79 protein-coding genes, 1 other RNA gene and 3 pseudogenes (1 of these 83 cut by a window edge) are annotated in these 89,891 nt (G+C 70.3%); 31 read left to right on the top strand and 52 right to left on the bottom strand.

What is annotated here, in order from left to right; translation table 11 throughout:
* From FOZ76_RS11665 to FOZ76_RS11635, 7 genes are all read right to left on the bottom strand, one after another.
* A partial coding sequence (locus FOZ76_RS11665; RefSeq protein ID WP_246129448.1) for an ABC transporter substrate-binding protein occupies positions 1-636 on the bottom strand: 636 nt, incomplete at its 3' end.
* Between the two features lie 18 nt (positions 637-654).
* Complete coding sequence (locus FOZ76_RS11660) at positions 655-1,230, bottom strand: FMN-binding negative transcriptional regulator (RefSeq protein ID WP_143948421.1); 576 nt, start codon at positions 1,228-1,230, stop codon at positions 655-657.
* 22 nt (positions 1,231-1,252) lie between these two features.
* Positions 1,253-2,152 carry an ABC transporter permease gene (locus tag FOZ76_RS11655; protein WP_143948420.1) on the bottom strand — a complete coding sequence of 300 codons (900 nt, stop codon included), beginning with the start codon at positions 2,150-2,152 and terminating at the stop codon, positions 1,253-1,255.
* Positions 2,149-3,108: an ABC transporter permease gene (locus tag FOZ76_RS11650; RefSeq protein ID WP_143948419.1), complete on the bottom strand. Its 960-nt coding sequence runs from the start codon at positions 3,106-3,108 to the stop codon at positions 2,149-2,151. The genes FOZ76_RS11655 and FOZ76_RS11650 overlap by 4 nt, the downstream gene beginning before the upstream one ends.
* A 577-nt stretch (positions 3,109-3,685) precedes the next feature.
* Complete coding sequence (locus tag FOZ76_RS11645; RefSeq protein ID WP_143948418.1) at positions 3,686-4,918, bottom strand: acyl-CoA dehydrogenase family protein; 1,233 nt, start codon at positions 4,916-4,918, stop codon at positions 3,686-3,688.
* Between the two features lie 139 nt (positions 4,919-5,057).
* A complete protein-coding gene (locus tag FOZ76_RS11640) occupies positions 5,058-6,236 on the bottom strand; it encodes an acetyl-CoA C-acyltransferase (RefSeq protein WP_143948417.1) in 1,179 nt (392 codons plus the stop codon).
* A 114-nt stretch (positions 6,237-6,350) separates the two neighbouring features.
* A complete protein-coding gene (locus FOZ76_RS11635; RefSeq protein ID WP_143948416.1) occupies positions 6,351-8,441 on the bottom strand; it encodes a 3-hydroxyacyl-CoA dehydrogenase NAD-binding domain-containing protein in 2,091 nt (696 codons plus the stop codon).
* A gap of 131 nt (positions 8,442-8,572) precedes the next feature.
* Between FOZ76_RS11635 and FOZ76_RS11630 the strand changes: the two genes are divergently transcribed.
* A complete protein-coding gene (locus FOZ76_RS11630) occupies positions 8,573-9,391 on the top strand; it encodes an IclR family transcriptional regulator (RefSeq protein WP_143948415.1) in 819 nt (272 codons plus the stop codon).
* A gap of 197 nt (positions 9,392-9,588) precedes the next feature.
* Positions 9,589-11,055, top strand: a complete 1,467-nt coding sequence (locus tag FOZ76_RS11625) for a glutamate-cysteine ligase family protein (protein WP_143948414.1) — start codon at positions 9,589-9,591, stop codon at positions 11,053-11,055.
* 7 nt (positions 11,056-11,062) lie between these two features.
* On the opposite strand, the gene FOZ76_RS11620 is transcribed toward FOZ76_RS11625, so the two are convergent.
* Positions 11,063-12,307: an ABC transporter substrate-binding protein gene (locus tag FOZ76_RS11620; protein WP_246129446.1), complete on the bottom strand. Its 1,245-nt coding sequence runs from the start codon at positions 12,305-12,307 to the stop codon at positions 11,063-11,065.
* On the bottom strand, positions 12,304-14,322 hold the full coding sequence (locus FOZ76_RS11615; RefSeq protein ID WP_170235404.1) for a SpoIIE family protein phosphatase: 2,019 nt from the start codon (positions 14,320-14,322) through the stop codon (positions 12,304-12,306). The genes FOZ76_RS11620 and FOZ76_RS11615 overlap by 4 nt, the downstream gene beginning before the upstream one ends.
* Before the next feature lie 87 nt (positions 14,323-14,409).
* On the opposite strand from FOZ76_RS11615, the gene FOZ76_RS11610 reads away from it, so the two are divergent.
* Positions 14,410-16,908 (top strand): MFS transporter, encoded by a 2,499-nt coding sequence (locus FOZ76_RS11610; protein WP_143948412.1) that lies wholly within the window; start codon positions 14,410-14,412, stop codon positions 16,906-16,908.
* 366 nt (positions 16,909-17,274) lie between these two features.
* On the opposite strand, the gene secF is transcribed toward FOZ76_RS11610, so the two are convergent.
* The 7 genes and pseudogenes from secF to queA all read right to left on the bottom strand — a co-directional run.
* Positions 17,275-18,222 carry a protein translocase subunit SecF gene (secF, locus tag FOZ76_RS11605; RefSeq protein ID WP_143948411.1) on the bottom strand — a complete coding sequence of 316 codons (948 nt, stop codon included), beginning with the start codon at positions 18,220-18,222 and terminating at the stop codon, positions 17,275-17,277.
* 1 nt (position 18,223) lies between these two features.
* Positions 18,224-20,089: a protein translocase subunit SecD gene (secD, locus tag FOZ76_RS11600; RefSeq protein WP_143948410.1), complete on the bottom strand. Its 1,866-nt coding sequence runs from the start codon at positions 20,087-20,089 to the stop codon at positions 18,224-18,226.
* 119 nt (positions 20,090-20,208) lie between these two features.
* Positions 20,209-20,550, bottom strand: a complete 342-nt coding sequence (yajC, locus tag FOZ76_RS11595; protein WP_143948409.1) for a preprotein translocase subunit YajC — start codon at positions 20,548-20,550, stop codon at positions 20,209-20,211.
* Between the two features lie 193 nt (positions 20,551-20,743).
* Entirely contained in the window at positions 20,744-22,567 is a 1,824-nt protein-coding gene (locus FOZ76_RS11590) for a patatin-like phospholipase family protein (RefSeq protein ID WP_143948408.1), read from the bottom strand.
* A 6-nt stretch (positions 22,568-22,573) separates the two neighbouring features.
* On the bottom strand, positions 22,574-23,485 hold the full coding sequence (locus tag FOZ76_RS11585) for an alpha/beta fold hydrolase (protein ID WP_170235403.1): 912 nt from the start codon (positions 23,483-23,485) through the stop codon (positions 22,574-22,576).
* Between the two features lie 262 nt (positions 23,486-23,747).
* Complete coding sequence (gene tgt, locus FOZ76_RS11580; protein WP_143948406.1) at positions 23,748-24,914, bottom strand: tRNA guanosine(34) transglycosylase Tgt; 1,167 nt, start codon at positions 24,912-24,914, stop codon at positions 23,748-23,750.
* A 220-nt stretch (positions 24,915-25,134) separates the two neighbouring features.
* Positions 25,135-26,181: pseudogene (gene queA / locus FOZ76_RS11575) on the bottom strand (tRNA preQ1(34) S-adenosylmethionine ribosyltransferase-isomerase QueA); the annotation flags it as partial.
* A gap of 316 nt (positions 26,182-26,497) precedes the next feature.
* Here queA and FOZ76_RS11570 point away from each other — a divergent pair.
* A complete protein-coding gene (locus FOZ76_RS11570; RefSeq protein ID WP_143948405.1) occupies positions 26,498-26,959 on the top strand; it encodes a SixA phosphatase family protein in 462 nt (153 codons plus the stop codon).
* 118 nt (positions 26,960-27,077) lie between these two features.
* On the opposite strand, the gene ppx is transcribed toward FOZ76_RS11570, so the two are convergent.
* Together ppx and rsmI are read right to left on the bottom strand one after the other, a co-directional pair.
* Positions 27,078-28,574 (bottom strand): exopolyphosphatase, encoded by a 1,497-nt coding sequence (ppx, locus tag FOZ76_RS11565; protein WP_143948439.1) that lies wholly within the window; start codon positions 28,572-28,574, stop codon positions 27,078-27,080.
* A 210-nt stretch (positions 28,575-28,784) separates the two neighbouring features.
* The gene (gene rsmI, locus FOZ76_RS11560; RefSeq protein WP_143948404.1) at positions 28,785-29,717 is read right to left on the bottom strand and encodes a 16S rRNA (cytidine(1402)-2'-O)-methyltransferase; all 933 of its coding nucleotides are present in this window, start codon (positions 29,715-29,717) and stop codon (positions 28,785-28,787) included.
* 31 nt (positions 29,718-29,748) lie between these two features.
* On the opposite strand from rsmI, the gene FOZ76_RS28280 reads away from it, so the two are divergent.
* From FOZ76_RS28280 to FOZ76_RS11540, 4 genes are all read left to right on the top strand, one after another.
* Entirely contained in the window at positions 29,749-30,339 is a 591-nt protein-coding gene (locus tag FOZ76_RS28280; protein ID WP_342781874.1) for a YraN family protein, read from the top strand.
* A 140-nt stretch (positions 30,340-30,479) separates the two neighbouring features.
* Complete coding sequence (locus FOZ76_RS11550; protein ID WP_143948403.1) at positions 30,480-31,070, top strand: phosphoheptose isomerase; 591 nt, start codon at positions 30,480-30,482, stop codon at positions 31,068-31,070.
* Positions 31,071-31,090: 20 nt separating this feature from the next.
* On the top strand, positions 31,091-31,858 hold the full coding sequence (locus FOZ76_RS11545) for a BON domain-containing protein (RefSeq protein ID WP_170235402.1): 768 nt from the start codon (positions 31,091-31,093) through the stop codon (positions 31,856-31,858).
* A 29-nt stretch (positions 31,859-31,887) separates the two neighbouring features.
* Positions 31,888-32,433: a peroxiredoxin family protein gene (locus FOZ76_RS11540; protein WP_143948401.1), complete on the top strand. Its 546-nt coding sequence runs from the start codon at positions 31,888-31,890 to the stop codon at positions 32,431-32,433.
* A gap of 54 nt (positions 32,434-32,487) precedes the next feature.
* On the opposite strand, the gene FOZ76_RS11535 is transcribed toward FOZ76_RS11540, so the two are convergent.
* From FOZ76_RS11535 to FOZ76_RS11500, 8 genes and pseudogenes are all read right to left on the bottom strand, one after another.
* Entirely contained in the window at positions 32,488-33,273 is a 786-nt protein-coding gene (locus tag FOZ76_RS11535; protein WP_143948400.1) for a MetQ/NlpA family ABC transporter substrate-binding protein, read from the bottom strand.
* Between the two features lie 155 nt (positions 33,274-33,428).
* Complete coding sequence (locus tag FOZ76_RS11530; protein WP_143948399.1) at positions 33,429-34,439, bottom strand: Bug family tripartite tricarboxylate transporter substrate binding protein; 1,011 nt, start codon at positions 34,437-34,439, stop codon at positions 33,429-33,431.
* 134 nt (positions 34,440-34,573) lie between these two features.
* Complete coding sequence (locus FOZ76_RS11525; RefSeq protein ID WP_143948398.1) at positions 34,574-35,956, bottom strand: FAD-dependent oxidoreductase; 1,383 nt, start codon at positions 35,954-35,956, stop codon at positions 34,574-34,576.
* 116 nt (positions 35,957-36,072) lie between these two features.
* The gene (locus tag FOZ76_RS11520) at positions 36,073-36,867 is read right to left on the bottom strand and encodes an IclR family transcriptional regulator (RefSeq protein WP_170235401.1); all 795 of its coding nucleotides are present in this window, start codon (positions 36,865-36,867) and stop codon (positions 36,073-36,075) included.
* Entirely contained in the window at positions 36,864-37,550 is a 687-nt protein-coding gene (locus FOZ76_RS11515) for a methionine ABC transporter permease (RefSeq protein WP_143948396.1), read from the bottom strand. Before FOZ76_RS11515 ends, FOZ76_RS11520 begins: the two co-directional genes overlap by 4 nt.
* A 35-nt stretch (positions 37,551-37,585) precedes the next feature.
* Positions 37,586-38,335 (bottom strand): annotated as a pseudogene (locus FOZ76_RS11510) (methionine ABC transporter ATP-binding protein); the annotation flags it as partial.
* 112 nt (positions 38,336-38,447) lie between these two features.
* Entirely contained in the window at positions 38,448-39,755 is a 1,308-nt protein-coding gene (locus FOZ76_RS11505) for a c-type cytochrome (RefSeq protein WP_143948394.1), read from the bottom strand.
* Positions 39,752-40,486, bottom strand: coding sequence for a c-type cytochrome (locus FOZ76_RS11500; RefSeq protein WP_143948393.1), 735 nt, complete (start codon positions 40,484-40,486; stop codon positions 39,752-39,754). Before FOZ76_RS11500 ends, FOZ76_RS11505 begins: the two co-directional genes overlap by 4 nt.
* Positions 40,487-40,596: 110 nt before the next feature.
* Between FOZ76_RS11500 and FOZ76_RS11495 the strand changes: the two genes are divergently transcribed.
* Positions 40,597-41,184: an LOG family protein gene (locus FOZ76_RS11495; protein WP_143948392.1), complete on the top strand. Its 588-nt coding sequence runs from the start codon at positions 40,597-40,599 to the stop codon at positions 41,182-41,184.
* 108 nt (positions 41,185-41,292) lie between these two features.
* Here FOZ76_RS11495 and FOZ76_RS11490 read toward each other — a convergent pair whose 3' ends face one another.
* The gene (locus tag FOZ76_RS11490; RefSeq protein ID WP_211366207.1) at positions 41,293-41,985 is read right to left on the bottom strand and encodes a carbonic anhydrase; all 693 of its coding nucleotides are present in this window, start codon (positions 41,983-41,985) and stop codon (positions 41,293-41,295) included.
* Positions 41,986-42,057: 72 nt separating this feature from the next.
* Complete coding sequence (locus FOZ76_RS11485) at positions 42,058-42,807, bottom strand: class II aldolase/adducin family protein (RefSeq protein ID WP_143948391.1); 750 nt, start codon at positions 42,805-42,807, stop codon at positions 42,058-42,060.
* A gap of 241 nt (positions 42,808-43,048) precedes the next feature.
* Between FOZ76_RS11485 and FOZ76_RS11480 the strand changes: the two genes are divergently transcribed.
* Positions 43,049-44,230: an alpha-hydroxy acid oxidase gene (locus FOZ76_RS11480; protein WP_143948390.1), complete on the top strand. Its 1,182-nt coding sequence runs from the start codon at positions 43,049-43,051 to the stop codon at positions 44,228-44,230.
* 318 nt (positions 44,231-44,548) lie between these two features.
* Here the strand turns inward: FOZ76_RS11480 and FOZ76_RS28350 are convergent.
* A pseudogene (locus FOZ76_RS28350) lies at positions 44,549-45,196 on the bottom strand (alpha/beta fold hydrolase); the annotation flags it as partial.
* 347 nt (positions 45,197-45,543) lie between these two features.
* Complete coding sequence (lipA, locus tag FOZ76_RS11470; protein WP_143948389.1) at positions 45,544-46,545, bottom strand: lipoyl synthase; 1,002 nt, start codon at positions 46,543-46,545, stop codon at positions 45,544-45,546.
* Between the two features lie 438 nt (positions 46,546-46,983).
* On the opposite strand from lipA, the gene FOZ76_RS11465 reads away from it, so the two are divergent.
* The 7 genes from FOZ76_RS11465 to allE all read left to right on the top strand — a co-directional run bounded on the left by FOZ76_RS11465 (position 46,984) and on the right by allE (position 55,072).
* Positions 46,984-47,772 carry a transporter substrate-binding domain-containing protein gene (locus FOZ76_RS11465; RefSeq protein ID WP_143948388.1) on the top strand — a complete coding sequence of 263 codons (789 nt, stop codon included), beginning with the start codon at positions 46,984-46,986 and terminating at the stop codon, positions 47,770-47,772.
* Positions 47,773-47,834: 62 nt separating this feature from the next.
* Complete coding sequence (gene alc / locus FOZ76_RS11460; RefSeq protein WP_143948387.1) at positions 47,835-48,899, top strand: allantoicase; 1,065 nt, start codon at positions 47,835-47,837, stop codon at positions 48,897-48,899.
* Between the two features lie 85 nt (positions 48,900-48,984).
* Positions 48,985-50,574: an ABC transporter substrate-binding protein gene (locus FOZ76_RS11455; protein WP_143948386.1), complete on the top strand. Its 1,590-nt coding sequence runs from the start codon at positions 48,985-48,987 to the stop codon at positions 50,572-50,574.
* 20 nt (positions 50,575-50,594) lie between these two features.
* A complete protein-coding gene (locus FOZ76_RS11450; RefSeq protein ID WP_143948385.1) occupies positions 50,595-51,512 on the top strand; it encodes an ABC transporter permease in 918 nt (305 codons plus the stop codon).
* 11 nt (positions 51,513-51,523) lie between these two features.
* A complete protein-coding gene (locus FOZ76_RS11445) occupies positions 51,524-52,405 on the top strand; it encodes an ABC transporter permease (protein ID WP_246129442.1) in 882 nt (293 codons plus the stop codon).
* A gap of 4 nt (positions 52,406-52,409) precedes the next feature.
* Positions 52,410-54,245 carry a dipeptide ABC transporter ATP-binding protein gene (locus tag FOZ76_RS11440; RefSeq protein ID WP_170235400.1) on the top strand — a complete coding sequence of 612 codons (1,836 nt, stop codon included), beginning with the start codon at positions 52,410-52,412 and terminating at the stop codon, positions 54,243-54,245.
* A gap of 38 nt (positions 54,246-54,283) precedes the next feature.
* A complete protein-coding gene (allE, locus tag FOZ76_RS11435) occupies positions 54,284-55,072 on the top strand; it encodes a (S)-ureidoglycine aminohydrolase (protein WP_246129441.1) in 789 nt (262 codons plus the stop codon).
* A 100-nt stretch (positions 55,073-55,172) separates the two neighbouring features.
* Here the strand turns inward: allE and FOZ76_RS11430 are convergent, their stop codons facing one another.
* On the bottom strand, positions 55,173-55,955 hold the full coding sequence (locus tag FOZ76_RS11430; protein WP_143948382.1) for a FadR/GntR family transcriptional regulator: 783 nt from the start codon (positions 55,953-55,955) through the stop codon (positions 55,173-55,175).
* 140 nt (positions 55,956-56,095) lie between these two features.
* Between FOZ76_RS11430 and FOZ76_RS11425 the strand changes: the two genes are divergently transcribed.
* A complete protein-coding gene (locus tag FOZ76_RS11425; protein ID WP_143948381.1) occupies positions 56,096-56,605 on the top strand; it encodes an ureidoglycolate lyase in 510 nt (169 codons plus the stop codon).
* Positions 56,606-56,797: 192 nt separating this feature from the next.
* Positions 56,798-57,328, top strand: coding sequence for a DUF2165 family protein (locus FOZ76_RS11420; protein ID WP_425473268.1), 531 nt, complete (start codon positions 56,798-56,800; stop codon positions 57,326-57,328).
* A gap of 59 nt (positions 57,329-57,387) precedes the next feature.
* Here FOZ76_RS11420 and FOZ76_RS11415 read toward each other — a convergent pair whose 3' ends face one another.
* The 6 genes from FOZ76_RS11415 to FOZ76_RS11390 all read right to left on the bottom strand — a co-directional run bounded on the left by FOZ76_RS11415 (position 57,388) and on the right by FOZ76_RS11390 (position 61,844).
* Positions 57,388-58,242: a GNAT family N-acetyltransferase gene (locus FOZ76_RS11415; RefSeq protein ID WP_143948380.1), complete on the bottom strand. Its 855-nt coding sequence runs from the start codon at positions 58,240-58,242 to the stop codon at positions 57,388-57,390.
* Positions 58,239-58,883, bottom strand: coding sequence for a lipoyl(octanoyl) transferase LipB (lipB, locus tag FOZ76_RS11410; protein ID WP_143948379.1), 645 nt, complete (start codon positions 58,881-58,883; stop codon positions 58,239-58,241). Before lipB ends, FOZ76_RS11415 begins: the two co-directional genes overlap by 4 nt.
* Before the next feature lie 9 nt (positions 58,884-58,892).
* On the bottom strand, positions 58,893-59,168 hold the full coding sequence (locus FOZ76_RS11405) for a DUF493 family protein (RefSeq protein WP_143948378.1): 276 nt from the start codon (positions 59,166-59,168) through the stop codon (positions 58,893-58,895).
* A 182-nt stretch (positions 59,169-59,350) separates the two neighbouring features.
* Positions 59,351-60,640 carry a D-alanyl-D-alanine carboxypeptidase family protein gene (locus tag FOZ76_RS11400; RefSeq protein ID WP_246129440.1) on the bottom strand — a complete coding sequence of 430 codons (1,290 nt, stop codon included), beginning with the start codon at positions 60,638-60,640 and terminating at the stop codon, positions 59,351-59,353.
* Positions 60,641-60,829: 189 nt separating this feature from the next.
* The gene (locus FOZ76_RS11395) at positions 60,830-61,486 is read right to left on the bottom strand and encodes an alpha/beta hydrolase (protein WP_143948376.1); all 657 of its coding nucleotides are present in this window, start codon (positions 61,484-61,486) and stop codon (positions 60,830-60,832) included.
* Positions 61,487-61,529: 43 nt separating this feature from the next.
* Entirely contained in the window at positions 61,530-61,844 is a 315-nt protein-coding gene (locus FOZ76_RS11390; protein WP_143948375.1) for a (2Fe-2S) ferredoxin domain-containing protein, read from the bottom strand.
* A 108-nt stretch (positions 61,845-61,952) separates the two neighbouring features.
* On the opposite strand from FOZ76_RS11390, the gene ffs reads away from it, so the two are divergent.
* The 6 genes from ffs (at position 61,953) to gdhA (ending at position 68,030) form a co-directional block, all read left to right on the top strand.
* Positions 61,953-62,050: signal recognition particle sRNA small type (gene ffs, locus FOZ76_RS11385), an RNA gene on the top strand.
* 172 nt (positions 62,051-62,222) lie between these two features.
* Positions 62,223-64,781, top strand: coding sequence for a DNA polymerase III subunit gamma/tau (gene dnaX / locus FOZ76_RS11380; protein WP_143948374.1), 2,559 nt, complete (start codon positions 62,223-62,225; stop codon positions 64,779-64,781).
* Positions 64,778-65,104, top strand: a complete 327-nt coding sequence (locus tag FOZ76_RS11375) for a YbaB/EbfC family nucleoid-associated protein (protein ID WP_143948373.1) — start codon at positions 64,778-64,780, stop codon at positions 65,102-65,104. Before dnaX ends, FOZ76_RS11375 begins: the two co-directional genes overlap by 4 nt.
* A 13-nt stretch (positions 65,105-65,117) precedes the next feature.
* Positions 65,118-65,729, top strand: coding sequence for a recombination mediator RecR (recR, locus tag FOZ76_RS11370; protein WP_425473267.1), 612 nt, complete (start codon positions 65,118-65,120; stop codon positions 65,727-65,729).
* A 145-nt stretch (positions 65,730-65,874) separates the two neighbouring features.
* The gene (locus FOZ76_RS11365) at positions 65,875-66,495 is read left to right on the top strand and encodes a riboflavin synthase (RefSeq protein WP_143948372.1); all 621 of its coding nucleotides are present in this window, start codon (positions 65,875-65,877) and stop codon (positions 66,493-66,495) included.
* 191 nt (positions 66,496-66,686) lie between these two features.
* On the top strand, positions 66,687-68,030 hold the full coding sequence (gene gdhA, locus FOZ76_RS11360; RefSeq protein ID WP_143948371.1) for an NADP-specific glutamate dehydrogenase: 1,344 nt from the start codon (positions 66,687-66,689) through the stop codon (positions 68,028-68,030).
* A 9-nt stretch (positions 68,031-68,039) separates the two neighbouring features.
* On the opposite strand, the gene FOZ76_RS11355 is transcribed toward gdhA, so the two are convergent.
* From FOZ76_RS11355 to FOZ76_RS11325, 7 genes are all read right to left on the bottom strand, one after another.
* Positions 68,040-69,035 carry a Bug family tripartite tricarboxylate transporter substrate binding protein gene (locus FOZ76_RS11355; protein WP_143948370.1) on the bottom strand — a complete coding sequence of 332 codons (996 nt, stop codon included), beginning with the start codon at positions 69,033-69,035 and terminating at the stop codon, positions 68,040-68,042.
* 229 nt (positions 69,036-69,264) lie between these two features.
* A complete protein-coding gene (locus tag FOZ76_RS11350) occupies positions 69,265-70,020 on the bottom strand; it encodes an enoyl-CoA hydratase/isomerase family protein (protein WP_143948369.1) in 756 nt (251 codons plus the stop codon).
* A complete protein-coding gene (locus FOZ76_RS11345) occupies positions 70,017-72,146 on the bottom strand; it encodes an acetate--CoA ligase family protein (protein WP_246129439.1) in 2,130 nt (709 codons plus the stop codon). Before FOZ76_RS11345 ends, FOZ76_RS11350 begins: the two co-directional genes overlap by 4 nt.
* A 32-nt stretch (positions 72,147-72,178) precedes the next feature.
* Complete coding sequence (locus FOZ76_RS11340) at positions 72,179-72,958, bottom strand: enoyl-CoA hydratase/isomerase family protein (protein WP_143948368.1); 780 nt, start codon at positions 72,956-72,958, stop codon at positions 72,179-72,181.
* Positions 72,955-73,584 (bottom strand): cysteine dioxygenase family protein, encoded by a 630-nt coding sequence (locus FOZ76_RS11335; protein ID WP_143948367.1) that lies wholly within the window; start codon positions 73,582-73,584, stop codon positions 72,955-72,957. Before FOZ76_RS11335 ends, FOZ76_RS11340 begins: the two co-directional genes overlap by 4 nt.
* A gap of 55 nt (positions 73,585-73,639) precedes the next feature.
* Positions 73,640-74,800, bottom strand: a complete 1,161-nt coding sequence (locus FOZ76_RS11330; RefSeq protein WP_143948366.1) for a CaiB/BaiF CoA transferase family protein — start codon at positions 74,798-74,800, stop codon at positions 73,640-73,642.
* A gap of 22 nt (positions 74,801-74,822) precedes the next feature.
* Positions 74,823-75,848 (bottom strand): Bug family tripartite tricarboxylate transporter substrate binding protein, encoded by a 1,026-nt coding sequence (locus FOZ76_RS11325; protein ID WP_143948365.1) that lies wholly within the window; start codon positions 75,846-75,848, stop codon positions 74,823-74,825.
* 77 nt (positions 75,849-75,925) lie between these two features.
* Here FOZ76_RS11325 and FOZ76_RS11320 point away from each other — a divergent pair, with 77 nt between their 5' ends.
* Complete coding sequence (locus tag FOZ76_RS11320) at positions 75,926-76,786, top strand: IclR family transcriptional regulator (RefSeq protein ID WP_170235399.1); 861 nt, start codon at positions 75,926-75,928, stop codon at positions 76,784-76,786.
* Between the two features lie 37 nt (positions 76,787-76,823).
* The gene (locus FOZ76_RS11315; protein ID WP_143948363.1) at positions 76,824-77,294 is read left to right on the top strand and encodes a tRNA (cytidine(34)-2'-O)-methyltransferase; all 471 of its coding nucleotides are present in this window, start codon (positions 76,824-76,826) and stop codon (positions 77,292-77,294) included.
* Between the two features lie 89 nt (positions 77,295-77,383).
* Here FOZ76_RS11315 and FOZ76_RS11310 read toward each other — a convergent pair whose 3' ends face one another.
* From FOZ76_RS11310 to FOZ76_RS11295, 4 genes are all read right to left on the bottom strand, one after another.
* Entirely contained in the window at positions 77,384-78,814 is a 1,431-nt protein-coding gene (locus FOZ76_RS11310; RefSeq protein ID WP_143948362.1) for an amidase, read from the bottom strand.
* Positions 78,811-79,560, bottom strand: a complete 750-nt coding sequence (locus tag FOZ76_RS11305) for an aspartate/glutamate racemase family protein (RefSeq protein WP_143948361.1) — start codon at positions 79,558-79,560, stop codon at positions 78,811-78,813. Before FOZ76_RS11305 ends, FOZ76_RS11310 begins: the two co-directional genes overlap by 4 nt.
* Positions 79,561-79,564: 4 nt before the next feature.
* Positions 79,565-80,545, bottom strand: a complete 981-nt coding sequence (locus tag FOZ76_RS11300) for a Bug family tripartite tricarboxylate transporter substrate binding protein (protein ID WP_170235398.1) — start codon at positions 80,543-80,545, stop codon at positions 79,565-79,567.
* Between the two features lie 85 nt (positions 80,546-80,630).
* Positions 80,631-81,977, bottom strand: a complete 1,347-nt coding sequence (locus tag FOZ76_RS11295; RefSeq protein WP_143948359.1) for an amidohydrolase family protein — start codon at positions 81,975-81,977, stop codon at positions 80,631-80,633.
* A 186-nt stretch (positions 81,978-82,163) separates the two neighbouring features.
* On the opposite strand from FOZ76_RS11295, the gene FOZ76_RS11290 reads away from it, so the two are divergent.
* Complete coding sequence (locus FOZ76_RS11290; RefSeq protein WP_170235397.1) at positions 82,164-82,865, top strand: GntR family transcriptional regulator; 702 nt, start codon at positions 82,164-82,166, stop codon at positions 82,863-82,865.
* 30 nt (positions 82,866-82,895) lie between these two features.
* On the opposite strand, the gene FOZ76_RS11285 is transcribed toward FOZ76_RS11290, so the two are convergent.
* The 4 genes from FOZ76_RS11285 to FOZ76_RS11270 all read right to left on the bottom strand — a co-directional run bounded on the left by FOZ76_RS11285 (position 82,896) and on the right by FOZ76_RS11270 (position 86,032).
* Positions 82,896-83,900 (bottom strand): Bug family tripartite tricarboxylate transporter substrate binding protein, encoded by a 1,005-nt coding sequence (locus FOZ76_RS11285; RefSeq protein ID WP_143948357.1) that lies wholly within the window; start codon positions 83,898-83,900, stop codon positions 82,896-82,898.
* A gap of 103 nt (positions 83,901-84,003) precedes the next feature.
* Entirely contained in the window at positions 84,004-85,077 is a 1,074-nt protein-coding gene (locus FOZ76_RS11280) for an NAD(P)H-dependent glycerol-3-phosphate dehydrogenase (protein WP_143948356.1), read from the bottom strand.
* Between the two features lie 3 nt (positions 85,078-85,080).
* Positions 85,081-85,575, bottom strand: coding sequence for a protein-export chaperone SecB (gene secB, locus FOZ76_RS11275; protein WP_143948355.1), 495 nt, complete (start codon positions 85,573-85,575; stop codon positions 85,081-85,083).
* Positions 85,576-85,684: 109 nt separating this feature from the next.
* A complete protein-coding gene (locus FOZ76_RS11270) occupies positions 85,685-86,032 on the bottom strand; it encodes a rhodanese-like domain-containing protein (RefSeq protein WP_143948432.1) in 348 nt (115 codons plus the stop codon).
* Between the two features lie 234 nt (positions 86,033-86,266).
* Here FOZ76_RS11270 and gpmA point away from each other — a divergent pair, with 234 nt between their 5' ends.
* The 3 genes in view from gpmA to FOZ76_RS11255 are tightly spaced (at most 26 nt apart) and all read left to right on the top strand, a layout consistent with a single transcriptional unit that may run on beyond the window.
* Complete coding sequence (gpmA, locus tag FOZ76_RS11265) at positions 86,267-87,016, top strand: 2,3-diphosphoglycerate-dependent phosphoglycerate mutase (protein WP_143948354.1); 750 nt, start codon at positions 86,267-86,269, stop codon at positions 87,014-87,016.
* A 4-nt stretch (positions 87,017-87,020) separates the two neighbouring features.
* Positions 87,021-88,598, top strand: coding sequence for a murein hydrolase activator EnvC family protein (locus FOZ76_RS27705; protein WP_143948353.1), 1,578 nt, complete (start codon positions 87,021-87,023; stop codon positions 88,596-88,598).
* 26 nt (positions 88,599-88,624) lie between these two features.
* Positions 88,625-89,891 carry the 5' portion of a S41 family peptidase gene (locus FOZ76_RS11255; RefSeq protein WP_143948352.1) on the top strand. Its footprint extends 218 nt past the window's final position, so only the first 1,267 of its 1,485 coding nucleotides appear in the window; its start codon is at positions 88,625-88,627; the stop codon falls past the right edge of the window.

Genomic DNA, 89,891 nt, shown 5'->3' with positions numbered 1-89,891 from the left:
GCGCCAGTCGTTGATGCCCTTGTCGACGACCTCCTTGGGATAGATCTGGGTGTAGTAGCCGAAGCCCAGGCGATAGTCCCACTCGCTGTTGTAGTGCTTCATGAAGACCGTGAGCGTGTGCGGGCCGGTGGCCTCGATGCGGTCCACGAATTCGTAGAGGTTGGCTGGGGCGCGCTTGGAGGCCATCTGCCGGTTCAGGCTGTAGACCACGTCTTCGGCGGTGAGCTCGCGCGCGTCCATGACGCCTTCCTTGGCGGGGAACATGATGCCTTCGCGCAGCTTGATCTCCACGCGCAGCGGGTCGTCCCTGACTTCCCAGCTTTCGGCCAGCTCGCCGCGCTGGGCCTCCGGCGCCAGCCAGGCGTCGGGTTCGAAGTTGAACTTGCCGCCGCGGCTCTGGGCCTTGGAGAGGTCGCCCGCGATCAGCGACTCGTAGATGTGGCCGGCATCGTTGTTCATCTTCCAGACGAAGTCGGCCGGGTCCCAGGTGAGGGCGTTCAGGGTGGGGTAGTAGTTGATGATCTCGAGCTTGCCGCCATACGTCGGCTCCTCGGCGGCGATGGTGGCGGAGGCGCCCAGCAGGGCGGTTCCAGCCAGAAGGACTCGGCTTGCAGCTTTCAGGTACGACATGGCCATGCAGTGTCTCCCTACGATTCAGCGTTCGCCGGAACGATGCCGGTTGGTGGGTTGAGTCGCCTGCCGTCTTTGCGGCATGGCGGGGGGTGAAGCGGATACCGCAGTGCGCGGGGCGGGGTCGACGCCCGTGGCGGTGTTCCAGACGCCGAGAATGTGCTCGACGCGCAGGGCAAGGCCGCGGCAGCCGCGCCAGATCGCGTGCGGCGATGCCCAGGGGCCGGTGGCGACGCTGGTGAGGTGCTGCTGCAGCCAGGCGGGCTCCTCGTGCACGCACAGGCGCCCGCGCGCATGGACCGCGAGGTGGTTCCATCGCGCGGTGCCGGCCTGCTGCGCAGGCCCGACGTAGTTCTGCCGGCCCTGGAAGATCGCCATGGCCTCCTGCTCGCCGACTTGCGCCAGCGGATGCTCGGCGGACACGCGGGCGCACAGCACCAGCTTGCCGGCCGCCGACGGGCCCTCGGCGCACATCGGCAGATGCTGCGCCTGCAAGCGGCCTTGCGGATCGGACCAAACCAGCGTTGCGATCGGATGCGCGCGCAGCAGCGCAGCCAGGACTTCCGGGCGGTGCTCTTCGTGGCGCGGCGTCTGGGCCATGGCGGGTTGCGTCCGGTGCGGCTCAGCGCGTGCCGCGCATGCGCGGGTCGAGCAGGTCGCGCAGTGCGTCGCCGAACACGTTGATCGAATACACCACCAGCGTCAGGCACAGGCCGGGGACGATCGCCAGCCAGGGCGCCTGGAACAGATAGCTGCGCCCGGAGCCGGACAGCATGCCGCCCCAGGTGGGCGCGGGCGGCGGCACGCCGAGACCCAGGAACGACAGGCCGGATTCGGCGAGGATGGCGGCGCCCACCCGGGTGGTGAAGAGGATGATGATGGGCGGCATGATGTTCGGCAGGATGTGCCTGAACAGGATGCGCCAGGTGGAGGCGCCGAGCGACTTGGCGGCATGTACGTACATGTTCTCGCGCACGGACAGCACCGCGCTGCGGATGATGCGCGAGCCGCCGATGCCCATCAGCAGGCCCAGCGCGATGATGATCTGCGGCATGCCCGGGCCGAACACCGAGACGATCACGATCAGGATGACGAGATCCGGAAAGCTCATCCAGGAGTCGACGAAGCGCTGCGTGACCATGTCGCTGCGCCCTCCGACGTAGCCGCTGACGATGCCGATCAGCACCGAGATGACGGTGGCGAGCGCGGCCGCGGAAACGCCGATGATGACCGAGAGCTGCGCGCCGTACAGCGTGCGCGACAGCATGTCGCGGCCGAGGAAGTCGGTGCCGAAGGGGTAGTCCAGCGACGGCGGCTTCAAGCGATTGAGCGGGCTGATCTGGTTGATGCCGTAGGGCGCGAGCACGTCGGCGAACACCCCGCAGAAAATGAAGAGCACGAAGATCACGGCGCCCGCCGCGCCCAGCGGCTTCTCGCGGAACAGGCGGCGGACGAAGGCCCAGCCAGGCACGCGGGCGGCGCCGGCGGTCGAGGCGGCTCCGGTAGGCAGTACGGCGCTCATCGTGCATTCCTCACTTTGGGATCGAGCCAGCCGTAGCTCAGGTCGACCAGCAGATTGACCAGCATCACCGCCACGCCCACCACGAGGAAGACGCCGGTGACGATCGGGTAGTCGCGCGTGCTCACGGCTTCGAGCAGCAGCAGCCCGACGCCGGGGATCACGAAGATCTGTTCGAGGATGACCGCGCCGCCGATCAGCAGCGGCGCCTGCAGCCCGATCAGCGTGACCACCGGGATGAGGGCGTTGCGCAGGGCGTGGCGCAGCACGATGCGCCGCTCGCTCAGGCCCTTGGCCCAGGCCGTGCGGATGTAGTCCTGGCGCAGCACCTCCAGCATCATGGTGCGCGTCATGCGCATGGTGATCGCGGCCAGCGAGGTGCCCAGGATGATCGCCGGCAGGATCATCTGGCTCAGATTGTGCAAGGGGTCGGTGAAGAACGGGATGAATCGGATCTCGGGCGTCCAGCCCCACCACAGCGACGGCAGCACCATGACCAGCGTACCCAGCCAGAAGCTGGGGATGGCCAGTAGCAGGATGGACAGCGAACGGGTGATGTAGTCGATCGCCGTGTCCTGGCGGATGGCCGAGTAGATGCCGATGGGAATGGCCACCGTGAGCGAGACGATGAGCGCGAGCAGGCCGAGTTCCAGGGTGACGGGCAGCCGCTGCATCAGGGTTTCGAGCACCGGCGTGCCGGTCCAGAGCGAGCGGCCGAAATCGGCCTGGAACACGATGCCGCCGATCCAGTTGAAGTACTGGGTCCACATGGGCTTGTCCAGGCCCAGCGCGGCGAGCAACTGCGCACGGGCTTCCGCGCCCGCGGACCCGGTGTTCTCGCTGAGCATCAGGTCGATGACGTCGCCCGGGATGAGGCGTACCGACATGAATACGATGACGCTTGCAAAGAACAGCGTGGGCAGCAACGACAGCAGACGTCGCCAGACATAACCGCTCATGGAAACTCCTTGGCGCCCTCAGATCTGCCGGCAATACTGCCTGGGCAGCCCGAGCCGACATACCGGGAAATCGATTTCAAGCGCGATGGCGTGCCGGGCAAGAGCCGGGACGCGGCGCGATGGCAGAGGCGGCGGGGCCGCGCTCATCGAATGCTGGCTGCGGGATCGGGAGGTCGCCCGGCCAGTGTGGCGGCCTGGCGCGGATGTTGCAGTGCACGCATGATGTCTCCTGTGCGGTGTGGGTCGGCATCGGACCAGGCCGTGCCGGCGCATCGTCTTGCTCGGTCAGGGCGCCGCGCGGCACTTTCGAAAGCCCGCGGAACGCCCTATGACGAGCGTGTTTTAAAAGACTCTATCACACGTACCGGATATTCTAAACAGCAAAAACTAGGGGCTTTCCAGGGGGGGCTGGCGAGGCGTCGGCCGGTGCGCGCGGGCCGACGTACGCACGTGCGCAAACCCTGGCGCCGCATGCGGCGTCAGGGTTTTTCCGATAGGGAGGGAGGCGGGCTCGGACGAGCCCGCGCGCGTGCCGGGCGGCGCGGTGTAACGCTGCGCGCCGGCGTGCGGTCTGGAATCAGACCTTCAGATACTGGGCGAGTTCCAGCTTGGCGATCTGGTTGCGGTGGACTTCGTCCGGGCCGTCGGCAAAGCGGATGGTGCGGGCCTTGGCGTAGGCGTCGGCCAGGGGGAAGTCCTGCGAGACGCCGGCGCCGCCATGTACCTGCATGGCCCAGTCGATCACCTGGCAGGCCATGTTGGGCGCCGCCACCTTGATCATCGCGATTTCCTTGCGCGCCTCTTTGTTGCCGACGGTGTCCATCATGTAGGCCGCGTTGAGGGTCAGCCAGCGCGCCTGGTCGATGAGGATGCGCGATTCGGCGATGCGCTCGCGCGTCACGCCCTGGTCGGAGAGCAGCCGGCCGAAGGGCTTGCGCACCAGGGCGCGCCTGCACATCAGCTCGAGCGCGCGCTCGGCCATGCCGATCAGGCGCATGCAATGGTGGATGCGGCCCGGCCCCAGGCGGCCCTGGGCGATCTCGAAGCCGCGGCCTTCGCCCAGCAGCAGGTTCTCCTTGGGCACGCGCACGTTGGTGAACGAGACTTCGGCGTGGCCGTGCGGTGCGTGGTCGTAGCCGAACACCGTCAGCACCCGCTCCACCTTCACACCCGGGGTGTCCATGGGCACCACGATCATCGACTGCTGGCGGTAGGTGTCGGTGTCCTCGCCTTCCATGTCGGTGCGGCCCATGAAGATCAGCACCTTGCAGCGCTCGTCGGGCGCGCCCGAGGTCCACCACTTGCGGCCGTTGATCACGTAGTGGTCGCCGTCGCGGTCGATGCGCGAGCGGATCTGCGTGGCGTCCGACGAGGCCACGTCGGGTTCGGTCATCGCGAAGCCCGAGCGGATCTCGCCGGCGAGCAGGGGCTTGAGCCAGCGTTCCTTGAGTTCGGGCGTGCCGTAGCGTTCCAGCACCTCCATGTTGCCGGTGTCCGGCGCCGAGCAGTTCATGGCCTCGCCGGTGAGCGGGTAGCGGCCCATGATCTCGCACAGGGGGGCGTATTCGAGGTTGGTGAGCCCGGCGCCGTTCTGCGACGCTGGCAGGAACATGTTCCAGAGGCCGGCCTTCTTGGCGGCGGCCTTCAGGCCGTCCATGACTTCGTGCGAGCCGTCCCAGGCGTGGCCCTTCTCGCGGTTGGCCTGGATCTCCTCGCGGAACCTGGGTTCGGCGGGAACGACGTGCTCGTTGACGAACGCCGTCAGGCGGTCGCGCCATTCGATCATCTTGGGGGTGTATGCGAAATCCATATGTCTCTCTTCTTCCTCTCAGGTGAAAGCCGGGCCGGCGCAGGAGGCGGCGGCGCTTCCTGGCGCCAGGGCGGCCCTTTCGCCGCCGGGCGGCTTGGCGCCCCGGGCAGGGCCACAGCGCCGGGGCGGACGAACGTCCTCAGACCACTTCGAACAGGCCCGCCGCGCCCTGGCCGCCGCCGATGCACATGGTCACCACGACGTACTTCACGCCGCGGCGCTTGCCCTCGATGAGGGCGTGGCCGACCAGGCGCGAGCCGCTGACGCCGTAGGGGTGGCCCACGGCGATGGCGCCGCCGTTGACGTTCAGGCGATCGTCCGGGATGCCCAGCTTGTCGCGGCAGTACAGCACCTGGACGGCGAAGGCCTCGTTGAGTTCCCACAGGCCGATGTCTTCCACCTTCACGCCGGTGCGCTCGAGCAGCCGGGGCACGGCGAACACGGGCCCGATGCCCATTTCGTCGGGTTCGCAGCCGGCCACGGCAAAACCGCGGAAGATGCCCATGGGCTCGATGCCGCGCTGCTGGGCGAGCTTGCCGTCCATCACCACGCAGGCCGAGGCGCCGTCGGAGAACTGGCTCGCGTTGCCCGCGGTGATGACGCCGCCCGGCATCGCCGAGCGGATCTTGGCCACGCCTTCCAGCGTGGTGTCGGGGCGGATGCCTTCGTCGCTGGCGATCGTCACCTCGCGGGTGACGATGCGGCCCGTGGCCTTGTCCACCACGCCCATGGTGGTGGTCATCGGCACGATTTCCTGGTCGAACAGGCCGGCGGCCTGGGCGGCGGCGGCGCGCTGCTGGCTGCGCACGCCGTATTCGTCCTGAGCGGCCTTGGCGATGTTGTAGCGCTTGGCCACCTGTTCGGCGGTCTGCAGCATGCTCCAGTAGATCTCGGGCTTCATCTCCTGCAGTTGCGGATCGACGCGCATGTGGCGGTTGACCTCGTTCTGCACGCAGGAGATCGATTCGACGCCGCCGGCGACGATGGCGGGCACCCGGTCGACCAGGATGCGCTGGGCCGCCATGGCGATGGTCTGCAGGCCGGACGAGCAGAAGCGGTTGACGGTGACGCCGCCGGTAGTGACGGGCAAGCCGGCGCGGATCGCGATGGCGCGCGCGATGTTGCCGCCGGTGGTGCCTTCGCCCAGCGAGCCGCCCATGATGCAGTCCTCGATCTCGGCGGGATCGAGGCCCGAGCGCGCGACGGCATGTTCGACGGCGTGTGCGCCGAGGGTGGCGCCGTAGGTCATGTTGAAGGCGCCTTTCCAGGACTTGGCAAGGCCGGTGCGGGCGGTGGATACGATGACTGCTTCGTTCACGAGATGTCTCCTGGCCCGGGCGGCGGCGCGCTGCGCTGCCGGCCGCGCGGGCGTGTAACGGCTAAGTACGACGGAACGCCGCCGGGCCGCAGCCGCGGCGGCGTCAACGATGGGTCAGGCGGGAAAGCCCTGGCCTTGCTCGGCCAGGCGCACGAGCAGGGGCGCGGGTTGCCACGACGGGTCCGCACCGGGCTCGGCGGCGAACTGGCGCAGCTTGCGCACCACCTCGGGCAGGCCCACCTGTTCGGCGTAGTGCATCGGGCCGCCGCGCAGCGCCGGGAAGCCGTAGCCGTTGAGGTACACCACGTCGACGTCGGAGGCCCGCGCGGCGATGCCTTCCTCCAGGATGCGCGCCCCCTCGTTGACCAGGGCGTACATGCAGCGCTCGATCACTTCGGCGTCCGACACCTTGCGCGGCGTGATGCCCTGCTCGGCGCGGAACTGCTGGATGAGCTTCTCGACTTCGGGGTCGGGAATCGGATCGCGCTTGCCCGGTTCGTAGCGGTACCAGCCCGCGCCGGTCTTCTGGCCGAACCGGCCCTGTTCGCAGATCAGGTCGGCCACCACGCGCTTGTAGGCGCCGGGGTTCTCGGCGGCGCGGCGCTTGCGGCCGGCCCAGCCGATGTCCAGCCCGGCGAGGTCGCCCATGCGGTACGGACCCATCTTCAGGCCGAACTTCTGCAGCGCGCCGTCGATCTGCTGGGGCAGGGCGCCCTGGTTGAGCAGATCGCTCGCGGCGGCGCCGTAGCGGGCCAGCATGCGGTTGCCGATGAAGCCGTCGCACACGCCCGAGACCACCGCGATCTTCTTGATGCGCTTGGCCATCTGCATGGACGTGACGAGCACGTCGTCGGCCGTCTTGGCGCCGCGCACCACTTCGAGCAGGCGCATGACGTTGGCCGGGCTGAAGAAGTGCAGGCCGATGACGTCCTGCGGGCGCCGGGTGAATTCGGCGATGCGGTCCAGGTTGAGCGCCGACGTGTTCGAGGCGAGGATGGCGCCCGGCTTGATGATCTCGTCGAGCTGGCGGAACACCTGTTCCTTGACGTCCATGCTCTCGAACACGGCCTCGATGACCAGGTCGACGTCCTTCAGGTCGCCGTAGGACAGGGTGGGCTGGATGCGCGCCATGCGGGCGTCCAGTTCTTCCTGGGTCAGCTTGCCCTTCTTGAGGGTGTTCTCGTAGTTGCGGCGTATCGTAGCGAGGCCGCGATCGAGCGCTTCCTGCGAGGTCTCGAGCAGCACGACCGGGATGCCGACGTTCACGAAGTTCATCGTGATGCCGCCGCCCATGGTGCCGGCGCCGATGACGCCGACTTTCTCGATCCGGCGCGGTTTGACGTCGGCGCCGATGCCCGGCACCTTGGCCGCTGCGCGCTCGGCCTGGAAGATGTGGCGCATGGCGCGCGACTCGGGCGAGTTCATGAGCTGGGCGAACAGCTCGCGCTCATGGCGCAGGCCTTCGTCGAAGGGCTTGCTGGCGCTGGCCGCGACGGCTTCGACGCACTTGAGCGGAGCGGGTGCGCCCTTGGCGGCGGCGCCCACCATGTTGCGGGCGAACTGCAGGTAGGCCTCGTGCGCGGGATACTCGACCTTGAGATCGCGCAGGCGCGGGTAGGGGCCGGGCTTGGCCGCGGCCTTGTCGGCGAACGCAACCGCGGCGTCGACGACATCGCCCTCGGTGACTTCGTCGATGAGCTTGCTGCCGGCGAACTTGGCGCCCGGCACGACGGCGCCGCCCACCACCATGTTGAGCGCATTCTCCAGCCCGATCGCGCGGGGCAGGCGCTGGGTGCCGCCGGCGCCGGGCAGCAGCCCGAGCTTGACCTCGGGCAGGCCGAGCTTGGCGTCGGCACGGGCGACGCGATAGTGCGCGCCCATGGCGAGCTCGAAGCCGCCGCCCAGGCAGTTGCCGCCGATGGCGGCGACGACCGGCTTGGCGCTGTCTTCCAGCGCGCGGATGACCATCGGCAGATTGGGCGCGCTGGCCGACTTCGGCGTGCCGAACTCGCGGATGTCGGCCCCGCCGGAGAAGTCGGCGGCATAGCCGGTCAGCACGATGGCCTTGACGGCGGCGTCTTGCTGCGCTTGCTCGAGCGCGGCCAGGATGCCGCTGCGCAGCGCCCACGACAGCCCGTTGACGGGCGGGTTGTCCATTCGGATCACGGCCGTCTGGCCGCGCACTTCGTAATGCACGTTCTGCATCGGGGTGGTCTCCGGGGAGAGTCGGAAAGCGTGTCCGGCGGCGCGAGACGCCGCGCGGTAGGGGGTGTTATTCTTTGGCTTGTTCCGGCATACGGAACTTAATTCCGAATTGTCAGGTATGGTAGCAGAGGATGACTCGTCGACAAGCCCCGGTTCTGCAAGGTGGAACGCAACCTGGCGTAGACCCCGGCCAGGACCGCGATTTCGTGGTGGCGCTGGCCCGCGGGCTGAGCGTGCTCTCGTGTTTTCGCTCGGGCAACCGGGCCATGGGCAACCAGGAGCTGGCCGAGCGCTGCGGCTTGCCGAAATCCACCGTGTCGCGCCTGACCGCCACGCTGACCCGTCTGGGCTACCTGGTCCATAGCCGGGAAACCGGCAAGTACCAGTTGGGCATGGCGGCGCTGTCGCTGGGCAGCGCGATGCTGGCGCGCATGGACATCCGCAAGACCGCGCGTCCGCTGATGCAGGAGCTGGCCGACTTTTCCGGTGCCATGGTGGCGCTCGGCGTGCGCGACCGGCTCTCCATGCTGTATGTGGAGTGCTGCCGCAGCGCCGCGGCGCTCACGCTCAGCCTGGACGTGGGTTCGCGCATTCCGCTGGCGACCTCGGCCATCGGCCGGGCCTGGCTGGCGATGGCGCCCAGCGCCGAGCGCGACGACGTGTACGAACAGGTGCGCGCGCTCGATGACGTGGCCTGGCCGCGCGTGCGTCGCGGCATCGAGACCGCGCAGCGCGAGTACGCGACGTATGGCGTGGCCTGTTCGTTCGGCGAATGGCAGTCGAGCGTGCACGGCATTGCGCGGGCCTTCCAGCCCGGCAACGGCATGCCGCTGATGGCCATCAACTGCGGTGGCCCGGCGGGCAGCCTTTCTCAGGCGTTCCTGCTCGATGAAGTGCGGCCACGCCTCATTGCCCTGACCCAGCAACTGGAGGCCGTGGGCGTCGGTTGAGCGGCGCGCACGCCGCCGGGCGGCCGATCCCGCGCCCGGCGAATCCCGGCGCCATGCAGGCCGCGAGGTGGGCCGGGCCGGCGCTCGGGCTCGTGGTCAATCCCACAAACGGGGGAGGCAGCAAACGCATGCTCCGGGCATAATGCGAACTCGTGTTGCAGCTTGTAGCAGGCCGGATGCGTGTCTTTGGGGGGCCCATGCCCAAATTGGGATTGGAGATGGAAATGGTCGTCGCCGCGCGGGCCACGGGGCGCAGCCAGGGCGTGCGGCGCTATTTCGAGGCCATGGCGGCGCGCAAGGCCGAGCGCGGGGTGCCGGCGCGCATCAAGCAACTGGACGGGCGCGAGATCGCCGTGCGCTCGCCCGGCGTGGACAGCGGGCTGGACAATGCCTTCAACCACCTGGAAAGCGCGCTCGGCCCGGTCGAGGGCGAGCAGGCGCTGGCCACGCTCTACGCCTGGGCCCAGACCGAGATCGCCGACGTGCTGCACGCGCTGCGCAGCGACGGGGCGGTGCTGCTCAACGCGTCCGAGCATCCGGACACGCCGCTGGACGATGCTTTCTACCGGGCGATGCGGGCGCCCAAGCCGATCTACGACGATTGGACTACCTATCGCGGCTGGCAGCACCGGGTCGGCATCGACGCCAAGGCGCAGAACGGTCCGACCCTGGGTGTGCCGGCCGAATGCGGTGTGCAGGCGCTGAACACCGTGCTGGGCCTGGCGCCGGCGGCGATCGCGCTGTTCGCCAACAGTCCCCTGGAGGGCGGCCGCGAGACCGGCCTGCAGGAAAACCGGCTGACGATCTGGTCGCGGATGTTCGCGCAGGCGCGTTTCGCGGGCGACCGATGGCTGGCCGAGCTGCCGCCGGCGCCCTTTGCGGATCTGGGCGCCTACTTTCACTGGGTGTATGGCGAAGGTACGACCATGCATTGTGTCCCGGCGCACCACAATCCCGACTACAAGGGCACGCGCCAGACCTGGCGTCCGGATGCGCCGCAGTCCCTGTACGCCTTCCTGGGCGGCGAGCAAGCCCCGGCGCATGCCACCGATACCGGCGAGCGCGGCGTGCTCGCGCCCTGCGCCTCGCATTTCGAGTACCTGCAGTTCTCGCACTTCCTCGATGCCCGCTTCCGTTTCCGGTTTGCGCGCATGCCCGAACTGGCGGCGCTGCGCGAAGCGTGGGCGCAGCCTCAAGGCATCGAGAAGCTGATGCAGGCCTGCGGCGCGGATTGCTACATCGAGGGCCGCGCGCCCGGCGCCAACTTCTGCGATGCGGCGGCGCTGGCGGACATGGGGCCGCTCGCCTGGACCGCGGTGATCGCGCCCTCGGCGCTGCAGCTCGGCCTGTTGCGCAACCTGGAGGAGGCGAGCCGGCTGGTGTCGGACTGGGGCTGGGCGCGCCTGCGCGATCTGCGCGCGCGCGCCATTCGCCATGCGCTGGCCGACGACGATCTGCATCGCCTGGCCGGCGAAGTGCTCGCCGTGGCCCGAGCGGGGCTGGACGAGGGGGAGCGCGCCTGCCTGGGCTACGCGCAATGGGCCTGGGCGAACCGCCGCACGGGCGCGGATCGTCAGCTCGAAACCTGGCGCGGCACACCGGGCGATGCGGATGCGCGGCTTGCGCGCTTCGTGCAAGCCCATTCGGTGCTGCCGCCGCCCTGAGGCCGGATCAGCGTTCGCCGCCGATCGTGTCGTAGACCTCGTCGGACGCGAGCAGGATGTCGATGGGCGGATCGAAGCCGATGATCTCGGCGGTCTTGAGATTGAGCGCGATCTCCGCGGGCGAGAGCCACACCTGGCTCAGTTCGCGCGGCTTGGCGCCGTGCAGGATGCGCGCGATGGTCTCGGCGTGGAACAGCCCCACCGGCAGATAGCCGGCCTGCGCCATGCTCATCAGGACACCGCGCCGCACTTCCTGCGAGCCCAGCATCGAGAAGCTCGGGGTCTCGTTCTTGAGCAGCGCGTCGACGATGGCGCCCAGCGAGTTGGCGCTCACGCCGCGGTGCGTCGTGATGTAGACCGCATCCACCTGCGGCGCGATCTGCGCATAGCACGCGATCGCGCGTTCCTCGGCCTCGGTCACGCTGACGTCGTTGAACGGGGCGTGGCAGGTGCGCACCGAGAAGCCGATCTGCGCGGCCATTTCCTCGACGGCGTCGACGCCGCCGAAGGTGCGCCCCTCGGGGCTGTCTTCGTACACGATGCCCAGTGTCTTGAAGGGCAGAAGCTCGTGAAACAACTGGACCTGGCGCTGGTAGCGCTTGGGCTCGACCTTGGCGTGGATGTGGTCGTACCCGCTGTCCTCGGCGCTCGCCACGATGTGCGAGGCGATGGGGTCGCTGGTGGAAGCGACGATGGTGGGCACCGACACCTTGTCGTTGGCCATGTCCTGCCCGGCCCAGGTGCCCATGGCGATCACCAGGTCGAGGTCGCGCTGGGTGTTGACGCGCTCGTAGAGCGCTTCGCGGGTGGCCGGGCGCTGGGCGGCATCGAAGTTGCCCGCGCTGTAGTAGCCGTCGGGCACGAACGCGACGTAGGGGCTGTCCACTGTCTTGGCGAGGTAGTCCCAGATCTCGCGCGACGTGTGCTGCTCCGGGTCGGGCAGCTCCAGGTTCTCGATCCAGTTCAGGGTGATGAGGCCGCGCACGATCGCCACCAGGATCACCGGGTAGTCGGCATAGTCGCCGCCCTGCAGGTAGCCGAGGCGCCAGGGTGCGCCGTCCGGGCGGGCCACCGGGGTGACGGGGAAAATGCCGCGGGTGCTGTTGGTCTCCGACGCCTGGGAGACGCTGGGCGGCTCTTCGGGCGGCGTCCTGGGCTGCGCCTGGCCGGCGTGGGGCAGGGCCAGGGCCGCAGCGCTGGCCAGCAGGCACATGCAGCGACCGAAGCGCTGGAGCGTAAGCAGGAGATTCATACGGGTATCTCGTCGATGGGGCGGCGTCGGACGACGATCATCGTAATGTCGTCGGCCTGTTCCATGCCACCCGCGAAGTGTTCCACGTCCTGTTGCAGGGCATGGGCCAGGCTGGCGCTGTCGGCCCCGGGCGGCAGGCCGGCGAGCGCGTCGAGCGCGCGCTGCTCGCCGTAGAACACACCGTCGCGGTTTTCCGCCTCGGTGATTCCGTCGGTATAGCCGAGCAGGGTGGCACCGGGCGCCAGGACCGCCTGGAACTGGCGGTATGCCATGCCGGGCGCGATGCCGCAGGCCGGTCCGCTGCGCCCGGCCAGTTCGCGCACCGCGCCGTTCTCGCGCAGCCAGGGCGCCGGGTGGCCTGCGTTGGCGTAGGCGAGTTCGCCGCTTTCCAGGTCCAGTACGCCGACGAACAGCGTGACGAACATGAGGTTCGGGTTGTTCTCGCTCAGGCGTTCGTTGATGGCCTCCATCAGCTTGCCCGGCGTGGATTCCTGGACCGCGGCGGCGCGCACCACGGTGCGTGTGATGGCCATGAACAAGGCGGCCGGCACGCCCTTGCCCGAGACGTCGCCGATCACGAAGCACAGGCGTCCGTCGGCCAGCAGGAAGTAATCGTAGAGATCGCCGCCGACCTCCTTGGCCGCCACCATGCTCGCGTAGAGATCCACGCGCCGGGTGGTGTCCGGCTCCAGGGCCACCGGCAGCAGGCCGAGTTGTATGTCGCGGGCGATCGAGAGTTCGCTCTGGATGCGCTCGCGCAGCGTGGTTTCCTGCATCAGGCTGCGCACGTTGGTGCGCAGTTGGCGCTCCATCGACAGAAAAGTGTGCGCCAGGCGGCCGACTTCGTCGCGATGCCGCTCGGGTAGCGCCTCGATCTCGGGCGGCGTGGGCCGGTGCTGCAGCAGCTCCTGCTCGGGCAACTCGCGTGCGTAGGCGGTGAGCAGGTTCAAGGGACGGATCAGGCGGGTGGCGAAGACCCAGGCGAGGAGCAGGGCCACGCCCAGCATCGCCAGGAAGATCGTGCCCTGGGTGTGCAGCAGGCGCTGCGCCGGCTGCAGCAGATCGCTGCGCGGCACGGCGGCGGCGATGTACCAGTCGAGGGCATTGATGCGCGCGCCGCCCACTTCCCATATCGCGTCGGGGGCGTCGGCGGGGGCGAAGGTGAAGCCCGCCGCGGCGCGCTCGGCGTCGGCGGCGAGCAGGCTGCGCACCTGCTCGCCCTGGGCGTTGCTGGCGGCCAGCAGGGCGGTGCCGTGGGCGGGCGGCGCCACCACGATCCTGCCCGCGCCGTCGAACACGAATATGAACCCCGAGCGCGCCAGTGCGAGACTCTGCGCGGTGGCCGCCACGGTATCGGTCAGCTCCTCGCGCTGACGGCGCACGGTCTCTTCGACCGTGCCGGCGGGCATCGACACCGCGACCACCCAGTCCCAGGGCGCGAAGTACGAGAACAGCCCGAAGTGCAACTGCCCTTGCGCGTCGTCCGGCGGCCACTCGTACACCGCATAATGTTCCGGGCTGCCGAGCCGGAACGGGTGGGCGGCGAAGGGCTCGCCCTTGAAGTCGCGCAGGCCCTGCACGCTGGCGCCGTGCAGGCGTGGGTCGGCATGGCTGAGCAGTTCGAGCGAGCGGTCGTACACCATCACCTGCACGCCCTGGCCGCGGGGCAGGCCTTCGACCCAGTCGAGGGCGCTGCGGCGGGCGCTCGCGTCGTCCAGGGTGCCGGCCCGGGCCAGGGCGACGAAGCGCGCGAGCGTGGTGTCGATGAGCTCGTCGTATTGCTCCAGCCCGGCGCGGTAGGTACGGACGGTGGCGATCTTCTCGCGCAGCAATTGCCGATTGCGCGCCCGCACATCGGTGGCCAGCAGCTCCAGAACGTTGCGTGCTGCCCTCACTTCGGCCTGATACACGGTGTCGGTCACCGCACGCTGCGAGACGAGCATGACGAAAGCGGCGAGAAGCGCCAGAATGGCCGCTACGAGCAGAAACACCCGGGTTCTCAACGAGGTCGTCATCCTGTATGCGTACGCCATGGGGCCGGAGGGATCGAAGCCGGGATCATAGGCTCGTGTAGTCAGTACTAACAAGAGGAAAAACTTGGTATGGAACGCCAGGAAGGCCCGGCCGCCCGCTCCGCGCGGCGGCTCATCGCATTCGAGATGCTCGGTGCCTGCTTGGCCATATTGGTGGTGGCCCAGGCTTTCATCGGCATGCTCGGCCTGGCGTCCTTCAGCCGCCTGGCCACCGACGCGACGGTGGAACGTGTCGCCTTGCTCGCGCGCAGCACGGCCGCGCAGATCGAGAACGGTCTGCGCCTGGGCAAGCCCATGGCGCAGTACACGGGCCTGGCCAGGCTGCTCGAGGACACGATCCAGGGGCAGCAGGACGTGGTGCGCATCTCGGTCATCCTGCCCGACGGCCATGCCCTGGAGGCCATCGGCCAGCCCCGCTCGCCTCACGGCGGGCTGAGCCGGGCGGTGGCCGGCGCCGGCGCCGAGCCTCCGGGCATGCGCCCGCTGGCCGACGGCGGCGGCACGCTGTCCCTGCCCGACCGGATCGGCGTGTCCGTGCCCTTGCGCCTGCGCGATGGCGCGGTCGCGGGCGCGCTCACCCTGTGGGTCGACGCCGCCGCGCAGCAGGCCAGCGAACGCGCCTTCCTGAAGCACAGCGCGGGCGTGCTCGCGCTGACCACCGCCGGGGCGGCGCTGCTGCTGGTCCTGGTGCTGCTGCTCGTGCCGCCGGGCGAGGGCACCGGGACCCGCCGCCTGGCGCTTCCGCTGGCCGCGATGCTGCTGGCGCAAGGCCTTTACGCGCTGGACGCGACCACGTCGTTTCGCAGTGCCTGGCTGGAGTCGACGCGGGGCAACGTCGTCCTGCTGGCCGAGCGCACCCAGCGCGATCTCGCCCGCGTGTTCGAGATGGGCGTGGACCTGGAGCGCGTGCGCGGTATGGACAGCCTGTTCCAGCGCCTGGCCGGCAGCCTGCCGGCGATCGATGCCGTGATCCTGCGCGACGCCCAGGGCAGGGTGATGGGCGCGGCCGATGCCGCCGGCCCGCTGGACCGCGGCGCGCTGCCCGTCGGTGTGCCGGTGGCCGACGACATGCGCGTGGTGCTGCCGCTGGCGGTGGGCGGCGAGGCCGGCGCGCGCCGCGTGGGGACGCTGGAAGTGACGGTCGACGCCAGGGTGGTGGCGGCCGGGGTGCGCGCCCGTGTCCTCGACGCGGCGACGGTGGCCCTGATCTCCGCTATCGCCGCCTTCGAAATGTTCCTGCTGGTCATCGTGCTCGTCACCCGGGCGCGCGGCAGCGCCGCCGTGCCCGCCATGACCAGCACCCGCGCCGAGGACGTGGCCCGCATCGCGCGCCCGCTGATGTTCGGCTTCCTGTTCGCCTGGGCGCTGCCGCTCAGTTTCCTGCCGCTCTATGCGGGCACTTTGCGCGTCTTGTTCCTCGGCCTGCCCGAGAGCATCCTGATGGCCCTGCCGATCTCGGCCGAGATGCTGTGCGGTCTCTTCGGCGCGCTGCTGGCCGGCCGCCTGACCGACCGCCGGGGCTGGCGCTCGGCGGTCGTCGTGGGGCTGTGCGTGGCCGGCGCCGGCTCGTTCGCCAGCGCGATGATCCAGCATCTGGAAGTCTTCGTGCTGACGCGCGGCCTGGTCGGCCTGGGCTACGGGCTGGCGTGGATGGGCCTGCAGGGGCTGGTCGTGAGCCGCAGCTCGCCGGTGTTCCGCGGACGCAACATGGCCTGGCTCATCGCCGGGCTGTTCGCCGGCCACCTGTCGGGCACGGCGGCGGGGGCCATGCTGGCCGATCAGGTGTCGTATCGCCCGGTGTTCGTGGTGGGCGGCCTGCTCATGCTGCTGCCCTTGCTGGGCGTGATGCTCCTGCGCACGCGTCCGATCGCCGGGCCGGCCGCCAAGACGCGGCCCGGCAGTTTGCCGGTGGCCGCCGACCGTCCGGTGTCGCGCGTGCCGCCGCCGCGCGGGCGCTGGGCCGACCTGCGTTCGCTGATCCTGAGCCGCGACTACGGCGCGCTGCTGGCGGGCAGCATCGTGCCGTTCTCGATCGCCCAGGTCGGTCTGCTGTACTTCGCGCTGCCGCTGTACCTGCAGGCGCTCGGGGTGGCGGCTTCCAGCATCGGCCGCGTCCTGATGCTGTACGGCCTGTGCATCATCTACCTGGGGCCGGCGGTGGGCCGCCTGGTCGACCGTTCGCCGCACAAGAAGCCCTTCATCGCCCTGGGCGGGCTGCTGGGCGGCCTGGGCATGACCTACCTCTATTTCGACCACAGCCTGCTCGCGGTCTCCGTCGCCGTCTTCCTGCTCGCTCTCGGTAGCTGCTGGTGCGGCGCGGCCCAGACCTCATGGATGTTGTCGCTGCCGCGCGTACAGGACTACGGGCCGGGCGCGGCGACCAGCATCCTGCGCGCCGCCGACAAGTTCGGCCAGATGGTCGGCCCGCTCTTCGTCGGCTCGCTGTTCACCATCGTCGGCATCAGCGCCGGCCTGGCCATCACCGGCGTGTTCTACGTGTGCGCCACGCTGATGTTCATCGTCCTGTCCGCCGGCCGCCCGGTGCCGCGGCCGGAGGGCGAGGGCTAGCCCAGGAGAGGCTCCCCTCCGGCCGCTGCGCGGCCACCTCCCCGAGGGAGGCTGCGCGGCTCCTTCGGAGCGGCCGGGCGGCGCCGCGCTTACCCCCGCGCTAAGAAAAGTGTCTTCATGCGAAGGCGCTGTCCGTGCGGGCGTCGGAAAGCAAAATCGGATGCATCCGATTTTTCATTTTCCACCCTGCGGGGACGTACCCACGCAGCGGGGCGGAGGGGCGTCTCGGCGAATGGCTGCCTTCGGTACACAGACTTGCTCCGCCACAGCTTAGCGCGGGGGTAAGCGCGCGCCCGCGCGGCCGCCCGGAGGGCGCGCGCCGCCTCCCCTTGGGGAGGTGCCCGCGCAGCGGGCGGAGGGGCTCCTCTACGGCAGCTCTGCCGCCGGCTCGCCTTCGCCTTCCTTCTTGGGCGGCTTCTTGATCATGTCTTCGCGCTTGACGCCCATCCACATGGCCAGGCCGGCGGCGACGAAGATCGAGGAGTAGATCCCGAACCAGATGCCGACGGTCAGCGCCAGGGCGAAGTAGTGCAGCGAGGGGCCGCCGAAGAAGAAGATCGACAGCACCATCAACTGCGTGGAAGCGTGTGTGATGATGGTGCGCGACATCGTCTGGGTGATCGCGCTGTCGATGGTTTCTTCGACCGTGGCCGTGCGCTGCTTGCGGAAGTTTTCGCGGATACGGTCCATGATGACCACGGACTCGTTCACCGAGTAGCCCAGCACGGCCAGCACCCCGGCGAGCACGGCCAGCGAGAACTCCCACTGGAAGAAGGCGAAGAAGCCGAGGATGATGACCACGTCGTGCAGGTTGGCGATCACGCCGGCCAGGGCGAACTTCCATTCGAAGCGCAGGCCGAGGTAGATCACGATGCCGACGACCACGAACAGCAGGGCGAGCAGGCCGTCGTAGGCGAGCTCCTTGCCGATCTGCGGGCCGACGAATTCGACGCGGCGCAGCTCGACGGCGGGGTCGGCCTTCTGCAGCTCGCCCATCACCGCCTGGCTCTGCGCGGCCGCGTTCTGGCCCTCGCTGGCGGGCAGCCGGATCATCACGTCGCGCGAGGTGCCGAAATTCTGCACCTGAAAGTCGGAGTACCCCATGCTCGAGAGCGTGCTGCGCACCGAGTCGAGCTGCGCCGCCTGCGGGTAGTTGACCTCCATCACCGTGCCGCCGGTGAATTCGATCGACAGGTGAAAGCCGCGGGTGGCGATGAAGAACACCGCGACGACGAAGAAGGCCAGGCTGATCAGGTTGAGGACCAGCCGGTGCCGCATGAAGGGAATGCTGCGGCGGATGCGGAAGAATTCCATGTCAGCGCTCCTTGGGTTTCCAGACCTGGCCGATCGAGATCTTCTTGAGGTGGCGCTGGCGGCCATACCAGAGGTTGGCGAGCGCGCGCACGCCGATCACCGAGGAGAACATCGAGGTGAGGATGCCCAGGCAGTGCACGACGGCGAAACCGCGCACCGGGCCCGAGCCGAAGGCGAGCAGGGCGACGCCCGCGATCAGGGTGGTGACGTTGGAGTCCAGGATGGTGCCCCAGGCCCGCTCGAAACCCAGGTGGATCGCCTGCTGGGGCGAGGCCCCGGCCCGCAGCTCCTCCCGTATGCGCTCGTTGATGAGCACGTTGGCGTCGATCGCCATGCCCAGCGTGAGCGCGATGGCGGCGATGCCGGGCAGGGTGAGCGTGGCCTGCAGCATCGAGAGCAGGGCGACCAGCAGCAGCAGGTTGAAGGCCAGGCCGATCACCGAGAACACGCCGAAGAGCGCGTAATACAGCATGATGAAGATGGCGATGGCGACGAAGCCCCACAGCGTGGCGTTGAAGCCCTGGCTGATGTTGTCGGCGCCCAGGCTCGGGCCGATGGTGCGTTCCTCGATGATCTCCATCGGCGCGGCCAGGCTGCCGGCACGCAGCAGCAGGGCGATGTCGTTGGCCTCGCGGGTGGTCATGCTGCCGGAGATCTGCACGCGGCCGCCGCCGATCTCGGTCCGGATCACCGGCGCCGTGACGACTTCGCCCACGCCTTTCTCGAACAGGATGATGGCCATGCGGCGCCCGACGTTGTCACGCGTCACGTCACGGAATACGCGGCTGCCCTTGGAATCCAGCGTCAGGTGCACGGCCGGCTGCTGGCGGTCGTCGAAGCCCGGCTGGGCGTCCTGCAGGTTCTCGCCGGTCAGGATGACGGTGCGCCGCACCAGCACCGGCGCGCCGCTGGTGTCGTTGTAGCGTTCCAGGCCGAAGGGAACGGTGCCGCCCGCGAGCGCCGATTGCGCGGCGGGCGAGTCGTCGACCAGGCGGATCTCGAGGGTGGCGGTGCGGCCGAGGATCTCCTTGGCCCGGGCGACGTCCTGCACGCCGGGCAGTTGCACGACGATGCGGTCGGCGCCCTGCTGCTGGATGACGGGCTCGGCCACGCCCAGCTCGTTGATCCGGTTGTGCAGGGTGGCGATGTTCTGCTTGAGGGCGTTGTCCTGGACCGTGCGCATCGCCTGCTCGGACAGCGCGCCGGTGATGACGACCTGATCGCCGCTGCCGGTGGTGGACAGTTGCAGGTCGGGGACGCGGCTGCGGATCGCGTCTTCGGCGCGGGCCGCCTCGGCCTGGGGCACGCTGGCGGTCACCGACATGCCGGAGCGCTCCACGCGGTCGGCGCGCAGGTTGGCCTGGCGCAGCGCCGCGCGCACGTCGGTGGCCATGGTGTCGTAGCGGCCCGACAACGCGCCCTGCATGTCGACCTGCAGCAGGAAGTGCACGCCGCCGCGCAGGTCCAGGCCGAGGTACATGGGGTTGGCGTTGAGCGCGCTCAGCCAGGCGGGCGAGGCGGGTAGCAGGTTGAGCGCCACCACGTAGCCGGGGTCCGCCGGGTCGGGGTTGAGGGAGCGTTCGATCAGGTCGCGCGCCTGCAGTTGCGTGTCGGTGCTCTCGAAGCGTGCGCGCACGCTGCCCACCGGGCCGTTCTGGTCGAACTGCATGCCGGTGTGTGCGATGCCCGCCTGGGAGAGCAGCTCTCCGACGCGGTTCATCATCGACTGGTCCACACGCACGGTGGCCTTCGCGCTCGAGACCTGGACGGCGGGGGATTCGCCGAAGAAATTCGGCAGCGTGTAGATCAGGCCGATCACGAGGGCGACCGCCACCGTGAGGTACTTCCAGAGGGGGTAACGATTCACAGAAGCATTCCTGCAGACGACAAACCCGGCAGGGCGCCGGGCTCAGGTACCGGCCGCTCGGCGCGCCGGGCGGTGCGCGGGGCGAAGCCGCGCGCGCGCGCGGCCAACCCGGTTGGTCTTTACAGCGCCTTGAGGGTTCCCTTGGGCAGCAGGGTGGACACGGCCACGCGCTGCATGGTCACCTCGACCGGACGGCCGGCTTCGCTGCCGATCTCGAGAGTGATGTAGTTGTCCTTCACGTCGATGACCTTGCCGCAGATGCCGCCGGCGGTGATCACTTCGTCGCCCTTGGCGAGCGCGGCGACCATGTTGCGGTGCTCCTTCTGCTTCTTCATCTGGGGACGGATCATGAGGAAGTACAGGATCACGAACATCAGGATGATGGGCAGCATGCCCATCAGCGCGTCGCCGCCGCCGGCGGTCTGTGCCACGACGGTCAGGGAAATATCGGAAAGGCTCATCTCTCGTCCTCAGGGGTGAAGGTGGGGAGTGTAGGAACGCGGCCTTGCGGCAAGGTTCCACCCAGGCGCAAGGCTGATCTCGAGCGCAGCGCGCCCGGGTCGCGGAAAAAGGTAGCCGACGATTATAGGTTAACCCGGGCGCATCGCCGCCGAATGCGCCGGACACTGCCCCTTGCGCCATGCCGCAGCGCGCTCACGCCGCGCTCTTGCACAGGTTGCCGTTCAGCAGCGAGGCGTAGCTGACGCCGTCGCGCTCGAGCATGCGCGCGGTCGACTGGTAGGAGCGCTCCACCACACGGTGCAGGGATTTCCAGTCGAGCAGGCTGACGTCGTCCGACACCGATTCGACGAGATAGTCCACCATCCGGCAGGAGTGCTGGGTCTGGTGCATGCTGCTGATGGTGGCCGTGCGCGACATCACGCTGAAGATGTTGACGGGCCCGCTGCGCATGTCCCGCATCAAGCGCCAGGTGCTCATCGACTCGATGTTCTCCATGGCGGAAATGAAGCGCGAGTCGACGCGCACGTTGGAGCCGACGACGCAGCCGCGCTCCATGTCGCGCATGACGTCCACCGGGAAGTTGTTGGTGATGGCGCCGTCCACGAGGACGTGGCCGTTGGCGATGACCGGCGGCAGGATGCCGGGCAAGGCCGAACTCGCCCTGAGCGCGCGCCACAGGCGGCCCACGCGATGCACGTGCGCACGCCCCATCGTCAGGTCGGAGGACACGCAGAAGAACGGCCGCCACATGCGCTCGATGTCGAGATCGCCGAACGCGGATTCCAGTCGCTTGGCCACCAGGCGGCCCCGGACGATCGAGATCAGCGGCAGGGTGTAGTCGCGCATGGGGCTGCTCATGGCAAACAACTGGTGCAGGCGCTCGAGAAGGTGCTCGATACTCCACTTGCAGGCGATGCCCGCGCCAATGATGGCGCCCATGCTGGTGCCGCCCGTCATGTCGATGGGAATGCCCGCCTCCTGGAAGGCCTTCACCACGCCCAGGTGCGCGAAACCGCGCGCGCCGCCGCCGGCGAACACCATCCCGACGGCCCGGCCGACCAGAAAGCGCGCCAGGAAGTCGCCATCGGCGGGATTGCCGGCCCGGATATGCAGATGGGCGTCGATATCCTCGCGCCCGACCCAGTGCGCGGGCATCTGCGCGCTCCCGGCGTCGGCGGGATGCACGAGGACCAGGTCGATGGTGGGCCGCTGCCCGGGGCCGCAGAGCGCCATGATGTCGGGCTCGGGCAATGCTGCGGCAGCCGGTTCCTGGAGGATCACCACCCGATCGCAATTCGCGATCGCCATGCCCGTCCATTCAGGGTCGGACGGCGAGGTGACGAGAAAGACCACGTCGCTCACCGCCTCCATCGCCGACAGGGTTTCGCTTCTGGCCGGCCGGTCGGCGGGCGTGACCAGTTCCACCGCCAGGCGCTGCTCGGCCAGATAGCCGGCCATGCCCCGCACCAGGGGCTCCAGATCCATGCCTTGCGAGGCGGCCACGAAAGCGATCACGCTGCATTCGCGCTTGGCGGCGCCTGCTCGCAGACCACGCATCAGCCAGCGGTTGACATGGCGGGTGACGCGCAGCAGCCCCTGGTGCGATGACTCGAGAAACCGGACGAAGGCGCGCTCGGGAATCCGCAGGACGACGCTGTCGCGCGCAGCGGTGGCGCGTACGAGCGGCGGCACACCGCACAGGGCGCCGAGCGCACCGATGAGGTCGCCCGGCTCGATCCGGGCCATCGCGCCCAGGCCGCCCGGCGTCCAGGCAAGCTCCGTGGACAAGCTGCCGCTGCGCAGGATGCAGACAGCCCGCACCGCCGATCGGCCGTCCAGGGCCAACTGGCCGCGCTCGAACGACGCCCATTCCGCGCCATCCAGCAAGAGCGCCAGTTCCTGCTCAGGGACGTCCTCGAACACTTCCAGGAACGCCAGCCAGCGCAACACCTGCGGGCGCTCCGCCTCGCCGACGGGCCGGGTGCCACCGCGGATCACGAGTTTCTTGTCGGCCATCCGCGGCTACGCCATGCCGAGGACGGCGTCGGGCGGACGGGCCCGCACGTCCAGGAAACGATCGATCTCGCGCCATACCATCGAGCGCGGTTCGTCGCGCTCGCACAGGAGTTCGTGGCGGGCTCCCGGGATCTCGACCAGACGGCCCGCGGGCAGCGCGCCGACGAACCGACCGATGGCGGCGTTGTCGACGATCCGCTCCTGCTGCGCCACGAAGACCAGCAGCGGGATCCGGAGCTGCCGGGCGAAGCCGGGCGCATCGGTCAGCGCCGTCGAGCGCAGCGCCGCGCTCAGCCAGCCCCACGTGACCCCGCCCAGGCGCGACTCGGGATCGTCCTCGAGCAGGCGCTGCAGCCGCGCGAAACGCTCGGGGCAACTGGTCAGCGGGTTGTCGTCGAACACCGGATGGCTGGCGGCCGGCCCCTGGCCCATCGCATAGGCGCCGGCGCGGCCCGTGGCGCACATCGCGCCGGCCAGCAGGCGGGCCAAGGGCCGGGGCAGCTTGCCGACGTGGAAAGCGACCATGGGGGCGCTGAACACCGCGCGCTGGAAATGGTGCTGATGGCCATGCAGAAAGCGCAGGCCGATATTGCCGCCCATGGAATGCGCGAGCAGCATGAGCGGCGCGCCGGCGGCGCCGGGCAGCACGCTGGTGGTGAGGTAGCGGTCGAGGTCGTCGACGAAGTCGTCGAAGCTGCCGGCATGTCCGCGCTCGGCGTCGTCCAGCAGGCGTTCCGAGCGCCCCTGTCCGCGCCAGTCCAGGGTCCACACGGCAAGACCGCGCTCGCGCAGCGAGGCAATGGTCTCGAGATACTTTTCGATGAACTCGGTGCGCCCGTTGAGCAGGAGCACGTGCCCCGCGGCGTCGGCCACCGGAAAGAACGCTGTGCGCACCCGCCGGCCGTCACGAGCGGTCAACCAGTTGACCTGCCCCCCTTGAGCGCAGATTGCGGCGCCGGCGGCGCCGTGCGCATCCCCTGATGCGACAGATGGCATGAGTGTCGCTCTCCGACGGATCGTGTTGAATCTTCTTGTCCGGCGCCGTACGGTCGCCGCCTGCCGACTGTATCAAAAGCGTGCGCGCCTGCCATCCGGGCAATCCTGCATGCCGTGTGCGATTCCTGGCGGCTCGCCTGTCGCCCCGCGCCCTGCCGGCCGGCGGCGCCCGCGACTGGTTGCGCTACACCCCGCGCGCGCGATCGGCGGCGAACCGGGCGCGCCATGACTCGAAAGTGCCGGCCGCGATGGCCTCGCGCATCTCGCGCATGATCTGCAGGTAGAAGTACAGGTTGTGCAGCGTGTTCAGCCGGGCGCCGAGAATCTCGTTGGCGCGCTGCAGGTGGTGCAGGTAGGCGCGCGTGAAGCGGGTGCAGGTCGGGCAGGCGCAGCTTTCGTCCAGCGGCGCGGTGTCGTCGCGATAGCGCGCGTTGCGGATCTTGATGTCGCCGTAGCGGGTGAACAGCCAGCCGTTGCGCGCGTTGCGCGTGGGCATGACGCAGTCGAACATGTCCACGCCGTTGGCCACGCCTTCGACCAGGTCCTCGGGGGTACCGACGCCCATCAGGTAGCGCGGGGCATCCACCGGCAGGCGCGGGGCGACGTGCGCGAGGATGCGCAGCATGTCTTCCTTGGGTTCGCCCACCGACAGGCCGCCGATGGCGTAGCCGTGAAAGCCGATGTCGACCAGGCCGGCGAGCGACTCGTCGCGCAGCCCCTCGAACATGCCGCCCTGCACGATGCCGAAGAGGGCGTTGGGGTTCTCCAGTGCCTCGAAGCTGTCGCGCGAGCGCTGGGCCCAGCGCAAGGACATGCGCATGGAACGCGCGGCTTCCTCCTGGGTGGCTGGACGCTCGCCGATCTTGTAGGGCGTGCACTCGTCGAACACCATGGCGATGTCCGAATCGAGCGCGCGCTGGATGCGCATGGATTCCTCGGGGGTGAGGAACAGCCGCGCGCCGTCGATGGGCGAGGCGAAGCGCACGCCTTCCTCGGTGATCTTGCGCATGCCCTGCAGGCTGAACACCTGGAAGCCGCCCGAGTCGGTGAGGATGGGCCCGGGCCACTGCATGAAGCCATGCAGCCCGCCATGCGCCTGCATGATCTCGGTGCCCGGGCGCAGCCACAGGTGGAAGGTGTTGCCCAGGATCACCTGCGAGCCGATCTGGCGCAGCTCCACCGGATCCATCGCCTTGACCGAGCCGTAGGTGCCGACCGGCATGAACATCGGCGTGTGCACTTCGCCGTGGTTGAGCAGCAGCCGCCCGCGCCGCGCCTTGCCGTCGGTGGCGAGCAGTTCGAAGGTCAGCCCCGGACGCGAGGAGGAGGCGAGAGGAGTCGTGTGGGTCATGGTCGTGAGTTCACTGGCCGGCGCCGCGCCCCGGATCATTCGCAGAATGGTCCCCGCCGGCGGCGGGCGCCCCCTCGGGGGGCAGCGCAGCCCGCGAGAGCGGGCCAGCGTGGGGGTCGTCCCCGCCGCCGCCGGGCCGCCCCAAGGCGGCGGGCGCCCCCTCGGGGGGCAGCGCAGCCCGCGAGAGCGGGCCAGCGTGGGGGTCGTCCTCCTCCGCCGCCGCCGGGCTTTCGATCAGCATGGCGTCGCCATAGCTGAAGAACCGATAGCGCTGCGCCACCGCATGCGCATAGGCGCGCTGGATGGGCTCTACGCCGGCGAAGGCCGAGATCAGCATCAGCAGGGTCGACTCGGGCAGGTGGAAATTCGTGACCAGCGCGTCGACGACGCGAAAGCGGTAGCCGGGCGTGATGAAGAGCCGGGTGTCGCCCTGGTACGGTTCGGCCAGGGTGCGCTCCGGCGTGCCCACGGCGCCGGCGGCCGATTCGAGCGCGCGCACGCTGGTCGTGCCCACCGCGATGACCCGGCCGCCCCGGGTGCGGGTGCGCCGGATCGCTTCGACGGTCTCGGCGGGCACCTGGTAGCGCTCGCTGTGCATGACGTGCTCGTCCAGGTTCTGCGTGCGCACCGGCTGGAAGGTGCCGGCCCCCACGTGCAGGGTGACGTAGGCGCGCGCAACGCCCAAGGCGTCGAAGCGTGCAAGCACGGCGTCGTCGAAGTGCAGGCCGGCGGTGGGCGCGGCCACCGCGCCCGGCTCGCGCGCGTAGACCGTCTGGTAGCGGGCGTCGTCGTCGGCCTCGGCGGTGTGCGCGATGTAGGGCGGCAGCGGCGTGGCGCCGTGCGCCTCCAGCAGTTCCAGCACGGGCGCGGGAAAGGCGAGTTCGAACAGCTCGCCGTCCCGGCCCAGCACCTCGGCCTCGAAGGCGTCGGCCAGGCGCAGGCGCGTACCGGCGCGCGGCGACTTGCTCGCCCGGACATGAGCGAGCGCGCGCCGCTCGGCGGTGATGCGTTCGACCAGCACTTCCACCTTGCCGCCGCTGGCTTTCTCGCCGCGCAGCCTGGCCTTGATGACGCGCGTGTCGTTGAAGACGAGCAGATCGCCTGGACGGGCGAGTTCGAGCAGGTCCGGAAACCGGCGATCGTGCAAGGCGCCCGCGGCGTCCAGGTGCAGCAGGCGGCTCGCCGCGCGTTCGGCCGCCGGGTGCTGGGCGACGAGTTCGGGCGGCAGGTCGTAGTGGAAATCGGCCAGGGTCAGCCTGGAAGTCATGGCGAAGCCGGCGCACGCGCGAGGCGCCTGCCGTGGAGAGTGGCGGGGGAAAGCCGGCATTCTACCCGAGCCGCGGCTGCGCCCGCTGGTGTGGAACTGCGGCGGCTTTCACATACAATCGCTGCAGAACGCGGCCAGATCGCGGCATGACCACCGGCTGAAGCGCAAGCCTCTCCCTGCAGGGCGAGGGCTAGCGAGGCAAGCCCATCCCGGCGCCGAAGGCGCCCCCCATTTTGTGGCGAGGAAGCTGCCGCCTTCAGGCGGGAGCGACTCACGCTGCCGCGGCGCGTCCTCCTCATCAACGACGGCATCGACCATGAACCTCATTCTCTGGCGGCATGCGCAGGCCGAAGACGGCCGCCACGACATGCTGCGCAAGCTGACACCGCACGGGCGCGAGCAGGCCCGGCGGGCCGGCGCCTGGCTGCGCGCGCACCTGCCGCACGACACGCGCATCATCGTGAGCCCGGCCGTGCGCGCCTGTGAGACCGCGGACGCGCTCGGGCGCAGCTACGACGTGGTGCAGGCCGTTGCGCCCAATGCCGAGGCCGGCGCCGTGCTGAAGGTTGCCGGCTGGCCGGAGGCGGGCGGGACGGTGCTGGTGGTCGGCCATCAGCCTACCCTGGGCCGCGTGGCCTCGCTGCTCATGACGGGGAGCGATCGCTACTGGTCGGTGCGGCGCGCCGGTATCTGGTGGCTGACCCACCCCGACGAGATCGAGGACGACGGCACGCGCGGCGTGGTCGTGCGCACGGTCGTCGACGCCGACCTGCTCTGAGCCCCTGGGGATCAGCGACGGGTTCTGGAAAGAACGAGCCCGGCGGCGCCTCGCGCTGCCCGGCGGGCCCGGGGCCGACCATCCAAGGCGGCGCGGCGGGCCAGCGCCCGCCGCCCTCTCATTGCGCGTCGATGGTCAGCTTGTGGCCGGCCTTTGCCCACTCCTCGGCTTCGCTGCGCAGACTGTAGTCCGTGAGCGGATGTTCGGCGAGCCAGTCGGCCTGCACCTGCAGATGCACCTGCTTCTTGCCGAGGACGGCGCGCAGCGGCGGTGCGGGCAGGTCCTCGCGGCGCCGGCAGAGCAGGCAGCCCAACCGCAGGCAGAGCAGGGCCAGCCAGTGCTGCGGGCTCAGGATCTTGAATTCGGGACGAGTGAGCTTGCCGTAATGCCCCAGGCAGAGCGTGGCGAGCAGTTGCTGTTCCGAACTGGAGAATCCCGGCATGTCGGCGTGGCCGAGGATGTAGGCGGCATGCGTGTGATGGCTGCTGTGCGAGATGGACAAGCCGCACTCGTGCAGCTCGGCGGCCCAGCCCAGAAGCTGCGCCACCTCGTCCGCGTCGGCGCGCTGCCCGCTCTTGTCCGTGACGTCGCGATAGAGCGCCAGGGCGCTCGCCCGCACCCGCGCGGCCTGCGCCTGGTCCACTTCGTAGCGCACCATGAACTGGCGCACCGTATGGGCGCGCTTGTCCTGCTCGGCCTCGCGTCCCAGCAGGTCGTAGAGCACGCCCACGCGCAGCGCGCCGTCGGCGGTCTGCATGGTCTCGATGCCCAGTTCGTCGAAGGCCGCGCGCATGATGGCGAGCCCGCCGGGCAGCACGGCGGCGCGGTCGGGCTTGATGTCGAGCAGCTTGGCGGCGTCGACCGAGCCTGCGTCGATCAGGCGCTCGCGCAGACGGTGCAGGCCTTCCCGCGTAATGCCGGCCTCGGACAGGCCGGTGGCGGGCAGGATGGCGGCCAGCGCCTTGGCCGTGCCGGAGGAGCCATAGGCGGCCGTCCAGCCCAGGCGCCGGTACGTCCGGGCGATGCCCTGGACTTGCTCGCGCGCGGCCAGTTCGGCGCGCAGCATGCGGTCGCGGTCGACCCGTCCGTCCGGGAAGAAGCGGCGGCTGTAGCTGACGCAGCCCATGGGCAGCGATTCCATCAGCTCGGGCTCGAAGCCCGTACCGACGATGCATTCCGTAGAGCCGCCGCCGATGTCGACGATGAAGCGCCGCTCGGGCGAGCCCGGCAGGGAGTGGGCCACGCCGGCGAAGATCAGGCGGGCCTCTTCGCGTCCGGCGATGACTTCGATCGGAAAGCCGAGTGCGGCTTCGGCGCGGCGATGCAGTTCCTCGACGTTGCGGGCGACGCGAAACGTGTTGGTCGCCACCGCGCGCACGCGGTCCGGATCGAAGCTGCGCAGGCGTTCGCCGAAGCGCTCGAGCACGGCGACCGCGCGCGCGATGGTGGCTTCGTCGAGCACCTGGTCGTCGTCCAGGCCGGCGGCCAGGCGCACGGTCTCCTTCAGGCGGTCCACTTGATAGACCTGGGGGACGCCGTCGTCGTAGACGACACGGCCGATGGCGAGGCGAAAGCTGTTGGAGCCTAGATCGACGCCGGCGAGCATGTGGGTCATGGGCATGGGGTAAACCCCGGGGCGAGCGTGAAGTGCGCAGTGTAAAGCCTGGCGGCCCGGCGTGGCGGGCGGCGAGGTGCGATGAAATCCGCGCACTGAGCGTGCCGGCGCACGGCGCTGCGGCTATGGTGGGTTCTTGCCACCGGAGCCCGCCATGTCGCCATGTCTCGCATGCCCCCGCTTGCCGCTACGTCCCGCCACGGAGCGCCGTCATTCGTCGCGCAGGGCCAGTGCCCGCGCGTACAGGGCATCGCGCGGCAGGCCGGTGATGCGCGCGGCGATCCGTGCCGCATCGCGCACGCTCACCGCGTCGAGCAGGGCGCGCAGGGTGTCGTCGGCCGCGCCGGCCTCCTGCGCCTGGGCGGGCGGCGCTTCGTGCACGATGAGCACGAACTCGCCCTGGCTGCGCTTGGCCTGCGCGGCGAGCCAGGCCGGCGCCTGCGCCAGCGGCAGCGTCGCCACTTCCTCGAAGCGCTTGGTCAGCTCGCGCGCCAGCGTAAGCTCGCGGCCCGTACCGCACACACGGCCCAACTCGTCCAGGGTGGCGGCCAGCCGGTGCGGGGATTCGAACATCACCACCGGCGCGGGCAGGGCGCACCAGCGCGCGAGCCAGGCCGCGCGGGCGGCGGCCTTCGCGGGCACGAAGCCGGCGAAGGCGAAAGCCGGGTTCTCGTCGGAGGTTGCGCCGCTGGCCATCAGCGCGGCGATCACGGCGCTGGGGCCGGGCAGCGGGACGACGCGGTATCCGGCCTGCTGCACGGCGCGCACGATGCGCGCGCCCGGGTCGCTCACGGCCGGCGCGCCGGCATCGGACACCAGGGCCACCCGCGCGCCCGCGGCAAGGCGCTGCACAATGGCCGCCGCCGCGGCGGCTTCGTTGTGGCGATGGGCCGCCATCAGCGGTGTGCCGATGCCCCAGGCGTCGAGCAGCGCGCGGCTGGTGCGGGTGTCCTCGGCGGCGATCACGTCCACGGTGCGCAGGGCATGCAGCGCACGCAGGCTGAGATCGCCCAGGTTGCCGATGGGCGTGGCCACCACGTACAGCGTCGCGGGCGGCCAGTCCTGCAGGGCAACCTGTTCGGCCTGGCGGCGCCAGGCGGCCAGCGCGTCGGCGGCGGTCGATTCGGGGGCGTGCGTCGTCATGGCGCAAGCATAACCGGCCCGGGTTCGAGGCATGCGCCGGCGCAAACGCTCCAGCGGTTCCAGGGACGCGGACGATCGCAGCGATCCTGGCGATTCCGGCAGCTCCGGCAATTGCGGTCATGCCAGCCCTGCCGACCACCCCGGCCGCAGCGCGCTCGTTGCGGCACCGGACCTGGCCTACGCGCTCGCCCTGCGGGCGCAGCGCAAGGCCAGGCGTCGCCGCCGGCGCGAGCTCGCCATGGCGGCCCAGCCGGCCGCCGTGTCGGCCACCCAGCGGCAGGGCGAACTCGCACAGGCGCGGGCCCGGGCGCATCTCGAGGCGGCCGGCCTGGTCTGCGTGGCGCAGAACCTGCGCGCACGCACGGGCGAACTGGATCTCGTCATGCGCGACGGCGAGCACCTGGTGTTCGTCGAAGTGCGCGAGCGTCGCGGCGGCAGCCACGGCGGCGCGCTGGCCAGCGTGGGCTGGGACAAGCGCCGGCGCCTGATGCGCACCGCCCAGGTGTTTCTGCAGACGCTGTGGCGCGGGCCGGTGCCCGCCTGCCGCTTCGACGTGGTCGCCCTCGAAGGCGAGGCCCTGCAATGGGTGCGCGGCGCTTTCGACGAGACGGGAAATGTCTAGGGCCGTCGACGCCATGTCCCTCGCGCTCGGCGCGTTCACGCGTCCGCACCTGGCTTTTCCGCCGGCATCGCTCTGCGTTCCCTGCGCGACGCGTTCATCCCCCGGCGCGCAACGCCGTGTGCGTGAGATAATCCCGCGCTATGGACCTGACCTCCCGTTTCAACACGCATTTTCGGGACGCCATTGCCCTGTTCGAGCAATGCGCGACCGAGCTGTCGGCGCCCACGGCCGCCGCCGCCGAGGCCTTGTTCCTCGCGCTTTCCAGCAATTGCAAGATTCTCGCTTGCGGCAATGGCGGCTCGGCCGCCGACGCCCAGCATTTCGTGGCCGAACTGGTCGGCCGCTTCGAGCGCGAACGCCTGCCGCTGGCCGCCGTGGCGCTCAATACCGACACCGCCATCCTCACCGCCGTCTCCAACGACTACGGCTACGAGGACGTGTTCGCGCGCCAGGTGAATGCGCTGGGCCAGCCGGGCGACGTGCTGGTGGCGATCTCCACCAGCGGCAATTCGCCCAGCATCGTGCGCGCGGTCGAGGCCGCGCAGGAGCGCGAGATGGTCGTCATCGCCCTCACCGGGCGAGGCGGCGGGCGGCTGCGCGGGATGCTGAGCCCGCATGATTTCCATTTGTGCGTGCCGCACGATCGCACGATGCGCATCCAGGAGGTTCATTCGCTCCTGGTCCATCTGCTGTGCGATGGCATCGATGCGCAGTTACTCGGGGATGCTTGATGGTGTGTGAAGTGGCAGTGATGAAGCAAGGGGGTGCCATGCGCGCTGGTGGCCGGATGCTGGCGTTGGCGGCCCTGGCGGCCGCGCTCTCCGGGTGTGTGCCGGCGCTGATGGGCGGCGCGCTGGTGGGTACGACGGTGGTCGCGACCGACCGGCGCAGTCCGGGCATCCAGGTCGAGGACCAGGCCATCGAGATGCGCGTGCGCGATGCGGTGGACAAGGAACTGGGCGAGAAGGCGCAGGTGACGCCGTCGTCCTACAACCGGAGCGTGCTGCTGGTGGGCGCCGTGGCCGACGAGGCGAGCAAGGCGCGCGCCGAGCGCATCGCCGCCGGGCAGCAGAACGTGGGTGGTGTCATCAACCGGCTGATCGTCGGCCCGGCGCGCACGGTCTCGCAAGGTGCCAACGATAGCTGGATTTCCGGCCAGGTGCGCACTCGCCTGATCGGCACCTCGGGGCTGCCGTCCAACAGCTTTGCCATCACCACCTTCCGCGGCGTGGTGCACCTGCAGGGGCGCGTTTCCAAGCGCGAAGGCGACATGGCCGCGCAGGCCGCGGCGCAGGTACGCGGCGTCGGCAAGGTGCTCACGTTCTACGAGTACATCAGCGAAGACGAAGCGGCACGCACCACGGCCGTGCAGCAGCCGGCGCAGACGCCGGCGCCGGCCACCACGGGCACGCCGATTTCCGAGCTGAGTTCGCCCGCCGGCGGCACGCCCGCCGCGTCTACGCCCGCACCGGTGGACACCGGAGCGGCCCAGGTCATTCCCATCCCGCGCGCCCCCTGAGGGCGCCGCATCGCAAGGACGCCCGCACCATGTCCGGCCTTCCTCGTACGCTCGCCACGCGCACCGACCGCCGCCAGCGCGGTGCGGCCAGGCACATCGTTGTCCTGATTCTCGCCGTGGCGGCGGCCATCGGCGGCTGGTTGTTGTTCGCCCCGGCCGAGCGCGCGCCGGACGTCGCCTTCGCCGCCATCGACGGACGCAAGATCGGCACCGAGGATCTGCGCGGCAAGGTCGTCCTGGTGAACTTCTGGGCCACCAGTTGCGTCACCTGCGTGAAGAAGATGCCGATGATCACGGAGTCGTACGAAACCTACCGGGATCGCGGCTACGAGGTGCTCGCCGTCGCGATGTCCTACGACCCGGCGAATTACGTGCTGAACTTCGTCCAGACGCGCAAGCTGCCGTTCACGGTGGCGCTCGATCCGGTCGGCGAGGTGGCCAAGGCTTTCGGCGACGTGCGCCTGACGCCCACCTCCTTTCTGATCGACCGCGAGGGGCGGATCGTCAAGCGCTACCTGGGCGACGTGGACCAGAAGCTCTTCTTCGCGGACATCGAGCGGGCGCTGGCGTCCTGAACGTCGCTGCGGTGCCGGCGAGCCGCCACCACGCGCGGCTCGCCGGCGCACGGCTCAGAACGCCGGAACCACGGCTCCCTGGTACTTCTCGTCGATGAACTTGCGCACGTCGTCCGAATGCAGCGCCTGCACGAGCTTGCGCAGGTTCTCGGATTCGGCGTTGTCCTGGCGGGTGACGACGATGTTGGCGTAAGGCGAGTCGGCGCCTTCGATCAACAAGGCGTCGGCCCTGGGGTTCAGACCCGCTTCCAGCGCGTAGTTGGTGTTGATGAGAGCCAGGTCGACCTGGTCGAGCACGCGGGGCAGGGTGGCCGCCTCCAGTTCACGGAAACGCAGCTTCTTGGGGTTTTCGCCGATGTCGCGCGAGGTGGCCAGGATGTTGGACGGGTCCTTCAACTGGATCACCCCGGCCTTGTGCAGCAGGAGCAGCGCGCGTGCGCCGTTGGACGGGTCGTTGGGGATGGCGATGGTGGCGCCTTCGTCCAGGTCCTCGAGATCCTTCAGCTTGCGCGAGTACGCGCCGAAAGGCTCGACGTGGACCGCGGCGACCGAAACCAGGTCGGTGCCGCGGCTCTTGTTGAACTCGTCGAGATAGGGCTGATGCTGGAAGAAGTTGGCGTCGAGCTGCTTTTGCGCAACCTGCAGGTTGGGCTGCACGTAGTCGGTGAAGACCTTGATGTCGAGCTCGACGCCTTCCCTGGCGAGGGCAGGCTTGACGTGCTCGAGGATCTCGGCGTGCGGCACCGGCGTGGCGGCGACGGTCAGCGTGTCGGCATGCGCGGCTGCGCCGGCGAGCAGGGCGGCGGCGAGCGTGGTGCGCAACAGTAGGGGCTTGAACATGAAGTCTTCCTCGAAAGCAATGGGTTCGGGCGTAGGCGCCTGCTCCGGGCCGCCGATTCTAGCCGTCCGCGCAATGCCTCCCGCGCATATGCAAATGCGTATGCAATCGAGGGTAGGTGAGGTTGCCCGCGCCCGCTTTCAAGCCGGCTTGCCGCTCACTCCAGCGTGATGCCCGCCTTCTCGATGGTGCGACCCCACAGCTCGGTATCCTGCTCGATCATCGCCTGGAATTCGGCGGCTTCGCCTCCGATGGGCAAGGCTGCCAACGTCTCCAGTTGCCGGGCGAAGGCGGGCGTCCGCATCGCCTCGTTGACAGCCTCATTCAGACGCTCGACCACGGCATCGGGCACGTCCGACGGCACCACGATGCCGAACCAGGAATAGAGCTCGAAGTCGGCAACGCCTTGCTCCATCACCGTGGGAACGTTGGGAAACTGGGCCAGCCGCTCGGCGCTGGTGACTGCGAGCGGCTTGAGCTTGCCGGTGCGCACCAGGTTCTGCGCCGAGAGCAGGATGTCGAAGTAGACCGGTACTTCGCCCGACATCACGGCGATCAGGGCAGGGCTGGAACCCTTGTAGGGAATCGCGCGCATCGGCGCGCCCGTCAACTGCTTGAACAGTTCGGTACCCAGGTGCGGCATGGTGCCGGCGCCCGATGATGCGTAGTCCATGGCCTCGCCGTGCTCGTCGGCATAGCGCAGCAGGTCCTGGATGCCGTCGCCGGGGAAGGTCGGCGCCACCACCACGACGTGCGGGCTCTTGAACACGCCGGCAACCGCGCGGAAATCCCGGGCCGGGTCGAAGCGCAGGTTGGGATACAGCGCCTTGCCGGTGGACAGGATGTTGCTCGCCATCAGCAGCGTATGGCCGTCGTGCGCACTGTTGAGCACGGATTCGCTGGCGAGCACTGCGCCCGCGCCCGGCCGGTTCTCCACCACCACGGGCTGTCCGAGCGCCTGCGACATGCCGCTCGAGATCGCACGCGCGGTGACGTCCGACGGGCCGCCCGGCGGAAACGGAACCACCAGACGGATGGGCTGGCTGGGAAAGGTCGCGGCGGCCGCCGCGCCGGCGCCGGTGGTCGCGCCGAGCGCGGCAACCAGGCCGAGCGCGAGCGCCCGCAGGCCATGGCGCCAGCGCGTCACGGTTCGAGTCTGTCGAGTCATGAGAGTGTCTCCTTATACGGTTCGTTCAGTGCAGGATGCCGTTGTGCAGAGCCGTTGCCGCTGCTTGCCGATCCGCTGCGCAGGCCGTGGCCCGGCTTGAGCCTGCTCGTGGTGCCGGGGCGATGCCCGCCGCTTCAGGCCGCGGCCTTGAAAGCGCTGGCGGGTGTGTCGGCGGCCAGGGCGTCGTCGACCGAGATCAGCGCCTCGCGCGAACGCAGAACGGCGCGCACCCGCTCGTGCGGCAGCGCGTCGCTGTGCTGGCCCAGCAGTTCGGTGGCCAGTACGCCCGCCGCCTCGCCCAGGCACATGGCGGTGCCCATGTGGCGGCTGCCGCCGTTCGCGCTGCGGGTCGCCGAGATGGCGCGGCCGGTGACCAGCACACCGCCGAGCTCGGCGGGGACCAGGCAGCGCATCGGGATTTCGAACGGATGCTCCGGCGTCCAGAGGGCGATGCCGGTGCCGCCGTTGGCTTCGTGCAGGTCCATGGGGCCGGCGCCCAGGGCGATGGTGTCGGCGTGGCGGGCGCCGCCGACGATCTCTTCCTCGGTCAGGGTGTGGCGCCCGACGATGCGCCGGGTCTCGCGCACGCCCACGTGGGCCGCGATGCCGGCCAGCGACGCGCGCTCGAAGCCGGGCACGCGCTCCTTGAGAAAGCCGACGATGTTGTGGATCTGGCGCCGGCCCTTGACCTCGGCCCGGGTCAGGTCGGCGGGGTCGAGCGCGTCCACGTCGTGGATGCGGCTCATCAGGCCGATGGCGTCGGTGTAGTCGGGCGTGCTGCAGAACGACAGGCTTTCCCAATAGATGCGGCCTTCCTCCAGGCCGCGCAGCGCGAGCGCCCGCTTCTCCTCGCGCGGCAGGGCGCGAAAGCGCGCCACGTCGACGTTGGACATGCGGAACACCAGCGTGCAGGGCTGGCGCTCGCGGCGCTGGGCGGCCTCGGTGCCCGCGCATGCGACACCCGCCGCGGCGGCCAGCGTGGCGTCGCCGGTCGCGTCGATGACCATGCCGGCGCGCACGGCCGAGCGCCCGCCGATGTCCTCGATCACCACGCCGCCGACCCGCCCGGCATCGGCCATCAGCGGCGCCACCACCCGGGCGTGCAGACGCAGGGCGACGCCGGCCTCCTGCACGAGTTCGTCGGCGGCATACTTCAGGACTTCCGGGTTGAAGGGGAAGTTGTAGATCGGCACCGGATTGCTGCTGGCCTCGGCCAGCACGTAGCGGTGAAAGCCGTCGCTGCCGCCGAGGCGGCGCACGTGCTCGCTGAGCTCATAGGGCAGGCCGCCCACGACGCGGGTGTCGCGGTTGAAGAAGCCGATCCACTGCGCGACCATGCCGTAGGTCGCGGTGCCGCCCAGGCAGCCCGAGTGTTCCACCAGCAGGGTGCGCGCGCCGGCGCGCGCGGCCGATACCGCGGCGATCAGGCCGGAAGCGCCGCCGCCGGCGACCACGACGTCGTAGGCGTCGACGATCGGGGTGTCCAGATGTTCGCGCAAGCAGGGTTGGGAAGTCATGTCTCGCTCCTGGTCAGGTCATGAAGAATGACCGCCAGCGTAGGTGCGAGGCGTGGGGGCGACAACGCGATGTTCACACCCGTGAACACTTCCTGTGCCGCGCGGGGGACGACGGCTCAGCCGCGCCGCAGTTCGAGCGCGGCCGAGATCTCGGCCGCGCATGCGCGCAGCGCCGCGAGCAAGCGTTGCCGGCAGGGCTCGTCCAGACGGGCTTCGGGCAGGGCCACGCCGACCCCCGCCAGCAGCTTGCCGTGCGGATCGAGCACCGGCACCGACACGCCGGCCACGCCGGGCGTGAACTCGCCCAGGCTGTAGGCCGCCTGTTCCTGCCGTATGCGGGGAAGCTGGCGCCGCAGTTGCACGGGCGAGCGCAGTGTGCGGTCGGTGAGCGGCGCCATGTCGAGCGCGGCGAGGTAGCGTTCGCGCTCGCGCGCGCTCTTCCAGGCCAGGAACAGCTTGCCCGCGGAGTTCGCATAGAGCGGGGCGCGCACGCCGACGTGCATGGCGTACAGCAGCGCGCGTTCGCTGCGCGCGCTGCAGACGCGCTCGGCCATGTCGTCGCGCAGCAGGTAGAGCGCGGAGGATTCGTCCACGCGGCGGGTCAGGCGCTCCAGGGCCGGCTGCGCCACCGCGACGATGTCGCGCACCCGCGCCCCCTGCCTGGCCAGCGCGTAAGTGCTGTCGCCCAGGCGGTAGCCGGTCGGGCCTTCCACCGGGTCGACGGCGACATAGCCGCGATCGACCAGGTTGCGCAGCATCATCGTCAGGCTGCTTTTCGGAATGCCGGTGCGACGCGCCAGCTCGGCGTGCCCCAGGCTGCGGCCGGAGGCGGCGAGCAGTTCGAGGATGTCGAGCGCGCGGTCGGCCGACTTGACCGTGCCGGTGCCGGTGGCGCGGGTGGCCGTGCTCACGCCCGGTGGTCGAGCCGTCGGACCAGCCAGTCGCCGAACCACTGCAGCACCTGCACGAGTATGACCAGGATCGCCACCGTGACCACCATGACCTCGGTCTGGAAGCGCTGGTAGCCGAAGCGCACGGCCAGATCGCCCAGGCCGCCGCCGCCGATCACGCCGGACATCGCCGAGTAGCCGACCAGCATGATCGCCGTGACGGTCACGGCGCCGACCAGCCCGGTCAGCGCTTCGGGCAGGACGGCCCAGCCCACCATCTGGCGGGTGTCCGCGCCCATGGCGTGGCAGGCTTCGATGATGCCGCGGTCGATCTCGCGCAGTACGTTCTCGGTGAGCCGCGCGAAAAAGGGCGCGGCGGCCGCCACCAGCGGCGGTATGGTGCCGCGCACGCCCAGCGAGGTGCCGACCATCCACAGCGTGATCGGGATCATCACGATCAAGAGGATGATGAAGGGCACGGAGCGCAGGATGTTGGTGACGATGGACAGTGCGCCGTAGACGGCGCGGCTCTGCAGCCACTGGCCCCGGCCGGTGAGAAACAGCAGGATGCCCAGCGGCAGGCCGATGAGCACCGTGAAGAACAGCGAGACCCCGGTCATGACCAGGGTTTCCCAGGTGGCGGCGAGAATCTGCGGCCAGTCCATGTCGGCCAGGATGGACCACAGGTTGGCGAGCGTTTCCATCACGACGCCTCCCCCAGGGGCGCGGGCGTGCCGAAATGGATGCCCATGGGGTCGAGCAGGGCGCGCGTCACCGCGTGCTGCGGCGCGCGGAAGATGTGCTCGACCTCGCCTTCTTCGACGATGCGGCCCTGGTCGAGGATGGCCACGCGGTGGCAGACCGCGCGGATGACGTCCATGCCGTGGGTGATGAGCACGATGGTCAGCCCGAGTTCCCGGTTGATGCGGCGCAGGAGCTGCAGGATGGACTGGGTGGTCTCCGGGTCCAGCGCCGAGGTGGCCTCGTCGCACAGCAGCAGGCGCGGGCGGTTGGCGAGCGCGCGGGCGATGCCCACGCGCTGGCGCTGGCCGCCGGAGAGCTGGCCGGGATACTTGTCGCGCTGGTCCGCCAGGCCCACCAGGGCGAGCATCTGGTCGACGCGCTCGCGCATCTGCAGCGCGGTGTATTCGCCGGTGATGCGCAGCGGAAGGCGCACGTTCTCGTACACCGTGCGCGCCGACAGCAGGTTGAAGTGCTGGAACACCATGCCGATGCGCTGGCGCACCCGGCGCAGCGGGGCGCCGTCCAGGTCGGTGATGTCCTCGCCGTCGATGACGACGCGGCCCGCGGTGGGCCGCTCGAGCAGGTTCAAGGTGCGTATGAGCGTGCTCTTGCCGGCGCCGGAGCGGCCGATGATGCCGAAGATCTCGCCCGTCTGCACGGCGAGGTCGACGCCGTGCAGCGCCGTGAATGCGGTGCGGTCCGGCGCGGCCGGGAACGTCTTGACGATGTGTTCGAGTCTGATCATGCGTAATGCGTGTCTTGGGCCCGGCCCGGGGTGCGCAGGCGCCGGCGCGGCCGGCCCTTGCCCGCCGGCCGACGCAGCGCCCCGGGGAAGGGCGCGCACCGGGGCGTTCCGGTCAGTACAGCGGCAGCGACCGGAAACTGCGCACGTCGGGGGGCGAGACCGGCGCGGCTTCGTTGCCCCAGCTCCCCCGGATGTACGTCACCACGGCGGCGACGTCATTGTCGCTCAGGCTCTGCCGAAAGGGGGGCATGCCGTGCGGCCGGGGATTGCCCTGCGTGCCCGGCGCGTAGCCCCCGTTGAGCACCACGCGGATGGTGTTCGCGGTCGAGTGCGCCAGCACCGAGAGATTGCCCGCCAGCGGAGGAAACGCCGGCGCCCGGCCTTCGCCCTGGCTGCCGTGGCAGTCCGCGCAGTGCTGGGCGTACACCTGGGCGCCGTGGGACATCAGGCCGGCGGCGCCGGTGCCTCGCCCGGCACCCTCCGCGGCGGCCTGCGCGGCCACGTGCGGCGAGGGCGGCAGCGACTTCAGGTAGCGCGCCATCGCCTGCGTATCGGCCTCGGTGAGGTGCTGCAGGCTTTCGTAGACCACGTCGGCCATCGGCCCGGCGGCGGTGCCGCGGGCGCTCACGCCGGTGCGCAGCAGCGCGGCGACGTCCGCTTCCTGCCAGTTGCCCAGCCCTTCCGGGGCGTTGCCGGCAAGCGGCGGAGCATACCATTCCAGTACCGGGATCATGCCGCCGGCGAGCGGGGCGTCGGCCCGGTTGGCACCGAGCGCGTTGCGCGGCGTGTGGCAGGCGGCGCAGTGCGTCAGGCCGCGCACCAGGTAGGCGCCGCGATTCCAGAGCGCGTCCTGGCCGTCCTCGGGGACGAAGGCGGCAGGGCGGAAATACAGCGCGCGCCAGAATGCCAGGGCGAGCGGCTGGTCGTACGGAAAGCGCAGGGCATGCGGCGGGCTTTCCTGGCGTGCCGGCGGCAGAGCGCGCAAGTAGGCGTAGATCGCGTCCGCGTCCGCGCGCGTGACCTGGGTGTAGTCGGGATAGGGGAAGGCGGGATAGAGCAGCCGGCCGCCCGGCGCCTTGCCTTCGTGCAGCGCGCGCCAGAAGTCGTCGGCGCTCCAGCGGCCGATGCCGGTGTCGTCGTCCGGCGTCAGGTTGGGGCCGTACAGCGTGCCGAAGGGCGTGGGCACGGCGCGCCCGCCGGCATAGGGCGTACCGCCGCGCGTGGTATGGCAGGTGGCGCAATTGCCCAGGCGCGCCAGGTATTCGCCGCGCAGCACGAGATCGGGGTCGTCGAATCGCGTGGTGCTGGCGGGCACGGGCGGGGCGTCGCGGGTGCCGAGCCAGTACATGGCGGTGCCGGCGACCAGGATCGCGGCCAGGAGCACGCCGCCCAGGATGCCGGCCCAGCGTGGCAGCCTCATGGTCCGGCCTCCGTAGCGACGGGCTGCGGCACGCCGTGGCAGGCGATCGGCAGCGGATGGTCCGGCGCGGTGCGCGCCGCATAGCCGGCGGGCAGGGGCTGGCTGGCCAGCCAGGCGGCCACGGCCGCCACGTCCTCGGGGCTGAGGGCGCGCGCCACCGTGGCCATGCAATCGGGCGCCGGCGTGGCGCGGGTGCCGCCTTGCCAGGCGCCGATCTGCGCCAGCAGGTAGTCGCGCGGCAGGCCGAGCAGGCCCGGAATGGCGGGCGCGATGCCGGCGAGATCGGCGCCGTGGCAGGCCGCGCAGGCGGGCCGGCCCGGCACGCCGTCGCGCACCAGCGCCTCGCCGCGCGCGAGCTGGGCCGCCGGCGCCTGGGTGCGCGGGTTGGCCGCGTAGGGCGGATGCAGGCCGGCGAAATACTGCGCGATCTCGCGCAGGTAGTCGTCGGGCAGGTTCACCAGCAGCCAGGTCATGGGTGCGTACTGGCGCCTGCCGTCGCGGAAATTCAGCAACTGGTGGTAGAGGTAGTCGGCCGGCTTGCCCGCGATGCGCGGATAGTAGCCGTCCGCGCCGGCGCGGCCCTCGGCGCCATGGCAGGCGGTACAGGCGGCGACGCGCTCGCGCATGCCGTCGTCGATGCGCTCCTCGGCATGCGTACAGGGTATCCAGGCGGCCAGGGCCAGCATGGCGCCGGCGGCGGCGCTCAGCCAGCGGGGGATGTGTCTCGGCATCGGGTTGGCGGGTGCGACCGCGCCTTGTCGTCGTTGCCCGTATTGTAGCGGGCAGGGCAGGCGCCGCCAGGCCGGCGCGCTACTATGTGGCGTCCAGATGGAGTATGTTCATGTCTATCCGCAGTCTCTGCATCTATTGTGGGTCCAATCCGGGCAACCGGCCCGAATACGTGGCCGCGGCCGCCGCCTTCGGCACACTGCTCGCCGAACGGGGCATCCGCCTGGTCTATGGCGGCGCCAGCATCGGCGTCATGGGCAGGGTGGCCGACGCGGCGCTGGCCGCCGGCGGCGAAGTCTACGGTGTCATTCCCCAGGCGCTGGTCGATCGCGAGGTCGCCCACTCGGGGCTCAGCGAGCTGTTCATCACGGCTTCCATGCACGAGCGCAAGGCGCGCATGGCCGAACTCTCGGACGCCTTCGTGGCGCTGCCGGGCGGCATCGGCACGCTCGAGGAGATCTTCGAGATCTGGACCTGGGCGCAACTGGGCATGCACGCCAAACCCTGCGGCCTGCTCAACGTGGCCGGCTACTACGACACGCTGGTGCGCTTTCTGGACGAAACCGTGCATGCGGGCTTCGTGCGCGAAGGCCACCGCGGCATGCTGCTCGCGGCCGTCGATGGGCCGAGCCTGCTCGAGGCGTTCCGCTGCTACGAGGCGCCGGCGGTGCACAAATGGGTGGAGAAGAGCGAAACCTGAGGCGGGCGGCCGCGCCCCGGGCGCGGATCGCCGCAACGGACGCGCTTCACGCAATGCGCTTCACGGGGCCAGGGCAGGCGCCGGGCCCCGCGTAGGTCGGATCGCAGGTCAGATCACCGGCAGCAGGGTGCGTTCGCCGCCCTCGGTCTTCCAGAGGTCGCCGGTGTCGAGGTCGAACCACCAGCCGTGCACCTGCAGGGTACCCGCCTCGACGCGCTCGCGCAGCCACGGGTAGGTCATCAGGTTGTCGAGCGAGCGCCGGATCGCGGCCCGTTCGACCAGGAAGGGGCTGGACTTCAGGCGCTCGAGCGGCACGCGGCTGCGGCCGCCTTCGGCGCTTTCGTCCTGCACGTACTGCTCGGCCGCACCCAGCGCCATCGCCACCCAGTCGCCGATGAAGTCGCGCTCGGGCCACTCGCCGCCCGCCGCGTTCATCATGGCCTTGATGCCGCCGCAGTGCGCGTGGCCCAGCACGATGATGTGGTCCACTTTGAGATCGCGCACGGCATACTCGATGGCCGCGCCCGTGCCGTGCAGCCCGGTGCCCTGCGCGTACGGCGGCACCAGGTTGGCCACGTTGCGCACGACGAAAAGCTCGCCCGGCGCCGCGCCGGTGAGCAGGGCCGGATCGACCCGCGAATCGCTGCAGGAGATCACGAGCGAGGCCGGCGATTGTCCGGCCTCGACCAGGTTGCGCATGAACGACGGATCGGCACCGAAATACTGAGCGCGAAAGCGCTGGATGCCATCGACGAGATGGCCGATGCTGCGACAGCCGCAGCCGGATGTGTCGTTGTTCAACTGCGTCTCCGTCAGGTTCGGTTACGGCGCGTATGCTAGCGCAGCGCCCCGCGGCTGTCACCGGCCGCGCATTCAGTCGCGATACGAAGGGTCCAGGCGCTCGACCTGGCGCACCAGGGCGGCGAACCCGTCGGCGCCGCCGCCATAGCGTGGATCGAACTGCAGCGCGTCGGCGCTGCACTTGCGCTGGATGCCCTCGGCGATCGGGCGGGCCGGGCCGAGCGCCGCGCCGGCGACCTGGATTTCGCAGGCGCGCTGCAGGGTCCAGAGATAGGCGAAGGCCAGCGGCAGGGTGGGGCCCCACGACAGCAGGCCGTGGTTGCGCAGGATGACGGCCGGCTTGTCGCCGATCGACGCGATCACGCGCGGGCCTTCGTCCGCGTGCACCGTGATCCCCTCGAACTCGTGGTAGGCCACCCGGCCGTGCAGTTGCGCCGAATAGAAGTTGTTCATGCACAGGCCCGCGTCCGCGCTGGCCACCGCGCAGCCCGCCGTGGTGTGCACGTGCATGACGCAATGGGCCTCGGGAATGTGCTGATGGATCGCCGAATGCAGCACGAAGCCGGCCGGGTTCACGGGATGCTCGCTGCGGCCGACGATCCGGCCCTCCAGGTCGATCCGTACCAGGTTGGACGCGGTGACTTCACGGTAGTGCAGGCCGAAGGGGTTGATGAGAAAGTGCCGCTCCGGCCCCGGAATGCGTACCGTGATGTGGTTGTAGATGAGCTCGGTCCAGCCGAGCATCGCGAAGATGCGATAGCAGGCGGCAAGTTGCGTTCGCAACTGTTCTTCCGTGATCGGGTCGCGAAGTGCGTGGGCCATGGTGCTCCTCCTGGCGGCGGCAGGCTTGGGTATGGGAATGTGTGCCTGCGCCGGGAATTCTAGGCGATGATGGCGCGCGCCGGTACCATGCCCGTCCGGCGTGTGGGACGGAGAAACCCTGGCTTTCGTGCCCGGGGTCCTGTTGTTACCATGAGCGCCGTCGGGCGGTCTGCGCCGGACGTGCCGCGCAGGCCGCGGCCCTCGTCCGCGCGGGGCGTCGCCTTCACCCAAAAGGATCGCAGTGTCAGCCTACCCTTCATCCATCGTCTGCTGCGTCGAAGACATGCGCCAGCTCGCCCGGCGCCGTGTCCCGCGCATGTTCTACGACTATGCCGATTCCGGTTCCTGGACCGAGTCGACCTACCGCGCGAACGAGGAGGATCTGCAGAAGATCAAGCTGCGCCAGCGCGTCGCGGTGGACATGACCAACCGCAGCCTGCACACCACCATGGCCGGCATCCCGACCAGCATGCCGGTGGCGATCGCGCCCACCGGGCTGACCGGCATGCAGTATGCCGACGGCGAGATCCTGGCGGCCAGGGCCGCCGAGAAGTTCGGCATCCCTTTCACGCTGTCGACCATGAGCATCTGCTCGATCGAGGACGTGGCCGCATACACCAGCAGCCCGTTCTGGTTCCAGCTCTACGTCATGCGCGATCGCGCCTTCGTCGAGAACCTGATCGAGCGCGCCAAGGCCGCCAAATGCTCGGCGCTGATGATCACCCTGGATCTGCAGATCCTCGGCCAGCGGCACAAGGACGTGCGCAACGCCATGACCGCGCCGCCGCGCCTGACGGCGCGCAATCTCGCGGACCTCGTCACCAAGCCCAAGTGGTGCTGGAACATGCTGCACACCGAGCGCCGCACATTCCGCAACATCGTCGGCCATGCCAAGGGCGTGAGCGATCTGAGCTCGCTGGGCGCCTGGACCGCCGAGCAGTTCGATCCGCGCCTGGACTGGGCCGCGATCGAATGGATCAAGAACCGCTGGGGCGGCAAGGTCATCCTCAAGGGCGTGCTCGACCCCGAGGACGCCCGGCTCGCCGCCAACTGCGGTGTCGACGCCATCGTCGTCAGCAACCACGGCGGGCGCCAGCTCGACGGCGCGCTCTCCTCGATCAACGCGCTGCCGCCCATCGTCGAGGCCGTGGGCAAGGATGTCGAGGTCTGGATGGACGGCGGCGTGCGCTCGGGGCAGGACGTGCTCAAGGCCGTGGCGCTGGGCGCGCGCGGCGTGCTGATCGGCCGCGCCTTCCTGTACGGCCTGGGCGCGCAGGGCGAGGCGGGCGTCACCAAAGTGCTGCAGATGATCGCCAAGGAGATGGACATCACCATGGCGCTGTGCGGGCGCCGGCGCATCGACGAGATCGATGCCGGCATCCTGGTGCCAGGCACGTATCCGACGCCGACGCACAGGGTCTGAGCGCGCACCGCCGGCCCGCTCAGGGCCGGGCCTGCCCACGCCGGCGAGCCCGGCGGCGGGTGCGTCTGCCGCCGCCCCGGTTGCGTCCGCCGCCCGGTGCGAGCCGGCAGGCGCCGGGCAGCCGCCGGCCCATGCGCCCGCGACGACGGGCGGCGCAGGCTGCTCTCGCCATGCAAGCGTATCCGCACCGCTGGGCAGCGGGGCTTCGGGCTGCGCCATCCAGGCGAGCACATCCGCCCATACGACACCGGCGCACAGATCGCGCAGCAGCATGTGATAGCCCTGCGAATAGACGGCGAGCCGGGTGCGGCTGGCGGCGTCCGCGCGCAGCGCCCGCACGACGTCGGTGACGGCGTCGCGTGCGAGCACCTGTTCGTGCTCGCCATACAGCACGAGGATGGGCAGCATGCGCGGACGTTCGGCGAGGCGTTCGCGCGCCGCCGTCATCAGGTCCACCAGCCCGCTCAGGGCGTCGATGCGGGTGCGCTTCAGGACCAGCGGGTCGCGGCCCAGCGCGCGCAGCATCTCGATGTTGTCCGATGGCTGTATCTTCAGGTTGGCGGGCGGACGTACCGCCAGCCCGGGCATCAGCCGATAGCCGGCCCATAGCGTGAGCCGAAAGAAGGGGTTGAGCGCCTGGCGCGACCACAGCGCCGGGGCGGACAGGATGGCGCCGTCCACACGCTCGGCCAGCGCCTGAGTCCCGGGCGCCCCGGGCTCGGCGAGCGCTGCCAGCACCACCGCGCCGCCCATGCTTTCACCCAGCAAGAAGAGCGGGGTGGCGGGGTGGCGCGCCTGTGCGGCATCCACCGCCGCCCCCAGGTCGTCCACCAGCGTCGCCGTGTCCGGCCAGATGCCGGGCTGCCCGGACGCCCCGAAGCCGCGCTGGTCGTAGGCGTAGGTGGCGACCCCTTGCCCGGCCCAGGCGCGCGCCGGCGCGTCGAAGGCATGGGCATAGTCGTTCATGCCGTGCAGGGCGATGACGACTGCGCGGGGCGCTTGGGTCTGCGGCAGCCAGCGGCGCAGCGGCAGGCGTGCGCCGTCGTGCGCAATCAGGTGCTCGCCCGCGAAGGCGCCCGGCCCTTGTGCCGGCCCCATGGGCTGGTGCGAGGCGGCGCATCCGGCGAGCATGGCGAGAAGGAACAGGGAAACGGCGAGACGAACGAGCGGCATGCGATCATCTTAGTGTTCCGCCGCGCTGGTATGAAACTGTGGCGATACCATCCAGGGCACGGCGGATCCGGCTCCGCCGGTCCGCCAGTGCCGCCCCCCTGGGGGGCACGCGTCAGCGCGTAGGGGGGAGCCCCTACCCTTCAGACTACGCCGGCCTGGTGCGCCTGCTGGTCGGCGTGATAGGAAGAGCGCACCATGGCGCCCACGGCGGCGTGGGTGAAACCCATGGCGTAGGCTTCGCGCTCGAGCATGGTGAACACGTCCGGGTGGGCATAGCGCAGCACCGGCAGGTGGTGCTCCGAGGGCTGCAGGTACTGGCCGATGGTGAGCATGTCCACGTCGTGCTCGCGCATGTCGCGCATCACCTGCAGGATCTCCTCGTCGGTCTCGCCCAGGCCCAGCATCAGGCCGGATTTGGTCGGCACGTCGGGGTGCAGGCGCTTGAACTCCTGCAGGAGCTTGAGCGAGTGCTCGTAGTTCGACCCCGGACGAGCCTGCTTGTACAGGCGCGGCACCGTCTCGAGGTTATGGTTCATGACGTCCGGCGGCCCGCCGTTCAGGATATCCAGGGCGCGATCCAGCCGGCCGCGGAAATCCGGCACCAGGATCTCGATGCGGGTGGCCGGCGACAGTTCGCGTACGCGTTCGATACAGGCCACGAAGTGGGCCGCGCCGCCGTCGCGCAGGTCGTCGCGGTCGACCGAGGTGATGACCACGTAGTTGAGCTTCAGGGCGGCGATCGTGCGCGCCAGGTTCTCGGGCTCGTCCACGTCCAGCGGATCGGGGCGGCCGTGCCCCACGTCGCAGAACGGGCAGCGGCGCGTGCACTTGTCGCCCATGATCATGAAAGTAGCCGTGCCCTTGCCGAAACATTCGCCGATGTTCGGGCAGGAGGCCTCCTCGCATACCGTGTGCAGCCGGTGCTCGCGCAGGATTTCCTTGATCTCGTAGAAGCGCGATCCGGGCGAGGGCGCCTTCACGCGTATCCAGTCGGGCTTCTTGAGCCGTTCGACCGGAATCACCTTGATCGGAATGCGGGCGGTCTTGGCGCCGGACTTCTGCTTTTCGGTGGGGTCGTAGGCCGGCTGCGCGCCGCGGTCTGCGCGGGCTGTGGTCGCTAGCGGTTCGGCGGGGGAGGTCATGGGCTTCCTGTGCCGGGAGGCGTCTGGCCTCTCCGGCGGCTGGTGGGTGAGCGGGTATTTTAGCGCCCTGGGGCGGCCCGCCCGGCAGCACCCCTATCGCCGGGTCGGGCGTACGGACACGGGCGCCCCCGCCGGGCCCGCCCGTGTCCGCGGCCGCCCGCCGGGGTGGTTGCCCGGTTCGGACCGGGCCGCAGCCTGCGTGGCCCCGTAGCGCCTGCCGTTCGCAGCGCGCGCTTTCACGGTGCCGGACGACCCCGTACGCACGGTGCTGGTGCGCGCGTGCCCCGTTCTTGTGCTTCTGTCCAACTGGTCAGACCAGACTAACCAGAGGGCGGTGGCGATTTCGGCGAGTTGGCATCGAACTTGCATTTGCCTGCGCATGGTCAGAACAATTCTTGTACGCAATAAATGCGTACATTACGCAGGAGCGATGGCAATATGCAGCGACGAACCTTTCTGAGTTACAGCGTAGCCCTGGGCGCCCTGGTGCTGCCCGTCGCGCGGGCCGCTGCCGACACGCTCGAGGACATCCGCCAACGCGCGGTGGTGCGCATCGCCATTCCGCAGGATGCGCCGCCGTTCGGCTCGGTCGGCGCCGATCTGAAGCCCGCCGGCTACGACGTGGACGTGGCCCAGCTCATCGGCCGCGGGCTCGGTGCGAAGGTCGAGCTGGTGCAGGTCACCGGCGCGAACCGCATTCCCTATCTCGTCACGCGCCGGGTGGACATGGTCATCTACAGCCTGGGCCGCAACGCCGAGCGCGAACGCGCGATCGACTTCTCCGTCGCCTACGCGCCGTTCTTCAACGGCGTGTTCGGGCCCGCCGACCTGCCGGTGAAGTCGGCGCAGGATCTGGCCGGCCGGTCCGTGGCCGTCACGCGGGGGTCGGTCGAGGATCTGGAGCTGACCCAGTTGGCTCCGCCCGATACGACGATCCGGCGCTACGAGGACGGCAGCAGCACCATGGCGGCCTTCCTCGCGGGGCAGACGCAGCTCGTGGCCACCGGCAACGTGGTGGCGGCCGCCATCCTGCGGCGCAGTCCCTCGGTACGGCCGGAGGTCAAGTTCATGATCCGCAGCTCGCCCTGCCACATCGGCGTGAACAAGGGCGAACCGGCGTTGCTCGCAGAGGTCGACCGGATCATCGCCGAGGCGCGCGCCAACGGCGAACTGGACCGGATATCCGAGCGCTGGCTGGCCATGCCGCTACCCGCCGATCTGGGCTGAACCGGCCGGCTTTCACGACGGCTGCCATACGCAGGCGGCATTTTTCATCATGGAGCAACACGATGGGCAGTGGTACCCGAGATAGAACGCTGATCCGGCAGTACGGCGAGGTGGCCGAGACTTTCCGCACCTGGTCCGGCGCCTACGCGAATCTGGCCGATGCGCGCCTGGGCGCATGCGTCGTCGCGGCGTCCGACGAGTGGTACGCGCCGGCGGCAAGGCTGCTGGACGCCGCCCCCGCCAACTACTACTTCCACGACGACGAAGGCATGCGCTGGGTGGACGGCTGGGAGACGGTCCGGCGCCGCCAGCCGGGCAACGAATGGTGCGTGATCCGCCTGGGCCGGCCCGGCACCATCGCCGGTATCGGCCTGGACACGAGTTTCTTCACCGGCAATTTTCCTCCGGTCGTCTCCGTGCAGGCCTGCCGCTGCGAGTCGGATGCCGTGCCCGAAGGCGTGGCGTGGACGCCGATCCTGCGCGCCACCGAGGTGAAGGGCGATGCCCAGGTGGTACATCCCGTCGACGATGCCGGCATCTATACCCACGTGCGCCTCAATTTGCATCCGGACGGCGGCATGGCGCGGCTGCGCGTGTTCGGCAGAATCGCCGTGTCGGCGCAGACCTTGCCCGATCGCGGCGACCTGGCCGCTCTGGAGCTGGGAGGCCGGGTGCTCGCCTGCAGCGACGCGCACTTCGGCTCGGTATCCGCCATGCTCGCACCCGGCCCGCAGGTGCAGTGGGGCAAAGGATGGGAGAGCCGTCGGCGGCGCGTGCCCGGCCACGACTGGGCGGTGATCGCGCTGGCAACGCCCGGCGTGCTCGAGGAAGTCGTGCTCGACACGAAGTTCTACACCGGCAACCATCCGGCCTCGTTCTCGCTGCAGGCGGCCGATCTGCGCCAGCATGCGCCGGGCGGGGCGGCCGATGATGCCCTCATCGTCAACCAGGCCATGTACTGGTCCGAACTCCTGGCGCAGCAGCCCTTGCGCGGCGGCGCCGAGAATCGCTACCGCATCGACGGCGACGGCGAGCGGATTTGTACCCACGTTCGCCTGAACATCTATCCGGATGGCGGCGTCACCCGCTTGCGGCTGATCGGTCGCCCCGTGCGCGGCAGCGACTGACGCCTCGTTCGGCGCCCGTATCCCCGTATGCACGTCCGTTCACACACCGCTGGTCAGACCGGCCTATCCAGTTAGGAGCTACCCGATGTCGAATCCCGCTACGCGCATTGCCCGTCTGCGCCTGACGCGGCGCGCCTGCCTTGGCATGCTGGCGGCCGCCGCCATCGCCATGACCATGGCGCCTGAGCGCGCCAGCGCGGCGCGCGCCCCCGACGCGCCGCTGGTCGCAGCCTTCACCCGCGAACTGCTCACGCTCGACAACTTCAACTCGACCTCGCGCGACAACGAGATCATCAGCCTGCTGATCGACGACGCGCTCTTCTACATCGACCCGCAGACCAAGCAGCCCGTCCCGCTGATCGCCGCGTCCTACGCCATGCCCGACCCGCTGACGCTGGACGTGACGATCCGCGACGACGTGACCTTTCACGACGGCCGCCCGGTCGAGGCCGCCGACGTTGCCTATACGTTCCAGACCCTGCTCAAGCCGGGCAACACGGCGCTCAAGGCGGGCGCGTTCGCGCTGTGGCTGGCGAGCGTCGAAACCGTGAGCGACAAGGTGGTGCGCTTTCACATGAAGCAGCCCAATCCGCTCGCGCTGCACTCTCTCTCGACGGCCGGGCGCGTCGTGCCGCGCGGCACCTACGACGATCCCGACGCACCGGGCGGCATCAATGCCCAGGCTCAGGCCAACCGCATGATCGGCGCCGGCCCCTACCGCGTGGTGAGCTTCCTGCCCGGGCGCGAACTGGTCATCGAGCGCTATGACGGCTATCGCAGCGACTCGCCCAAGGGCGCGCCGTCGGTCGCGCGCATGCAGTTCCGCATCATCCCGGACCCGGCCACCCAGGCCGCGGAAGTCATGGCCGGCGGCGTGCACTGGACCTACGGGCTGCCCACCGACATCGTCGAGGAAGTCGCGAGCACCGGGCGAGCCCAGGCGATGTCCTCGCCGTCGATGCGCATCGGCTACCTGATACCCGACGCCGCCGGGCGCGCCGGCGAGCACGCGCTGCGCGATCCGCGCGTGCGCGAGGCGCTGAGCCTGGCCATCGATCGCGACCTCATCGTCAAGCAGCTCGTGCGCGGCGGTGGCAAGCCGGCCTATACGCCATGCCTGCCGGCGCAGTTCGGCTGCCCCCAGGATGTGCCGCAACCGCACTACGATCCGGCGCGCGCCAAGGCGCTGCTGGCCGAGGCCGGCTACGCCAGCGGCCTGCGCCTGGACCTGTGGGCCTCGCGCGAGAAGGAGCCCCTGGAAGCGGTGGTCGAAATGTGGCGCAGCGTGGGTGTGAACGCCAACCTGCGGCTGGTCAAGTCTCCCGCCATGAACAAGGCGCGCGACGAGAACTCCCTCAACCTGTACTTCGAGAACAACGGATCGGTCGGTATCGCCGACGTGGGCGCGATCCTGCCGGGCCAGTTCGGCAGAGGCGCGCCGAGCGACTGGCATCACGACGAAGCGCTGTATCCGCTGGTCGAGGGCCTGCTGCAGACTACCGATGCGCAGGAGCGCCTGGCGCTGGCGCGCAGCGCGATCACCCGGATCAACGAGCAGACCTACTGGATTCCGCTGTACGAGTTCACGCAGAACTTCCTGCTGGCGCCCGATCTCGAGTACGTGCAGAGCGATGACGGCATGCCGCGCCTGTTCCTCGCGCGCTGGCGCCAGTAGCGCAGCCACGGCCGACGCCCATGTGGAACTTCCTCCTTCAGCGCGCCCTGCTTGCGCTCGCCGTGGCCTTGGCCACGTCGGCGGTCACGTTCGCCCTGCTCAACCTGTCGATCGATCCGGCCGCGGCCCTGGTCGGCGATACCGACGACCCGCTCGTGGTCGAGCAGGTGCGCAAGCAGCTCGGGCTCGACCGCCCGGCGACGGTGCGCTATGCGGAATGGCTGCAGCGGCTGGCCGCCGGCGATCTCGGCGAGAGCTACGTGCTGCGCCAGCCCGTGCTCGAAGTCTTCGCCCAGCATGCCCCGGTGACGCTCAAGCTCGCCTTCCTGTCGCTGCTGGTGACCGTGCTGGTCGCCGTGCCGCTGGGGATCGCCGCGGCGGCACGGCCCGACAGCGCCTGGGACCGGCTGTCCTTGACGCTCGCCGCGGCCTTGCAGGCGTCGCCGAACTTCTGGCTCGGCCTGGTGTTCATTCTGTTCTTCGCCGTGCATCTGGGCTGGCTGCCGGTGTCGGGCGACCAGACCTGGGCCAACTTCGTCCTGCCGGCCCTGATCCTCGGCACCGCTTCGGTACCCAACGTCATGCGCCTGACCCGCTCGGGGCTGATCGACGTGCTCCAGGCGGACTTCATTCGCACCGCGCGCGCCAAGGGCTACACCGGGTGGGCGCTGCTGCGCCGGCACGCTCTGCGCAATGCCTTGCTGCCGGTGGTGGGCGTGCTGGCCGTGACCCTGGGCAACAGCCTGGGCGGCTCGATGGTGACCGAGGTGGTGTTCGCCATGAACGGGCTCGGCCGGCTCGCCCTGAATTCGGTGCTGACCGGGGACATCCCCACGCTGCAGATGCTGGTGCTGCTGATGGCCCTGGTGTTCGTCGGCGTCACCTTCATGGCCGACCTGCTGAACGCGTGGCTGGACCCGCGCATACGCGTGAACTGATGGAGAGCGTCATGAACAATCCGGCGGCGAATGCCGCGACGGCCAGGCCGACCGCCTGGCGCCGGGCGCTGCGCAATCGCAATGTCCGCCTGGGCGGCGGCGTGGTCCTGTTCTGGATCGTCTGTGCGATCGCCGGGCCCTGGGTCTGGAGCACCGACCCCTTCCAGCAAAGCCTGGCCGCGCGGATGCTGCCCGCGGTCTGGGACGCCAGAGGCAACTGGGCCCATCCGCTCGGCACCGATCACCTCGGCCGCGACGTGCTGGCCCGCCTGTTGCACGGCGCGCGCATCTCGCTGGCCATCGGCTTCGGCGCGGCCGGCATCGGGGCGCTCATCGGCGTCACGCTGGGCGCCTGCGCCGGCTTTCACGGCGGGCGCACGGATCGCGCCATCGGCTTCGTGCTGGCCTGCAAGCTCGCCATGCCCGGCATGCTGCTCGCCATGTCGCTGATCTATTTCCTGTCGCCCTCGGTGCTCACGGTGATCGCCGTGATCGGCATGCTGCACTGGACCCTCTATCTCATCGTCACGCGCAGCGCGACGCAGCGCATCCGCCAACTGGACTACGTGCGCGCATCGCGCGTGGCCGGCGCCTCCTCGGGCAGGATCATCGTGTCGGACATCCTGCCGAATCTGTCCAGCGTCATCCTGGTGGTGTTCTCCTTCGAGGCGGGCGCAGCCATCCTGGCCGAGGCGGCGCTGTCCTTCCTGGGGGTCGGCGTGCCGTCGCCGAACCCGTCATGGGGGCTGATGATCGCCGAGGGCAAGGCGGCGATGCTGCTGCGGCCCTCGCTGGTGATCGTGCCCGGCACCGCACTGTTCGTGCTGGTGGCCGGCATCAACATGCTGGGCGACGGGCTGCGCGATGCGATCCAGCCCGGCGCCAGGGAGTAGGACCATGGCCTTGCTGGACATCGAAGGTTTGCGCATCGACATCGACACGCCCAGCGGCAGCGTGAGCGCCGTACGCGACCTGGACCTGCGCGTGGAGGCCGGCGAGTGCGTGGGCATCGTCGGCGAGTCGGGCTCGGGCAAGTCGCTGACGGCGCTGTCCGTGCTGCGCCTGCTGCCGCGCGGCGCGCGGCTGACGGCCACGCGCATGAACCTCGACGGCGAGGACCTGCTCGCCCTGGACGAGGCCGGGCTGGCCCGCCGTGTGCGCGGACGCAAGGTGGGCTTCGTGTTCCAGGAGCCCATGACCGCGCTCAATCCGGTCTACAGCGTGGGCCGCCAACTGGCCGAGACCATGCAGTTGCATGGCACGGCGACGCGGCGCGAGGCATGGCGGCGCGGCATCGAGATGCTCGAGCGGGTCGGCATTCCCGACCCGCAGGGGCGCATGCATGCCTACCCGCACGAGCTGTCGGGCGGGCAGCGCCAGCGCGTGGTGATCGCCGCGGCGCTGATGAACCGCCCCGCGCTCCTGATCGCGGACGAACCGACGACGGCGCTGGACGTCACCATCCAGGCCCAGATCATGGCGTTGCTGGCCGACCTGCAGCGCGAGCTGCGCATGGGCATGCTCCTGATCTCGCACAACCTCGCGGTGGTGGCCGCGGCGGCGGACCGGGTGGCCGTGATGTATGCCGGCGAGGTCGTGGAGACGGCGCCGGCGCGCTCGATCTTCGCCGACCCGCGGCACCCCTACACCCGCGGGCTGCTGGGCGCTTTGCCCGGCCTGGACGGGACCGGCACGGGGGCCGTGCTGACCACCATTCCGGGCGTCGTGGCCACGTATCACGGGACGCCGGCGGGCTGTGTGTTCGCCGAGCGCTGCGACATCGCCGCGGCGCCGTGCCGCACGACCCGTCCGCCCGAAACGTGGTCCGCGCCCGGCCATGCGAGCCGGTGCCTGCGCCTGGATGCCATCGGCGCGCCGGCAGCGCAGGCCGCGCCGCGCCCCGAGCGCAGCGTGGGCGAGCCGGTGCTGGTGGCCAGCGGCGTGACCAGGACCTACCGCCAGCGCCGCGGCGGCTGGCGCCGCGCCACCGAGCTGACGGCCCTGGACGGCGTTTCCCTGACCGTGCGCGCGGGCGAGACCCTGGCCATCGTGGGCGAGTCGGGCTGCGGCAAGTCGACGCTCGCCCGGGTGCTGCTGGGCCTGGAGCGCCCGGACGACGGCTCGGTGGTGGTGGGCGGCGAATACCTCAGCGCCTTGTCCGGCCCGGCCCGCGCGCGGCTGGTGCAACTGGTGTTCCAGGACCCCTTCGGTTCGCTCAACCCGGCGCGCGACGTGCACGCGGCAGTCCGGCATCCGCTGGACCTGCAGCGCGGGCTGGACCTCGCCGAGCGCAACGCCCGGGCGAGCGAGGTGCTGGACCGGGTCGGGCTGCCGCGGCGCCTGCACCACGCCTGGCCCGGCCAGTTGTCGGGCGGGCAGCGCCAGCGCGTGGCGATCGCGCGCGCCCTGGTGACCGGGCCCGCGCTGATCGTCTGCGACGAGCCGACGTCCGCGCTGGACGTGTCGGTCCAGGCGCAGATCCTGAACCTGCTGCTCGAACTGCGCGAGCGCGAGCGGCTGAGCCTGCTGCTGATCACCCACGATCTCGCCGTCGTGGCCCACATGGCGGACCGCATCGCCGTCATGCAGCAGGGACGCATCGTCGAGAGCGGCGACGCGCGGCAGATTCTCCAGGCGCCGCGCCACACCTACACCCGGACACTGCTCGCGGCCACGCCGCGCCTGCCTGCCCACGCCGCGCGCGAAGCGCAGCCGCGCATGGCGCTGGCCTGATCCCCCGTCAACCTTCGTCAACCCTTGCGAGACACTACGTGAACGCCACATCCAACTCTGCCGCACGCTCGATCCAGCCGCCGGGCGTCTACGCCCGCAGCCGCGCCGCCGTCAACGCCATGTACGCGGTGATGCCGCCCGAAGGGGTGCTGGAGAGCCGGCTGCCCAACTTTCGGGCCACCCGCGCGCGCGTGCTGGCCGCGCCCGCCCTCGGCGCGCGATTCGCCCAGATCCTGCTGCAGATCGCCGCCGACGGTGGCATGGAGAAGCCGCGCTGCGACAGCCTGCAGCACTTCCTGTATGTGGTCGAGGGCGCTGCCGAGCTGGTGCTGGACGGCGCCACGCATCGGCTCACGCCGGGGCAGTACGCCTATGTGCCCGTGGCGTGCGCATTCCGCCTGCGCGCGGCCGATGGCGCCGCCACCGAGGTCATGTGGATACAAAAGCCGTATCAGCGCCTGGACGGTGTCGCCGCGCCCGCGCCCTTCGTGGGCGACGCGGCGAACGTGGCGGCCGTGTGCAAGCACACGGAAGGCCGCACCTGGCAGCACCTGCTGCCGGACGAACTGGGCTTCGATTTCGCGGTGAACATCCTGGCGTTCGAGCCCGGGAACTACTTTCCCATGGTCGAGACCCACGTCATGGAGCATGGCCTGTACATGCTGGAAGGGCAGGGCATGTACCTGCTGCAGGACCAGTGGCACGAATGTTGGGCCAAGGATTTCATCTACATGGCGCCGTTCTGCCCGCAGTTCTTCTACGCCACCGGCTGGTCGCGCGCTGCCTACCTGCTCTACAAGGACGTCAATCGCGATGTCGCGTTCTGACGCTTCGGCGGCTTGCGGCGCCGATGTCTGCCCGAGGCCGGGTGCGGGCCGCAACCGGCGGGCCGGGCGCCGCAGGACGCGCCGCGGCGCGCAGCCTGGCTCAGGCGAGCAGGGCCTCGAGCCCGGGGCGCAGGGCGGCACGGCCGCGTCCCGCCGCGCGCAGGACGTGGCGCTGCATGGCCCGCTGTGCGGCCCTGGCGTCGCGCGCGGCGATGGCGGCGTGGATCTGGCGGTGCTCTTTCACGCGGGTGCTGATCAGGGCGACGTCCACGATGGCGGTGGTGCTCATGTCGCGCTCGGAGAAGTGCGGCGCGAGCAGGGCGCTGAGCAGGCGGTTCTGGCCGGCCGAGGCGATGGCCGCGTGAAAGGCGAAGTCGAGGCGGTCGAGCTCGGCCTGGTCATAGGCTTGCAGCGCCGCCTGCATGGCGTCGACGATGCGGCCCAGCTCGTCCAGCGCGGCCGGCGTGATGGTCAGCGCCGCCAGCGCGGCCGCCGCGCCTTCGAGCAGAAAGCGCGCCTCGTACAATTCCTCGGCGGTGTAGTCGACCTGGGCTGGCCAGGCGATCGGCACAGTCGCGCCGGGCTCGGTCACGAACACGCCGCGCCCGGGCTCCACGCTCACGAGGCCGAAGGCCTCCAGCGAGGAGATGGCTTCGCGCAGCGAGGCGCGGCTCACCTGGAACTGCTCGGCCAGCTCGCGCTGCGAATCGAGCCGGTGGCCCGGCGGCCACGCGCCGCTCACGATCTTTTCCTGCAGGGCGGCGAGCACATGCTGCGTCACGGGCGTTCGCGCCGCTACTGGACGAGCCTGGATGCGCGCGCTGGGCGCAGCGGGCTGCGGGCTCGGTTCGGCGGTGCGGCGTGCCGCTCGGGGGGCGCTCATGTCATCTCCGGATCAGTCAGGCGGACTGGTATTACCAGTTGGGCCGATTATGCATGAAGGACGCCAACCGTACCACCGCCTCGAGCGCCCGCTGTCCTTGTCTTCGTCCTATTTCTTCCTTCCCTCCTGCCTTCGCGACCATGATTGAACTGCTGCATCCCGAACCGCTGACCGCGGACGCTTTTCTACCCTTCGGCGAGGTGATCGAGACCGAAGGCCGGCCGTTTCATTACATCAACCAGCAACAGGTGCAACGCTACGACGACCTCGCCGAGGTCGACGTGCTGGCGCAGGACGGCAGGGCCGGCATCAGCCTGGCGCATGCCCAGCCCTATTGTCTGCCATTGCGCGTTCAGGTTCTGGAGCGCCATCCCCTGTCGAGCCAGGCGTTCATCCCGCTCGCGGGTGCGCGCTTCGTGGTGGTCGTCGCGCCCGTGGGCGAGCGCGTGGAGGGGCATGCCCTGCGTGCGTTCGTCACCAACGGGCAGCAGGGCGTGAACTACCGGCGCGGCGTCTGGCACCATGTGCTGCTGGCGGTCGATCAGCCCGCGACCTTCGTCATGATCGACCGCCTGGGGGCCGGGCCCAACTGCGATCGCATCGAGCTGGCGCCGGCCGCGCAGCGCCTGCTTGCCTGGCGCGAGGTGTGAGGCGCCGGTCGTGAGGCGCGAGGTCTGCGGTCCGCGTGCGAGCCACGAGCCACGAGCCATGAGCCATGAGCCATGAGCCGGTCGGCCGGCCCGTTTGTCGATGTCGATTTGCGCAAAACGGCTTGCACCAGCCGCACTTGTCCTGCGTACTTGCATGATGACAAGCTGTGCGATTTGTGCGGAGGATGGATCGTGAGGCGGAGTGACGGCAGGTTCGCGTTCGAAGGTGCGTTTCCGGTGTTGCGCTCGTGCAAGGTGATGGCGGTGGCTGCCATCGCCTTCTTCGCGAGCCTGGTGGCGTTCGGCAACATCACCGACTACGGGACGAACTTCGCCTTCGTCGAGCATGTCCTGCGCATGGACACGATCTTCCCCGATGCGACCATCGGCTATCGCGCCATCGAGTCGCCGGCGCTGCACCATGCCGCCTATGTCTTCATCATCGCGCTCGAGAGCATGGTGGCCCTGCTGTGCTGGCTGGGCGCGTGGCGCATGCTGCTGCGCCTGCGCGCGCCGCTGGCGCAGTTCCAGCGCGCCAAGCATGCCGCCTATGCCGGGCTGATGCTGGGCTTTCTGGTCTGGCAGGTGGGCTTCATGAGCATCGGCGGCGAATGGTTCGGCATGTGGATGTCCCAGCAATGGAACGGCATCGAAAGCGCGTTCCGCTTCTTCATCACCATCCTGGCGGTGCTGATCTTCGTCGCGCTGCCCGACGAGGGCTGACACCGCGTCGGCGGCCGGGCAACGGCCATGGCCGCCGCCGTGCGCTCAGGCCGGCCGCGTCACCCCAGCTCGAAGGTCGTGACGCCGTAGATGCGGGTTGCGTCGACCTCGGGCGCATCGCCCCGGTACATGCGCGCCGTCTCGAACTGCGGCTGCAGGCCGTAGCGTTGGGCCAGTGCCATGGCCTGCGGCTGGTTCTCCGGCACGTCCAGGTAGACGGGAGTGCCGGCCGGCGCCGCCGCGCGCAGCGCGCGAAACAGCGCATCGGCGATCTCGGGCGTGTCGGCAAACAGCGGGCCGATCCTGCTGCCCGTCACGCAGGGGCGCAGCACGCCGTAGCCCTGCAGCTCGCCGTCGTCGCCCTCGTACGCCAGGGCGCAGCCGCCGGGGTAGTGGGTCCAGGCCTTCAGGAAATGCGGGCGATGCGACGGGAAGCCATGGCGGTCATAGGCCAGGACCTGCTCGAACGGCAGGTCGGCCAGTTCCGTCACTGCCGGTTCGGGGCGGGGGTCCGGGGCCGCCATGCCGGCAAAGCGCAGGTTCCGGTGCGCCAGCACGAAGCCGGCCGCGCGGTAGTCGTCTTGCCGGGCCGGCACGCCGTCCAGGCCGATGACGCAGCCCTGGCCGCGTTCGAGCGCCGCCTGCCAGAGCGCCCTGCCCAGGCCTTGCCCGCGAAACGCCGGCTGCACCAGGTACAGGCCGAGGAAGGCATAGCGGTCGTCGTAACGCACCAGCGAGACGCAGCCGGCGGCCACGCCGTCGCGCCGCGCCAGCAGAAAGCCATCCGGGTCGGCCGCATGAAAGGCCGGGCCGTCGGCCAGCCCCGGGTTCCAGCCTTCGTCGCTGGCCCAGGCCAGCGCCAGGGCGAGATCGGCCTTGGCCATGGTGTGGATCGGGTAAGCACCTGCGCTCATCGGTCCCTCCGTGTGAGTTGTGCCGATAGGGCGTCCGCCAGGCGTTCGCCGACGCTGACGAGGTCGGCGCGTACACCGCAGCCCGCCATGTCGACGGTGGCCAACCCAGCGTAGCCGCAGGGGTTGATGCCGTCAAAGGGGGAAAGATCCATGTCGACATTCAGCGACACGCCGTGATAGGTGCAGCCGTTGCTGACCTTGATCCCGAGCGCGGCGATCTTGGCCGCCTGCGCCTGGGGCCGGTCGGGGTGGGGCACGTAGACGCCGGGCGCACCGGGCTCGCGGCGCGCATCCTCGATGCCGAAGGCGGCGAGTGTGTCGATGATCGCGCTCTCGAGGCGGTACACGTACTCGCGCACGAAGTAGCCGCTGCGCCGCAGGTCGAACAGCACGTAGGCCATCACCTGGCCGGGCCCGTGGTAGGTGACCTGGCCGCCGCGGTCGGTCGGCACGACCGGGATCTCGCCGGTGGCGAGCAGGTGCTCGCGCTTGCCGGCCAGGCCCAGCGTATAGACCGGCGCATGCTCGCCGAGCCAGATCTCGTCCGGGGTGTCGGCGCGGCGCGCCGACGTGTGGGCCCGCATCGCCTCCCAGACGGGCTGGTAGGGCGCGGGCCTGGGCGTCAGCCAGCGGCGCTGCATGCTGCCTGCTTACAGCACGTAGGCGACCATCTCGTGCGAGGTCAGGGCGCGATACAGGTTGTCGAGCTGCTCGCGCGAGGTGGCGCGCACGGTGAAGGTCAGGCCGATGTAGTTGCCGCCCGAACTGGGCCGCATCTCCACCGTGGCCGGATCGAAGTCGGGCGCGTGGACCAGCACCACCTCGGTCAGGCGCTGGGCGAACTCCGGATGCTGCCGGCCCATCACCTTGATGGGAAAGTCGCTCGGATACTCGATGAGGGACTGGTCGGCGGGAATCTGGGTCATGGCATCACCTTGCTGTAGGACACGGCCGCGGGCCGGGCGATCGGGTGGCATGCGGGCGCATGCGGATCACCCGTAGATGGGGGTGTATCCCCGCATCGACAAGGCCCGCCGGGCCCGGCGGGCCGACGCGGCGCACGGGGCGCCGCCACGCCGGCCAAGGCAGGACGCCGCGGCGACCTGCCTTATTCGAAGCGCATGCGGATCGCGTCGAACATGCGGCCGAAGAAGCTCGCCTCGGCCACCGGTTCGAGCACCGTGAGCGGCGTCTGGCTGAGCACGCGGCCGTTGAGCACCAGCTTGAGGGTGCCGACCGGCTGGCCCTGCTCCAGCGGGGCGACCAGCGGATCGGTGCGCTCGACCACCGGCTGCAGTTGCGCGGCCTGGCCGCGCGGCACGGTCACGCGGATGGGGTTGGTCGCGCCGAGCTTGGCCTGGTCGGCGGCGCCCTTCCATACTCGCGCCTCGACGGCCGGCTGGTTGGCTGCGTAGAGCTGCACCGAATCGAAGTTCTGGAAGCTCCAGTTCAGGAGCTTGAGGCTCTCCTGCGCGCGCACGGTCTCGCTGGCCGTGCCGACCACGACGGTCACCACGCGACGGTCGCCGCGCAGCGCCGAGGCGATCAGGCAGTAGCCGGCGGCCTCGGTGTGGCCGGTCTTCATGCCGTCGACCGTCGGGTCCAGCCACAGCAGGCGGTTGCGGTTGGGCTGGGTGATGTTGTTGTACGTGTACTCGCGCTGGCGGTAGTACTCGTACTGCGTGGGGTAGTCCTGGGCGATGTGCGAGGCCAGCACGGAAAGGTCGCGCACGGTGGTGTAGTGATCGGCGTCGGGCAGGCCGGTGGAGTTGGTGAAGTGCGTGCCCGTCATGCCCAGGCGCTCGGCTTCCTGGTTCATCAGCGCGGCGAAGGCCGACTCGCTGCCGGCCACGGCCTCGGCCAGCGCGACCGAGGCGTCGTTGCCCGATTGCACGATCATGCCCTGGATCAGTTCGCCCACGGTGACCGGCTTGCGCGGTTCGATGAACATGCGTGAACCGCCCGTGCGCCAGGCATGTTCCGAGACCGGCACCTGCTGCTCGAGCGTCAGGCGCTTCTCGTCCAGGGCCTTGAAGACCAGGTAGGCGGTCATGACCTTGGTGAGCGAGGCGGGTTCCACGCGTATGTCGGGGTCGGTCGCGGCGATCACCTGGCCGGTGGTCGCGTCCACCGAGATCCAGGCACGCGCGGCGATGTTCGGCGCGGGCAGCGAGGACAGCTCGGCCACGGTGGTGACCGGCTGCGGCGCCGGGGCCAGGGTGGTGCTGCTCGTGCCGGTTTGCGGGGCGGTCTGGTCGGCGGCGTGCAGCGCGGGGGCCGTGCCGGCCAGCGCGAACGCCATGGCCAGCGCTCCGGCGCGCAGACGCCAGGCGGCGGGACGCAACGCGGCGCCCTCCGTGGCACGCCGCTCGCAGGGCCGGGCCAGGAGGGAAGACATCGTACGGGAAGGCTTCATGACGACAGTGTGAGGTGCGGGTGTGGGACGGGCGCCCGGGCGATTCGGCTTGCCGGGCGCGGAAAAACCGAAGCGGGCATTATAGGCAGTGCCCCTGCCGCCGCCGCGCCGTGCTTGAAACGACCTGAAACCGGACGGTCGGGCTCGATGCGCGCAAGCCGTCCGGGCCGGTCACCCGGCGTGTGCCGGCAGTACGAGCCGCAGGTAGTTCTCGACCACCCGGCGCAACGGCACCAGCTTGCCGTGGAAGAAATGGCTGGCGTCGGGGATCACCACCACGGGCTGATCCTGCGGACGCGCCCAGTCGAGCACACTGGCGAGCGCGATGGTGTCGTCCTGTTCGCCGTGCACGACCAGCGTGTCGGGCGGCACCCGCGCAACCTCGAAGCGTTCCACCGCGGCGCCGACCAGCATCACGCCGACGCGCGGCGGCAGGCCGGCCTGATCGGCGCGCGCCTCGACCTGGCTCGCGACCGCGCTGCCGAACGAGAAGCCGCCGAGCACGAAGGGCAGGCCTTGCAGCTCGGGAAAGCGTTCGAGCAGTTGGGCGGGCAGGCCGAGCATGTCGTCGGCCTCGCCGCGGCCCTCGTCATAGGTGCCGCCGGAGCGTCCGACCCCGCGAAAGTCGGGACGCACCGCGAGCAGCCCGGCCAGGGTGCAGGCGCGGGCCAGCGTGGTGACCACCTTGTTGCCGCGCGCGCCGCCATACAGCGGGTGCGGATGCAGGAGCAGGGCCCAGCCGCGCGGCGCCTGCGCCGGCCAGTCGAGGGCGCAATCGACGGCGCCGGCATGGCCGTTCAGCGCCAGGGTATCGGGATGCACGCTCATCGGGCGCTGGCTCTCGGGGCTTGAATGGATGGAAGTCGCGCGTTCACAGCATCAGCCGTTCGACGGGTACGCCGCGCACGAGGTGCGACTCGATGATCTCGTCGATGTCGGCGACGTCGACGTAGGTGTACCAGACGGCCTCGGGGTAGACCACGAGCACCGGGCCTTCCTCGCAGCGGTCCAGGCAGCCGGCCTTGTTGATGCGGACCTTGCCCGCGCCCGACAGGCCGAGCTCCTTGACCTTGCGCTTGGCATGCTCCTGGGCGCTCGAGGCGCCGCAGTTGTTGCAGCTCGGCCGGTCCGCACCCGGCTCGCGCTGGTTGGTACAGAAGAAAACATGGTGGCGATAGTGGCTCACGGCATCCTCTCGCTGGGTGAAGCCCCATTGTATTGCGCCCGGCCGCGGTGGCCCGCGAGCCCGCGGGCGGGGCGACGAGCGCCGCCGCCGACTCTGTTAGAATGTCGCTGCGGGCCCCTTCGCATGACGGAGCGGTGAACCTGGTCAGGTCGGGAACGAAGCAGCCATAGTCGTTATCCGGCAGTGCCGAAGCCAGGCCCGCCCTTCTTTCTGCCGTTGTGCGGGCGTGTGTCGACCGTTCGCGCAGCGTCCTCCCCACCCCCCGTGTCCTCGCCGTGCCGGAACGATTTTCGGCGCCGGCATGCGGGTGCGGCCGCCGATGGCGGCCGGCGCGCAGTCCGCGTATCGCCCGCGCCTGACTGACTCTAAAATGCCGCCATGACTTATCTCGTGCTGGCCCGCAAATGGCGGCCGCGATCCTTCGATACCCTGGTCGGCCAGGAGCACGTGGTGCGTGCGCTGACGCAGGCGCTCACCACGCAACGGCTGCACCATGCCTGGCTCTTCACGGGCACGCGCGGCGTGGGCAAGACCACGCTCTCGCGCATACTGGCCAAGGCGCTGAACTGCGAGCAGGGCATCACGCCCACGCCTTGCGGCAAGTGCGCCGCCTGCACCGGCATCGATGCCGATCGCTACGTGGACTACCTGGAGCTCGACGCGGCCTCCAACCGCGGGGTGGAGGAAATGACCCGCCTGCTCGAGCAGGCCGTCTACGCCCCCTCGGCCGGCCGCTTCAAGGTCTACATGATCGATGAAGTGCACATGCTCACCGGGCACGCCTTCAACGCCATGTTGAAGACGCTCGAGGAGCCGCCGCCGCACGTCAAGTTCATCCTGGCGACCACCGATCCCCAGAAGATTCCGGTGACGGTGCTGTCGCGCTGCCTGCAGTTCAACCTCAAGCAGATGCCGCCCGAATCCGTGGCGCGCCACCTCGAGCAGGTGCTCGAGGCCGAGGAAGTCCCGGCCGAGCCGGGCGCGTTGCGCCTGATCGGCCAGGCCGCGCGCGGCTCCATGCGCGACGCGCTCTCGCTCACCGACCAGGCGATCGCCTACAGCGGCGGCAACGTGTCCGAGGATGCCGTGCGCGGCATGCTGGGCGCCATCGACCAGCGCTACCTGGTGCGCCTGCTGGATGCGCTGGTGGCCGGCGATGGGCCCGGCATGGTGGCGGTGGCCGACGAGCTGGCCGCGCGCAGCCTGTCCTACGCGAGTGCGCTAGGCGACCTGGCCAGCCTGCTCGCGCAGATCGCCATGGCCCAGCGCATCCCTGGCATGCCCGCCGACGACGCCCCGCTGGCCGAGGACATCCGTCGCCTGGCCGGCCAGATGTCGCCCGATGCGACCCAGCTCTTCTATTCCATCGCCCTGCACAGCCGCCCGGAGCTGGCGCTCGCGCCGGACGAGTACGCGGGTTTCGTCATGGCCTGCCTGCGCATGCTCGCCTTCGTCGCCGAGGGCGACGCTGCCGGCGCTGGCGATCCGCCCGTTGGCGGCACGCCAGCGCCCGTGCAGGTCGGCGCGGCCGCCACCGCAGCGATGGCAGCCGCCGGCGCCACGGCACCCGCCGCCGGTGCTGCGGCCCCTGCCGCCGGCGCCAGTGCGCCGGCACAGAGCGGCCCGGCGGCCGCGCGCGCGGCGCTCGCCGCCTTGCGCGGCCAGGCCGGCCGCGCATCGGGGCCACGCCAGGCGCCGGCCGCCGCTGCCGCCGGCCCGGCAGCGCCCGCAGCACCCTCGGCGTCCGCAGCGCCCGCGGCACCCACTGCATCCCGTGTTTCCACCGCGTCCGTGCCAGCGCCCCGCGAGGACCTGCCGTTTCCGGCGCGCGCCGCTGCGCCTGCGCCTATCCCGTCTGCGGGATCGGCCGCGCCGGCCGCCGCGCAGCCGGGCCATGCCGCGCCGGTTGCCGGCGGGCAGGCCAAGGCTGCCGCGCATGACGACGCACCCGACTCCGCAACCGCTGCGCGCGACGCCCAGCCTGAATCCGCGGCCGTAACGCGCGGCGCCGAACCCGAATCCGGGGCCGCGGCGCGCGATGCCGAGCCCGGATCCGCAACCGTAGCGCACCACGACCAACCCGAATCTGCGGCGGCCCTCCCGTCCGCGGCGGCCGAGCCGCTGCCCGAGGCTGTCGCCGCCGTTCAGGCGGGGGCGGCAGCCGCGCCCGACGTGTCGGCATCCGAAGCCGGCGCCGCGCCGGAAGCGGAGTCCGCGCCGCCCGCCGCGCCGTCGTCGCCGCGTCAGCCGCCGGGCCGGTCTGCGGCCGGCGCCGCCGCCGCGCCGCTGGCGGCCGCGCCGGCCACCCGGCGCGCCAGCGCGGCTGCGCCGCCGCCGTGGGAGGAGGAGGCTGCGCCCGGCCCGGTCGAGCCGCCGGCCTGGGACGATTACGAATCCGAGAACCCGGCGCCCCCGGACTGGGAGCCCGCGGCCGCCGGCTCCGCGGCCGAGGCCCGTTCTTACGAATCCCCTTACGAGCCCGCCGCGCCCGAGTCTCGGCGCCCGGCTGCCCGTGCGCGCGCCGACGAGCCCATCGTGCTTGCCGAGCCCTGGCACGTGCTGGCCACCCGTCTGCCCCTGAAGGGCCTGTCGGCCGAACTGGCGCGCCAGGCCGAGTGGATGGGCGTCGAGGGCAACGTCATTACCTTCACCGTGCCGGCCCAGCCGATGGCGCAGGGCCCCTCGGTCGAGCGCCTGCGCGCTGCGCTGTCGCGCCACTTCGGCCGGCCGATCCAGGTGCGCATGCAGGTCGGCGCCACCGGCGCCGGCACCGCGCATGCTGTCGCCCAGACCGAACGCGACGCCCGCCAGCGCGAGGCCGAGCAAGCCATTGCCGAGGACCCATTCGTGCGGGCGCTGGTCGAACAGTTCGACGGGCAGATCGTGCCGGGCTCCATCAAACCCTTAAGCAAGACCAACGAGGACAGAGCATCATGATGAAAGGACAGCTTGCCGGCCTGATGCGCCAGGCGCAGCAAATGCAGGAAAACGTCAAGAAGGCCCAGGAAGCGCTCGCCGAGATCGTCGTCGACGGCGTGGCGGGCGGCGGCCTGGTCAAGGTCAGCATGACCTGCCGGCACGATGTCAAGCGCGTCCAGATCGATCCCAGCCTGCTCGGCGAGGACAAGGACATGCTCGAGGATCTCGTCGCCGCCGCCATGAACGATGCGCTGCGCAAGGTCGAGACCACCTCGCAGGAGAAGATGGCTTCGGTGACCTCCGGCCTGCCGCTGCCGCCGGGGATGAAGCTGCCCTTCTGAAACCCGGCATCCGATGGCACTGGACCAAGAACTCGCCGACCCGGCGCCCCTGGCGGCGCTGATCGGCGCGTTGCGCCGCCTGCCCGGTGTGGGCGTCAAGAGCGCGCGCCGCATGGCCTACCACCTGCTCCAGCACGACCAGCCCGGGGCGATCGCGCTCACGCAGGCGCTGGCCCAGGCGCTCACCGAGCTGCGCCATTGCGAACGCTGCAACACGTTCTCGGTGGAGCCCATCTGTGCCCTGTGCGCCGACCCGCGGCGCGATGCCACCCAGCTTTGCATCGTCGAGACCCCGGCCGACCAGAACGTGATCGAGGCCAGCCATGGCTATCGCGGCCTGTACTACATCCTGATGGGCAGGCTGTCGCCGCTGGGCGGAGCGGGCGCCGAGGAGATCGGCCTGGCGCGGGTGCTCGAGCGCGCCGCCGATGGGGTGGTGCGCGAAGTCATCCTGGCCACGAGCTTCACCGCGGAAGGGGACGTCACGGCCCACTACCTGGGCGATGCCCTGCGCGCGCGCGGCCTGACCGTCACCCGTCTGGCGCGTGGCGTACCGGCGGGCAGCGAGCTCGAGTACGTCGATGCCGGCACGGTCGCGTGGGCGCTGGCCGAGCGCCGCAGTTGACGAGCATGCCCGTTCCAGTTCCCGTCGCGGGCGCGGCGCAGGGCCGCGCGGCGTTCCCGCGATGTCCTGCCGCACGTCCCACGGGCAGCACCGGCCGCCTGTGTCGCTGCCTCCTTATCGATCCTTACTGACTGCGAGGAACACCATGTTTACCGGCATCGTTGCCGCCATCGGGCGCATCGTCCGAGTCGAATCCCAGGACGCCGGCGAATACGCCGGCCTGCGCCTGTTCGTCGACAGCGCCGACCTCGGCCTCGCCGACGTCAAGGAAGGCGACTCGATCGCCCTGCAGGGCGCCTGCATGACCGTCACCGGCATGGAGGGCAAGGTCTTCAGCGTGGACATCTCGCACGAGAGTCTGCGCCTGACCGTCGGCCTGGACGCACCCGGCGAAGTGAACCTCGAGAAGGCCCTGCGCATGGGCGACGCCCTCGGCGGCCACATCCTGTCGGGCCACGTCGACGGCATCGCCGAGGTCGTCCGGTTCGCCCCGGTGGGCGAATCCCACGAACTCGTCGTGCGCGTACCCGCCGCCTTCGGCCGCTACCTGGCGTACAAGGGCTCGATCGCCATCAACGGCGTGAGCCTCACCGTGAACCGCGTGGCGGATGGCCCCGAAGGCAGCGATGCCAGCATCAACCTGATTCCGCACACCATCGCCATGACCACCCTGAAGCATCTGCAGCCGGGCAGCAAGGTGAACTTCGAGGTGGACATGATCGCGCGCTACGTGCAGCGCATGCTGCAGGACATGAAGACCGGCTGATAACGCCACCCGGCACCGCGTCGGAGCGCGGCGAGCTCGTCCCGCCGGGGCCGGCCGCGCATCGGCCGGCCGTGGCGCCTGCGCGGCCGACCGGCCAGGCAGGCATCGCAGCGTCCCGGACACCGCCGGCCACGCTGTGCAAACTAAGATAGCGGCCCTGACCCACCCCCACGCCGCAAGGAGACCCTACCATGCAGTACCAGAACCTCGACCAGTTCATGGCCCACGTCGCGGCCCGCAACCCGGGCCAGCCCGAGTTCCATCAGGCCGTCGGCGAAGTCATGCAAAGCCTCTGGGGCTTCATCGACAACAACCCGCGTTATCGCGACGCTGCGCTGCTCGAGACCCTGGTCGAAGCCGATCGCATCGTCCAGTTCCGCGTGGCATGGACCGACGACAGCGGCCGCACGCGCATCAACCGCGCCTGGCGCGTGCAGCACAGTGCGGCCATCGGTCCCTACAAGGGCGGCATGCGCTTTCATCCGTCCGTGAACCTGTCGATCCTGAAGTTCCTCGGCTTCGAGCAGACCTTCAAGAATGCGCTCACCACGCTGCCCATGGGCGGTGGCAAGGGCGGGGCGGATTTCGACCCCAAGGGCAAGTCGGACGGTGAGGTCAAGCGCTTCTGCCAGGCCCTGGTGACCGAGCTGTACCGCCATATCGGGCCGGATACGGACGTTCCCGCGGGCGACATCGGGGTGGGTGGGCGCGAAGTCGGCTACATGGCGGGTGCGTACAAGAAGATCACCAATACGGCCTCCTCGGTGTTCACCGGCAAGGGGCTGTCCTTCGGCGGCAGCCTGATCCGTCCCGAGGCCACCGGCTACGGGCTGGTGTATTTCGTCGAGGAAATGCTGGCGCGGCGCAGCCAGTCGATCGAAGGCATGCGCGTGTCGGTGTCGGGCTCGGGCAACGTCGCGCAGTACGCCATCGAAAAGGCGCTCTCGCTGGGTGCGCGCGTGGTGACCGTGTCGGACTCGCAGGGGACGGCGGTGGACGAGGCCGGCTTCGACCCGGGCAAGCTCGCCCTGCTCATGCAGATGCGCAACGAGGAGCGCAAGACGGTGCGCGAGTATGCCGAGCGCATCGGCGTGGACTATCTGCCCGGCAAGGGGCCGTGGCACGTGCCGGTCGACGTGGCGCTGCCGTGCGCCACGCAGAACGAGCTCGACGAGCAGGACGCGCGCCGCCTGATCGAGAACGGCGTGGTGTGCGTGGCCGAAGGCGCCAACATGCCCTGCACGCTGAGCGCCACCCATGCGTTCGAGGCGGCCGGCGTGCTGTTCGCGCCCGGCAAGGCGAGCAACGCCGGCGGGGTGGCCACCTCGGGCTTCGAGATGTCGCAGAATGCCTTGCGCCTGTCCTGGCCGCGCGACGAGGTCGATGCCCGCCTGCGCCACGTCATGCAGTCGATCCACGCCGCGTGCGTGCAGTACGGCGCGCAGGGCGATGGCGCCGTGAGCTATGTCGACGGCGCCAACGTCGCCGGCTTCGTCAAGGTGGCCGACGCCCTGATCGGGCAGGGCTGGTGCTGAGGCCCTGCCTTACTCGACCTTGATGCCCTCGTCGGTGATCAGCCTCTTGAAGAAGGCGTCGTCGTCGGCGATGCGGCGGGCGAACGCCTCCGGCCCCTGGAACTGCGGGAACTGGCTGAACTTCAGCATCACGTCGGTGATCTCCGGCTGCGCGAGGGCGGCTTCCAGGCCGGTGGCGATCTTGTCGATGACGGGCTCGGGCGTGCCCGCCGGCACGAAGAGCCCGAACCAGCTACGCGTGTCGACGTCGTAGCCCAGTTCCTTGAGGGTGGACACGTCCGGCAGCTCCGGGTTGCGGCGCTGGCTGCTGCTGGCGAGCGCCTTCAACTTGCCCGCCTTGACCTGGGACAGGGCGACCGGATCGAAGATGAGATCGATCTGCCCGCCCAGCAGGTCGTTGAGCGCTTCGATCGAGCCCTTGTAGGGTACGTGCATGAGATCGATGCCGGCGGCGCGGGCCACCATGACGCCGGCCAGGTGGGTGGCGGTGGCCGGACCGGCCGAGCCGAAGGTGAGCTTGCCCGGCTGGGATTTCGCCAGCTCGACCAGTTCGTCCATCGTGTTGGCCGGCAGGTCCTTGCGCGCGGCGACGATGCCGTAGCTGCCCGAGACGTTGGCCACGGGCGCGAACTCCGACGGCTTGTAGGGCACCGTGCGCAGATGCGGCGTGATGGCCATCACCGCGGTCGGCGCGAGCAGCAGCGTGTAGCCGTCTGGCGCGGCGGAGGCGGCGGCGCGCGCCCCGATGGTCGCGCCGGCGCCGCCCTTGTTCTCGACGATGATGTCCGTGCCGAGCTGCTTGCGCAGGTTCTCGGCGACCAGCCGCGCGATCGTGTCGGAGTTGCCGCCGGCCGGGTAGGGCACGATCAGCGTGATCGGCTTGGCCGGCCAGTCCTGCGCGGCCAGGGCCGGCCCATGGGCTGCGCAGGCGAGCCCCAGCGGCAGGGCGAACAGGGTCCGGAGCAGTCGGCGGCGGAGCAGGCGGGGGGAGTGGTTCGGGTACATGTCAGCCTCCGCGCGGCCGCCCGAAGGAGGCTGAAGCCCCCTTGGGGGGCAGCGAACGAAGTGAGCGTGGGGGTCGTTTCATGTCAAACACCTCTTGGAGGGCGGGTGGTTCGGTTGTTGGGGACGAACAATGCCCTGACGCCGTTACGCGGCGCCGGGGGGACAGCAGGAACTGGGGGGTAGCGCTATGTATCCCCGCCAGCGCAGGGATGCAGGTCGGTGGGCGCGCTCAGCGGCCCTGGTAGCGCGGCTTGCGCTTCTCGCGGAAGGCGGCGACGCCTTCCTTGGCGTCCTCGCTTTCGCGCACCCGCCCCAGGTCGCGCTGCGTGCGCGCGGCGAGCACGGAGGGCCCGGCGGTCATGACGCTCTCGTTGACGAAGCGCTTGAGCGTGCGCAGCACCAGCGGCGAGGAGGCCGCCAGCTCGGCGGCCATGGCGAGCGCCGCGCGCACCTGCTCGCCCTTGGGCACGACCTCGTTGACGAAGCCGAGCTGGTAGGCGCGCTGCGCGTCGATCGGGCGGCCGATCAGGATCAGGTCCATCGCGGCATGGTGCGGAATGCGGTTGGCCAGCTCGGCGATCATGCCGCCCGTGAAGCCCAGCCGCGCTTCGGGATAGGAGAACTTGGCGTTGTCCGCGGCGACGATGAGGTCGGCCATCATGGCGAGGACCAGGGCGCCGCCCACGCACCAGCCGGCGGTGGCGCAGATCACGGGCTTCTCGGTGGTGATCCCGACCGTGGGGATGCAGCGCCAGAGTTCGGGCAGGTCGGTCACGTCGGCGCCGCCCGAGAAGGCTTCGTCGCCCGCCCCGGTGATGACGGCTACGCGCTGCGCGTCGTTGGCGTCGAAGGCCGCGAACGCCTGCTGCAGTTCGATCGCCGTGAGCCGGCAGATGGCGTTGCGCCGCTCGGCGCGGTTGATCGTGATGAGCGTGGTGCCGTCGTCGTTGTCGGCGACGGTGATGCGTTCGTAGGCTTGAGTCATGCGGATGTCTCCTCGGTGTTGCCGATGCGGATGCGCGCATCGACCGCGACGCAACGGTCGGCGGCGACGATGAGCGGGTTGATGTCGAACTCGAAATCCTGGCTGCCCAGGTCGGCGGCGAGCCAGCTCGCGCGCACGATGGCGTCGACCACGGCGTCGACGGCGAGCGGCGTGCCCCGATAGCCGGCCAGGATCGGCCAGACCGGCAGGGTCTGCAGCAGCCGCTTGACGGCCTCCGGCGCGGCCGGCGCGCGCAGGATCAGCGGCGTGGGCAGCAGTTCCACCAAAATGCCGCCCGCGCCGACCACGACCACCGGGCCGAACTGCGGGTCGCGGCGCGCGCCGACGATGAGTTCGAGCTTGCCGCGCGCCTGGTTCTGGATCGAGATGCCGTCGATGCGCGCCTGCGGCACGGCCTTGCGCACGTCGTCGTGGATGCGCCGCCAGGCAGCGGCCACCGCCTCGTCGTCCTGGATGTCCAGGCGCACGCCGCCGGCGTCGCTCTTGTGCACCACGTCCGGCGACACGATCTTCATGACGACCGGATAGCCCAGCGAGCGCGCATGCTGCACCGCCTGCTCGACGCTGGCCGCGGTCAGGTCGGCGCCCACCGGCACGCCGTACTGTGCGAGCAGGGCCTTGCTGTCGGACTCGTTGAGCGTGGCGGCGGCCGCCGGCGCCTGCCCCGGTATGTCGCCGGGACGCGCCGGCGCCTGGGCCGCATCGGCGGCCGGCGCACGCGTGGCCCAGGCGGTGAGGGCTTCCACGGCCTCGCCGAGCGTGTCGGTGTACGTTACGCCGCCTTCGACCAGCTTGGCGCGTCCGCCGTCGCCCGCCTTGCCCGGCTCCATCACGACGAAGGCCGGCTTGCCGCCGCGCTCGCCCTGCACGCCATCGGCAATCTGCGCGCACAGCCCGGGCACGTCGGGCGCGGTGGTGATCGGCAGGAGCAGGCCGTCGGTGTTGGCGTCGTCCAGCAACGCGGCCACTGTCGCGCGGGCCAGGTCGGCCTTGGCCTCGGACTTGCGCCCGCCGACGTCGACCGGGTTCTGCGCCTGGCCGGGGCTGTACCAGTCGGCGAAGGCCGCCTCGGTGGTGGCGGTGAAGCGGGCCAGTTCCAGGCCATGCGCGGACACCGCGTCGGCGGCCAGGGCGCCGCCACCGCCCGAGGTGGTGAAGATGCCGATGCGGCGTACCGGCCGCTCGCCCACGCGGGCCAGCTCGGCCGCGAGCAGGATCATGGCGTTGGGATCGTCCAGCAGAGTCACGCCTTCGTCGCGGCAGACCGCCGCCAGGACGTCATGGCTGCCGGCGATGCTCGCCGTATGCGAGAACGCCGCCTTGCTGCCGGCCTCGGTGCGCCCGGCCTTGACGGCCAGCCACGGCTTGCCGGCGGCGCGCGCCTTGCGGGCCGTGCGCACGAAGCGCTCGGCGTCCTTGATGCCTTCGATGTAGGTGCAGATCACGCGTGTGCGCGGATCGGCGATCAGGTAGTCCACGACATCGCACAGCTCGATGTCGGCCTGGTTGCCCACCGACACGCCGTGCGTGAAGCCAATGCCGCGATCCCAGGCGCGGTCGAACAGGGTGGCCATCAGCGCGCCGCTCTGGCTGACCAGGCCGATCGGGCTCAGCGGCAGCGGCTTGCGCTCGAGCACCGGCGACGAGCACAGCACCACCCGGTTGGCCGCGCTGATCAGGCCCAGGCAGTTCGGGCCGATCAGGCGCATGCCCTTGGCGCGGGCGATCTCGACGATCTCGCGTTCGATCGCCGCGCCTTCCGGGCCGGCATCCGAGAACTTGGCAGTGATGATGATGCCGCCCTTGGCGCCGCGCTCCGCGGCCGCCGCGATCTGGTCCTTGACCTTGTCGCGGGGCAGGGCGAGGACCACCATGTCCGGCGCCGCCGGCAGCGCTTGCAGCGAGGCATGGGTCTTGAGGCCGAACAAGGTGTCGCGCCCGGGGTTGATCGGATAGACCGTGCCCTCGTAGCCATGATGCAGCAGCATGCGATAGAGCCGTCCGCCGAACTTGGTCTGGTCCTCGGACGCGCCGATGACGGCGACGGAACGAGGGTTCATCAGGGCTTCGAGGGCGTGCGGCGAGTGGCCGGACTGTGCTGTCACGAGGAGTTCCTCCGTAAGGGTTCCGTGATGGATCAGGACTTCTTGTTCTGCGCTACGTAGGCGCGGATGCGCTCGCGCAGGCCGGGGTCGGCGGCCGAGCGCACCAGGGCCGCCAGGTCGTGGTCGCGCGCGTCCAGGCGCGTGGCCATGCGCAGGCGCGCGGCGGTTGCCGGCGCGACGGCGGAAGACTCGCGCAGCGCGGCGCACCAGCCGTCCTCGTCGCCTTCGGCGAGCACGCTCTCGACGAGGCCGGCGGCGCATGCTTCGGCGGCCGGCGCCTCATGACCGTCGAGCACCCATCGGCGCGCGCGGTCGGCGCCGATGCGTTCGGCCAGGCGCCGCGTGCCCAGCACCAGCCCGAAGCGCGCGCCCGGGAAGCGAAAGCTCGCGCGCGCCGCCGCGGCGCGGCTCTCGCAGGCGGCGACGAGGTCGGCGCCCGCGCCCCAGGTTCGGCCCTGGGCCAGGACGGCGGTGCGCAGCGGCGAATGCCACAGCGCCGCGAGCAGGGTCTCGACGCGCACGAAACGATGCAGCAGGTCGCCGTCGCTCTGCGCGTCCAGCGTGGACAGGTCGAATCCCGTGCAGAAGTGGCGGCCGTTGCCGCGCAGGAGCACGGTGTGGATGCCGGCCGTGGCTTCGGCCTGCGCCAGGGCGGCGAGCAGGGCCTCGACCAGCTCGGCCGAGAGCGCGTTGCCGAGCTGCGGGCGATCCAGCGTGAGCCGGGCCACGCCATCCTCGTGCGCGACGTGCAGGCCGGAGGCGGCCTCGGGAAGCGTCGCGCTTCCTTCGGGCGGCCGGGCGGAAGCGCTCATGCCTTGCCTCCGGCCAGCGTGGCGCGCACCTGGGCGGAGCGATCCCACAGGTTGGGCGAGACCGGCGCGGAATAGCCGGATACGAAGGGCTTGATCACGCCGGCGGCGGGGTCGTAGACGTGGCGGGCGATGGCGCCGATGTTGCCGCCGTAGACGTGGATGCTGATCGAGACCCGGTCGGCGTAGGCGTTCTCGACCACGTGCCAGTCGCCGGTGGCCGGCGACACGAGTTCGATGTCGCCGGGTTCGAGCAGGGCCGCCTCGCCGTCGGGATGCACGCTGCCGTCGGCGGCCGCCGTGTAGCGCTGGCCGCGCTCGGCGCCGCGCAGCATGCCGATCAGGCCCCAGGTGCAATGGTCGTGGATGGGGGTGCGCTGGCCCGGGCCCCAGACGAAGCTGACCACGCTGAAGCGTTCCAGCGGATCGCCGTGCAGCAGGTATTGCTGATAGAACTGCGGATGGGGCTGGGCGAAGGCCTCGGGCAGCCAGTCGTCGCGCGCGACGAGCTGGGCGAGCAGGGCGCGGGCCTGTTCCAGCCCCGCGGGCGTGCCCAGGGTGTCGGCGATGCGCGTCATGTGCGCGACGTAGTCGCGCAGCGGCGCCAGGGTGTCGTCAGGCGTGGTCATGGAGTCGTTCTCGGAGAAAAGGGCGCGCGGCCGTCGGTGGCTGGTGCGACGCGGCTCATGCCGCATCCGCCCGGAACTCGGCCGGGGTGTGCTCGCCCAGGCGCGCGTAGTCGCTCTTCACCGGCACCGGCGCGCCGTCCAGCCACACCGGGCAGCCGACCGTACGGGTGACCACGCCATTGGGCAGGGTGATGGGCTGGACCAGGCCCAGGTGCTCGGCCTGCGGATCGGCCAGCGCCTCGGCATAGCCGTTGATGGGTGCGTTGGGTACGCCCGCCGCATTGAAGCGCTCCAGCCATTGCGCCACCGTGAACTCGCGAAAGCGCGGCTGCAGGAGGTCGCGCAGCGCGACCTGGTGCGTCGCGCGCAGCGTGGGCGTGGTGAAGCGCTCGTCCTCGAGCAGGTGGCGGGTGTCGGCGGCATCGCAGACGGCCTGCCACAGCCGGTTGTTGCCCGCGGCGATGACGAACCAGCCGTCGCTCGCTTCGTAGGCCTGGTAAGGCGCGTTGCGCGGATGGGCCGAGCCGAGCTTGCGCGGATTGCGGCCGGTGCCGAAGTATTCGCTGGTCTGCAGCGCACCCACGGCCAGGGTGGTGGCGAACATCGGCACGTCGATGCGTCCGCCGGCGCCGCCCGCGCGCACGCGGGCGAGCAGGGCGGCGATCGAGAACGCCGCGTACAGCCCCGCGGTGAAGTCGGAGATGGGCACGCCGCACTTGACGGGCGCGCCCTCGGGTTCGCCGGTCACGCTCATCACGCCCGCCGCGGCCTGGACGGTGACGTCGAAGCCGCCCTCGCGCGAGCGTGGCCCGCTCTGGCCGAAGGCGGAGATCGAGCAGTAGACGAGGCCGGGCTTGTGCTCGGCGAAGTGCTCCCACGACAGCCCGAGCCGCTCCATCACGCCGGGCCGGCTGTTCTCGACCAGCACGTCGGCCTCGAGGATGAGCTGGCGCGCATAGGCGAGCTGGGCAGGGTCTTTCAGGTTCAGCGCCACCGACCGCTTGCCCCGGTTCAGCGAGGCGTAGTTCTCGCTGTAGCGATCGTCATCCGCGCCGGACAGCGGCGGCCACTGGCGCAGCGCATCGCCTTCGGGCGGTTCGATCTTGACGACGTCGGCGCCGTAGTCCGCGAGCAGCATGCCGGCGAACGGGCCGGCGGCGACCTGGCAGATTTCGACGACTTTGACGCCGGCGAGGGGAAGCGGGTTTTGGGTCATGGGACTCCCGATGGGTGAAGGGTTATTGCGTGGCGATGCCGACCGCCGGGATCAGCTCCCCATAGAAGCGGTAGGCCTTGGCGAGGTTCTCGCGATAGGGCGCGGGGTCGATGTATTCGGCGACGACGCTGGCGCGCAGCAGCCGGTCGATGGTGTCGGGGTCCGCCAGGATGGTCTTGGCGGCGGCGCCGACCTTGGCGACGATGGCCGGGTCGGTGCCGGCGGGAAGCACCAGGCCCCAACCGCCCTGCGGCAGATCTTCTTTTATACCCGCCTCGGGAAGGCTGGGCACGTCCGGCAGCATGGGGTGGCGCCGCTCGGCGAAGGTGGCCAGCGCCACGCCCCGGCCGTCCTGGGCCATGTTCAGGCCCACGCCGTCGATGAAGAAGTCGATCTGCCCGCCCTGCAGGGCGGAAATGAGTTCGGCCGAACCCTTGTAGGGCACGTGCAGCACGTCGATGCCGCTCGCGCGCTTGATGATCTCGCTGGCGATGTGGCCGGCCGAGGCGATGCCCGCCGAGCCGATCTTCAGCTCGCCGGGACGCTGGCGGGCCAGCTCGACGAGTTCCTGCAGCGAGCGCACGCCCAATTGGGGAGACGCGGTGACGATCGGCAGATAGTCGGCGATGCCGGCGGCGAAGGTGAAGTCGCGCTCGGGATCGTAGGGCAGCTTGCGCAGGTGCGGCAGCACGGTGAAGGCGGTGGCCGCGCCCAGCAGCAGGGTGTAGCCATCCGGCTGGGCGCGCGCCAGCGCCTCCGTGCCTACCGAGGTGGTGCCGCCTGGCCGGTTCTCCACGATCACCGGGACGCCCAGCTTGATGCGCAGTTGCTCGGCCATGATGCGCCCGAGGTTGTCGCTGTTGCCTCCCGGCGGGAAGGGCACGATGAAAGTGATCGGGCGCTCGGGCCAGTTGGCCGGGGACGGCTGCGCGGCCTGGAGCGCCGCCGGCATCGCGCAGACCAGGGCGCCGCCCAGGAGCAACGAAGCGGCGACGCGCCGGGTGCAGCCGCGTGCGGCATTGCGTAGCAAGGTGAGCGAAAACGGCATGGTCTGGACTCCTCCTGTGGGGGCTCGATTATGTTCTAATTATTAGTACGGCGTTCATAATATTTGGATATATGGTAATGCGTGCTTCCGGTATCATCAAGTCCTCCGCAACCGCCTCCGGCCTACCCGTGACCCTGGTCTCCTCCGCTTCAGCCGCCGTCGATCCCGTACCCGATGCTCCCGGCGTCGGCTCGCTGCCCAAGGGCCTGGCCATCCTCGAGGCGCTCGCGCGCGCCGACGCTCCCATGGGCGTCACCGAACTCGCGCGCGAGCTGGGCATGGGCAAGAGCGGTGTGCACCGCCTGCTGCGCATGCTGTGCGATCTGGGCTGGGTGCGCGAGGCGCAGGGCCGCTACGCCTGCAGCCTGCGCATCTGGGAGGTCGGCATGCGGGTCGCCGATCGCCTGGATCTGCGCCAGGTCGCCGCGCCCTTCCTGCGCGAGCTGGCCGATGCCACGTCGGAGACGGTGCATCTTTCCATCCTCGACGGCATCGACGTGCTCTACGTCGACAAGATCGACAGCCCTCAGCCGGTGCGTGCGTACTCGCGCGTCGGCGGGCGCGCGCCGGCGGGTTGCGTCGCCACCGGCAAGGTATTGCTGGCGTATGCCGAGGCGGCCCGGGTGGCCGAGGCCAGCGCCGCCATGGCGCCGTACACGCCGCGCACCATCGTCGATCCGCAGGAACTCGAAGCCGAACTGCGTCGCGTCCGGCAGCAGGGTTACGCGGTGAACCGGGGCGAGTGGCGCGCCAGCGTGTGCGGCCTGGCGGCGCCGGTGTTCGATGCGCGCGGCGAGGTGGTCGCGGCGCTCGGCATCTCGGGCCCGGCGGACCGCCTCACCCAGAAGGCCATGCGCGCCTTCGAGCCCGCCGTCACGCAGGCGGCGCATGCGCTGTCCCTGGCGCTGGGGCACGTGCGCGCGCAGGCGCCGGCCTGAGCCCGCCGGCGCGTTCTCCCTCTACCCAGGAGCCCTCTTGTTCCACGTCGTCCTGGTCTCGCCCGAGATCCCGCCCAACACGGGCAATGCCATCCGCCTTGCCGCGAACACCGGCGTTGCCCTGCATCTGGTGCGCCCGCTCGGCTTCGTGCTGGAGGACGCCAGACTGCGCCGCGCCGGGCTGGACTATCACGAATGGGCCAGCGTGCAGGTGCACGACGACCTGGCGGCGGCCCTGGCCTGCATCGGTACGCCGCGCGAGCGCGTCTATGCCCTGACCACGCGCGCCGAGCGGCACCTGGGCGAGGTGGGCTTTGAACCGGCCGACGTGTTCGTGTTCGGCAGCGAGACGGCCGGCCTTGCCGAGGACGTGCTCGCCGGCTTCGCGCCGGCGCAACGCCTGCGCTTGCCCATGCGGCCGGGGCAGCGCAGCCTGAACCTGTCCAATGCGGTGGCCGTGACGGTGTTCGAGGCCTGGCGCCAGCAGGGCTACGCCGGGGGCGTCTAAAGGCTATCGGCGGGAGCGCGCCTTCTGGAGAGCGCAGGGCAGCGTGCAGCGACAGGAACGTTCTTTCCCGTCGCTCCCGTCGGTTTTCTTCAGCCTGGGCGAGCTGGCCGGGGCAGGCGCGGCAGCCGGGCTTCCAGCGTTTCGGCCAGGGCCACCAGCATCGCGTCGGCAAAGCGCGGCGCAACGAGCTGCACGCCGATCGGCAGGCCGGCGGCATCCAGCCCGCAGGGCAGCGAGAGCGCCGGCACGCCGACGTGGTTGAACAGCGGGGTGAAGACGGCATGCGCGCGCGGGCTGGCGGGCCGGCCTTCGATGGTGGCCGGGCCGGGTTGCGTCCAAGGCCAGGCGGTGGCCGCCGTCGTGGGCGTGAGCATCACGTCGACCTGCGTCCAGTAGGCGCTCAGACTGCGGTGCAGCGCTTCACGCAGGCGCAGGGCCGCCGTCACGGCGCTGCCCGCCAGCGCCAGGCCTTTCTCGATCTGCGCGGCGATGTCGGGGTCCGCCGTCCACTCGCCGGCCTGCCAGGCTGGGCCGTGCAACTCGGCGAGGCCTGCCCACTGCAGGGGCATCAGGGCCTCTTCGCTGGTGTCCGCCGGCCAGGCGGGGTCGCAGGCGATGACCTCGTGGCCCAGCGCCTGCAGCGCCTGCGCGGTACGTTCGAGTGCCTGCTGCACGTCGGGATCGACCGCATGGCCCAATCCCAGGCGCGGGCTGTAGCCGATGCGCAGACGCGGCGCGGCATCCGTTTGCGCCAGCCGCTCGCGCACGTCGTGCGGCCGCCATTGCGGATCGTCCGGTGCATCGAGCGCCAGCGTGCGCAGCACCGGGCGCAGGTCGGCCGCCGAGCGCGTCATCTGCCCGATCACCGAGTTGCCGTAGACCGGCTCGGCATGGCCGAGCGCGTGCGGGATCAGCCCGGCGCTCGGCTTGAAGCCCACCACGCCGGTGTGCGCGGCCGGCCGCCGGGTCGAGCCGCCGGCGTCGGTGGCCAGGGCGAGCGGCGCATAGCCCGCCGCCGTCGCGCTGGCCGCGCCGCCCGAGGAGCCGCCCGGCGTGAGCTGCGGATGCCACGGGTTGCGCGTCACGCCGTACAGCAGGTTGGTGGTCACGCCCTTGCAGGCGAACTCCGAGCAGTTGGTGTGACCGAGGAAGACGGCCCCGGCCGCGCGCAGCGCGGCGACGGCCTGGGCGTCGGCCGGCGCCCGAAAGTGCTCGAAACGCAATGAACCCTGGGTGCAGCCGAGGCCGGCCACCCAGATATTGTCCTTGGCCGTATACGGGATGCCGAGCAGCGGATGCGCCTCGCCGGCCGCCCGGCGCCGGTCGGCTGCGCGTGCCTGCGCCAGGCCGACCTGCGGGTCGAAGCGCACCATGGCGTTCAAGCCCCCATCGCAGGCCTCGATGCGTTCGATGCAGGCCTGGGCGACATCGAGCGCGGACACCTCGCCTGCGTGCAAAAGTCGGGACAATTCGACGACACCGGCATCGGCCAGGTCGGCGGTCTCGCCGGTATCGCTCATGGCCGGCCTGCCGCGAGCATGGCGGCGAGTCTGGGCGGCAGGCCCTGGTTGGGCTTGGCCGGCGGGCGCGCGAAGCTGCCGGTCTGCGCTGCGCCCGGGTCGAGCGCGACCAGGCTCTCGAGGTGCCGCACGGCGCTGGAGACGCCGTCGACCACCGGTACGGGAATCCGGCCCCGCACGCTGCGCGCCAGGCCGGCGAGGGGCGCGCCGGCGATGATCACCACGTCGGCGCCGTCCTCCACGACGGTCTGCTCGCACAGCGCGACCAGGCGCTCGGCGTGGTCGTCCTGCACGGTGGCGATGTTGGCCAGGGGCTGCTCCAGGCTGCGGATGCTCGCCAGGCGCGTCTCCAGGCCGTAGCCCTGCACGCACTCGCGATACCAGGCCTTGATGCGGCGGCTGATCGCCACGATGGAGAAGCGCTGGCCGAGCAGGCAGGCGCTGGCGAGGGCGGCCTCGGTCATGCCGGTCACGGGGACGTCGAACAGCTCGCGCATCCCGCCCAGCCCCGGGTCGCCGAAGGCCGCGACGATCACGCCGTCGTGGCGCTCGTAGTGCTCGGCGGCGGCGCACACGGCGGCATAGCCGCCGATCACCGATTCGAGCCGGGTTTCGATATAGGCCATGCCGAACGCGGCGGTGACCGCATCGATCTCGGTGCCCGGGCTGGCGGCGCGCCGGGCCTCGGCGGCGATCAGCCCGGTGACGCTGGCGCTGGTGTTGGGATTGACGACGAGCAGGCGCATGAACTCATTCCACGGTGATGTTGTTCTCGCGTACGACGAGCGCATAGCGTTCGACTTCGCGGCGCAGGAACTCGGCGGCGTCGGCCGGTGTGCCCTGGCCGGGCTGAGCCCCCAGGGCGGTGTAGCGGGCCTTGACGTCCTCGGTCTGCTGGATTTCCTGGATCTTCTCGTGCAGCGCGTCGATGACCGCGGGCGGCGTGCCGGCCGGCGCGAGCAGCATGAACCAGGCAGAGAAATCGTAGCCCGGAACGCCGGCTTCCTGCATGGTCGGCACGTCGGGCAGCAGCGGTGTGCGTTCGGCCGAAGTCACGGCCAGGGCGCGCAGCGAGCCCTTCTCGATCATGGGCTTGGAGGTGACCACCGGGTCGATGATCATCTGCACGTGGCCGCCGACCACGTCGGTGAGGGCGGGCGGCGCGCCGCGATACGGCACGTGCGAGAGCGCGATGCCCGCCATGGTGTTCAACTGGGCCATGGCCATGTGGCTGGTGGAGGCGTTGCCGGCGCTGGCATAGGTCATCTTGCCGGGCGCGGCCTTGGCCTGCTCGATGAGTTCGGCCAGCGAGTTCACGCCCACCTGCGGGTTCACGCTGAGCACGCTGGGCAGGGTTGCGATCATCGACACCGGCGTGAAGTCCTTCAGAGTGTCGTAGTTGAGGTTGCTGTACAGGCTCGGGTTGACCGCATGGCCGACGGTGACCAGCAGCAGGGTGTGGCCGTCGGCGGCCGAGCGGAACGCGGACTCGGTGGCGATGATGCCGCCGCCGCCCGGACGGTTCTCCACAAGGAAAGGTTGGTTCATTTCCGAACCCAGCTTCTCGCCCAGGATGCGGGCGAATACATCGGCCGCGCCGCCTGCGGGGAAGGGGACGAGGATGCGGACCGGCTTGTCCGGATAGCTGGATGCGGCCTGGGCTGCCGACAGGGGAGCCAGCAGGCCGGCCAGGCTCAGAGTGCAGGCGAGAAGGGCATTGCGACGATTCATGGATGACCTTGATGGAGGGAACATAGGGTTGTCTATGCAATGCAAGGTCCATGCCAATTTCGATCGCCCGCGCCGCGAGACGCGATCAGCGCCAGTACTCGCGCCCCACGTCGCCCCAGAGTTCACGGCAGGCCTGCTCGGCCGCCGCGCATACCGAGTGCATGTCGACCCGGGTGGGCAGGCCGTCCTCGACCAGGATCTCGCCGTCGACCACCACCATCTGCACGTCGCGCCCCTGCCCGGTGTGGACCAGGTTGCCGAGCGGCTCGACGTGCGGCACCAGGTGCGGCCGCGCGAAGTCGAGCATGACCAGGTCGGCGCACTTGCCCAGCGCGAGGCTGCCGATGTGCGCGGCCTGGCCGATCGCCCGCGCGCCGCCCAGGGTGGCCATCTCGAACACGTGGCGCGGCTGCCACTCGTCGGTGACGCGGCCTTCCTGGATGCGCGCGGTGGCGAGTGCCCAGCGCATCAGCTCGATCATGTCGGCATGCTGCGTATCGGTGGCGAGCGCCATGTTGATGCCGGCGCGCTTGAGCGCGGGCGTCGGGGCGAGACGGCCGGAGGCCGCGTTGCACTTGGGAATGTGCACCGCGTGCGCGCCGGCGCGGGCCATGCGCGCCATGTCGTCCTCGGTGAGGTAGATGCAGTGCCCGCCCATGAGCCGGGCGTTGAGCAGGCCGCTGTCCTCCAGCACCTGGGTCGAGGTGCGGCCGGTGCGCGCGGCCACCCGGTCGACTTCGACCTGGCTCTGGCCGAGGTGGGTGTTGACCACCATGCCCGTGCGCTCGGCCACGCCGGCGATTTCGCGCAGGAAGGCGTCCGAGCAGGTGTCCACTGCGTGCGTGGCGAGCTGTACCTGGACGCGCGGGTTGCCGCGCCAGCGCTCGGCGAGTTCCAGCCCGGCGCGCAGTGTGCGCTCGCCGATGGCGGGGTTGTAGATCCATTCGCCGTCGGCGACGCGGGCGAAGTCCACGTCGTGGATGCGCCAGCTCGGCGTCAGGCGCAGGCCGAGTTCGGCCATCGCCTCGGTGGTGACGTCGGCGTGCACGAAGTTGTCGCCGACCAGGGTCGAGCCGAACAGCAGCGCTTCCAGCGCGCCGAGCTGGGCGAGGGCGCGCGCCTGCTCGGGGTTGACCTGAGGGCCCTTGGGGATGCCGGGCGTGTAGGACGGCGCGAAGCCGAGGTCGGCCGCCACACCGCGCACCATCGACAGAATGGCGTGCGTGTGGACGTTGACGAAGCCGGGCGTCAGCACCTTGCCCGAGGCGTCGATGCGGCGCCTGGCCCGGGTGCCTTCGGGCACGGTGCCGCCCAGCCATGCGATGCGGCCGTCCTTGACGCCGAGATCCGCGTGGCGCAGCGTCGGTTGGGCCGGGTCTGCGGTCAGCAGCGTGGCGTTGGTGAAGAGCAGATCGAATTCGGTAGCGGCCATGGAGGAACCTGGGAGGGCGGGTGGCGATGTGCCATGGTTGTGCATCGATGACCAAATTGGTGCGCCGTATGCACCGTTATGGTTAACCATATTTATTTTACTTGGTTAACCAGAAAAGCGGGAGTGTCGTTGACAGTTTCTCCGGCCGGTTCAACAATTCGGCCTTCCGCCTTGGCCGCAACATGCATGGACTCGACTGCCGCTTCCGCCCCTCCTGACGACGATCCCGAAACCCGGGTGCACGGCGCGATCACGCGCGCCCTGCTGGCCGGCAAGCTGCGTCCGGGCACCGCGCTGCGCGAGCGCGCCCTTGCAGAGATGTTCGGCTGCACGCGCGGCGCGGTGCGCAAGGTGCTTGCGCGCCTGGGGCAGGAAGGCAAGCTGGAGATCGTGCATAATCGCGGCGCGTTCGTGCCGCAGCCGACGGTCGAGGACATTCGCGCCGTGTACGAGGCGCGCAGCGCGCTCGAGGTCGGTATCCTGGCCCTGCTTGCGCGGCGCCTGGACGCGCAGGGCGTGGCCACGCTGGAGGCCCATGTGCGCGCCGAAGAGCTTGCGTGGCGCGCGGGCAACCGGGAAGAGTCGGTGCGCCTGGCGGGCGGCTTTCACCTGCGGCTCATCGACATGCTGAACAACCCCGAACTCACGCCGCTGCTGCAGCGTCTGGTCGCGCGCACCCAGTTGTTCGTCGCGCTATACGAGAAGGGCGAGGATTCGCATTGCGCGCCCGACGAGCACCGCGTGATCGTGGACGCCCTGGCGCGTGGCGATGCGGCCGGCGCCACCGAAGCCATGCTCACGCACCTGGAGGAAGTGCAGGCGCGCGTGCTGCGCCACGCGCGGCGCGACGACGAGCGCGAGCTTCGGGAGATATTGACGGGGGCCTAGCGCTTTCGCTCGAAGGACGCGCCCTCCCGCTCAGTCCAGCGAGAGCTTGAGCGCGTCGATGACCTGGGTCCAGCGCGCCGTCTCGTCGTCGATCTGCCTGGCGAGCACGGCGGGCCCGCCGCCCACGGGAGTGAAGTACTGGGTTTCGAGCAGCTTCTGCACGCGTTCGCTTTGCACGATGGTGTCCAGCTCGCGGTTCAGGCGCTCCACGATGGGGGCGGGCGTGCCCGCCGGCACGAGCACGGCCTGCCATGAGATCGCCTCGAAATCCGTCACCGAGTCGGCCACCGGCGGCAGCCCGGGCAGCAGCGGGTTGGCGCTGGTGCTGGTGATGCCGAGTGCCTTGACCTTGCCCTGCGAGACCTGCGGCATCGCGATCGCGGGCACCATGAAGCCGGCGTGCACGTCGCCCGCCATGATGGCGGTGAGCACTTGCGGAAAGCCCGGGTAGGGCACGTGCAGCAAGTCGATGCCGGTATCCGCCTTGAACATCTCCATGGCCAGATGGGCCGCGCTGCCCGCGCCCACCGAGCCGTAGTTCAGCTTGCCTTGCTCGGCCTTGGCCTTGGCGACGAAGCCGGCAAGGTCGTCGACGCCGAGGGCGTCGTTGACGACCAGGACGTTCGGGCTGGTCGCGATCAGGCTCACCGGCGCGAGATCCGTCTTGGGGTCGTAGCCGAGCGTGGTCTGGTACAGCCGGGGCGCCGTCACCAGCGGCCCGTTGATCGTGAACAGCACCGTGTAGCCGTCGGGCGCGGCCTTGGCCACCACGCGCGTGCCGATGTTGCCGCCAGCGCCGGCGCGGTTGTCGATGACTACCGGCTGGCCGAGCGCTTGCGCGAGCGGCTCGGCGATGGTGCGCGCCACGATGTCGGGAGACGACCCGGGCGGGAAGGGCACGACCAGGCTGATGGGGCGGCTCGGCCAGGCGGCGGCGCCGGCCGCGTAGGCGTGGCTGGCGGGCGCCAGGACGGCGGCAGCCAGCGCCAGGCTCAGCAAGGCGCGGCGCGGGCGGGACACGGTGTTCGAAGGCATGATGATGGGAAGTGCAATGAAAGACGCGCACCGCAGGGGTGTGGCGACTGCGGTGCGCCGGGCATATCCTGTTTTCCGACGGCTGCGGCGGCAGGACACGGAGCTACTCTCGGGGCTGGGCCGCAGCCGCGCCGGCGTCTTCCTGGCGGGGTTCCCGGCCGAGCAGGCGGGATACCGCCGCGGTGGGGGTGGCGCCCGCGTACAACACGTCGCAGACGGCCTGGGTGATTGGCATTTCCACGCCGTGGCGCTGCGCGAGGGCGAGCACGGCGCGCGCGGCGCGCACGCCCTCGGCCACGTGCGGCGTGTCGGCGAGGATGTCGTCGAGCTGGCGCCCGCGGCCGATCTCCAGGCCGACGCGCCGGTTGCGCGAGAGATCGCCGGTGGCGGTGAGCACCAGGTCGCCCAGCCCGGTGAGGCCGGCGAAGGTGTCCGCATGCGCGCCCATGGCCACGCCGAGCCGGGTCATCTCGGCCAGGCCGCGGGTGATCAGGGCGGCCCGGGCATTGGTGCCCAGGCCCAGGCCGTCGGCGATGCCGCAGGCGATCGCCATGACGTTCTTGACTGCGCCGCCGAGCTCCACGCCGACGATGTCGTCGCTGCCGTAGATGCGCACGTTGTCGCCATGCAGGGCCTGCACGGCGCGTTCGCGCAGCGCCGGGTCGGCGCTGGCGATGATCAGGGCCACCGGCAGGCCTTGCGCGACCTCGCGCGCGAACGAGGGCCCGGAAAGCACGCCCGAGGCCAGGCCGGGCCGTGACGCGAGCGCCGCGTGCACGATCTGGTGCGGCAGCTCGCCGGTATCGGCGTCCACGCCCTTGCAGGTCCAGACGAGGTCGGCGCGGGCGATGGCGTGCCGGGCGAGCAGGTCCTGCACCAGGCGGCAGGTCTGGGCCAGGCCGGCCATGGGCACACCCAGGATGATGAGCGCTGCCTCCGCCTGCGCCAGGTGGCGCCCCACCGCTTCGATGTCGGCGGTACAGACGAGCGCATCGGGCAGCGCGACGCCCGGCAGGTAGCGCTGGTTTTCGCGCTCTGCCTGCAGCCGCGCCGCCATCGCCGCATCCCGCGCCCACAGGAGCGTGGGGCAGTAGCGGCTGGACATGGCGGCGAGCGCCGTGCCCCAGCTACCGGCGCCGAGGACGGCGACGCGAAGGTCGGCAGGGTGCGCCGGCATGGCTCAGTTGACGGCGCTGCCGTTGGCCACGGCCTGCTGCTGTTGCTGGTGTTCGGCCAGGCGCTGTTCGTACATGGCCTGGAAGTTGACTTCGGTCAGGTGCACGGGCGGCAGCGAGGCGCGGGTGATGGCGTCGGCCACGTTGGCGCGCAGGTACGGATAGATCATGTTCGGGCAGACGATGCCGAGCAGCGGGTCCATCTGTTCGGCCGGGATGTTGGCCAGTTCGAAGATGCCGGCCTGCTTGCCTTCGACCAGGTAGAGCACCTGGTTCTTGATCTTGGTCGTGACCGTGGCGGTGACGGTGGCCTCGAACACGGTTTCGGCCAGGCGCTGCACGCCCACGTTCAGTTGCACTTCGACCTGGGGCTGCTCGTTCTCCAGGAAGATCTGGGGCGCGTTCGGCAGCTCGAGGGAGAGATCCTTCAGGTATACCCGCTGCAGGTTGAACACGGGGGGAGTTTGCGGCTGCTGGGGATTGGTCTGTGCGTCGGACATGAGTGGACTCGCTGGGAAGGCGGCGCGAGGCCGCCGGATTGGGGTGGCGCCAGCCGGGCCGGCGTGGAGGCCGGGCGGCGCGGGGCGCCGCACCCGGCGTGTGCGCGTGTCAGCGCGTGGACACCGGCAGGCCGGCCTGTTGCCAGGCCAGCATGCCGCCATTCAGCGTGTGTACCTGCTCGAAGCCCTTGGCCTTCAACTGGGCCGCCGCCTTGCCGGCGCCGCGGCCATTGGCGCAGACGACGATGAGCGGCTTGTTCTTGGGCAGCGAGGCGGCGCGCGCCTCCAGATCGGTCTGCGGCAGGCTGCGCGCCTGGGCGATGTGCCCCTTGGCGTATTCCTCGGCAGGACGCACGTCGACGAAGACGCCGTGCTGCTGGTTGGCGATCTGGGTGGCCTGGAGCGTATCGAGCCCGCCCGCGCTGCGGCCGCGGCCCAGGCCGGGCCACAGGAGCATCAGGCCGGAGATGACGGCGACGGCGATGATGAAAATGTTTTCGAGAAGGAAAGTCACGCGGGGTTCCTGGGTTGCTGCCTTGTAGTGTTTCTGTCCGGGGTTGCAATACCCGGAGTTGCAATACCGTTACGAAAAAGACGCGTTGCAAGGCGTGTGCAAGGCCCGCCGGTAACGCAAAGACGAATCAGGAATTATAGAATGCCGAGTTGGCAAATCGCACCCGAGCTTCACGACATGCACAAACTCGTTCTCATGCGCCACGGCGAAAGCCAGTGGAACCTCGAAAACCGCTTCACCGGCTGGACCGACGTCGATCTCACCGAGACCGGCCGCGCCCAGGCCGCCCAGGCCGGGCGCCTGCTCAAGCAGGAGGGCTACGACTTCGATCTCGCCTTCACATCGGTCTTGAAGCGCGCCATCCGCACGCTGTGGATCACCCTGGACGAGCTGGACCGCATGTACATCCCGGTCGAGCCGTCCTGGCGCCTGAACGAGCGGCACTACGGTGCGCTGCAGGGCCTGAACAAGGCCGAGACCGCCGCCCGGTACGGCGACGAGCAGGTGCTGATCTGGCGCCGCGCCTACGCCATCGCGCCCAATCCGCTCGAACTGGACGATCCGCGCCATCCGCGCTTCGACCAGCGCTACGCCGGCCTGGACCCGGCCGTGCTGCCGGCCACCGAGTGCCTGAAGGACACCGTCGAGCGCGTCGTGCCCTACTGGGATTCGGCGATCGCCCCGGCCATCCGCTCGGGCAAGCGCGTGCTCATCGCCGCGCACGGCAACAGCCTGCGCGCGCTGATCCGCCATCTCGACAACGTGTCCGACGAAGAGATCGTCAACCTGAACATCCCCACCGGCCAGCCGCTGGTGTACGAGCTGGACGACGCGCTCAGGCCGATCCGCCACTACTACCTCGGGGATCCCGACGAGATCGCCGCCGCCATGGCCGCCGTCGCGGCCCAGGGCAAGGCCAAGTCCTGATCCGATGAACAAACGCGTGGCGCCGGTCCGTCTGGCGGTGGCCTGCGCCTGCGTCGCCGGCATGCTGTCGGCAGCGCCGGTGTGGGCCGCCGAGCCGACCGCGAGCATCGCCGAACGCGATGCTGCGCGCGCGCAGCGGGCGGCGCTGCGCGAGCGCATGCAATCGATCGAGGCCGAGCTCGCCAAGGCCGAGAAGAGCCGCAACGCCGCGGCCGACGCGCTGAAAGCCTCCGAGCGGGCGATTTCCGAGGCCACGCGCCGGCTCGCCGAGATCGAGGCCCGTCGCGAAGCGGCCGGCCAGGAACTGGCGGGCCTGGAGCGCGACATCGCGGGCCTGCAGAAGGAACTCGCCGCGCGTCAGCGGCAACTGGCCGAGCTGCTGCGCCGGCAGTACCAGAGCGGCGGCGCTTCGCCCTGGAGCGCAATGCTGTCCGGCGACGACCCGCAGCAGGCCGGCCGCACGCTGGGCTATCTGGGGTACGTCTCGCAGGCGCGCGCGGCCGCCGTCGCGTCGGTGCGCGAACGGATCGCCCGGCTCGAAGGGCTGCAGGCGCAGGCGGCCGAGCGGCGCACCGAGCTCGACCGTCTGGCCAGCGACCAGCAGGCGCAGCGCACCGAGCGGGTGCGCCAGCAGGCCGAACGCAAGAAAGTGCTCGACGAGATCGGCACCCAGCTCGCGGCGCAGCGTACCGAGGCGTCGCGTCTGGCGGACGACGATGCTCGCCTGGGCAATCTGATCACCAGTATCAATCGGGAACTCGAACGCCAGGCGGCCGAGGCCAAGCGGCGCGCCGAAGAAGAGGCGCGGCGCCAGCGCGAGGCCGAACTGGCCAAGGCGAGGGAGCAGGCCGCTGCGCGCGAACGCGCCGCCCGCGAGGCGGCCGAGCGTGCCGCGCTCGCCGCGCGCCAGGAGCGCGAGCGTCAGGACCGGGAACGTCGCGAGCGCGAACGCATGGCGAGCGAGTCGGTCGCACCCGGTGCGCGCGCCACCCTCCAGGAGCGTGGCGCGCAACCTGCTATACCCGTTCCGGCACCACCGGAGCCGCCCCGCGCGGCGACCCGGCCGCCGGCGCCGGTGCCACCGCAGGAGCCTGCGGCGCAGCCGGGCCCGCCGCAGGCGCAGCCCGCCACCCCGCCGTCGGTCGCGGTGGCGCGGCCACCGGCCAAGCCGGAAACGCGCCGGGTGGATCTGGGCAGCCTGCGCGGGCGGCTCAGCCTGCCCGCGCGTGGCACCGTCACCGGGCGCTTCGGCGAGCCGCGCGAAGAAGGCTCGACCTGGCGCGGGGTGTTCATCCGCGCCTCGACGGGCACCCCGGTGCATGCGGTCGCCGCCGGCACCGTGGTGTTCTCGGGCTGGCTGCGCGGGTTCGGCAACCTGTTGATCGTCGACCACGGCAACGAGTATCTGTCGGTCTACGGCAACAACGAGGCCATCCTCAAGCAGGTCGGAGATAGTGTGGCGGGCGGTGAAACGGTCGCGTCGGCCGGATCGTCCGGGGGGCTGCCCGAATCGGGCATATACTTTGAACTCAGGCATCGGGGCAGCCCGGTGGATCCGCTTCAATGGGCAAGTGCGCGTTGACCACCGCGTCGAGCCCGGGGGAAAACATGAGCAGTACGAAATTCCGCAATTTTGGTCTGGTGGCCGCCGGTGTGGTGACCGGGGTACTGATCAGCCTCGGCGTCACGGCGGTCGCGCAGCGTCCCGGCCCATTGCCGCTGGATGAGTTGCGCCAGTTCTCCAGCGTGTTCGCCATCATCAAGAACAACTACGTCGAGTCGGTCGAAGACCGCAAGCTGCTCGACGGCGCCATCGCCGGCATGGTCTCCGACCTCGACCCGCATTCCGCGTATCTGGATGCCGATGCCTTTCGCGAGATGCAGACGGTCACGCAGGGCGAGTTCGGCGGCCTGGGCATCGAGGTGGGCACGCGCGACGGTTTCGTCAGCGTGATCTCGCCCATCGAGGATACGCCCGCCGCGCGCGCCGGCGTGCGCGCGGGCGATCTCATCGTGCGCATCGACGACACCGCCACGCAGGGCATGCAGCTCAGCGAGGCGGTCAAGCTCATGCGCGGCAAGCCGCAGACCCCGATCACCCTGACCATCATGCGCGAGGGCGAGCCCAAGCCCATCGTGGTCAAGCTGATGCGCGACGTCATCAAGGTGCGCAGCGTGCGCAGCAACGAGGTGGAGCCGGGCGTCGGCTACGTGCGCGTCACCCAGTTCCAGGAAAAGACCGGCGAGGATCTCGCCCGCCACCTGGCCGCGCTCGGCAAGAACGGCGTGCCCAAGGGCCTCATCCTGGATCTGCGCAACGACCCGGGCGGCCTGCTCAACGGCGCCATCGGCGTCGCGGGCGCGTTCCTGCAGCCCGGTGTCGAGGTCGTCTCCACCAAGGGCCGCACGCCGGATTCCAACCAGCAGTATCGCGCCACGCCGGCCGACTACCTGCGCGGCGGGCCGGATTACCTCGCCGACCTGCCGGCCTGGACCAAGACCGTGCCGATGGTGGTGCTGGTCAACGCGGGGTCGGCCTCGGCGTCGGAGATCGTCGCCGGCGCGCTGCAGGATCACGCCCGCGCCCAGGTGCTTGGCACCCGTACGTTCGGCAAGGGCTCGGTCCAGGTGATCCTGCCGATCAGCCGCGAGACGGCCATCAAGCTGACCACCTCGCGCTACTACACGCCGAACGGGCGCTCGATCCAGGCGACCGGCATCGAGCCCGACTACTTCGTCACCGAGACCGCCAACGGCGATCTGTTCGACCGGCCGCGCGAGGCCGACCTCATACGCCACCTGTCGAACGACCAGGATCAGCCCGAGGTGCGCTCCAGCCTGTCGCTCTCGCGCGAGGGCGCTGTGCAGGAGCTTC

This window comes from Verticiella sediminum (assembly GCF_007558815.1).
GTDB classification, from domain to species: domain Bacteria; phylum Pseudomonadota; class Gammaproteobacteria; order Burkholderiales; family Burkholderiaceae_B; genus Verticiella; species Verticiella sediminum.
Note: the sequence above shows the minus strand (reverse complement) of the source record. Positions and strands in the feature narration are given on the sequence as shown.

What these genes read in the sequence shown, in the direction of transcription:
- FOZ76_RS11660 (WP_143948421.1), bottom strand. Translation starts at nt 1,230, where the DNA reads ATGGCCCAGACGCCGCGCCACGAAGAGCACCGCCCGGAAGTCCTGGCT.
- FOZ76_RS11655 (WP_143948420.1), bottom strand. Translation starts at nt 2,152, where the DNA reads ATGAGCGCCGTACTGCCTACCGGAGCCGCCTCGACCGCCGGCGCCGCC.
- FOZ76_RS11650 (WP_143948419.1), bottom strand. Translation starts at nt 3,108, where the DNA reads ATGAGCGGTTATGTCTGGCGACGTCTGCTGTCGTTGCTGCCCACGCTG.
- FOZ76_RS11645 (WP_143948418.1), bottom strand. Translation starts at nt 4,918, where the DNA reads ATGGATTTCGCATACACCCCCAAGATGATCGAATGGCGCGACCGCCTG.
- FOZ76_RS11635 (WP_143948416.1), bottom strand. Translation starts at nt 8,441, where the DNA reads ATGCAGAACGTGCATTACGAAGTGCGCGGCCAGACGGCCGTGATCCGA.
- FOZ76_RS11630 (WP_143948415.1), top strand. Translation starts at nt 8,573, where the DNA reads ATGACTCGTCGACAAGCCCCGGTTCTGCAAGGTGGAACGCAACCTGGC.
- FOZ76_RS11625 (WP_143948414.1), top strand. Translation starts at nt 9,589, where the DNA reads ATGCCCAAATTGGGATTGGAGATGGAAATGGTCGTCGCCGCGCGGGCC.
- FOZ76_RS11620 (WP_246129446.1), bottom strand. Translation starts at nt 12,307, where the DNA reads ATGAATCTCCTGCTTACGCTCCAGCGCTTCGGTCGCTGCATGTGCCTG.
- FOZ76_RS11615 (WP_170235404.1), bottom strand. Translation starts at nt 14,322, where the DNA reads ATGACGACCTCGTTGAGAACCCGGGTGTTTCTGCTCGTAGCGGCCATT.
- FOZ76_RS11610 (WP_143948412.1), top strand. Translation starts at nt 14,410, where the DNA reads ATGGAACGCCAGGAAGGCCCGGCCGCCCGCTCCGCGCGGCGGCTCATC.
- secF (WP_143948411.1), bottom strand. Translation starts at nt 18,222, where the DNA reads ATGGAATTCTTCCGCATCCGCCGCAGCATTCCCTTCATGCGGCACCGG.
- yajC (WP_143948409.1), bottom strand. Translation starts at nt 20,550, where the DNA reads ATGAGCCTTTCCGATATTTCCCTGACCGTCGTGGCACAGACCGCCGGC.
- FOZ76_RS11590 (WP_143948408.1), bottom strand. Translation starts at nt 22,567, where the DNA reads ATGGCCGACAAGAAACTCGTGATCCGCGGTGGCACCCGGCCCGTCGGC.
- tgt (WP_143948406.1), bottom strand. Translation starts at nt 24,914, where the DNA reads ATGACCCACACGACTCCTCTCGCCTCCTCCTCGCGTCCGGGGCTGACC.
- FOZ76_RS11570 (WP_143948405.1), top strand. Translation starts at nt 26,498, where the DNA reads ATGAACCTCATTCTCTGGCGGCATGCGCAGGCCGAAGACGGCCGCCAC.
- ppx (WP_143948439.1), bottom strand. Translation starts at nt 28,574, where the DNA reads ATGACCCACATGCTCGCCGGCGTCGATCTAGGCTCCAACAGCTTTCGC.
- rsmI (WP_143948404.1), bottom strand. Translation starts at nt 29,717, where the DNA reads ATGACGACGCACGCCCCCGAATCGACCGCCGCCGACGCGCTGGCCGCC.
- FOZ76_RS28280 (WP_342781874.1), top strand. Translation starts at nt 29,749, where the DNA reads ATGCGCCGGCGCAAACGCTCCAGCGGTTCCAGGGACGCGGACGATCGC.
- FOZ76_RS11550 (WP_143948403.1), top strand. Translation starts at nt 30,480, where the DNA reads ATGGACCTGACCTCCCGTTTCAACACGCATTTTCGGGACGCCATTGCC.
- FOZ76_RS11545 (WP_170235402.1), top strand. Translation starts at nt 31,091, where the DNA reads ATGAAGCAAGGGGGTGCCATGCGCGCTGGTGGCCGGATGCTGGCGTTG.
- FOZ76_RS11540 (WP_143948401.1), top strand. Translation starts at nt 31,888, where the DNA reads ATGTCCGGCCTTCCTCGTACGCTCGCCACGCGCACCGACCGCCGCCAG.
- FOZ76_RS11535 (WP_143948400.1), bottom strand. Translation starts at nt 33,273, where the DNA reads ATGTTCAAGCCCCTACTGTTGCGCACCACGCTCGCCGCCGCCCTGCTC.
- FOZ76_RS11530 (WP_143948399.1), bottom strand. Translation starts at nt 34,439, where the DNA reads ATGACTCGACAGACTCGAACCGTGACGCGCTGGCGCCATGGCCTGCGG.
- FOZ76_RS11525 (WP_143948398.1), bottom strand. Translation starts at nt 35,956, where the DNA reads ATGACTTCCCAACCCTGCTTGCGCGAACATCTGGACACCCCGATCGTC.
- FOZ76_RS11515 (WP_143948396.1), bottom strand. Translation starts at nt 37,550, where the DNA reads ATGGAAACGCTCGCCAACCTGTGGTCCATCCTGGCCGACATGGACTGG.
- FOZ76_RS11505 (WP_143948394.1), bottom strand. Translation starts at nt 39,755, where the DNA reads ATGAGGCTGCCACGCTGGGCCGGCATCCTGGGCGGCGTGCTCCTGGCC.
- FOZ76_RS11500 (WP_143948393.1), bottom strand. Translation starts at nt 40,486, where the DNA reads ATGCCGAGACACATCCCCCGCTGGCTGAGCGCCGCCGCCGGCGCCATG.
- FOZ76_RS11495 (WP_143948392.1), top strand. Translation starts at nt 40,597, where the DNA reads ATGTCTATCCGCAGTCTCTGCATCTATTGTGGGTCCAATCCGGGCAAC.
- FOZ76_RS11485 (WP_143948391.1), bottom strand. Translation starts at nt 42,807, where the DNA reads ATGGCCCACGCACTTCGCGACCCGATCACGGAAGAACAGTTGCGAACG.
- lipA (WP_143948389.1), bottom strand. Translation starts at nt 46,545, where the DNA reads ATGACCTCCCCCGCCGAACCGCTAGCGACCACAGCCCGCGCAGACCGC.
- FOZ76_RS11465 (WP_143948388.1), top strand. Translation starts at nt 46,984, where the DNA reads ATGCAGCGACGAACCTTTCTGAGTTACAGCGTAGCCCTGGGCGCCCTG.
- alc (WP_143948387.1), top strand. Translation starts at nt 47,835, where the DNA reads ATGGGCAGTGGTACCCGAGATAGAACGCTGATCCGGCAGTACGGCGAG.
- FOZ76_RS11455 (WP_143948386.1), top strand. Translation starts at nt 48,985, where the DNA reads ATGTCGAATCCCGCTACGCGCATTGCCCGTCTGCGCCTGACGCGGCGC.
- FOZ76_RS11450 (WP_143948385.1), top strand. Translation starts at nt 50,595, where the DNA reads ATGTGGAACTTCCTCCTTCAGCGCGCCCTGCTTGCGCTCGCCGTGGCC.
- FOZ76_RS11445 (WP_246129442.1), top strand. Translation starts at nt 51,524, where the DNA reads ATGAACAATCCGGCGGCGAATGCCGCGACGGCCAGGCCGACCGCCTGG.
- FOZ76_RS11440 (WP_170235400.1), top strand. Translation starts at nt 52,410, where the DNA reads ATGGCCTTGCTGGACATCGAAGGTTTGCGCATCGACATCGACACGCCC.
- FOZ76_RS11430 (WP_143948382.1), bottom strand. Translation starts at nt 55,955, where the DNA reads ATGAGCGCCCCCCGAGCGGCACGCCGCACCGCCGAACCGAGCCCGCAG.
- FOZ76_RS11425 (WP_143948381.1), top strand. Translation starts at nt 56,096, where the DNA reads ATGATTGAACTGCTGCATCCCGAACCGCTGACCGCGGACGCTTTTCTA.
- FOZ76_RS11415 (WP_143948380.1), bottom strand. Translation starts at nt 58,242, where the DNA reads ATGAGCGCAGGTGCTTACCCGATCCACACCATGGCCAAGGCCGATCTC.
- lipB (WP_143948379.1), bottom strand. Translation starts at nt 58,883, where the DNA reads ATGCAGCGCCGCTGGCTGACGCCCAGGCCCGCGCCCTACCAGCCCGTC.
- FOZ76_RS11405 (WP_143948378.1), bottom strand. Translation starts at nt 59,168, where the DNA reads ATGACCCAGATTCCCGCCGACCAGTCCCTCATCGAGTATCCGAGCGAC.
- FOZ76_RS11400 (WP_246129440.1), bottom strand. Translation starts at nt 60,640, where the DNA reads ATGTCTTCCCTCCTGGCCCGGCCCTGCGAGCGGCGTGCCACGGAGGGC.
- FOZ76_RS11395 (WP_143948376.1), bottom strand. Translation starts at nt 61,486, where the DNA reads ATGAGCGTGCATCCCGATACCCTGGCGCTGAACGGCCATGCCGGCGCC.
- dnaX (WP_143948374.1), top strand. Translation starts at nt 62,223, where the DNA reads ATGACTTATCTCGTGCTGGCCCGCAAATGGCGGCCGCGATCCTTCGAT.
- FOZ76_RS11375 (WP_143948373.1), top strand. Translation starts at nt 64,778, where the DNA reads ATGATGAAAGGACAGCTTGCCGGCCTGATGCGCCAGGCGCAGCAAATG.
- recR (WP_425473267.1), top strand. Translation starts at nt 65,118, where the DNA reads ATGGCACTGGACCAAGAACTCGCCGACCCGGCGCCCCTGGCGGCGCTG.
- FOZ76_RS11365 (WP_143948372.1), top strand. Translation starts at nt 65,875, where the DNA reads ATGTTTACCGGCATCGTTGCCGCCATCGGGCGCATCGTCCGAGTCGAA.
- gdhA (WP_143948371.1), top strand. Translation starts at nt 66,687, where the DNA reads ATGCAGTACCAGAACCTCGACCAGTTCATGGCCCACGTCGCGGCCCGC.
- FOZ76_RS11355 (WP_143948370.1), bottom strand. Translation starts at nt 69,035, where the DNA reads ATGTACCCGAACCACTCCCCCCGCCTGCTCCGCCGCCGACTGCTCCGG.
- FOZ76_RS11350 (WP_143948369.1), bottom strand. Translation starts at nt 70,020, where the DNA reads ATGACTCAAGCCTACGAACGCATCACCGTCGCCGACAACGACGACGGC.
- FOZ76_RS11340 (WP_143948368.1), bottom strand. Translation starts at nt 72,958, where the DNA reads ATGAGCGCTTCCGCCCGGCCGCCCGAAGGAAGCGCGACGCTTCCCGAG.
- FOZ76_RS11335 (WP_143948367.1), bottom strand. Translation starts at nt 73,584, where the DNA reads ATGACCACGCCTGACGACACCCTGGCGCCGCTGCGCGACTACGTCGCG.
- FOZ76_RS11330 (WP_143948366.1), bottom strand. Translation starts at nt 74,800, where the DNA reads ATGACCCAAAACCCGCTTCCCCTCGCCGGCGTCAAAGTCGTCGAAATC.
- FOZ76_RS11325 (WP_143948365.1), bottom strand. Translation starts at nt 75,848, where the DNA reads ATGCCGTTTTCGCTCACCTTGCTACGCAATGCCGCACGCGGCTGCACC.
- FOZ76_RS11320 (WP_170235399.1), top strand. Translation starts at nt 75,926, where the DNA reads ATGCGTGCTTCCGGTATCATCAAGTCCTCCGCAACCGCCTCCGGCCTA.
- FOZ76_RS11310 (WP_143948362.1), bottom strand. Translation starts at nt 78,814, where the DNA reads ATGAGCGATACCGGCGAGACCGCCGACCTGGCCGATGCCGGTGTCGTC.
- FOZ76_RS11305 (WP_143948361.1), bottom strand. Translation starts at nt 79,560, where the DNA reads ATGCGCCTGCTCGTCGTCAATCCCAACACCAGCGCCAGCGTCACCGGG.
- FOZ76_RS11300 (WP_170235398.1), bottom strand. Translation starts at nt 80,545, where the DNA reads ATGAATCGTCGCAATGCCCTTCTCGCCTGCACTCTGAGCCTGGCCGGC.
- FOZ76_RS11295 (WP_143948359.1), bottom strand. Translation starts at nt 81,977, where the DNA reads ATGGCCGCTACCGAATTCGATCTGCTCTTCACCAACGCCACGCTGCTG.
- FOZ76_RS11290 (WP_170235397.1), top strand. Translation starts at nt 82,164, where the DNA reads ATGGACTCGACTGCCGCTTCCGCCCCTCCTGACGACGATCCCGAAACC.
- FOZ76_RS11285 (WP_143948357.1), bottom strand. Translation starts at nt 83,900, where the DNA reads ATGCCTTCGAACACCGTGTCCCGCCCGCGCCGCGCCTTGCTGAGCCTG.
- FOZ76_RS11280 (WP_143948356.1), bottom strand. Translation starts at nt 85,077, where the DNA reads ATGCCGGCGCACCCTGCCGACCTTCGCGTCGCCGTCCTCGGCGCCGGT.
- secB (WP_143948355.1), bottom strand. Translation starts at nt 85,575, where the DNA reads ATGTCCGACGCACAGACCAATCCCCAGCAGCCGCAAACTCCCCCCGTG.
- FOZ76_RS11270 (WP_143948432.1), bottom strand. Translation starts at nt 86,032, where the DNA reads ATGCTCCTGTGGCCCGGCCTGGGCCGCGGCCGCAGCGCGGGCGGGCTC.
- gpmA (WP_143948354.1), top strand. Translation starts at nt 86,267, where the DNA reads ATGCACAAACTCGTTCTCATGCGCCACGGCGAAAGCCAGTGGAACCTC.
- FOZ76_RS27705 (WP_143948353.1), top strand. Translation starts at nt 87,021, where the DNA reads ATGAACAAACGCGTGGCGCCGGTCCGTCTGGCGGTGGCCTGCGCCTGC.